Consider the following 112752-nt stretch of genomic DNA (forward strand, 5'->3'; position numbering starts at 1 on the left):
GTCGTCGCGCCCGCGGTCCCTTGCGAAGGAACCCGCACACCGGTTCCGGAACCACGGCAACGATGATCAGGACCGACGGCGCGGGACCGCGTGCCAGGCATGGGAACAGGCCGGTGTCTCATCTGAATGCCTGGGACCGTCACTCCTCTCTCACCGCTGGGCAACGAATCTGTCCGAATCTTTGTGCTGGGCCCGGACGACCGGGCCCGACGGAGATCCGGGCGGCTGTTGCGGGGAGTGAGACATGCGGGTGGTGCAGATCGTTGTCGACGTCGTGCTGGTGGCCCTCGCCGCCGGGCTGCTGGCCCTGCTGCTGGCCCTGACCCGCGAGGTCGGCCGGATCCAGGTGAGGCTCGGCCCGCTCGGCGCGAGCATGACGGAGGCGGGCCCCAGGACGGACGAACTCGCCCCCGTCTTCGACGGACTCACGGACCAGGAGGGACGGACCGTGAGCGTCGGAGGCCGCCGGGAGCGGACCCAGCTGGTGCTGTTCACCAGCACGACGTGCACGACCTGCCTGGCGCTGATGCCGGGTGTCGCCCAGCTGGCGGAACTGGGCGCCGAGGGTGCCGGGGCCGACGGATTCGAGGTGGTCGTCGTGTCGGACGGCCACGACGCCGAGCACCGCGAATTCCTGGAACTGAGCGGTCTCGGGCGGTCCGTGAGCTATCTGAGCGCGCGGCATGTCGGTACGGCGTACCAGGTCAGCGGCACTCCGTACGGGGTGGTGATCTCGCCTGACGGCCGGCTGACCGGGAAGGGCGTCTGCAACCGGGTCCGCCAGGTCCGCGAACTGCTGGGGACGGCCGGCATCGAGGTCGGGGAGGTTCCCGAGACACGGCCCCTGCCCCTCGTACCGCCTCTTTCGGCCGTCGGCGGACACGCGCACGACGAACACCACTGAGCAAACCGGCACAGAGAGGAGACGCGGCGATGACGCACGACACCGAGGGACCCGACAACCGGGTGCCCGTGGACCAGCAGACCGTGGACGAGCAGGCCCGATGGCTCGCGGGCAAGGGGGGCGGTCTGACCGGCCGGATGTCCCGGCGGATATCCGAGCGCGTCTCCAGACGTTCGGCCCTCTCCTCGCTCGGGAGGTGGGCCGTGGGCGTCACCGGCGTCACGGTGGTGTCCAGCCTGCCCGTCTCCCGGGCCGCCGCCGACGCGCGGACGTCCGAGCCCGGGCAGGCCGGCAACGTGCCGGTCGACCCCGTGCCCACCGGCAAGGACCCGTCCTCCTGCGACTACTGGCGGCTGTGCAACATGGACGGGATGACCTGCGCCGACTGCGCGGGCGGCGGCGTCACCACCTGCCCGCCGGGCGCGCGACCGGGCGCCGAGTACTGGGTGGGGTGCTGCTCCGATCCGGACACCAGGAAGACCTACCTGATGGCCTACTACGACTGCTGCGGTGCCTCCGCGTGCTCCAGCAACTTCTGCGGGACGTCGCAGGTCCCCCTGCAGACGTACAACCCGGTGCCCGGTGGCTTCGACCAGCAGATCGTGTGGTGCGTCTCGGACGAGTCGCAGACCTACACCTGCACGATCGCTCCGGTCATCGGCGAGGACTGCACCGTCAAGCCCGTGAAGGCGAGCCGATGAACCGCGACCGTCACACCCCTCGCCGTGCCGCGTCCGCGTCCGCGCTGGTGCTCTCGCTGGCCCTCGCCACCACCGCCTGCACCGGCGACGGTGGCCAGTCGAAGCCCAAGGCGTCCCCGTCACCCTCCTATGTCACCTCCACCGGCCTGCCGTACAGCTCCCCGACCCCCGGCACCGCACTCGGCACCCAGGACGAGGCGGTCCCGACGAAGGTCCCCGAGGCCGTCCACCTGGGGTCCGTCCCGGCGATCACCGCCGACCAGCTGCTGGTCACCGAGGACCACGGCGCCCAGACCCTGGGTATCCACGTCGTCGACCCGAAGACCGGAAAGACGGTCAGCTCCATCGACTCCGCGTCGGTCAACTTCTGGGCCGTGAACTTCGGCATCGTCGGCAGGCACGACGGGCTGCCGACCGTACTCGCCGCCGAGGACTGGCGGCCCCGCGGTATGCGCGGCAAGGCCGATCACGTCCTCAGCTTCTACTCGGGCGATCTGCTGCACCCGGCCGAGATCAAGCTGCCCGACGACACACGGCTGCACGCACAGACCCAGTCGGCCTCGCTCACCCGGGACGGCCGCTACTTCGTGGCCTGGGACGACGCCGTGTTCGGACTCCGGGTCGTGGACCTGAAGGCGAGGAAGTACACCGGAGCGGTCCGGGCGGTCGGCTGCGGGCCCTTCACCTGGGTGGTCGGACACGACGTCTACACCCCCTGCAACGACGACGGCAAGATCATCAGGATCCACGTGGGCGACGACGGAGTCCCCAAGGTCGCCGGGAGCAGGACGGTCTTCCCCAAGGGCTTCGCCGGTTCCCGGAACGCCGCCTGGTCGTCCGCCTCCAGTACGGCGGTGATGGTCACGCCGGAGGGCGACGTCTACCGCGTCGGTCTCGCCGACGGCCTGCCCACCGGCACCGTCGAACCGGTCGGGAGGATGAAGCTGGCCGAGGGGGAGCTCCCGGGCGCCCCGGTGATCTCGCCGGACGGCAGCCGCTTCGCGGTACCCGTGACCAAGGAGTCCGCGACCACACGGGTGGAGACGTACGACACCGCCACCTTCAAGAAGCGGTTCACCATCTCCGCGGCCGAGGCGAAGGTCGGAGACCTCTCCGGAATCGTCTACGCGGCCACCGGCAGCACCTTCTACACCCTCTCCTCCCGGCAGGCGGAGACCGGCGCGAGCTGGCTGCTCACCGGATGGGACCCGGCCACCGGGAAGAAGACCGGCTCCGTGACCCTGCACACCACGCTGGCCGCCATCTCCGGCCTCGGGAACCTCTCGGCACCCGTCGAGATCGGCGCGGGCCGGTGATCCTGGTCAGCGGCCTGCTCGGCCTGGTCCTGATCGTCGCCGCGCTGCCGAAACTGCGCACCGCCGCGGCGTTCGGGAAGACGGTCGAGGCGTACGGACTCCTGCCCGGGCGCCTCGCCCACGCGGTGGGGCGGACCCTGCCCTGGGCCGAACTCGTCACCGGTGCGACGCTGCTGACCGGTCCGCTGTGGCGGACCGCGGCGACCGCGGCGGCCCTGATGTTCGTCGCGTTCACCGCGGGTCTGACCGTCAACCTGATGCGCGGGCGCACCGATCTGTCCTGCGGCTGCTTCGCCTTCGGCGCGGTCGACGGGGCGGCCGAGCGCATCGGCTGGTTCCACGCGGCCCGCGCGGCGGCCCTGGCGGGGCTCGCCACGACCGTGGCCGTCCTCGGCGTACCGGCCACCGACACCGAGGACCGTCTGGTCCAGCTGGTCGTCGCTGCGGGGCTGGTGGGCGTCGGGGTCCTCGCCGCGGAGGTGCGCACGGTGCTGACCGGCCCGTCCGACGGCATGGACTCGGTGCTCAGCCGGGCCCGGAGCACTCTGCGGGAGGTCCGGTGACCGGACAGCTGATCATCGATGTCGTCCTCGCCGTGGTCCTGGTGGCGTTCACCGCCGGCGCGTTCCTGCTGGCCCGGGAGATCGGGCGGCTCCAGGTCCGGCTCGGCCCGCTCGGCGCCCGCGTGATGGCGGGCGGGCCGGGCCCCGGTGACCTGGGCCCGGCGTTCGAAGGGCTGGCCGACGTCATGGACCGCGAGGTCCGCATCGGCGGGCGGCGCGAGCGCCATCAGCTGCTGGTGTTCGTCAGCCCGTCGTGCTCCACCTGTCGCGCGCTGCTACCGGGGCTCAAAGCCCTCGCCCGTCGGGAGAGGAGGGAGTACGAGGTCGTGCTGGTGTCCGACGGGCCCCTTCGGGAGCACCTGGAGTTCCTGGACGGCTTCACCCTCGGTCCGGACCTGAGTTATGTGAACGCCTTCGCCGCGGGCGTCGCCTACCAGGTCGCCGCCACCCCGTACGCGGTCGCCCTGGACCGGGACGGCGTGGTGCGGGCGAAGGGGCTGTGCAACCACATGCAGCAGGTCGAGAGCCTGCTCAACGCCCTTGAACACGGGGTGCCCTCCCTTCAGCACCTGCACGCCCGCGCCGTCTCCGGGCAGCGGGGCTGACCGAACGGCACCGCCCCGGGGAGGCGGAACGAAAGGAGTCGACGACCATGACCAACTCTCTGCCCAGGCGCCGGATGCTCGCCTTCGGAACCGGTGCGCTCGCCGCCGGCCTCACCGGGTGCGTGGACACGAAGAGCGAGGCGCCCACCCGGTCGGCCACCCGCACGGCGAAGTACGTACAGCCCCACGACGCCGTGGTGGAGGAGACGGAGAAGCGGCGTTACCACTCCGGCGCCAGGCCGGTCACCTACGAACTCGTCGCCGGGCCCGAGAAGTTCGACGTGGCCGGGCGCACCGCGGCCACCTGGGGCTACGCCTCCCTGCCCGGCACCCGCGAACTGCGCGCCAACGCCGGTGACACCCTCTCGGTGCGCCTGGTCAACTCGCTCCCGGAGCCCACCACCGTGCACTGGCACGGCATCCGCATCCGCAACGACATGGACGGCGCCGCGCCCGTTACCCAGCCCGCGGTCGAACCGGGAAAGGAGTTCACCTACACCTTCGACGTGGCGGATCCCGGGACCTACTGGTACCACTCGCACGTCGGCCTCCAGACCGACCGCGGTCTGTACGGCCCCCTCGTCGTGGAGGACCCGGACGACCGGTCCGGAGTGGCGACCGACCAGGTGATCGTCATCGACGACTGGCTGGACGGTCTGGGCGCCACTCCGGACGAGGTCCTCAGGGTGCTCAACCCCAACCTCGGCGGCGGCTCCATGGCCGGTATGCACATGGGTTCCGCCGCCCCGTCCGGGTCCGCGACGCCCGCCGCGGACCACGCGGTGAGCGCCGCCGCCCGCGCCCTGGTGCCGTCCAAGCCGATGAGCTCGGCCGCCCTGGGCGGCGTCACCGGGGAGGTCGCCCACCCCGTGCACCTGATCAACGGTCGGCCTCCCGCCGACCGGCAGACCGTCCGGGTGCGCTCCGGAAGCCGGGTGCGGCTGAGGATCGTCAACGCCGCGGCGGACACCGCGTACCGCTTCGCGGTGGCGGGGCACCGGATGACCGTGACCCACACCGACGGCTATCCCGTCGTCCCCTTCGAGACCGACACCCTGATCATCGGGATGGCCGAGCGGTACGACGTGCTCGTCACCCCGCGCCCCGGTGCCTGGCCCGTGGTGGCGAAGGCGGAGGGCAAGCCCGGTCACGCCGCCGCCCTGCTGCGTACCACCGACTCCCGGGCCACCAGGGCACCCGGCCCGCAGTCCCTCCCCCGCGAACTGGACCGCCGGATGCTGCACTACACCGACCTCACGCCGCTCGACTCCGCGCGCCTCAAGAACAGAGCTCCCGACCGCAGTTACTCCGTCGACCTGATCGGCGCCATGGAGCGCTTCGTGTGGGGCGTCGCCGGCCGGGACGCCGCCCACCTGACGATGAGCCGGGGCCAGCGGGTGCGGATCGCGATGACCAACAGGACGGCCATGTGGCACCCGATGCATCTGCACGGCCACACCTTCGCCGTCGGTGGCGCCCACGGCATCCGGAAGGACACCGTCCAGGTGCTCCCCGGCGAGACCGTGTCGGTCGACTTCGACGCCGACAACCCCGGCGCCTGGATGCTCCACTGCCACAACGCGTACCACATGGAGGCCGGAATGACCGCGAACATCAACTACACCGTGTAAGAGGAATCGGACCCACAGCCATGACACGCATCTCGCGCAAGAAGTTCCTCCGTCCGGCGGCCGTCCTCACGCTCCTTCTCGCCGCACCCGTCCTCGCCGGCTGCGGCACGTCGTCAGCGGCCGGGAAGAGCGAGGCGTCGGCCCCGCCGCCTGTCGTCGTCAACGTCAGGAACATGTCCTTCACCCCGTCCTCCGTCACCGTGCGGCGCGGCCAGAAGGTGGTCTGGAAGTTCGACGACGGAGGGGTGCCGCACGACGTCGTGGGCGACGGCGGGCTCAAGAGCGAACTGAAGACCTCCGGTTCGTACACCCATACCTTCACCGCGGCCGGCACGTTCCACTACACCTGCTCGGTCCACTCCGCGATGATGACCGGCACCGTCACGGTGCGATGACCGTGCAGCCCCTCTCCCGACCCGCCGCTTCCGCCGGATACGCCCTGGTGACCCTGGCCGCGCTCGTGGGATGCGCGTCGGCGGACGGCGGTTCCGCGCGCGGGCCCCGGCCGTCGGCGCCGCCCGCCGCGCTGGTCCTCGTACGCGATGTCGCGTTCACCCCGGCCACGGTCCGGGTGGGGGTCGGTCAGAGCGTGCGCTGGACGTTCGACGACGGGGGACTGCTGCACGGGGTGAGCAGCGACGGCGGAGCCCGGCAGGAATTCGACAGCGGAATCCATGGCAAATGCACGTTTACAGTGATCTTCCACACCGCGGGCACATTCGACTACCACTGCGAGGTGCATTCGATGATGATGACAGGCACGGTCGTCGTGTCGCCCTCGGAAACGGCGCGCACGCCATGAGGACGGGCAACGGCGGGCAAGGCCGTCCGGCCCGTCCGACGGTTGCCGGGCTGCGACGACGCAGCATCGGCGCGCCTGAGCTCACCGCCCAGTCGGTCGCGGTCACCGCCCCGACCCTGTCGACGGCCGCCGGCCCCGCCTCGGTCGCGGCGGTGACGGGCGGCGGCGCCGCGCTCTCGTACGTCATCGCCACGGCCGTGATGCTGCTCGTCGCGTACTGCGTCAGCCAGTACACCCGCCGCGTGGTGGCCACCGGCTCCCTCTACACCTACGCGGCGCTCGGGTTCGGCCCCCGCGCCGCCTTCCTCGCCGGCATCGGCCTGATCATCGGATACGGCGTCCTCGCGATGGCCGCCATGCTGCTGTCGGCGTCCCATCTGGTACATCTGCTGCCTCACCTCGGTCTGCACATCGGGGGGACACCGCTGATCGGCGCCACGGCCGCCCTGCTCGCCCTGGCCGCCGTCGGCTGCGGGCTGCTGGGCATCACCGTCACCGCACGGGCCTCGCTGGCCATCGAGGTGACCGCCATCGCCCTGGTGGTCGGGGCACTGCTCGCCCTGGCCGTCTCCGGTGGCGCCCACCTCGACCTCGCGCATGTCCTGCGGCCCGCGCCCGACTGGCACGGCGGAGTCCTCGGGGTGGTGCTCGCGCTCACCTCCTTCGTCGGCTTCGAGAGCTCCTCCGCGCTCAGCGTCGAGGGCCGGCGTCCGCAGGTGAGCGTGGCGAGAGCGATGCTCCGAACGGTCTGCGGAGCCGGTCTGCTCTACGTCCTGGCCGCCGCCCTGCAGCCCAGGGACTCGGGAACGCCGCTGCTCGACCTCCTGCGGACTCTGGACCCACCGTGGGTGAGCGTGCTGGCGGAGGTGGGTGTGGCGGCGTCAGCGTTCGCCTGCATGAGCGGATCGATCACCGCACTGGTACGCCTGCTGTTCGCTTTGGGCCGGGAAGGTGTGCTCCCCGAGGCACTCGGACGGGTCAGGGTCCGCCACGGGACCCCGCACATCGCACTCGGGCTGTCCGCCGTGAGCGTCATCACGGTTCCGGCGGGCATGCTGCTCGCGGGCGTCACCGTGGACACGGCAGTCGACCAGCTGGCGACCCTCGCGACCTTCGGCTATCTCCTCGCCTACGTGGTGGTGTCGCTGTCCACACCGCTGTTCCTGCGCCGGATCGGCGAACTGACCCGCCCGACGGCGCTCGCCGGGCCGCTCGCCGCGGCCCTGATGGCCACAGCGATCCTGCTCTACTCCTCGCCACTGGTCCCGGACGGCCACCACGGTGTCGTCCGGCTGTTCCTCGGGCTCGTCGTGGCAGGCATGGCCTGGTACCTGCCGGTCCTGCTCCGACGGCCCGAACTCGTCGAACACGTCGGCATCAGGGACGTGCCCGTCGCCGCGGACTTCTACGATCCCGCCGACCTCGACGCCCTGAGCGGAACGAGACGGCCATGACGGACGACGCGATCAGCGGGCGCAAGCCCCAGGCCATCCGCTCGGCGCTCGGTCTGCTCAGGGCGGTGGCGGAGGCCGGACCGGGCGTGACAGCGCGTGAACTCTCCCGCGCCACCGGGCTGTCCACGGCCACCACCTACCGACTGCTGACCCTGCTGGAAGGCGACGGCTACCTCGTACGCCTGCCGGACCTGCGCGGATTCGCACTCGGCGCCAAGTTCAGGGAACTGGCGGAACTGGCCGCCCCCGAGGCCCGGCTGCCTGCCGCGGACCCCCGTCCCACCGCGAAGGCCTCGCGACCTGTCCAAGGCACATGACCCGAGTCGATTCTCGTCTGCCGACTCGCCACCCACATACGGCGTTGACGGCGGGGACACCCCTCCGTCCTAGCGTCGGCACAACGATCCGTGACATCCACTTCGAAGGAGGCACGCATGACCACGACCCTGCTGGAACCCGGCCCGCGGCTCGGTGACGACCCGTCCATCCGCCCTGCACTCTCCGACGCGGTCCCCACCCGCCGCCGGGCCGCGCTGCTGGCGTCCGGGCTGGCAGCCGGCGCGCTGGCCGGCGCGCTGGCCGGCGCGCTGACAAGCGCGGCACCGTCCGCGGTCCTCGGCATCGCCGTGGCGGGCGCCACCACACTCACGGCGGTCGCGGCCAACTGGTCGACCTGCGGCCTGTCCGTCGCCGGCGTGGTGGCGGCGCCCAAGCAGCCCGGCCGCGCCGGTGCCTCCACACCGGTTCGCCGTCTCACCCTGCACGCCCTCGGCTCGGTCCTCACCGGTTCCCTGACGGGGGCCCTCCTCGGCGCGCTCGGTGCGCTGTCCGTCGCCCACCTGCCCGTCGGGCTCCTGCTGATGACATGGGCCGTCGTGTCGGCCGCGTACGGAGTCCACGAGCTGGGCGCGATCACCCTGCCCACTCCCCAGCGCCGCCGCCAGCTGCCCCGCCACTGGCGCCGCACGATGGCGCCGCGCAAGGTGTCGTTCCTCTTCGGCGCGATCATCGGCCCCGGTTTCCTGATCTTCATCCGCTCCAGCGCCTACTACCTCCTCGTCCTGGGCACCCTGGCGGCGGGTTCACCCCTGATGGGCGCGATCATGTTCACGGCCGTCTCCCTGGGGCGCTGCGGCCCCAGCCTCGCGGCCCTCGTCCACACCCGCCGGGGCGGCACCATGCCGCGGTTCCTGGCACTCTCGTGCGCCGTCGACCGGCGGATCCAGACCGCCACGGGCACGTTGCTGGCCGCGCTGGGAGCCTTCGCCGCGACAGCCCTCGTCTGATCCAGGGGGTGGTGCGGCGGTGGGTCCGTACGGGCTCCGGCTCCGGCCGCCCCGGCGGCCGACCGCCGTGCGCACCGCCCGTGCCCGGCTCTCCTCGCCTGGGACACTCCGACGGCCTCCGGTCAGGGGCCGGTCGCGGGCGGCCTCGGTGTCTGTGTCACCGCCGGGTCGGCGTGCGGACCGGCGTCGACAAGTCCCACCCGGTACGGCCGGACGCTCCGATCAGCCCGGACGCCGCGACCCCACACCTTCTCAGCACAGCCACGCGGGACGTCCCGTCGCATCCCGCCCTCTCAGAGCATCCGCCCCAGATGCCTGGCCTCACGGTCCAGCACCGGCCAGTACTCCTCGCGCATCTGCGCGAGACTCACCTGCGCGGCGAAGGCGCTCACGCTCATGGCCCCGTGCAGGACACCGCCGATGTCCCGCACCGGGACCGCCATGGTGCGCACACCGAGGTCGAGTTCCTCGTCGGTGAACGCGACACCCTCGCGGCGCGCCTCCTCGACACGGGCGAGCAGTTCGACGGGATCCACGATGGTCTGGGGCGTCTTGCGCTCGACGGGCGTCGTCGCGACGAGTTCCTCGACCTGCTCCCTGGGCCATCCGCTCACCAGGATCCGTCCGGTGGCCGAGCCCAGCAGGGGGAGTGTGGCACCGAGCCGCACACCTGCCGACGCGATGCGGGCGGCCTCGGCGCGTGCGACGAACAGCGACTGGCCTCCCTCCAGCACCGCCAGCGAGGCCGACTCGCCGAGTTCGTCGCGCACCGCGACCAGGCGTGGCTGGGCGAGGGAGGGCAGCACGGCGGTGGCGGTCCACGCGGAGGTCAGGCGCATCACGCGGGGCGTCGGGGTGTAGTACTTGCCGTCGTGGCTCAGGTAGCCCAGTTCCGTCAGGGTCAGCAGACAGCGCCGCGCGGCCGCGGGGGTCGTTCCCGAGGACTGCGCGGCCTCGGTGACCGTGAGACGCGGCCGCAGCGGCGAGAATGCCTCAAGGATGGCCAGCCCCTTGGCCAGCCCGCCCATGACCTCCTGGCGTGCCGGAGCGCCGGACGTTGCCGGAAGACTCTTCTGCTCACCGTTCAGCATAATTATTCGTTATACGAACGACGGGCGGCCGTGTCAAACCCGTGCCGCTTTCGGACCCGGGCAAACATGGCGAGCCCGGACATATGGCCGTCCGGGCTCGCGCAGGCGACTCAGATGAGGGCGTTCACCGCCGGGGCCGCGGTGTTCTTGATCCCCCCGTAGAGGGAGTCGACGAAGTCGGTGTCGTCGATGTCCCGCAGGTAGCTGGTGTCCCAGATCTCCAGCGGTCCGATGTGGTTGGACCGCTCGTCCTTGAGGGTGTCGAGCTGGTAGACGTTCCAGATGGCCAGGGGGTGCGGGTAGGGCTTGGGGCTGAGGGCCTGCGACCAGAAGCGCTGGAGGTGGGCGATGTCCTCGGGGTCCTCGATCCCGATCTGCGGGGCGAGGTGCTCCTGCAGGATGTCGCAGACGTCCTTCGGGCGGGTCTTGAAGAAGTGGATGGTCTCGATCATCGAGCGCAGGAACGAGCGGGTGAGCTCCTCGTTCTGCTTCACCCACTCGCGGTTGGCGCAGATGGTCGTGTTGTGGATCACCGGCATCTGCGGGAGGCCGAGCACCTTCAGTCCGCGCTGGGTGCCGTAGCGGTCGAAGGGGATGTCCACGTCGGCGGCGTCGGCCTCACCGTCGAGGACGGCCTGCACCGCGCGCAGCGCGACACCGGTGCCCTGCTCCTTCCACACGTCGAACTCCACCGCGTCCACGTCGACGCCGGCGTGGCTCAACGCGCTGCGGAAGTTGCCGTAGACGCAAGGGGCGGAGGTGCTCACGATGACCCGCTTGCCCTCCAGCCCCTTCAGGCCGTCGATCGCGGGCGAGGCGACCAGGACGTCGTCCCAGTCGTTCTGCGCCTGGGCGAGGTAGACAAAGCGCTTGTCGCCGCGCGCACGGTAGGCGTAGGTCTCGTGGTGCAGACCGCTCATGAAGTCGTACTCGCCGCTGAGGACCTTCGGCCCGCGCTCGCCCATCTCCACCCGCGGCTGGCCGGGGACGTCGGCGTTCGCGATGTGGGTGACCAGGTCGAAGCCGTGCTTCTGGGTCACACCGCTCTCACGCCAGACATGGCCGATCGCCATGTGCGAGATGTCGCTGCAGAGCATCCGGACGGTGGTGTTGGCCACGGGGGCCCTCCTTGGTCTTTCGCTGTACGAAGGTTTCACATGGGTTGCCCGCCCCGCGTGCCGCCTGATTCCAGGCGTGCGGGGCGGGCGGGGTCACGATCGCGCGAGGGCGCGCAGGTCGGTGCCGGGATCGGCGAGCTGGTCGACCGGGTACGAAGCCGACCGCGCGATCAGCCGTCTCGCGGCCACCACGTCCCGGACGGTGTCGAGACCGGCCGCGGCGACGACCCCGCCGTCCCGCAGCCAGAACGCCATGAACCTGCTCGGTGTGGCGTCCTTGCGCAGCACCTGTGTGTCGCCGGGACGCGGCCGGCCCACCATCTGCAGTTGCAGACCGTACTGCTCGGACCAGAAGTACGGGACCGTGTCATGGTCCTGGAGCTCGCCCAGCATGGCCCGCGCGGCGACGACGCCCTGCTGCTGGGCGTTGTCCCAGTGCTCGATCCGCCCGGCGGCGGCCAGATGCGGGTGCGGCTGGACGGTGACGTCGCCGGCGGCGAAGACCCACGGATCCGAGGTGCGCCCGTGCAGGTCGACGACGATGCCGCCGTCGCAGCGCACGCCCGCCTCGGCGGCGAGCCGGTCGTTGGGTACCACTCCCACCCCGACCACCACCGTGGTCGCGGGGATCCGCTCACCGGAGGCGAGGACCACGGCCTCGACGGTGCCGTTACCGTCCAGCGCCGTGACCTTGGCGTCCGTCAGCACGCGGACGCCTCGTTCACGGTGGAACGCGGTGACGAGGTCGGCGAGCTCCCGGCCGAGCGCGGCCAGCATCGGCGCCGGCGCGGCCTCCAGCACCGTCACCTCGCAGCCAGCGGTCCGGGCCACCGCGGCGACCTCCATGCCGATGAAGCCACCGCCGAGGACGACGACCGGGCCACCGTCCCGGATCGCCTTGCCGAGCCGCAGTGCGTCGTCCGGGTCGCGCAGGCTCAGTACGCCGTCCAGGCCGATACCCGGCAGATCCGGGCGGCGGGCCGCGACCCCGGTGGCGAGCAGCACCTTGTCGGCGTGCAGTGACGTGCCGTCGGCCAGATGTACCGTGCGGGCGGCCGGGTCGAGACGTTCGACCCGGGTACCGAGCCGCAGGTCGATGCGCCGCTCGGCGTACGACTCGGGGTCGGCGATCGGGCGGAGCGCGTCAGGGGTGTCCCCGAGCACCTTCGACAACTGCGGCCGCCGGTACGGGGCCTCGGTCCCGGCCTCAAGGAGGACCACGGAGCCCTCGAACCCGTGCTGGCGCAGGGCGAACGCCGCCGAGACGCCCGCGGCGCAGCCCCCGACGACGACGTACTGCTCGGTGCCACTCATGCTTCCTCCGGAAGGCGACGTACGGGCCTGGACCGCTGAACGGGGAATGTGCTCACTCGCCCTCGGGCTCCCAGTACGCGAGGCCCAGGCCGGTCACCGCGTGGTGCAGCGGGATGTAGTCCACGACCGTGCCCGCGCGCCCGGCGAACGCCCCCGCGACGGTGATCCAGGCGCGGATCTCACCGCTGCCGCCGCGCAGGGTGTCCGAGTCGAAGGCGAACAGCTGGGCGAGTTCCTCGCCCCGGCCCTCGGAGATCCGGCTGAGCACCCACCGGTCCAGCCGCTCGTCGATCCAGCCGGCCCGCGGACCCATCGGGTCGTGGGTCAGCCCGCCCGACGCGACGAGCACGACCCGCTTGTCGCTGGCCTCGGCGATCTCGCGGAGCGCCTCGCCGAGCTCCCAGCAGCGCTGCCCGCTGGGCAGCGGGTCGTGGTAGCCGTTGAGGAAGACCGGGACCAGCGGGATGTCGGCCTCGGCGATCCCCAGGCGATGGGCCGGCCGGGTGAACGCGTGCCCCAGGCCCTCGGGGCGGCTCAGGGGGCGCAGCTCGGTCATCACCGCCGGGTCGAAGCCGCGGTCGATCAGCCCGGTGGCGAGTTCGAGTCCGAAGTCGGCGTCACAGGTGAGCGTGAGGTCGTGGTTGATGCCGGGCTTGTCCTGGAAGCGGCGCAGGGTCACTCCGCTGACCTTGGGCCCGGCGTACACGGCCAGGGTGGGGTTGAACGCCTTGCCGAAGACCTCGCTCTGGTCGTCCCCGACGATCACCACCACGTCCGGCTCGGCTTTGGCGATCTTGGCGCTCAGGGTGTCCAGGCCCGCGTCGATCCGCTCCTTGGAGACGACGTTGGCCTCCGGCGTCTCGTCGGCGAGAGCTTTCGGCTGGGGTACGTCGCCGACCAGTGACTTGTGAAGGTCGGGCCACTCCTCGACCGGGACGAACATCGTCGGTGAGTGGGAGAGGGCGATTCCCAGGGCAAGCATGGTGTACCTCCAGGGGGGTCGTGGCCGGGCGGGACGGTGTCGCACCCGGCTCCACGACCGTAGGAATCCGGCACCGGTCACCGCCAGCGTTCCGGGTCGGCCAATGGAACGATGCGCCTCTGACCTCGACCGTCACACAGCCGTCATCGCGACGTCCCACAGCCTTGACATGCGCGGATGACGCGCCCACGATCCGGATATGAGGATCACCGACGACAGGGTCGGCACCACGGTGCTCGGCCGGGCCTTCATGCTCCTGGACGTGCTGCGTGAGGAGGCTCCGGGCCTCGGTCTCGCCGAGCTGGCCAGACGCGCCCGGCTGCCCAAGGCGACCGCGTTCCGGCTGGCCACGCAGCTCGTCGAGCTGAAGATCCTGGAGCGCAACGGACTGGAGTACCGGCTCGGCCAGAAGCTCTTCGAGCTCGGCGCCGGCACCCGCAGCCAGGCTCTGCGCGCGGTGGCCACGCCCTACCTGGAGGACCTCTACGAGGCCGTGCACGAGACCGTCCACCTCGCGGTCCTCAACGGCACGGAGGTGTTGTACCTGGACAAGATCTCCGGACGGCGCCGGCCCTCCTCCACCACCGAGGTCGGCGACCGCAAACCCCTGCACTGCACGGCGCTGGGCAAGGCCATGCTGGCGTTCTCGGGCACGGACCTGCTCGCCACGGTGGTGGAGCAGGGGCTGGAGCGCCGCACCCGCCACACGATCGCGGTTCCGGGCCTGCTGCACCAGCAACTGGCCCGGATACGCGAGAGCGGGGTCGCCTACGACCGCGAGGAGTACGCCCTCGGCGTCACCTGTGTCGCCAGCCCCCTGCTGGACCGCAGCGGACGAGGACGCGGCGCCATCTCGGTCACCGGCCCGACCAGCCGCTTCCATCCCGAACGGGTCGCCGCGGCCGTGCGTACGACGGCCCTCGGCATCAACCGCCAGTGGGTCGGGTCGACAGGAAAACAGGAGAGCGGCGGTCAGTGACGGGTGCAACGCCCAGAGGTGTGGGACAGCCCCCCTCCAGGTCCGTCCCACACCCGTCGCGGGCCCGCTCTACGCCGAGAAGTCGATGACGTAGTCGGGCTTCATCAGCTCGCGGTCGAGGGGCCCCTTCATCAGCACGCTCTCCAGCACGAAGCCGCCCAGGTCCGCCGTGGTGTCGAGATAGGCGAACTCCACGCCGCCCCCGTAGAGCACCGCGCCCATGGCCAGCGGGACACCGGCGTCGACCAGCCACTGCTGGTCCTCGTGCCACACCTTCTCGTCGTCGGTCATGTGCAGCATCAGATGGTGCACCCCGGAGCCGAAGCGGTCGCCGAACTCCCGGTTGTAGTGGCTCGGACCGAGCGTGGGCTGGATGATCTCGAACCCGAAGTCGGCGATCTGGGCGCGCGCCGTGAAGTACTCGTGGTCCACCGACTCGCCCCGGTAGTGGGGCTGCTCCAGCCGGTCCTTCTCGGTGCGCCAGTCGCGCATCTTCCAGGTGGGAACACCGAGGAGCCGGTCGTAGTGGGGGAGGGCCGCCATCACGTCCTGGACCACGATGCCGAGGTGGTTGACCCCGCTGAGCCCCAGCGGCTCCCTGCCCTCGGGTCGGGTGTAGCCGTCCGAGTGGTCCCAGTGTTCGGTGACCTCCAGCGCGCCGTCCCCGGCCAGCGGCACCCGGATCTCCACCAGGTAGCCGCCTAGCGTGGACCGGGTGTCGACGAAGTGCCGTTCGAGGCGGTCGTCGAGGGTGAGCGAGCCCGCCAGTGACAGCCCCTCCGCCTCCAGGCGGGCCCGCAGCCGGCCGAACTCCTCCCGGTCCCGCACGGCCAGGGTCAGGTGGCTCACGCCCTGTCCGCGGACGAAACGGAACTCCTGGAACGGGCTCTCTCCGGTGAGGGGCTGCACCAGCTCGAAGGTCACCGGGATGATCGGGTTGCCCATCAGCGAGGTGCCCTCGCCCGGCGGCACGGAGGTCCCGGTCGCCGTGCGGAACGTCGGCGTGACCTGCCGGCCGTGCGCCGTCGCCGAGGTCACGCGCTCCGGCCCGAAGTCGCGTACCTCCCACTCGTCGATGCCGAACAGTTCGGCGTAGCGCCTCGTGGCCGCCTTGAGATCACGGACGACCACGCCTATCGAGTAGAGGCGGTCGACCGGTATCAGTCCGGACATGGATCCTCCTTCAACGTACGGACGGGATCGCCGTGTGTACGGGATCCCGTCAAGGTGTCGTGGTGCGGGAGCCCGGTCCGGGCTCCCGTCCCCGCGTGATGTGCCGTCCCCGGTACGGGGGCGGCGGTGTCAGTCGGGCCAGGCGACGGTGTCGGACCAGGCCTCGGGATCGGCGGGAAGCCAGCGGTCGTAGAGGTGGAGGAACGGCTGGTGGCGGTAGAACTCCACCCCGTTGTCCCCCTGCCCGCGCTCGTGCTGGACGGGCCGCGCGCCGCCGCCTCCGGCCCCGCCGGCCTCACGCACCCGCGTCCGCAGCCGCCAGTGCGCGTCGTACCGGGACTGGTCCTCCCAGAGCTCCAGGAGCAGGCCGTCCTGTTCGAACTCGACACCGGCGAACACCTCGAACTGCAGGCAGCCCGGTTCGCGGCGCGTCTCCAGCAGAGCCTCGACCCCGCCGGGCCACGGCTCCGCCTGGGTCGGACGGGTGCTGGTCTGGATGACCACACGCACCTGGCCCCGGGCCGGCCACGCCACCCGCCAGGCCTCGTCGGCACGGCCGGTCGGAAGCCAGTTGCCGGAGGCGCGGTCCGTGTAGCCGTGCCGGTAGAACTCGGAGACCGAGTCGGCCCCGGCCACACCCTTGGGCGGACCGGAGGACAGTCCGGGCGGCAGTGTGCCCTCGGCGAGCAACTCGCCCCAGGCCCGGCCGAACGCACCGTCGTCCTCCCAGAGTTCGACCAGCGCCAACCGCTCCGGATCGTCGAGCGAGCGGTAGACCTCCGCCTCCAGGCACCCCTTGGTGTCCCGCAGCACGGCCGCGTGCGCCGACCATGCCGCCTGCGCACCGGCCGCGACCGGGCGCTGGTGGACCACGCGCAGACTCATGCGCGCCCCACCGTCGGCCGCGACATCAGGAGTTCTCCTTGAGGAGGATGGCGTCGGCCGGGCAGAGCCGGACGGCGTCCTTGACCGAGGACAGCAACGACTCCCCGGGGGACTCCTGGAGCACCACGGCGATGCCGTCGTCGTTGACCTCGAACACCTCGGGGGAAGCGGCCTCGCACAGCCCGTGTCCCGCACACAGCCATTCGTCGACGGAGACCTTCATGTCCGTCACTCTCCCTTCAGAAGAAGATCGCCAGGTTGGACGACTCCAGGACCGGGGAGGGGTAGAAGATCTTCCGCTCCTCCAGTTTCCAGGGGTCCTCGCTGATGTTGATGGTGTCCTCGCGCCGGAACACCCAGCGGTCGGACTCGTTGGCGAACCGGCTGCGCTCGACGCTCGCGACCGACCGGACGGTGGCCCGGCCGTCGACGACCGACACGATCTGGATGTTGCTGACGGAGTGCACCGTCCGCCCGGCGGGGTTGTCGGTCCACGACATCCGGTGGCGGGTCTTGGCCACGCGCATGGCCATGGCCTCGTAGTCCTCGTCGAGGAACGAGACGCCGCGCTCCAGTGTGGCGAACTCGAGGTCCCGCTCGGTGGCCTTGCGTACGAACCGGGTCGGCATCCAGTAGCGGATGTCCGGCGACATCCACTCCAGCCACTCCTCGAACCGGGCGTCGTCCAGCAGCCACGCCTCGTGGTACAGGCAGGCGGTCACCCGCCGGTACAGCGCGGGGTCGTCCACCACGCCGTCGGGCGTCCCCACCGAGCCGGGGTCGAGGACCAGGTCACTCTTGCTCGTCGCCATGTCAGGGAGTCCTCATCATGTCGTGCCAGCGCTCCAGCAGCGCGCGCTGTCCGTAGTCGTTGAAGCCGCCGTCCATCCGGTCCGGGACGCCCGGCTCCGAGATCACCTTCTCCCGCCCGAGGCCCATCTGGTAGTTGAAGGGCAGCCGCGAGGCGACCACACCCCGGGTGGCGGCGGTGGCCTGCTCCCAGTTCTCGCCGTCGTCCTCCTCGAAGAAGCCGCCGGGACCGAAGTGGGAGTCGGTGTGCCGACGCACCCAGTCCTTGACGTCCTGGGGCGCGGCCTTGTCGACCAGGGGGATGAGCCACACCTCGGACCGGCCCGGCCCGCGCGGGTGGAAGATGTGGATGGTCTGGGCGCTGGAGTGGAAGCCGGCGTTGGGGAAGATGTTGGCGTTGAAGCGCCGGATCGTCCTGCTGCGGAAGTCGCCGAGGTGCTGCCGGGTGAGCTCGCGGTTCTCCCGCAGGTACCGCGCCAGCGGGGTCTCCTCCGCCGGGACGGGGGCGCCGCCCTCGGGCTCGGGCCGGCGGTCGCTCCAGTTCACCCCGTGTCCGAAGGAACTGGTCATGGTGCCACCCGGGTCGAGTTCCTCGTCCGTGGTGTGCTTGGGGTCGTTCTTGCCGGTGGCGATCGCCCGGTGACCGATGTCGACGGCCGAGCGGTGCGTCGTACCGCCGTGGTAGAGGTCGCCACCGGAGTTCTCGGCGCCGAACTTCCAGTTCGTCCTGATGTTCCAGCGCAGGAAGCCGCCGGCGACCTCGACGCCACCGGGCCGCGGGTCGAGGCTCATGTCGAGGAGCCAGGTGAAGTCACCGAGGTACTCCTCCAGCGGCGGAAGGCTCGTGTCGAACGTGGCGAAGATCAGACCCTTGTAGAGCGCCACCCTGGCCCGGTGCAGCCCCCACTTCGACTTGTCGAGGTCGTCGCCGTAGACCTTCTCGAACTGCGGCGCGCCGACGAAGTTCCCGTCGATGTCGTACGTCCAGCCGTGGTACTGGCACATGAAGGCGCGGGTGGTGCCCAGCTCGGCACGGCAGACCTTGTTGCCCCGGTGCCGGCAGGTGTTGAGCATGACACGGATGTCACCCTCCCGGTTGCGGGTGACGATCACCGACTCCTCGCCCATGTAGGACTCGATGAAGTCCCCGGGGCGGGGAATCTGGGTGTCGTGGCCGACCACCAGCCACGACCGGGCGAAGATGAGCTCCTGCTCCATCCGGTAGATGTCGGGATCGCTGTAGATCCGGCGGTCGACCATGCCCTCGGCCAGTAGTTTGGCGGAGTGGCCCACCAACTCCTGTGGCCCCGATGTCAGTGCGGTCATGGGTTTCAGTGCTCCTCGCGTCGAAGCCCGGGTACCGGGCAGGTCGGGAAGGGTACGGCTCGGGAGGGAGACGGACCGGGAAGCGGCGGATCCTCCGGATCCCCGACTCTCCGATCGTGCGACCCGGGGCCCTCCGACAAAAGCGAATCGGATCGGTGAATGGAAAGGCCTCTCGGCAAGCAGGCCGGACGAGGCCGCCTCAGGAGGCCGACGGCCCGCGTCAGTGCGGCAGGAAGTCCGTCAGGATGCGGTTGAACGTCTCCGGGTCCTCCCACTGCGGCCAGTGCCCGCAGTCGTCCATCACCTGGAACTCGCAGTCCGGCAGATAGGCGGCGGCCCGCTCGGCGGTGGCCGCGGTGTTGGAGGGATTGTGGGAGCTCCACAGCATCAGGGTGCGGTGCGTGACCTGCTTCAGCACGTCCGGAGTGAAGTCCAGACCGTCCTTGCGCTCGGGGTTCTTCCCGAGCATCTTCCCCGACTCCTTCATCGAGGCGACCGCGTCGGTGCGCTGGTACATGCGCCACCGGATGTCGACCAGTTCCTCGCTGAGGTCCCGTTCCGGCTTGTGGAAGAGCCACTCCATGCGCCGACGCGTGTTCTCCCGCGTGGGGTCCTTCACGAACTGGTCGGTCAGCCGGCGCAGTTCGTCCCGGCCGGCGTCGGTCCACTTCCGCGACTCCGGGTCCGTCTCGACCATCAGCCGCGCCCCACAGATGGACACCAGGTTGTCGACCCGCTCGGGCCGGCGCAGCGCCAGCCACATGGCGATCCAGCCGCCCAGGGACTCCCCGCCGAAGTGCGCCTTCTCCACGCCGGCGGCGTCCATGAAGGCGGTCATGTGGGAGAGATACGCGTCCAGGTCTGCCGGTCCCTCCGGCTTGTCGGTGAGCCCGGAACCGAGCAGGTCCACCGCCAGCACCCGGAAGTGCTCGGAGAGCGGTACGACGTTGCGCGCGAAGGCCTCCGCGTGGCCCCCGACCCCGTGGAGCAGGATCAGCGGCGGCCCGTCACCGGCCTCGACGCACCGGGTTCGGATGCCTCCCGCGTCGTACCACCGGACCTCCGAGCCGAGAAGGTCGGCCCACACCGTGCTCCTGGGGGTCGCTGGGGTTGCTGCGCTCACTGGCTGCTCCTCGTCGTCCGTGACGTTCACCAGAACGATGAGGCCAGGGGCAGCACAACGCCCAGCGATCCGGTTCGCTGAACGGATCGCCGGGCGGTGGCGGAGGTCAGGAAGTGAACTGCTTCATGATCTCTTCGGCGCTGCCGACCTCGCCGAACCAGTCGGCGATCGCGCGCAGCGCCCCGTCGTGCAGCTCCTGGGAGTCGGCGCTGCAGCAGTCCTCGACGACCAGGACCCGCAGGTCACGGTCGCTGGCCGAACGCGCCGTCGACTCCACGACCCGCTGCGTCGACATGCCGGTGAGGATGATCGTGTCGACATCCAGCGACCTGAGGATGAGGTCGAGGTCGGTCCCGTAGAACGAACTGCTGCGACGACGAGTCAGCAGCACGTCCCCCTCTTGCGGAGCCAGCTCATCGATGACGGCGCAGCCCGGCGTACCCTCCACCAGCAACCCGTGTTCCTTGATCACGGCCGCCAGCCGCGGGATCACGTCGACGTAGTCGGGCCGGTAGCCCACACAGGAGTAGATGACGGGCATGCCCTGTTCCCGTGCCCAGGCGATGAACTTCCCTATCTCGCCGACCAGGCGGTCAGCCTCCTCGGGACGCTGGTGAAAGCGCGCGATGTCGTTCTGCATGTCACACACCATCACGACTGCGTTGCCCATGAATTCGCTCCTTGTCTCCTGGTGGATCGACGTCGGGTCACGGACGGACGGGGCGGGTGCCAGGAGTGTCGCCACCACGACCCCGGCCACGGACGGTCCGGGTGATGCCGGGTCCGACCGGCATACCCCACAGGCCTCGGACGTGGGACGGCAGTCGCCGTGGACGGCTGTCCACGGCCGGTGCCGTCCGCGCGGGCGCGTACCCGGGTTGTCCTCGCGGGCCGGGCCCGGCGGCGGAGACGCGTCCCCGCGGCCGGAGTGACGCGGTCGGGTGTTCCCTCTGGTCCCCATCCAGCGTCCGGTCCTTGTCGAACCCGACATCTGCGGCTCCCGGAGGCAGGGCGTGTGACCCACCTCATGGAGGTGCGGTCAGGGTAGGGCCGTGACGCCCACTCGCCCAACCCTGCATTCCGCTCACCGGTACGCAATGTGCGGCGCCCCGCGATGCCCGTGTCCGTCGAGCGCCCCGTCTCCGCCGCCGGCACCGGTGACCGTCGACGGCCGGGGCGGGTGCTGCCGTCGGTGCCGGTGCGCGCCCGTGGTCTCGCGGGTCCGGGCGTCGCGGGCGTCGGCGGGATCGACCTCGCTGTCCGGAACCGGCTTGCCGTCCCTGGCCCGGCCTCGTCCGCTCCGGGGCTCCACGGCAGAGCGCCGACGGTCGGACCACGGGCGCTGTTCCGAGCGTCGGGGCGCCCCTCGCGAAACCCTCGCTCAGGCCCCGTAGACCGGAGCCGGAGCCGGGGCGTCGGCGAGCAGTTCGCGGACCGCCGATCCGACCTCGTCGGGAGCCCAGCGGCGGTCGCGTGTCCGCTGCGGGCCGTGCTGCCAGCCGTCGGCGAGGCCGAGCACCCCGCCCTCGGCTTCGAACACCCGGCCGGTCACGTCGCCGGAGTCCGCGGAGGCCAGCCACACCACGAGCGGTGAGATGTTGCCGGGGTGCATGCTGTCGAAGCCGGACTCCGGTACCCGCATCCTGTCGGCGAAGGCATCGACGGCCTCCGTCATCGGCGTGCGGGCGGACGGGGCGATCGCGTTCACGGTGACGCCGTAGCGGGCGAGTTCGGCGGCGGCGATCACTGTGAGGGCGGCGATGCCGGCCTTCGCGGCACCGTAGTTTCCCTGGCCGACGCTGCCCATCAGCCCGGCGCCCGAGCTGGTGTTGACGATCCGGGCGTCCACCGGATCCCCCTGCTTGCTCCGCTCCCGCCAGTAGGCGGCGGCGTGGCGCAGCGGCGCGGCATGCCCCTTGAGGTCGACCTTCATCACCAGGTCCCACTCGGCCTCGGTCATGGAGACCAGCATCCGGTCACGGTTGAGCCCCGCGTTGTTGACCAGCGCGTGCAGTGTCCCGAACTCCGCGACCGCCCGGCCGACCAGCCGCTCGGCGTAGTCCCAGTCACTGATGTCGCCGAGGTCGGCGACCGCCGTCCCGCCGGCAGCGACGATCTCCTCGGCCACCGCCTTCGCGGTCTCGCCCAGGTCGTTGACCACGACCCGCGCGCCCTCGGCGGCCAGCGCCAGGGCATGCTCCCGGCCCAGCCCCTGACCGGCGCCGGTCACGACGACGACCCGGCCCCGGCAGATCCCATCGCCGTATCCGCTCGCGCTCGCGGTCCGCTGGTCGGTGTTCTCGGATCCGGTCACAGTCCCGCTCCCTCGCCGATGCCGTCGGCTGCCCCGGTGAGTCCGAGCCGCCGTGCGATGAACTCCCGGTGTTCCGCCGGGCCGCCCCAGTCCGCGGCGAGCGCCCAGGCCCGCTTGGCGTACAGGTGGAGGTCGTACTCGGTGGTGTAGCCCATGGCGCCGTGGCACTGGATCGCCGTACGGGCCACCGCCCGCGCCGCGTCCGAGGCGAGGACCTTCGCCATCGCCGTCCGCACCGCTGCCTCGGGGTCCCCGGCCGCCTGAGCCCAGCCCGCCGCTAGGACCGCCGGACGGGCGAACCGCACAGCGAGCTCCGCATCGGCCAGGGCGTGTTTCACCGCCTGGAACGAGCCGACCGGCACACCGAACTGGTGGCGCTGCCCCACATAGCTCACCGTCAGATCGAGCATCCGCCGGCTGAGCCCGACGAGGAGGGCGGAGGTCGCCAGCACCCCGCGCCACCGTGCGGCGGCCAGCGCGTCCGCCCCCTCGGCCAGCGGCAGCCCCACGCCGGCCGGGGCGGTGACCCGGGCGAGCGCGCGGGAGCCGTCCACCGAGCCGACCGGCTCGACGCGCACCTCGTCCCGCCGGTACAGCAGCAGCCGGTCCTCGTTCGCCACGGCGATCAGGTCGGCGTGCGCGGCGAAGGGCACCGGGGCCCCGGGCACGAGCGAGACCGTCAGCGAAGCCGATCCCGAGAGCACGTCGGGGAGTTGGCGTGCTCCGGCGGCGGCGAGCAGCGGGGCGCCGACCGCCACCGTCTCCGCCGCGGGCACCGGCAGGCCGCTGTGGCCCAGGACCTCCATGAGCGGGGGCAGGGCGTTCTCGTCGAGCCCGAGGCCCTCCGCGCCCTCCGGCACCAGGGCGGCGGTGACGCCGACCCCGGCGAGGGTGCGCCACACGGCGTCGACCTCCTCGGTTCGGCCGCCGGGCCAGCCGGCCCTGATCCGGTCGGGACCGGCCCGCTTGGCCAGCACCTCTCCGGCGGCCTCGGCGAGGGCCGCATCCTGTTCGGCCACTGCGAAGCGCATGGTGCGCCGTCACCTCCTCGGCAGGCCGAGCAGCCGCTCGGCGACGATGTTGCGCTGGATCTCGTTGGTGCCGGCGTAGATGGGCCCCGCCAGGGAGAACAGGAAGCCGCGGCTCCAGGGGGTGTCGACCTCGGCCTCGGGCCCGAGCAGGTCGACGGCGGTCTCGTGCAGGGATATGTCGAGCCGGGACCAGAACAGTTTGTTCAGGCTGGACTCCGCGCCGATCTGCCGTCCCTCGACGATCGACGTGACCTGGTCCAGGGTGAACAGCTCGTAGGCCTGCGCCTCGATCCACGACTGCACCACCCGGTCCCGGTGTGCCCCGGGTCCGCCCGGCGTGGTGCGGGCGAGGTCGAGCAGCCGGTCGGCGGCGTGCAGGAAGCGGCCGGGGGAGCGCAGGGTCAGCCCGCGTTCGGAGCCGGTCGTCGCCATGGCCACCCGCCAGCCCTCCCCGACCCCGCCGAGTACGTCGGCGTCGGGGACGAACACCTCGTCGAGGAACACCTCCGCGAACCCCTCGTCGCCGTCGAGGCGTTCGAAGCCGCGGACGGTGACACCGGGGGCGTCCAGCGGGACCAGGAAGTAGGTCAGCCCGCGGTGGCGCTCGGCGTCCGGGTCGGTGCGGAAGAGACCGAAGAGGTGGGTGCAGAAGGCGCCGCGGGTGGTCCACGTCTTCTGGCCGCTCAGCCGCCAGCCCCCGGAGTGCTCGTCGCGGACAGCCCGGCTGCGGGTCGCGGCCAGGTCGCTGCCCGCGCCGGGCTCGGACCAGCCCTGTGCCCACAGGTCCCGGGCGGACGCCATCCGGGGCAGGATGCGCCGCTGCTGCTCCTCGCTGCCGTACGCGAAGACGGTGGGCGCCAGCAGGAAGATGCCGTTCTGGGTCACCCGGGAGGGAGCCCCGGCCCGGTGGTACTCGTCCTCGAAGATCAGCCACTGCCACAGCGAGGCGTCCCGGCCGCCGTACTCCTCGGGCCAGGAGACCACCGCCCAGCGGGCCTCGAAGAGTGTGCGCTCCCACTCCAGATGGGCGGCGAAGCCCTCCCGGGTGTCACCCGACGGCAGCGGCCTGTCCGGTACGTTCGCCGCGAGCCACTGACGGGCCTCGGCCCGGAAGGCCCGCTCCTCGTCGCTCCAGGTGAGGTCCATCGGTCACCCCTTCGCGTCCGTGGCGCGGCCGAATGCGTCACGGACCTCGGCGGCGACACCCGACAGGTTGACCTCGAACGTGAATCCCTGCTCGTAGCGGTAACTGCGCTTCACGTCCCACAGGTCGATGCCGTTGAAGGCCTCCTTGGCGGCCCGGATCACCACCGGGTTCTTCCCGGCGATCTGTGCCGCCACCTCCAGGGCCCGCTCCCGTAGCCGGTCGCCGGGCACGACGTCGAGCACCGAACCGAAAGCGTGCAGTTCGGCGGCGGACGCGGTGGCGCAGGTGTACATCATGGCCCTGGCCTTGTGCTGCGGGACGAGCCGGGACAGGTGGGTGGCGGCCCCCAGCGCGCCGCGGTCCACCTCGGGCAGCCCGAAGTACGCGTCCTCGGCCGCGACGATCACGTCCGAGTTGCCGACCAGGCCGATCCCGCCGCCCACGCAGAAGCCCTGGACCGCGGTGACGACCGGCACCGCGCAGTCGTAGACCGCGGCGAACGCGGCGAAGCAGCCGCGGTTCACGCCGATGATCGCGGTGTGGCCGGTGTCGGCCTGGAGTTCCTTGATGTCCACGCCGGCGTTGAAGCCGCGGCCCTCGGCGCGCAGCAGCACGACCCGTACGTCCGGGTCGCGGCCGAGCCGCTCGACGGTCTCGGCCAGCCGGAACCAGCCCGCCACCGGCAGGGCGTTGACGGGCGGGCAGTCGACGACGACCTCGGCGATGCCGCGCTCGTCGACCGTGGTCCGGATGATGTCAGTGCCCATGGGGACTCCGTGGAGTGTCGGGGCGCCCGGGGAGGGCCGCTGGGATGGGGGCTGGAGGAGGGACGGGACGGTCGGGTGGGGCTGCGAGGGCCGGGGCGTCCGGGAGGGCGCGAGGCGCCGAGGTTGCCGGGTCGGCCGCGGTCAGCGAGGGGCCCGGGTGGCCGCGAGGGAGCGAGGGCGAGAGGGGCCGGGGCGGGAACGTAGGGGCGGCCCAGGCGCTTGGGCGCCCGGCATGATCGGGGCGGGCGGCCGGGGACCGGGGCGGGCCGGGGCGGTGGCCGGAGGAAGGCCGGCGGGCCGTCACTCCCGAGCCTCCGGCGCGGTGAGCCGCGTCAGTACGGCGTCGGCCTCCGCGACGATTCCCTCGATGAGCTCCTTGCAGCTGGGCAGGTCCTCGATCACGCCCGCGATCTGGCCGGAGGCGAGTGTGCCGAGGTCGGTCCTGCCGTCGACCATGCTGGCCCGCAGCATCATCGGCGTGTTCGCCGCCATCAGGACCTGGGACCACCCCAGGTCGTGGCCGCGGCGCATGGCCAGGCCCTCGCGGACCATGTCGGACCACGACGTGCCGGACGTCCTGCGGAAGGCGACGGCGTGCCGCAGGGAACGGACGAGACGCGCGGGCGGCCGTTCCTTCAGGAGCCGTTCCACCGGGTCGGTGCGCAGCACCCGCTGGGGTATGCCGTCGAGAACCGGAGTGACGACGGTGTCGGTGACCCCGCGTCGGAGGTACTCGGCCTTGACCGAGTCACGCACCGTGCTGTCGCTGGTCAGCAGGAAACGGGTGCCCATCGCGATACCGACGGCGCCCTGTGCGAGCGCGGCCACCAGGCCGCGGCCGTCACGGAAGCCGCCCGCCGCGATGACCGGGATGTCGACGGCGTCCACGACCTGCGGGACCAGGATCGAGGTGGGTACGCCACCGGTGTGCCCGCCCCCCTCCGCGCCCTGGACGACCACCGCGTCCACGCCCCATGCCTGCACCTTCTCGGCGTGGCGGCGGGCGCCGATGGACGGGATGACCACCAGCCCGGAGTCCTTCAGTGTGCGGATGACGCGTTCGTTGGGGGCGAGTGCGAAGGACGCGATCCGCACGCCCTCGCGCACCAGCAGGTCCCCGCGCTCCAGCACGTCCGGCGCGTCGCCGCGCATGTTCACGCCGAACGGGGCGTCGGTGCGTTCCCGCACGGCGCGGATCGCGTCCCGTGTCTGTTCCAGGGTCAGCGTCGCGCTCGCCAGGATGCCGAGTCCGCCGGCCGCCGCGGTCGCGGCGGTGAGCTCGGGGCCCGAGACGTACCCCATCCCGGTCTGCACGATCGGGTAGCGGACGCCGACCAACTCGCACAGCCGGGTGCGCAGGGCGGGGTGAACGGGATCGACGGGGTCGGTCATGCCGGATCTCCTTCTCACGCCGCTCGCCCGAACCGGGGCGAGGTCTGGGCCGTTGTGCCCGCAACGTCATTCGCGACGCGGGGAGTTCGCGGATCGCCGGACCGTCGGGCCCGGCGTCGAAGGACTCCCCGCGGGATCGTACGGATACGCACTCTACCAAGCGCTTGATTGGTTGCGTAGGTCTTCACGCAGGTCGGCGGTCGAGGTGCGCCGGTAGGGGAACCGGCTCTGTGCCTCCGCGCCCCTGGCGAGTCCCCGCGTCCTCGGCGCGGCCCCGGCCGACGCGCCTGCGGCCGACCGGGGTCCGGGCTCACCGCCGCCGGCTCTCAGGGGGGCCGAGGTAGGTGTCCTTGAGTCCGCCGGTGTCGATGACGAACTTCTGCACCGCGAGTGTGGGGTCGACCATCCAGTACCGCAGTACGTGTTCGCCCGCGGTGGTCACGGTCCACGTGGTCGCGGTCCGGTTGCAGGCGCTGACGGCGTTCATCTCCCATCGCGTGTTGGGGAAGGCCACGCCGGCGGTGATGTCGACGGTCTGCGGGGCCTGGTCGTCCACGGAGACCGCGTAGTGGAGCCCTGTGCCGTAGGAGGTGTTGTTCCGGGGCAGCAGGTACGCCCAGACCGTGAGGTCCCCGGGGTCGGTGAGGACGAACCGGTAGTCCAGCCGGGGGCCGCCGCCCCCCGGTGTCTGGACGGGCGCGGTGGCCGGCAGCGTGGTCATGCCGGATCCGGTGCGGCCGATGTCGGGAATGCGCAGCCAGGTGATTCCGTCCGCGCCGACCACCTCGGTGGGGTGCTCGGCCTCCATCGAGACGTACCCGCCCGCTTCGACGAACGCCGAGGCGCCGGACGGCAGCGGGGGGTTCTGGACGACCGCCTGAACGGTCACCGTGCGGTCCGCGCCGGTGACCGTGACGGGAATCCGCGTGGTGCCCCCCGGTGCCTGTGACCAGTCCACCCGGAGGGTGATCCGGGTCTCCTTGCGGACGGTACCGGAGGGAGCGCTGGGCTTGAGCCACGTCGCGCCCGTGGTCACCTCGTAGGCGAACGGGGTGGTACCGCGGTTGAAGACCTCGATCCACTGGGCGGGCCGGTCCTGGTGCGGGCTGAAGGGGGGCAGTTGTGCCGTGTCGGTGGCCTGGGGCCACCACTGGCTCGCCCCGTCGATCGCCACCCCCATCTCCGCGCCGGACGGGACGGTGATCCGCTGCAGCGCCGGGAAGATCACGTCGGGGCTCGGGGGCTGCGCCCAGCTTGCGGAGTCGCCGTAGCGGGCCTTGTCGCCGTAGTCGAACTTGGTGTCGGCCTGCCAGCCGGACCACTTCCCGCCCGCCAGGGTCTCGTTGTAGTACTTCGCCATCGCCGCGTCGTCGGCGAACCGGGCCTCGGCGGCGTCGGCGTAGTCGTTCGTGGCGGCCCTGCCCTGAGCGGCGTAGCGGATGTTGTGGAACTCGGCCCAGCGCAGCGCCCACAGGTTCGCGGTCGCCTTCACCGGGTAGCCGAGGAGCTCGTGGAAGGCGTCCTGGCGGTCGGCCGGGAGCCGTTTCGCGATCCGGTCGGCGAGCGCGGCGGCCGCCTTCCACTCCGCTGCGTGCAGGTCGAGTTCGGCGTAGTGGTCCATGTCGAACGGAACACTGCTCAAGGAGACCGAGATCGCACCGCTCGGGCCGAGGGTGTAACGCCGGTTGCTGCCCTCCGGCTTGCAGCGGCCCTGGAGGTGCTGGTAAGTGCGCAGCAGTTCCGCGACCGCGGGTGCCGCAGCTTGGCCGAAGTGGAGGTCCGCGTACTGCCGGCGCCACTCCGTCAGCCGGTCGGCCGGCCACGCACCGGGGTTCCACGCGTAGTCCATGAAGAACGTGGTGGGTGCCTCCAGGCTCTTCACGTCACCGACGTTGACGACCCAGAGCTGCCGCACCCCGTAGCTGTGCAGGGTGTGCAGCTGGTCCCAGGTCCTGGCGAGGTTGACGGTGTCGACCCACTTGTAGCAGCGGCCGCCGCCGTTGAAGTCGAAGTGGTAGTAGACCCCGTATCCGCCGGGTCTCGGCTCGGCGGTCAGGTCGGGCAGTTTGCGCACGTACCCGTAGTTGTCGTCGCAGAAGACGACGGTCACGTCCTGCGGAGGGCGCAGGCCCGCCACCCAGTAGTCCTGTACCTCCGTGTAGAGGGTGAACACCTGCGGCACCGACGTCACGTCGGGGTTCAGCTCCTCGGCGATGACCTGCCGCTCGGCGGCGATGATCTCGTTCATCAGGTCGGTGCCCGGCCCGTCGGGCAGTTTGGTGTCGCCGTTGCCGCGCATGCCGAGGGTGACGATCCCCTCGATGTCCTGGTCCTTCATGCGCTTGATGCCGTCGCGCCAGTACGCCTGGACCGCGTCGCGGTTGCGGACGAAACTCCACTCGCCGGTGCCCCCGTAGGCCTTGGGGGCGCGGTTCCACTCCTCGATACCGCGCATCATCGGCGCTTCGTGGGAGGTGCCCATCACGACGCCGTAGCGCGTGGCGGTGGCGTGGTTGTCCGGATCGTCGAGAGCGAAGGCCCGCCCCCATGTCGCCGGCCACAGGTAGTTGCCCTTCAGCCGCAGCAGGAGCTCGAAGATCTTCTCGAAATAGAGGTGGTTGAGCCCCTGCGGCTGGCCGGGGTCCTTGCCGGGTCCGAAGACCTTGGGCGCCCAGTCGCCCGTGCTCGGGTTCTCGTTGTTGATGAAGATGCCGCGGTACTTCACCGCCGGGGTGCCCTGGGTGTGGCGGCCGGGCAGGACGTAGATCTCGTCGCGGTGGACCGGCGGCACGTCGTCCCACCAGTACCAGGGTGAGACGCCGATACCGCGGGAGACGTCGTACACGGCGAAGATCGTGCCCCGCTGGTCGCTGCCGGCCAGGACTAGGGCCCGGTCCACACCCGGCAGGGGTCTGTCCACCACCGCCTGCAAGGACGTCTCCCACTTGCCCTCGATGTCGCTGACGTCGAGCTTTCCGGCGGCGACCAGCCCGTCCACCAAGGGGCTGCGGCCGATGGTGCCGACGATGACGATCTCCTTCCGCTCCGGCACGGCACCCTCGGAGACGGCCGGACGGACACCGGTGACCCGCTCGATGTCGGCCTGCAGGTCACCGACGACGCGCACCACACCCGGCCAGTCGTCCCCGCTGACCACGAGGGGCGCAGCCCGGCCGGCCCGTACGCACGGAAACCTTCCCGACCCTGGCGCGAACGAGATGTACGACCCCGTACCCGCGGGATGTCCCGGCGCGATGGCGGTCGCCGCCGACGCGTTGGGGGATGCCCCCAGGACGGCGCCGAGCGAGCCGGCCGTGGCGGCTCCCACCGCCATCCCCACTACGGCTCTGCGGCTGACCGGGATGTCTGAGGAACCCGGCGAGGAACTGGTCATGGCAACCCCTTGTCGTGACTTCGAAGGACGGGAAGGGTGCGGAAGCGCTGAGACCGTGATGTGTGGCGACCGGAAATGTCTACACGTAGGTGAACGGGTGCCTACAGAAGTCCGGAAGACAGGCACACTCGTATTCATGTATATGAACAGATGGTATAATCGTGAACACCGAACGTAAGGGGTCTGCCCGTAGAGGTCAATAAGCTTGCAGGTCGTCGGATGCGGCCACGCCTGGAGTGCCGCCGGAGCCGGGCCATCGTCCCGCCATGGAACCGATCACATTCGACTGCGAGTACCTGCATCCGCGCGTGGACCGGGGGGTGTTCGAGCAGTTCGGCAATCACGGTTCCGGGTTCGGGTGCCACTGCAGCGGCTCGGGGCGCCGGCGCACTGCGATGTGAACGCCGCGCTCTGCGGCACTGACCAGGCCGCCTTCGCCTACGAGGTGGCGGCGCTCGCCGACCGGAGAGTGGTCTGACATGGATCCGCTGGAACCGCGGGTCTTCCGGCACGAGCGTGTGCACATCCAGGTGCACCACGGGATCCTCGAAGTCTTCCGCCGCAGCAACGTCGTCGGGCCGTACCGGTACCCGTTGGACTGGGTGACGGTGCGTGCCGAGGCACGTCGAAACGGCGTGACACGGCTGTACTTCGGCATCGCCGAGGACCTGGGCGAACCGATCTACGCGAGTGGGCCGGGCGCCGCGCCGGTGTTCTTCCGGCACGAGATCCCGACCGCCGACGAGCCGCTCTACCGCGCCTTCTTCACCGAACTCGCCCGCCTGGCCGACCGCCCGATCATGCCGTAGGGGCGAATCCGGGCAGTCGACGCCTTGTTGCGGGCGCCGGCTGCCCCGGGCACCGGCTCCCTCGCCCCGGCCCCTACGGCAACACAGTCCCCGGGGCACGGGATGCGCGACCGGTCGATGCAGCCGCAGCCCCGCTGGGCGGGCGACGGGTGACGAGCCGGCGGCCCGGTCATCCGGCCCGGCCGAAACGAACCCGCCCGCCGGTGAGTACGGCCTCCCCCTCCCGGGCCACCTCGAAGGCCGCTCCGTCCCCGTCGGAGTCCCGCCAGGCGGTGACATCGAGGGTGTCCCCGGGGAGGACGGGTGCGGCGAACCGGCCGTCCACCTCGGCCAGATCGGCGGGGTGGGCACCGAGAACGTCGGCGAGCCGCAGGACGGCGCCCGCCAGGGTGCACAGCCCGTGCAGGATCGGACGCGGCTGCCCGACGGCGGCCGCGGCGACCGGGTCGACGTGGATCAGGTGCCGGTCGCCGGTGAGACGGTACAGCGCCGCCTGTGCCGGGAAGGTGTGCTGCCGCGTGCGGTGGCTGGGGTCGCCCTGGGGCGCGGGCGGGCGGCCCGGACCCCGTTCGCCGCCGAACCCGCCCCGGCCCGGGGCGAAGACCGACCAGACCGCGTGGAAGTAGGCGCTGTCCACCGCCACTTCGAAGACGGCCGCACCGCCCTTGTCCCACACCTCGGTCACGGCGGCCGAGCACGTGACCTCCCCGGTCGGGGGCAACTCCTTGTGGACCGTGAGCCGTTGCGCCCCGTGCAGTGCGGTGCCGTCGCCGAACGCCCCTCGCCCGGCCAGGACGTCGGGGGCCCACTGGGCCAGGGAGAGCGCGAAGGTGGGCAGCACCCGCAGCCCGCGCTCGAACACCAGGTCAAGATCCTCGACGGGGCGGGCGCCCACGGCGAGCGCGTAGAGCATCGCGTCCCGCTCGTCGTAGGAGACCGTCCTGGTGCCGAGATCACGGCCGCGCCACCTGCCGGCCGATCCGGGCTCTCCCCGGTCCGTCGCATCACCCGTCCGGTCGTCCATCGCCTGGCCCCTTTCATCGTCCAATCAAGCGCTCGCTTGGTCAGGCGGAGGGTAGGGAACGGACCCGGAGCAGTCAACGGCGCTGGTGGCTCGGCCCGTTTCACCCCGTCCGGCTCCCGCTCAGTGAGAGTGGGCCGATGTCCGGCCGGGGCGGGCGCGGTAGGCAGGGGACGCGGAGCGAAGGGAGCCGGACATGTGGGTGGTTCGGGAGCGTCGGGCCTCACGGCGGCCGGTTCTGCGCCGTACCGCGGTCGGGACCGGCCGCGGGGGCGCAGGTGTCCCGCACGGGGCGGGAGACGGGCCCCGGGCGGCCGGTGCGCCGGAGCGGGCGCTATGACCGCGCGGCCGTGCCGTGAGGCCGACGTGCGCGCGTGGGACGGCGAGGCGGACGTCGTGGTCGTCGGATACGGCGTGGCAGGTGCCGCCGCCGCGATCGGCGCCGCCGTGGAGGGCGCCGACGTGCTGGTCCTCGAACACACCGGAGGCTGGGGCGGCGCCGCCGCGCTCGCGGGCGGATTCGTCTACCTGGGCGGCGGCACCGGCGTGCAGAAGGCCTGCGGCTTCCACGACACCCCGGAGGCCATGCACCGCTTCCTGACCGCCGCCATGGGACCGGCGGCCGACGCCGCCAAGATCGAGGTCTACAGCGAGCGCAGCGTCGAGCACTTCGACTGGCTGGTGCGCTGCGGGGTGCCCTTCCGCGCGGCTTTCTACGACCGCCCAGCCTGGGAACCCCCGGGCGACGAGGGCCTGATGTACTCCGGTGGCGAGAACGCCCACCCGTTCGCCGACATCGCCCCGCCCGCTCCGCGCGGACACCTGCCGCGCATGGCGGACAAGCGCACCGGCGAACGGGGTGCCGGTTACCAGCTCATGCTGCATCTCGCCACCACCGCCGAGCAGACGGGAGCCCGAGCGCGCTACGGCATCCGCTTCCTGCGGCTCGTCGTGGCCGACGACGGCCGCGTGTGCGGAGTGGTCGCGCGCAGCCTCGGCGAGGACGTGGCCATCCGGGCGCGCCGCGGTGTCGTCCTCGCGGCCGGGAGCTTCACCTTCAACGCGGACATGGTCGCCCGGCACGTCCCGGCGCTCGGCGGGCGCCCCGGCTCGGCGGTCGAGCAGCACGACGGCCGGGCGATCCGGGCCGCGCAGGCCGTCGGCGCGGACACCGCCCACCTGTGGGCCTGCGAGGCAGCCGTACACACCGACCCCGGCCTGATGATCCGGGGCGTCGTCGTCAACGGCCGCGGCGAACGCGTCATCAACGAGGACACCTACCCCGGCCGCATCGGCCAGGAACTGCTCCTCCACCACGGCAGCCAGAGCTTCGTGGTCGCCGACGAGGAGGCGGCCGACGGGGCTGCCGCCGACCGCGCGGGCACGTCGATGCCGCTGCCTCCGCCGACCTGGGTCTCCGAGGACATCGCCGAACTGGAGCAGGCCATGGGCGTGCCGCCCGGAGCACTCGCGGCCACGCTCGGTCTCTACAACCGGCACGCCGCCGAGGGCCGCGACCCGGTCCACCACAAGGCCGCTGCGTGGGTACGTCCGCTGCGCCCGCCGTACGGGGTCTACGACCTGCGCGGCCAGACCTCCGGATTCACCCTGGGCGGCCTGCGCACCGACGTCGACGGCGCCGTCCTCGACGTCGACGGGGAGGCGATCGAGGGACTGTACGCGGCGGGGCGTACGACCGCCGGGATCGCCGCGGGCGGATACGCGAGCGGGATCTCCCTCGGCGACGGGAGCTTCTTCGGCCGCCGTGCCGGACGCGCGGCGGCACACGGGTGAGGCGAAGCCGCGGGACGCGCAGGAGGCGGCGCGACTGCGCACGGGAGGACGGCGGGGCGGGCGCCCGGCTCGACGTACACACAGGCCAGGGGACCGGAAGGGAGAGGCCATGCCCAGCTCAGTCGAGGTGTTCGGCGGCGGAACCGCCGTGATCACGGGGGCGGGCGCCGGCGTCGGAGCGGGGCTCGCCCGGCACGCCGCGCTCGCCCTCGGGATGAACGTCGTCCTCGCGGACGTCGACGAGGCCGCGCTGGAGCACACCTGCTCCGGCATCACGCGCGACGGGGGGCGGGCGACCGCGGCCGTCGTGGACGTGCGGGACGCGATCGCTGTACAGGCACTGGCCGACCGTGTGGTCAAGGAGTCCGGACCCGTGCGCCTGCTCGTCAACAACGCGGGCATCCTGCAGTTCGGCTACCTCTGGGACACCCCGGTGGCCAACTTCGAACGTCTGGTGTCGGTCAACATCAGCGGCGTGTTCCACGGGATACGGGCCTTCATGCCCCATCTGCTGGCCCAGTCCGAACCGGCCTGCGTGCTCAACATGGCGTCCGTCGGCGCCGTGACCGCGTGGCCGCTGCAGACCCCGTACATCATGAGCAAGCACGCCGTCCTGGCCATGACCGAGTGTCTCCACCAGGAGGTCGGCCTGGCCGGAGCCGGGCACATCCAGGTGGGCGCGGTGCTGCCCGGGGCCGTGACCTCACGCATCTTCGACCGGGCGGGCGGCGTCGACAGCGGTGACCTGGCCGCGGCCGAGCAGGAGCGCGAGGCCATGTTCCGGGTCCGCGAACGGGCCATCGGCGCCGAGGAGGCCGCCGCGACCGTCCTGCAGCAGGCCGCCGACGGGGAGTTCTACATCGTCACCCAGCCGGAGTCGGTGCTGGCCGCCATGCGCGACCGCGCGGAGCAGCTGACCGCGCGCCGCCCGCCCGCCCCCGCGCGCAGCCGCTTCACCACGCCGCCGTCCCAGTGAACCCTGCCGCAGTCCCACCCGAACCCGGCCACGACACCGAGGAGTTGAGCCAGACATGGCCATCAGGAACCCCGCACCCGAGCGCACACCGTCGGCGACGGTACCCCTGCCGAGCACGAGTCTGGGGCACCTCGCCCTCCACTTCCGCCCGGGGGAACGGGCGCTCGCGACCCGGTTCTTCGAACTGCTCGGGGCCAGGGTCCAGGAGTTCCCCAACCAGTTCTCCGACGAGCCGCTGTACGTCATCGCGATGGACCGGGACACCCCCGCCCGCGCCGACAACATCGTCTACCTCTTCGCGCTGAAGCCCGCGCAGCTCGAACTCGAAGCCGTCATCGCACGGCAGCTGGGCGCCGGCACCGACGACGAGCACCCCGCGCTCACGGCGTTCCTCCAGCAGCGGGCCCAGTGGCCGGAGTCGTATCTGCACTTCGGGCTCCACTACGGCCGGCTGGAGGACCTGGAGGCCGCGGTGACCGGACTGCGCGAGGAGATGGCCGCGAACCCGGGGTTCGCCGCCCGCGTTCAGGGCCTGCAGGTACTCAAGGCCCGCGGCGAGGACGGCGACCGGGAGATCGACGAGCGCATGGCGGCCTCGGAGGTGTTCTCCCGGACCGAGGAGTACGCCTACGGCCGGCACGGCGCCCAGGTCCACATTCGCACCGACCTGTTCGCGACCGGGCTCAGCCTGTTCGGCTCGGTGGTGGAGCTGGACTTCGTCTTCACCGGCCCGGGACGGGAACGTAACGCGTTCAACTCGCCCATTTCCTGAGGCAGTTGGTCGTGTGGTGTGGTAAGGAGTCCTCGCAGGGTACCCCGGGGTCACAGGCCGATGGTGGCCGCGAGGCCGGCGGTGTGGGTGCGCAGGAAGTCCTCGTGGTCGCTGACGGTGTCCGGGCCGTGGTGGCCGAAGACGTCGAACAGGACGGCGCCGATGACGGCCGACCACAGGCCGTAGACGCGGGCGATGTTCTCTGTGGGCATCTGGAGGCCGTACCGGTGTCGCAGGCGTTCCATGTCGGCGTGGAGGGTGGGGCTGAGTGCGGTGTCGATCTTCTTGAGGTGTCCTGTGCGCCAGGCTTCTTCGGCGATGCCGGCCAGGGCGAGGGCGAAGCGTGTGCCGGGTTCGACGGTGCGGTGGCCGGGGGCGGCGTAGCCGGGTACAGGTGTGCCGTAGAGCAGGGCGAAGCGGGAGGGTTCGTGGGAGGCCCAGGAGCGGAAGGCGAGGACTGCCACTTCGAGTCGTTCGCGGTGGGAAAGGTGTGCGGCTGCTTCGAGGGCGGCGTCCACTTCGTCGGCGAGTTCGTCGTAGGCGTCGACGATGAGCAGGGTGATGAGTGCTTCGCGGTCGCGGACGTAGCGGTAGAGCGCGGACGGTACGACGCCGATGTCGCGGGCGACGGCGCGCAGTGACAGGTCGGCCGGGAGGACCGTTTTCAGGTGCTCCCGGCCGATGTGCACGATCTGGGCCATCATCTGCTCACGCGCTGCTTGCCGCGATGTCACCTGGTGCTCACTTCGTCGGGGGTGCTGGGGTGGGGAGGGGCTGTTGTGACTGTGTTTCAGGTCATTGTCGGTCAGCGCGGCGCCGGTGCAGGAGGTGGGCTGCACTGTAGGCGAGGGCGGCGAGGACGATGCCGACGGCGAATGCGGGGTGCATGTCCTTGGTGAGGCTGGGTGCGCGGTCCGGCAGCGCGCCCCACAGGGCGAGTGGGACGGCGTAGGCGACGCCGAGCAGGGCCGCCCAGGGCCGGAGGGCCCGTAAACGCGGGTCGCGCAGGGTGAGGTGGACGATGATGATCACCGGGATCACCGCGAGCATGGCGAAGCCGCCCACGATCATGAGGGGGATGAGCAGCGCGGAGACGAGGACGGATTTTCGTATCGTGGTGGGGTGGCCCTGGGGGGTGTGCTCGTCGCGGGGATGCGGCTGGTCGTTCATGATGTCTCCCTCGGTCGGCGGGTAGGCGGGGTGGTGCGGGCTCACGCAGCGGTCGACGGTGCGGCCTCGCGCCTCAGGAGGCGCCACGACTGCCATCCGCGGCAGGCGATGTACGCGAAGATCGTGGACAGTGCGACCCAGGGGTCGCTGATCGCGGACTGCGCGCCCTCGGTGGTGTGGGTGATGGACAGGGCGAGCACCGATGCCGCGATCTTGTGGAACATGATCAGTTCCCACACGGCCGGAGCCTGACGCGGCCGGAAGGCGAGCAGGGCCCACATGGCGCTGAACACGAAGTAGCCGAAGGTGCGCCATCCCTCCACCATCATGCGGTCGTCGCCGGCGTCGGCCATCAGGAAGAACCCGTTCACGAACACGGCGAAGGTGAGCACGGCGTTGAAAGCCATCAGGCCGCGACCGATGCGGTCGGCCCTGTTCTCGTATAGCTACGGCCAGGTGGTGTGTAGCCCTGAGTAACTAGACAGGGCTGCGGTCGCGCTGCTGAAGGACGGCGAAGTCGGCGTGTGCCGTCTCGACGGCCTCCGGGTACGCCTGGGTCTTCTCGTGCTCGGCGAGGGCCCGGTAGATGCTGGCGACGGACGGGTTCTGTCCTTTGCGCTTACCGGTGGGGATGATCAGGGCGGGCTGGATCTGCTCGACGGATTCGCCGAGTGCCTTGCGCCGCAGCACGGTGTGCAGCATGTCGTCGGTGATGACCGGGGGGCGGCCGCCGTACTTGCCCTTGCGGGCTGCGGTCTCCAGGCCCTCCAGCGTCGACTCCCGGATGTTCTCCCGCTCGGTCTCGGCCATCGCGGCGAAGAAGCCGAACAGCAGCTTACCGGGGCCGGTGGGGTCGTAGATGCCGGGCAGCGGGCCGGCGAGCATCTCCAGCACCAGGCCGTGCTCGGTCAGATGGTCCGCGAGGGCGGTGAGCTCTGCCGCGTCCCGCCCCAGCCTCTTCATCTCGAACACGGTGAAGATGACCCGGCAGTGCGGGGCGTGCGCCTTGATCTCCCGGGCGGTCTTCAGTGCCTGTTCGAACTGCGGGCGGACCTTGATGCGGGTGCTGATCTTCTCGCTGAAGACTTTGTCCCTGCCGATGCCGTGTTTGGCGAGCGCGTCCAGCTGCGAGTCGAGTTCCTGGCTGAGGTGCGAGCAACGGGCGTAGCCGATGCGGATGTCCGCGCTCGGCAGACTGGGGTCGATGGCGGCGGGCACCGGCTTGCCGGGCCGCCAAGGCTGCCCCGGCCCCCGGTTGGCCGGAGTCGGCACACGCAACTCCTTCGCCAGCTTCGGCACCTTGGTGAAGCGGCCGGTGTGGTAGGCGCTCGTGACCGCCCCGCTGCGCGAGCGGCACGGCGAGCCGGGGGCGGCCTTGCACTTCGGGCACGGATGGCGCTCGACGAGATCAGCCTCGGACTCAGGTCCGGCGGAAGGTTCTTGAGGGTCGGTCATGAGCCCGGATTTTCGCACAATGCAAGTCGCAGAACCCTACCCCTCTCACTTTTGAGTGCGAACGGGTTCTGAGAGTCGATCCGCTTCTCGCCGATCTCCGTCCGGCTCTATTTGATCTTGCTCGGACAAAGGACCGTTTGTGAGAGTTGCGGTCCTCAGGCCATGGACACCATCGACAGCGACACCGCGCGACAGGCTTCCCTATAGTGCCCGCCGTCGGACAGCGACATGGGCGGTCAGCGCGTCGGGCCCGAGCCCTGTGAAAGTCCGCCGGAGCTTTCCTGCTCGCTGTGGTGGGTGGGTGGGTGGGTGGGTGGCGGGGCTGTGGTTCCTCGTGGGATGAGGTGGGGCAGGGCGATGTGCCGGCTGCGGTCCGCCTCGGAGTCGTTGATGAGCTCCAGGGCCAGGTCGGCGGCGGCTCGGCCCATGTCGGAGGGCGACTGGGCGACGATGGACAGGTCGAGCCACTCGGCCATCAGCTGGTCGTCGAATCCGAGGACGGAGATCCTTTCGGGTAACTCGATCTGCACGGTACGCAGGGTGGACAGGGTGTAGGCAGGCCATTCGCCCTGCTCGGTACAGAGGGCGCGAAAATCCCGCGAATGAGTTTGTTCTGGTGTGTTGACCGGTTGGGCCTCACGGTGCTTCACTGCCGGAACCGATTCCGAAACCGGTTCCGGAATCCCTCCCGGTACCGGTTTCACAGATCTCTGTAGGATCGGTTCCTTCGGTGCGGGACGAACATTGCCCGCAGTGACATGGGGAGGGGAGGTGGCGTGGCCATCACCATCGCTGACGTGGCCTCGCGGGCCGGCGTCAGTAAGACGACGGTCTCGCGGGTGCTGAACGGCAGGGGCGAGATCCAGGAGGCCACGGTCCTGAGGGTCCGCGAGGCCATCTCGGAGCTCGGCTACGTGCCGAGTGCCGGGGCGGTCGGGCTCGCGCGTGGCAGTACTCAGGTGATCGGCATGCTGGTTCCGGAGATGAGCTGGGCGTGGACCGGGACGGTCGTGCAGGCGGTGCTCGACACGCTGGAGCGTGAGGGCTTCGGTATGCGGCTGCTGACCGGCAACCGCGGCGAGGAGTCACTGCGTCGGGTGGGTGTGCAGGTCGCGGCCAAGTCCTTCGACGGGCTGCTGGTGATCGAGCCTGAGGGAACCCTCGGGTACATCGCGGAGTTGCACGCGTCAGGGCTGCCGGTGGTACTGATCGACGATCGCGGTCACCGGCCGGGTTTCCCTTATGTGGAGACCACGAACCGGGAGGGGGGTGAGCAGGCGGCGCGCCACCTGCTGGAGATCGGGCGTCGTCGTCCGCTGATCGTGACCGGTCCGGAGGGCTACGGCTGTACGCAGGAGCGGCTGGCGGGCTTCGTCGATGCCTTTGCCGAGGCCGGGATCGCAGTTGACGAACGTGGCATCTTCAGTGGTGGGTTCCTGTTCGAGGGCGGGCGGGCCGCGGTGAGGCGGGCGCTGGCGGACGGCGTGGCCTTCGACGCGGTCTTCGCGCACAACGACGCCTCCGCGGCCGGGGTCGTGGTCGGGCTGCGGGAGGCCGGGCTGGAGATTCCTCGGGATGTCGCGGTGGTCGGCTTCGACGACGTCGAGCTGGCGTCGTACACCTACCCGGCGTTGACCACGATCCGTCAGCCGATGCGGGAGATGGGCGAGTCTGCGGTGCGCATGCTGCTGGAGCATGTGCGCGGCTCGCCTCAGGCCGCCGCCTCGTGTTCCCTTGCCACTTCTCTTGTGGTGCGGGGGTCGACCGTCCAGCCGACTCCGAGCTGATCCGACCTCCTACAGACGCGCGAGGCACGGTTGCCTCGCGGTGGAGAGGGTGCGCGGTGTGCTGCCGCTGAGTGCCGCACCGCGCCTGCCTTCTTGAATGTTCCGCCGACTTTTCTCGGCCTTCTTCTTCGTCGCACATGGGCTGATTCGGCATGCCCGCTTGTGGTGGGGAGAGGCTTGGAAGGATCTTCATGTCCTGTGTTCCCTGGCCCGTCGACGCCGAGCTTCGCCGTCGCGTCGCCGCTCTGGATCTTCCGTCGAAGGTGCGGTTGCTGACGGGTGAGACCGTGTGGCGGCTGCCTGCCGAGCCCCGGCTGGGGCTGCTGCCGGTGACGACGTCGGACGGTCCACAGGGTGTGCGGGGCACCGGAGACGACCCCGAAGCCACCGGGCTACTGGCCCCGGCGCCCAGCGCGCTGGGCGCGACCTGGGACACGGCGCTCGCACAGCGGCTGGGTGGTCTGTTCGCGAACGAGGCGCACCGCAAGGGTGTGGACGTGCTGCTGGCGCCGGAGGTGAACCTGCAGCGCACCCCGGTAGCGGGACGGCATTTCGAGTACTTCTCGGAGGATCCGCTGCTCACGGGCACGTTGGCCGGCGCCGTGGTCCGTGGTCTGCAGGAGCGGGGTGTGGGCGCCTGTCTGAAGCATTTCGTGGCCAATGATTCGGAGACCGACCGCACTCGGTACACCTCCCGGCTGGACGAGCGCACGCTGCGCGAGGTGTATCTGGCCCCGTTCGAGCAGGTTCTCGCGGAGGCCGCGCCGTGGAGTGTGATGGCCGCGTACTCGGGGGTCGACGACGGGGTGGAGGCGGCGCCGATGACCGAGCACAGCCGGCTGCTGCGCGAGGTACTGAAGGGCGAGTGGGGTTTCGACGGGCCCGTGATCAGCGACTGGGCCGCCACCAATTCCACTGTGGCCTCGGCGGTCGGCGGCCTGGATCTGGTGATGCCGGGGCCGGAGGGCCCGTGGGGCGAGGCCCTGGTTGCCGCGGTCCGCGCGGGCCAGGTGTCGCAGGAGCTCATCGACGACAAGGTGCTCCGGCTGCTGCGTCTGGCCCGCCGTGCCGGTCGGCTCGGCGAGCAGGGGGCGCGCGCTGGGGACATGCCCGCGAGGCCGTCCGGTTCCATGGAGGCCGCCTCGCTTGCGCCGGAGGAGTTCGCGCTGCTGCGGGAGGTCGCCGCCCGGGCCACCGTGGTGCTGCGGGATGAGCCGAAGTTGCTGCCCCTGGCGGCGGATGGCCTTGGAAGCGTCGCGCTGATCGGCCCGAACGCGGTGGCGCCCTACCTCCAGGGCGGCGGCAGCGCGTTCGTGCCCGCTGTGCGCACGGTGTCCTTCGAGGAGGGGCTGCGTGCTGCGCTGCCGTCACAGGTTCGGCTGACGGTGCACCGGGGCGGGGACTCCCGGCGCCGCCCGCCCATCGTCCCGGACGTGATGCTCACCGCGGCCGGGGAGGACGACCGTTCCGGCACGCCGGGGGTACGGGCGGATCATGTCGGTGCCGACGGAACGATCCTGCGCAGCACGGTCAGGGCAAGCGGTGACTGGACGTCGTACGACGATTTCTGCGCGGCCACGCGCCGCGTTGTCCTGCACACCGTGCTGACGCTGTCCGAACCGGGGGTGCACCGGCTGGAGTTCGGGTGCGCCGGGCGTTTCACCGTCGCGGTCGACGGCGCGGAGGTCCTGTCCGGCAACGACGACCGGGGGGTCGAGCACATCCTCGACTCCACCCACCACCACCCCGCGCTGCGGGGCATCGACGTGGAGGTAGGGCCCGAGCCGCGTCGGCTGTCCGTCCGGATCGACCTGGGCGTGATCGAGGCCGGCGGTTACGGCCGCTTCGTCACCGCCCAGCTGCGTCACGCCCCGCCCGGGCCGACGCCGTACGAGGAGATCGCCGAGGCGGCCGCCGCGGCTGAGGCGGCCGATGTGGCCGTGGTCGTGGTGGGCACCAACGAGGAGATCGAGTCCGAGGGCTGGGACCGCACCGGGCTGGACCTGCCGGCCCCGCAGGACGAGCTGGTGCGCAAGGTGCTGGCCGCCAACCCGCGCACGATCGTGGTGGTCAACGCGGGTGCCCCGGTGCTGCTGCCCTGGGCGTCGGAGGCTCCGGTCCTGCTGTGGGCGTGGCTGCCGGGCCAGGAGGCAGGGCATGCGCTGGCCGACATCCTGTTCGGCCGCACCGAGCCGTCCGGCCGTCTGCCATGGACGCTGCCCGCCCGTGCGGAGGACGTTCCGGTGCCCCATGCCCTTCCCCGGGACGGGATCGTCGCCTACGAGGAGGGCGTTCACATCGGCCACCGCTCCTGGGACCGCCACGGCCTTGATCCCGCCTTCCCGTTCGGGCACGGCCTGGGCTGGACCTCATGGGACTACGAGTCCGTGTCCCTCCCCGAACCGTCCGTCTCCGCCGCAGCCCTGACCTGCCCCGCAGGCGGAGACGGACTCCAGCTGACCGTGGAGGTCACCAACACCGGCCCACGGGAGGGCCGGGAGGTCGTCCAGGTCTATCTGGAGCCGCCCCGGGACGGCCTTGACCGGCCCGTCCGCCTGCTCGCCGGTTTCACCACCGTGCGGGCCGATGCGGGCGCCCGGGCCACCGCCCAGGTGCACGTGCCCGGCCACGCCTTCCAGGTCTGGGACATCCAACAGCGCACCTGGCACACGCCGCCCGGCCTCTACCGGCTGCGTGTCGGCCGCTCCAGCCGCGATCTGCGCCTGAGCGTCGAGGTGATCGCGGACGGCGACCGCCTCATTCCGGCCAGCTGACCCCACCCTTCCACCGGGCCGGCCTACTGGCCGCCTTCCGCAGGACTGTTCAATCGCAAAGGAGCCGCACGATGCGTACCACCTCCCGATCCACCACCAGAACCGTCCAAGCCGTGTGCGTCACTATCACCGCCGCCTTGCTGGCCACCGGCTGCGGCCGGTCCGCCGACTCCGGGCCCGGCACCGACGCCCCGGCGACGCTCGGTACCGGGAAGGCCAAGGGCAAGCTGGTCATGTGGTCGATGGGCGACCCCGACAAGGCCCTCAAGAGCCTGGCCGCGACGTTCCAGCAGCAGAACCCGGGCGTGAAGATCCAGATCACCGCCGTGCCGTGGGACGCCGCCCACGAGAAGCTGACCACCGCCATCGCGGGCGGCAACACCCCCGACCTGTCGCTCATCGGCTCCACCTGGATGGCCGAGATGGCTTCCATGAACGGCTTCCAGGCGACCCCCGCCTCGTTCGAGTCGTCCGCGTTCTTCCCGGGCCAGTGGGACACGACGAAGTACAAGAACACCGCCTACGGGGTGCCGTTCATCGCCGACACCTCGGTGATCTACTACCGGACCGACATCACCACCAAGGCCGGTATCAAGGGAGCCCCGGCCGGCGACTGGGACGGCTACCTGAAGGATCTGAAGGCCGTCCAGGCCACCGCGGGCAAGCAGAATCCCAAGCTGCGCAATGCCACCGGCCTGCTGATGGGCTTCAACTCCTGGCTGTTCTGGCTGCCGATGGTGTGGCAGCAGGGCGGCGACATCTACGACGCCAAGACCAAGAAGTTCACCTTCGACTCTCCGGCGGTCACCAAGGCCCTGCAGTACTACGGCACCATCTTCAAGGACGGGCTGGCGCCGACCGACAAGACCGACCAGAACCAGGGCTTCCAGGACGGACTGCTCGGCACCCTGCAGCAGGGCGCCAGCACGGGCGGCAACCTCCACCTCAACGCCCCCGCCCTCGACAGCAAGTGGCAGACCATGCCACTGCCCAAGGGCACGCAGTCGGCTGGCCTGGCCGGCGGCAGTGACCTGGCCGTCTTCAAGGACGCCAAGAACTCCGACGCAGCCTGGAAGTTCGTCAAGTTCCTCACCGAGCCGAAGAACCTCGCCACGTACGCGGACGCCACCGGCAACCTGCCCGCGGCCGTACAGTCCTGGTCGCAGGGGAAGCTGAACCAGGACGCCAAGATGGCCTCCTTCCAGGCCCAGCTGAAGGTCACCAAGGCGCCCCCGGCGATCACCACCTGGCAGCAGATCGCCGACGTCATCGACTCCCAGCTGGAGCAGCTCGCCTACGGCAAGACCACCGTCGCCAAGGTGCAGCAGACGCTGCAGTCCAAGGCCACCAGCATCGGCACCGGCCGCTGACCGGCCGCGGCATCCCCCGCACGGACGGATGACCCTCATGCCCACGAACACCCTTGGCGGGCAGGAAACCCACGAACACCCCGCCCCCGGCCCCGCGTCGACGGACCACCACCGCATCCTGAGGTTCGGACGGACCCCGCACGGCCGCCAGGCCCGCGCGGCGTGGATCCTCGCCGCCCCGTTCCTCGCCCTGTTCCTCGCCTTCATGCTGCTGCCGGTCGTCTGGTCCCTGGTGATGAGCCTGACCGACACCCAAAGCGCCGACCTGCGCACTCCGCTGAACGTGTCGTTCATCGGCTTCGACAACTACGTCCGGCTCTTCGAGGACGAGCAGTTCCGTCACGCCCTGCGCAACACCGCCGTCTTCGTCCTGGTCGGCCTGCCCCTCACCCTGGCGTCCGGCCTGGCGGCCGCGGTCGTCCTCAACCACGGCATCCGCCGCTTCCGCGCCGTCTTCCGGGTCGGCTTCTACCTCCCGGTGATCACCAGCGTCGTCGCCGTCGCCGTCGTGTGGAAGACCCTCCTCGAACCACGGGCCGGTCTGGTCAACACCGTCCTCGCCTGGTTCGGGATCGACGGCCCCGCCTGGCTGGCCGACACCCGCTTCGCCCTGCCGGTCATGATCCTCATGGCGGTATGGCGCAACCTCGGCACCGTCATGATCATTATGTTGGCCGGGCTGCAGTCGGTGCCCCAGTCCCTGATGGAGGCGGCCGAACTCGACGGCGCCGGGGCCTGGCAGCGGTTCTGGCGCGTCACCTTTCCGCTGCTGCGCCCGGCCCTGCTGCTGACCGCGGTGACCACCGGCATCGGCTACCTGCAGTTCTTCGACGAGCCGTTCGTCATGACCGACGGCGGCCCGCTGGACTCCACCCTGTCCGCCACGATGTACGCCTACAAACAGTTCGGCAACGGCAACTACGACGTCGCCTCGGCCGCCGGCTACGTCGTCTTCGTCCTGATCATCGCACTCACCGTGCTGCAGTTCCGCGTGCTGCGCGACAAGGACTGATGCCCCATGACCACCCTCACCACCGCCCCCGCGCCGCCGCACACCGACCAGGCACAGCGCCGCCGGCGCATCCGCCAGGAATGGGGCCATCCCTGGCTCTACCTGCCCCTCACCGGCCTCCTGCTGCTCATGATCGCCCCGTTCGCGTGGATGCTGTCCGGGGCGTTCAAACCCGAGGCGGACATCCGCAAGGTCCCGCCCGTCCTGATCCCCACTCACCCCACGCTGGCGAACTACCGGGAGCTGTTCAGCAACCTCGACTTCACGAGCATGTTCGCCAACTCGGCGATCGTGGCCGCGGCCGTCACCGCCGGGAACCTGCTGTTCTGCTCGATGCTCGGCTACGCCCTGGCCAAACTGGAGTTCCGCGGGCGGCGCGCCGTGTTCACCCTCGTCATCGCCACCCTGATGGTGCCGGGCCTGGTCACCTTCGTCCCGCTGTACGTGCTGGTGGCCAACCTGAAACTGACCGGCTCCCTGCTCGGGCTGATCCTGCCGTTCCTGGCCACCCCCTTCGGGGTGTTCCTGATGCGGCAGTTCATCTCCGGCCTGCCCGACGAACTCATCGACGCCGCCCGCGTCGACGGCTGCCGCGAACTGGCCATCTACTGGAAGATCATCCTTCCGCTGACCCGACCGGCCCTGGCCACCCTGGGGATCATCACCTTCCTCGGCTCCTGGAACAACTTCCTGTGGCCTCTGGTCGTCGCCCAGAACGAAAGCCAGTACACCCTCCCCGTCGGCCTCGCCCTCGCCAGCGGCGGACAGGACTTCACCCGCTTCGGCATCCTCCTCGCCGGCAGTGTCGTCGTCCTGCTCCCCGTGATGATCGTCTTCCTGCTCTTCCAGCGCCACTTCGTCGCCGGCATCGCCACCACCGGCCTGAAGTGACCCCACGCACGTCACGCCCGTGCTCTCCGGCCCCACCGGCCTGAGCACGGGCGCGGCCAGGCAGATGCTCCTTCCGGCCCGGCCCTCACCATGCCCCCTTGAAAGGACGCTTCAGCACCATGCCTTCCTCCACGCCCTGGTGGCGCTCCGCCGTCTTCTACCAGGTCTACATCCGCAGCTTCGCCGACGGCGACGGCGACGGCGTCGGCGACATCGCCGGCCTGCGCTCCCGCCTGCCGTACCTGAAGTCGCTCGGCGTGGACGCCCTGTGGATCAATCCCTGGTACAAGTCCCCGATGGCCGACGGCGGCTACGACGTGGCTGACTTCCGCGCCATCGACCCGCTGTTCGGCACAGTCGCCGACGCCGAGCAACTCATCGCTGAAGCCCACGAGCACGGGATCCGCATCGTCCCCGACATCGTCCCGAACCACACCTCCGACGAGCACGCCTGGTTCCAGGCGGCACTGGACGCGGGCCCCGGCAGCCCGGAGCGCGACCGTTACGTCTTCCGGCCCGGCCGCGGTCCGGACGGCGCCGAGCCGCCCAACAACTGGGTCTCCTGCTTCGGCGGCCCGGCCTGGACCCGTCTGCCCGACGGCGACTGGTATCTGCACCTGTACGCCCCCGAACAGCCCGACCTCAACTGGCAGCACCCCGACGTGCACGCCGAGTTCGAGTCGATCCTGCGATTCTGGTTCGACCGAGGTGTCGACGGCTTCCGTATCGACGTCGCCCACGGCCTCGCCAAGGACCCCGAACTCCCCGACCTGCCGCCCACGGGAGGCAAGCCTCCCGGTCCTGCCGAACACCCGCACTGGGACCGCGACGAGGTCCACGACATCTACCGCACCTGGCGCAAGATCGCCGACGAGTACGACGGCGACCGCGCGTTCGTCGCCGAAGCCTGGGCCGACACCCCCGAACGCCTCGCCGCCTACGTTCGCCCCGGCGGCCTGCACACCGCCTTCAACTTCGACTTCCTCATGGCCAGCTGGAACGCGAAGGACCTCCGCACGGTCATCGACGACTCCCTCGCCATGCTCAGCGGCGTCGGCGCACCGGCCACCTGGGTGCTGTCCAACCACGACGTCATGCGCCACACCAGCCGCTACGCTCGCAAGACCGTCGCACGCTGGGTACCCAACGAGCGCTACCAGCCCCAGGGCCCCGTCGACCTCGACCTCGGCACCCGCCGCGCCCGCGCCGCCGCCCTCCTCATGCTCGCCCTCCCCGGCGGCGCCTACATCTACCAGGGCGACGAACTCGGCCTCCCCGAAGTCGAAAACCTCCCCGAGGCCGTCCTCCAGGACCCCATCTGGGAACGCTCCGGCCACACCGACCGAGGCCGCGACGGCTGCCGCGTCCCGATCCCCTGGTCCGGACAGCAAGCGCCCTTCGGCTTCAGCCCCGAGAACGCCACCGCCGAACCGTGGCTGCCGCAGCCTGCGAGCTGGAGCGAGCGCAGTACGGAGACGCAGACCGGCCAAGACACCTCGATGCTGGAGCTGTACCGCACCGCCCTGCGCCTCCGCCGGGACACACCCGCCCTCGGCGACGGCACCGTGACCTGGATCGACGCCCCCGCAGGAGTCCTCGCCTTCCACCGCGAACCCGGCTTCACCTGCGTGGTCAACCTGTCAGATGAGGCGCACCAACTCCCTGCGAACAGAGCGATCCTGCTGGCCAGCGGGCCGATCGCGAACGGGCTTCTCGAACCGGACCACGCGGTCTGGCTCACGGTCTGACGGTCCGCCCCCAGGGGTAACGCCCCTCTCAATTCGCCAGGGCCTCTCCGGTGTCACTCCCCGCTGACCGGAGAGGCCCTGGCCCGTTGGACAACGGGCAGCCACAGACACAGTCGATACGGAAACAGGGGCAGTGGCTGCCAGCGCCGCGCTGAGGCGGCAAGGACAAGGGGGGTCGCGATGCGGTCGAGAGCGGCGATGGAGTCGTCGTGCAGGAAGCGGTGGACCAGGCGCTAGCGGTCGGCGTCATCGGGCTGCATCCGGTACAGCCTGCCGCTGGGCATCAGCGGCAGGCGACCGGGCGGCGGATGCAGTTGTGGCGGGCAGCCCACCGGACGCAGTTGCGGGCCTTGAAACGCATCACGGTGCGCAATGCCCCCTGGTAGTCGCGGATGGTCTGCGGTAGCCGACCACCGCGCCGGAGCCCAGATGTCACGCCGGGGCTTCGGCCGCCTCCCCCTGCGGGTTGCGCGGGCCGGGCACCGGCGCCCGGACGGACAGGTCCAGATCGAGGCGGCTGTTCATGTCCAGCTCAAACCGGCCGTACGGATTCACGTGGGTCCAGAACAGAGGCGACAGTGCCCGCCGGTCCGCGTCGGTGAGCCGTGCCGCCCACTTCGGATCGGCCAGGACCTCCTGCATCAGCAGCGTGTTTACGTGTACCAGGGCGGACTGGAGCAGATGCAGCGCGAGCATGCTGACCTCCTGCGACTCCTTGTCCTGCCCGGCCAGGTCGCCGTCCTTGCCGTAGAAGAGGTCCTTGTTCGCGGAGTTCCAGTTCTCCACCACCTGCAACCCCTCGTGGATCTCCTGGCGCATCCCGACATCGGCGAGGTAGTCGCAGACGAACGAGGTCCTCACCGCACGGCCCAGCTCCTCGATCGCCCGGTACGTCGGGTGCTTCGGCCCGCCCCGGGTGAACCGGCGCAGGACCTGCTCGGCCTCGGCGGTGCCCAGACGCAGGGCGGTGGTGTACTTCACGATCTGGTCGTACTGCTGGGCGATCAGGTCCCAGTCGATCGTCTTGGTGGAGAGCACCGGCGCGAGGTTCGGCCACTGGCCGTCCTTCCCCGCCGCCGGCCGGTACAGCTTCGCCGAGCCGATGTTCTTCAGCCTCGGCATCAGCTTGAAGTCGAGCATGTGCGCGAAGGCGAACCCGACGATGGAGGCGCCGTGCGTGTCGGTGTACTGCCGGTCGACGACCATGTCGGTGCAGTGCCGCAGCACGCCCTCGATCATCGAGGCGACCTCGGAGGCCGAACAGGACCGGAGCTGGGAGTAGATGCAGACGGATTTCCGTTCGACGTGCCAATAAATCATCACGCCGGGGCCCCGGTAGCGCTGGTGCCACTCGGTCATCAGGTTCGAGGACCAGGCGCCGAACTTGCGGCTGTCGGAGGCGCAAGCGGTGCCGGTGCCCCACCACATCTCGTCCCGGACGGCGAAGGTGGCGTTCACCAGCTTCCGCAAGGCCGCGCGCATGTTGGCGCGGTTGACGAACAGGTGCCTCACCCTGCGCAGCGTCGCCTCGCTCTCGCCGTGCTTGCCGGTCACCGCGACCCGCTTGATCCCCATGTTCGTGCCCAGCCCGAACAAGACCAGCAGCAGGCGGCGCCGCAGCACATCCTTCGACAGCATCTCTCTGGTGGCCACCGAGGTGAACTCGGCGATGAAGTCCGTGTCGAACTCGGCGTACTTCAGGATATCCAGCAGGTCGATGGTCCCCCAGCGCCGCTCGATCTCGCCCTTGACCGCCACCAGGCTCTCGGGCTCCTCCTGCTTACCGCGTGGCGAGACCCGAATCCACGGCTCGCCGTGCTTCTTGACGATCGCCACCCCGCCCGTCGTGCCCTCCGCGAGGGCCCGTTCAAAGCGGTCCAGCGAGGTGCGGAGCTTGCCTTGCAGGGCGGCGATGAACTCCCCGGCGTCCTGCGGCTGGCCCAGCGCGGCGTAGTGCACGTCCCGGTTGTCCTCGAAGTCCGCCGGCAGGTCGTCCTCCGGGTTACGCCACCGGTTCGCCCCCACCACCCAGATCTCGCGGCGCCGCACCGCATCCCGCAGCGCCACCAGCACGCACAGCTCGTACGGGATGCGCTCGACACGCCCCTTGTCGTCCACCACCGCCGCCCGCCAGTGCTCGGGCACCACCCCCGCCAGTGGCACGCTCTCCGCCGGGTCGAAGAACGCGCCCTCTCTCAAAGGCTGCTCCAGATAGCGCTGGAGCAGGTCGATCGCGTCCATCACCGGCCGATAGGCGGTGTTGTTGCACTTCAGCTCCAGCGCGCCCAGCAACGGCGACAGCATCCGGCGCCAGTGCGCCGAGTACGACGACCGCAGCACCGTACGGACCCGGGCCTTGTAGCGGGCCTCATTCGCCGCGGCCTCCGCCGCCAGCGCCTTCAACGTCTTCTCCCCGCCGACCACCGGATAGATCACCCGACGCACCGAGCCGGACGGCTCGGACAACGCCGCCTCCGCGACCCGCAGCAGCATCCCCTCCTTACCCCGGACCTTCTTCAGCTCGGCGTTCAGCTCCTTGTCGACCTTCCGCTCCGCCCGGGTGTTGATCTTCAGTACCAACTGGATGAACAGGTCCACCAACGAGTCGGTGATCTCCGTCTGCCGCACATGACACAGCGCGGCCAACAGCGTCAGGCGCCGCGGCGGCTTCATCCGCTCCAGGTTCGCCGGGTACTCCTTCGATGCCCGCGCCCGCCACGCGTCCACCACCTTCTCCGACACGTCCGCGAACAAGTCCGCCGGCAGCTCCAACCGCCTCACCCGCTTCAGCTTGTTCACCTCTGCCAGCAGGCTCTCCAGCCCCGGCGCCCCCGGGTCGGCCTTCAGCTCGGCGAAGTGCGACCGACCGCCGCCCGACACCGCGCCCTCACCGTCCGCTCCTTCGCCCACCCCGTCCTCGCTGCCGGCGACCAAGTCCTCCAGACGCGAGCGTGTCGTATGCGAGATCCGCTCCACCCTGCTGCGACAGAACCGGGCCTCGAAGTCCTTGACCGCCTTGCCCACCAGCCGCCCGACCTGCCCCGGGGCCGGCGGCTCGATGTGGTCATTACGGCACCGGGCGACCACCGCCTCCGCCAGCCGCTCCCGTGACAACTCCACCGGACACAGCTCGGCGACCAGCCACTCGGCCAGCCGCTCCTGGTCCTCCTCGGTGTTCGCCCTGAACCCGTACGCCTCCCGGATCTCCTTGCGGTGCCGCTTGATCCGGTCGCCCTGCCAGTCGTAGTCCGCCCATGCACCGGCGGGAACCTTCACCTGCTGGGCCACGTACTCCACCGCCGCCGCAGGCATCTCCTTGGCGGACTCCGGGAACCGGGCCTCCACCTCGAAAAACTTGAGCAACAACGCGAAGCCCAACCTGGTCGCCCCGGACTTGTTCCGGACCTTCTTCATGTCGTCTTCGAGCAACGTCCAGACCTCAATCAGGTCTTCCGGCTCCCAGTCATGCCGCACCCTTACTCCCTCGCCCAACCAGTTGGATCACCACAGCCTGGCGAGGCGGAACCAGGACGAAGATCGGAAGATCATAACTGTTGCCGGAAGGTTACTCAGAGCTACACGCCACCTGGCCGTAGCTATACGAGAGCAGGGCCCGGTCCCAGCGACGGGAGGGGGTGCGGTGGATCCAGGAAGAGGATGCCGTGGTCATGGCGGCGGTCCTTTCGGGTGATTTTCGAGAACAGTGTTCTCTCTTGCGGGCAAGCCTGCCCCTGGGCGCCGACCGCTGTCAAGAACACTGTTCTCGATTTCTTGCTTTCTCGCCGCCTCGGTTGCCCGCGGCCCCGGGTGTCGACTGCGCGATCGCCTCGTCGGTTGGGGCGGACGGACCGGTCGAGGGCCCGCCGGGCAGCTACGGCCGCGGTGTTGTCGATGGGGGCGGCTGCAGCCATGTGCGGGTGATCGGGATCTCTTCGACGGCCCGGTGCGACTCCTTGAGCCGCGCGGAAAGGTCCGCGAACCGCTCCTCGGCGGCCTCGGCCCGCGCGGCGATCTCCCGTTACCGCTCCTCCCGCCCCGTCAGCACCGCGCCGAGGGGGAGCTGATCGCCGGTCGTGCGGTACGCGCGTGCCCAGGCGTCGGAGCGCGGGCGGGGCTCCCGGAACGTGCCCGGGATGTGCGGTCGCGTTTCGGCGTCACCGTTCCGCGACGGTGGTGGCAGTGACTCAGGACGGGCCCATGGTCAGACGCGTCCAGACACCGGTCTCGCCCAGGTCCGCCGCCCGTCTGCCGAGTGCGTCGGCCCAGTCCCGCTCGGTGGCTACGGCGTCCCGCCAGGCCCACAGCCGCCGGGTGAGGTGGTGCAGCGGATACTCCTGCGTGATGCCCATGGCGCCGTGCAACTGGTGTGCCGTGCGGGCGACTTCGGTCGCCGTGCGCGCGGTGGTCAGACGCGCCACGGCGACGGCGTCCGAAACCCGCGGCCCGGCACCGTCCGGGTCCGGGCCGCCCGCCGTCATCGCCTCCCGGGCGAGGGCGAGGGCGGCGTCCGCCTGCAGCAGGTGCACTTTCATCTGCGCCAGCCCGGACGACACCGCCGGCAGACGCGTCAAGGGGGCACCGAATTGCCGGCGTTCGCACACGTACGTCTTCGTCAGCAGGTACGCGCCGTGCGCGGCACCGGCCACCGCCGCCGACCACAGCAGGGCCAGACGCGCGCGCACCGCCTCGTACCCGGGCCCGGTGGCGACCGGCACGGCGGGCGTACCGTCCAGAAGTACGGTGTCCCGCGGCTCCCCGGCCAGGTTCTCACCCGGCACCAAGCTCACCGACGCGTGCTGCAGGTCCACGAGCAGCACCTCCCGCCCGGGCCGGCACACCACCAGCAGCGGCGCGTCGCGCGCCCAGGGGACCAGCGGGATCTCCCCCGTGAGCGTCCCGCCGTCCGTGTCGTCCCAGGCCGTCGGCGGTCCGTCCGGCAGCACCAGGGTGGCGGGGGAGTCGTCCAGTGGCCGTTCGTGGCTGATCACCCAGTCCGCGACCGAGGACTCGACCACCGGCACGCCGACCCCGCGGGCGGCCAGCGCCCCGACGACCACCAGCAGGTCCTCCAGGGCGCCGCCCGAGCCCCCGCGTTCCTCGGGCACGCCGATCCGGGGCAGCCCCAGGCCACGCAGACTCTCCCACACCTCCCGCGCCCCGTCGGGCCCCGCCGCCGACGTGCCGTCGGGGGCGACGGACGCCACCAGTTCCCGCAACTCCTCCGCGTACTCGCTCATGCGCGTGTCTCCTGACGGGCCACGAGGGACAGCAGGACCTCGGCCGCGCCGCCGCGCAGTCCGAAGCCGGGGGAGGCGAGCAGGGCCTGGCCGAATGCGCCCTCGGGGGAGGGCTCATGGCACAGACCGGTGCGGCGCAGCGCCTCGACGACGTCGACCTCGAAGGCGTTCCCGAGGTACTTCAGCGCGGCGGCCTCCTGCACGGGCGCCTGTCCGGCGTCCAGCCGTCCGGCCACCTCCCGGCACAGCCGCCGCAGCACGGCGAGGCGCGCGACCAACGACCCCAGAAGAGAACGGAGTTCGGCGTCGTCCCGCTCCTCGGCTGCGTGCGCCACCAACTCGGCCAGCACCGGGTAGCTGGACAGGACGCGCTCGGCGCCGCCGCGCTCGAACGACAACTGCTCGACGACCTGCCGCCAGCCATTGCCCACCGTCCCGATCACCCGGTGCGCGGGCACGAACACCTCCTCGAAGCGCACCTCGTTGAAGTGGTGTTCACCGGCCAGATCCGGGATCGGTGTCGTGGACACCCCGTCGGCGTCCATGTCGAGGACGAACTCGGTCAGCCCCTCGTGCTTGCGTTCCGCCCGCTCGGTGCGCGCCAGGATGTAGGCGTGGGTGGCCCGGTGGGCGTGGCTGGTCCAGATCTTGTGTCCGGAGATCAGCCATCCACCCCTGACCGGGGTCGCGGACGTGCGTACGGCGGCCAGGTCGGAGCCCGCCTCGGGCTCGCTCATGCCCAGGCAGAACACGGCCTCGGCGGCGGCGATCCGGGGCAGGATCTCCGCACGCAGCGCAGGACTGCCATGTCTCAGGATCGCCGGGCCGATCTGCCGGTCGCCGATCCAGTGGGCCGCGACCGGCGCCCCGGCCCGCAACAGCTCCTCGGTGACGGCCAGCCGCTCCACGTTGCTGCGGCCCGCGCCGCCGTACTCCTTCGGGTACGTCATGGCGATCAGCCCGTCCGCGGCGAGCGCCTTGCTGAACTCCAGGTCGAACGAGCGCAGCCAGGAGTCGCTGCGGGGCACGTACCGGCCGGCCGCGCGCCAGGACGCGGTCAGTTCCCTGACCCTGGCGCGGAGTTCGGCGCCGGCGTCGAGGGGCGGCGGTGGGCTCATGAGGGACCTCTCTGAGGGCTCGGCGAAGGCATTCATGCTCAGCGGCCGGTGAAGACTCCGGGACGCTTCTCCCGGAAAGCGGCGTACGCCTCGGCCGAGTCCCGGGTCGACGTGATCACGGCCTGGTGGGAGGAGATGAGGTCCAGGGCGGTGCGCAGATCGTGCCGGGCGCCCTGGCGCACCGCGCGTTTGATCATCTGCACTGCGGCCGGGGGCCGTTCGGCGATCCGTGCCGCGAAGGCGTACACGCGGTCGAGGAGTTCGTCGGCCTCGTACACCTCCTCCACGAGGCCGATCCGCAGCGCCTCGTCGGCTGCCACGAAGTCGCCCGTCCACAGCAGCCGCAGCGCGGTCGCGGTTCCCACCGCGCGCGGAAGCAGCCAGCAGCCGCCGTCCCCGGGGACGAGCCCGACCTTGATGTAGCCCTCGCTGAAGCGCGCGGTGCGCGAGGCGAACCGGATGTCGCAGAGCAGCGCCATGTCCATCCCGGCGCCCACGGCCGGCCCGTCGACCGCGGCGAGCACCGGCTTGGAGACGTCCTCCAGGGTCAGCGCGACCCGGTGCACCCGCCGCGTCAGCAGTTCCTTCTCGGCCAGCGGGTCGCGCTGTTCGCCCTTGAAGTCGGACAGGTCCACCCCGGAGCAGAAGGAGCCGCCCGAGCCCGCGACGACGATGACGCGGACCTCCGGATCGTCCTCGGCCTCGCGCAGTCGGTCCGCCCAGGCGTCGACCATGTCCAGGGTGAACGCGTTCCTGCGCCGCGGACGGTTCAGCAGGATCGTCGCGATGCGGTCCTTCACGGAGTATTCGAGGTCTGCCATGTCCGTCCCAGTCGCCGTCTCTGTCGCCGCGCCGGTGTCACCGGTGCCCTTGCCGTCATTCGAGTGGTCCCGCCGAGCCGCTCGCCGAGCGCACCGCCCCCCGCCGCGGCGGGCGTCCGGTGGGGGTCCCGTCGCCCCGGGGCACGTCCAACGCCCCCGAGGCGACGAGGAGTCGGATCTCGGCGTCGTCGAGACCGGCCTCCCGCGCCACGTCGAGGCTGTGCTCACCCAGGCGCGGGGCGTGGGGGAGGTGTTCGTGCGGGCCGGAGGTGAGGGGGAGCGGGTGCCCGCCCCCAGGGGTGCCGGGGAGGGCGTGTTCGTCCGGGCGGGGGTCGTGGGGAAGGCCGTACGGCTCCGGGCCGCCCGGGCGAGCGAGTCCGTTCTCGTCCGGACCCGCAGTGCGCGGGGCGTCGCGCCCGGCGGTTGCGGCTGAGCGCCGGACGTACGCGGGGAGCAGGCCGCCCCCGTCACCAGGGCCGCCGGTCACCTCCGCCCGCGACCCCTGCCCGAAGCGGACGGGCTGGCGGGGCAGCAGGAGCGGGCCCTCACTGGGGTGGTCGACGCTCTCGAAGAAGCCGGTCGCCCGCAGATGTGGGTCCTCGAACAGGTCGGTGACGGTGTTGACCGGAGCGGCCGGGATGTCCCGGCGTTCCAGTTCGGCAAGCCAGTCGGCGGTCGTCCTGGCCGCCATCTCCTCGTTGAGGAAGGCGTACAGCTCGTCGATGTGCTCGGTGCGCTCCCGGATCGTGCGGTACCGCGGGTCGTCGGCGAGTTCCGGCCGGCCGACGCAGTCGAAGAACGCGCGCCACTGGGCGTCCGTGTAGATCATCACGGCCAGGTGGCCGTCCTTGGTCCGGCACGGCCGCCGGTGCGGAGACGCCGTACGCGCGTACCCGGCCGGCCCGGCGGGCGGGTCGAACACCCAGCCGCCCTGCTGTTCCAGGAGCATGAACTGGGTCATCGTCTCCAGCATGGGCACCTCGACCGCCTGGCCCCGGCCCGTCACCTCGCGGCCGTGCAGCGCCGCCAGCACGGCCGCCGCGCCCATCAGCCCGACGATCTTGTCCGCCGCGGCCGTGCGGACGTACTCCGCCCCGCCCGCCCCGCCCTGCAGCGCGGCCATGCCGCTGGCCGCCTGGATGACGTCGTCGTAGGCCGGCCGGTCCTCGTACGGCCCACCCGCCCCGAACCCGCGGAACGCGCAGTGCACGGCACGGGGGTTGGCCCGCAGCACGGCGTCCGCCGACAGGCCGAGGCGCTCGGCCGCACCGGACCGCATGTTGTGCACCACCACGTCGGCCCCCGCCACCAGGCGTTCCAGGAGTCCGCGCGCGCCGCCCTGCTTCAGGTCGAGCACCACGCTCCGCTTGCCCCGGTTGACGTTGAGGAACACCGGCCCCATCGACGTGCCGCGCACGTCCCCGATCTTGCGGACCACGTCACCGCCCGGCGGCTCCACCTTGGTCACCTCGGCGCCCCACTGGGCGAGGAGCATCGTGCAGTACGGCCCCATGAACGTGGAACTCACATCGATGACGCGGACGCCCGCCAGCGGAAACCCCACTGTCCTGGTCCTCTCTGCCGGGTCGGTGTCGGTGCGCGGACCGCCATCGGTACGCACGGGGTGCCGGGCGCCGTCGTCCTCAGCGCGTGTGGCTCCCGCCGTTGAGGTCGATCGTCTGGCCGGTGAGCCAGGACGCCTCGGGGGAGGCGAGGAAGGCGACGGCGGCGCCGACGTCCTCGGGTCGGCCGAGACGTCCGACCGGGATGCCCTCAGCGATCCGGTCGATCCCCGGCCCGCCGGCGCTCTGCATCAGCCCGAGCGCCAGCGTGTTCGCCGTGATCCCGGCCTTCGCCTCCTCCTGGGAGATGTGCCGGACGAACCCCTCGACACCGCTCTTGCCCGCCCCGTACAGCGACACCCCGATGGCCAGGCCGGTCCGTCCCGCGCCCGAGGAGATCTGCACGACCCGGCCCCAGCCGGTCGCCCGCATACCCGGCAGGACGGCGTGCACGCAGTTCATCGCGCCGAACAGGTTGATCTCGACCGGCCCGCGCCAGCGCTCCGGCGCGATGTCCCGGAACGGGCCGTAGCCCATGTCGGCGGGGATCCCGGCGTTGTTCACCATGATGTCGACGGTCCCGCCGAGCGCCTCCCCGGCCCGCGCGACCCCCGCGCGGACGGCGTCGATGTCGGTGACGTCGAACGGCACCGGCACCGCCCGGCCCCCCGCCTTCTCGATCTCGGCGCACGTCGCCTCGGCGCGTTCGGGCCGGAGGTCGTTGACCGCCACCGTGGCGCCCTGCTCCGCCAGCGCGCGGGCGATGCCGGCCCCGGCGTTCTGGCCGGCACCGGTCACCAGCGCCACGTGTCCGGTGAGGTCGAACATGCCCATGGTCGTTCGGTTCCCTTCGTCTGTGCGATGCGGGCGGCCCGTTGCGGGCCCGCTGCGGTGCCGGTGCCGGTGCCGCACGGGCGCCCGGCCCGCCCCGTGCGGGACCCTGCTGGGACGTCGACGGCTCCCCTTCTTCACGATGGCGGACACCGGAGGCGGAGGTGCCGCCGGCGCGACCCGGGAGTCGAGGCCCCACCGGCGGCGTACCCTCAGCGCACCTGCAACGGAGTCTGCTTCCGGGCTCGCACGATCACGGAGAGCGGATCCCGCTGACCGGGACCGTCCGGCGGTCAAGCGGGACGCGGGAGGCCCCCGGCTCCGAAGTCCCCGGCGCCGGAGTCCACTGAGCGGACCAGGGCGCTGGTCGACGGCGGGGACGGGTACTTCAATCTCCCCACCAGGACCGCAACGTGGCGGTCGCCGCATGGGAAGGTCGTGTCGATGCCCGCATACATCATCGCCCGCAGTCACCTGAAGGACTCCAGCGAGGAGTCCAAGCGTGGGATGCAGGAGTACGTCGAGGCCTATCTCCGGGTCGTCGAGGACCACCCGCACACCCACCTCGCGCAGGGCGTCGTGGCCGAGGTGCTCGAAGGAGAGCCGCGGGAGGGCGCCTACTTCATCCAGGAGTTCCCCTCCAAGGAAGCCGCGTTGGCGTTCTACCACTCGCCGGAGTACCAGAAGGCCGTCGCGATCCGGCAGCGGCACTCGGTCACCGAGATGATCCTCGTCGACGGGGCCTTCGAGTACCAGGCCGACTGAATCGACGCCGCCGGTCCACTGAACGGGCCGGAAGAGTGGCGCCTGTCCTGATGTCGCCGTTTGCTGTCCCGCATCCGCCCGCTCAACGACGATCAGGAGGACACGATGTTCGAACCGGCCAACGACCGGCAGCGTCACATGCTGGAGGTCTGGGAGCGACACGGCTACGCCGAGTTCGCTCTCCACGACCCCGACGCGGCCATCGCGACGATGTGCGACGACCCGTACATCTACTGTGCACCGCTCGGCCAGTTGCTCGACGGCCGGGACGAGGTCTACAAGTTCTACTCGCAGTGGTTCCTGCCGAACGTCCCGGCCGACGTCGAACAGGAGCTGACCACCCGGGTGATGGACGACAACCACATCTGGGACGAGTTCATCTTCCGGTTCACCCATGACCGCGAGATGCCCTGGAAGATCCCGGGTGTCCCCCCGACCGGCAAGCCGGTGGAGGTGGTGATGAACGTCGTGGTCGGCTTCGAGGGCGACCTGATCAAGTACGAGCACCTGATGTGGGACCACGCCTCGGTACTCACTCAGATCGGCCTCCTGGACGCCCCCGCGGCCGGTATCGGGGTCAAGGCGCCCACGCTGCTGCGCGGCCTGCACAGCTGAGTACGGCCCGCCTGCCGGGTCGGCCCGCCCCGACGGCGGCAGCCCACTTCTGACGCCGCCGCCACCAACCCCCGTTGGTGGCGGCACGTTGGCTCCGGTGTCAGCTGTGTCGCCACCTGCTCCTACGACCGTTCACCCGCCTGCTCCGGTGGTCTGCGAGGCCGGCCCGTTGTACAGCAGCAAGCTCTCCGGGTCGGGTGCGCGCAGCATCGTCCAGTAGTCGACGAGCCGCCACGGGCAGGTCACCCAGGCGCGTCCGGCGGTGTTGCGGTAGTAGCCGTTCGCCGTGCCGGGGTGCTGCCAGACCGTGCGGTCGAGTTCGGCGTCGACCCGCTCGTTGTACTCCCGGGTCGCCTCCGGCGTCGGCTCCATCGCGGTGTAGCCGTGGTCGACCAGGTGACGCAGGCACTCGATGACGTAGTGGACGTGCTCCTCGCTCGTCACGTTGTGCCCGCCACCGTGGTTGGGCGCGGCGTTCGGCCCGGCGGTGACGAAGAAGTTGGGGAACCCGGGGACGGTGACGCCCAGGTGGGCGCGCGGATCCCGGCCGCCGTCCCAGCGCTCGGCCAGCGTCACCCCGTCCCGACCGACCACGTCAAGGAAGCCCAGGTACTCCAGCCGGAAACCGGTGGCCCAGATGATCACGTCGGCGGGCAGGAAATCGCCGCTGGTCAGCCGCACCCCGGCCGGCTCGATCCGTTCGAACGACGCCCGGTGCAGCGCCACGTCGTCGCGGCGCAGCGCCGCCAGGAAGCCCGGATCCTTCACGATCCGCTTGGCGAACGGCGGGAAGTCGGGGGTGAGCATCTCCACCAGGTCCGGCCGGTCGCCCAGCTCCTCGTGCAGGTGCTGGAGACAGATCCGCATCAGGACGTCGTTGGCGGGCGAGGAGGACACATGAGTGGCGTACCACTCCTCGTCGATCCTCGGGATCGCGAAGCTCTTGTCCGCAGTGAACCAGTGCGTGACCAGCCGGTACCACTGCTGGTAGTACGGCACGTGCCGCATCGCCCACCGGGTGGCGTCGTCGACCCGGCTGATCACGTTGCGCTCCGGCGCGATCCAGTGCGGTTGCCGGAAGACGACATCCAGGTGCCCGGCCCGCCCCGCGAGGCTTGCCACGACCTGCACCGAGGTGCAGCCGGTGCCGAGCACCACCACCCGCTTGCCGTCCAGGTCGACGGAGTCGTCCCATTCGGCGGTGTGCATCGTGGCACCGGCGAACGATTCCCGGCCGGGCACCTCGGGGACGTACGCGCTGTTGAGGACGCCGGTCGCGGTGATGACCGCGTTCGCCTCGTACACCTCGGTGGCCCCGTCCGGACCCGCCACGGTGACCCGCCAGATCTGCCGCTCGTCCACCCACGCGCAGCCGAGCACCCGGTGGGACAGGGCGATGTCGTCGCGGATCTTGTACTTGTCCGCGACGTGGTGGAGATAGCGCAGGTACTCAGGACCCGTCGGGTAGAACTTCGTCCATTCCGGGTTGAGTTCGAAGGAGTACGAGTAGAAGTGACTCGGCGTGTCCACCGCGGCCCCGGGATACGTGTTGCGTGCCCAGGTCCCGCCGATGTCGTCGCCGGCCTCGAACACCCGGTACTCGAACCCCGCCTCGGCGAGTTTCACCGCCGCGTTGATGCCGATCATCCCGGCGCCGACCACCGCGACCCGGAAGCCGGGCGGCACCGGTCGGTGTACGGGAGCGGACTCGGGCAGGCCGGCGAAACCGCCCTGCTCCCGCAGATAGGGCCCGTACTCGGGGCCGACCGTGTCGTCGGTGGCCACCCGGACCATCTCCATGAACAGTTCCTCGTCCGGGACGCGCAGCGAGGGGACCAGTCCGCCCGGCAGCCGGGGCAGGATGTCGTGGGCGCGCCGGCGTACCTCGTCCACGACCTCCTCGGGGTACTCGCCGGGCCTCAGCACCCGCTCGGGCCGGGCCGCCTTCGCCGCCGCGATCCGCTCCCGGAACTCGGTGAGCAGAGCACGGTCGTCCGTCAGGTGCACCAGCGTCATCAGCAGAGGACCCGGCTCGACCGCGTCGATCGCCGCGTGCAGACGCTCGGGGTCCGCGTCGGGCACGGGGCGTACCGTCCGGGTCGGCCGGTCGTCGGGGATGACGGATGTCGTCATGGGGCCTCGCTTCGGGGAGGGCTGGGACGGAGCGGCGTGCGGTGGGGCTTGCGGACTCTCCCTGCGGGTGGCGCTCACCAGGGCAGCGGGTACTCGGCCTTGGCCCGCAGCAGCCCGGCGATCTCGTGCAGCGCCAGCCGGCCGCGCGCGAGGTGGTGCTGCTGCATCAGGAAACCGTGGCCGACCCCGGGGTAGCGGGTGAACGTGGTCTGTACGCCGGCCTCGCCGAGCCGGGCGGCGTACCGCTGCGACCAGTCACGGACCGGGTCGAGTTCGCCCACGGCCACGATCGCGGGCGCCACACCGCGCAGATCGGGGCAGTACGCGGGGATCTCGTCGCCGGATGTGGGTTCGGGCCGCCCCGCCCTGGCGAGGTCGTGCAGGTAGAGGAGGTCGTCCCGGGACAGCCCCGCGACATCGTCCATCTCGTGCATCGAGGCGGCTGCCATGTCCCGGTCGAGCCCGCCGTACACCAGGACCTGGCAGAGCAGCCGGGGGCCTCCCCGGTCGCGGGCGCGCAGCGCGACGAGCGCCGCCAGCGTGCCGCCCGCGCTGTCGCCCAGGACGGAGATCCGGTCGGGCAGGACACCGAGTTCCGCGGCGTGCGCGGCCACCCACTCGGTCGCCGCCCACGCGTCCTCGATCTGCCCCGGCGGCGGATGTTCGGGGGCCAGGTGGTACTCGACGGCGAACACGCGATGCCCCGTGGCCTCGGCGAGGGCGCGGGCGAGCGGCTCGAAGGAGTGGTTCGTGCCCATCACGAGCCCGCCCGCGTGGAAGTACACCAGGCCCGGCAACTCGGCGTCCGCGGTGGGGCTGTAGACGCGGATCGGCAGCCGACCGTGGACGCACGGGATGTCCCGGTCCTCCACGGCGGCCATCTTGGGCATGTCCACCGGATGCGGCAGCGCCTCCAGTACGGCACGTACGGCCGCCAGCCCTCGCTCCCGCATGCCGGCGCCTCCGCTCTGCGTGTGCCGCAGTTCGTACAGCGCGGCGGCGTCCGGGTCGGGCGTGGGAACGTGCTGGGACATCGTCGTACCCCTCCGTGTGCGGGCGGCTGAAGACGGGCGGGACCGAGGGCCTCCACCGGGAAGGCGCCGGACCTGGGCGCGGCGCGCGTACTCGCGAACGGCCTCGCCCCCGGGACTCGCGAAAGGCCTCCGGAAACCTGCGAGGCCGTACGGGACGGCCCCGTGGATCCCGTAGTGCAGTGTGCTGCAGGAGCCTGCGGAAGCAGGGCGGGAACTCCCGCTGATCGGGACCGGTGCGGTGCGGGACCGGGAGCCCGGCGTGCGGTACCGCCAGGGCGGGTGTGATGGTCAGAGCCGCGCCGATGACCACGTAGCCCCGTTCGTGCGCCTGTACCGAGCTCGGAGGAAACCTAGCAAGTGCTTGTTTGTGTCGGGCGCGATGGCCATACTCCGCAGGGAAGGAGGACCGACATGACTCACGACACCCGTTTCCACTTCACCAAGATCCTGGTGACCGACATCGAGTCCCAGTTCGCTTTCTACACCTCCGTGCTGGGCATGGCCGAGAAGTACCGGTACGCCCATGGCACGGGGGACGACGCGCTGGAGGAGATCATCATGACCTCCGCCGCCGGCGGTGACCCCACGCTGGTCCTGGTGCACTTCCTGAACCGGCCGGGGCAGGCGCCCGGCGAGGCCATCCTCGGGTTCACCGTGCCCGACCTGGACGAGACCGTGCGCCGGGTGTCCGAGGCCGGCGGCACCGTCGAGCAGGCTCCGTTCGAGGTGTCCGACTTCAAGCTCAGGGCCGCGTTCGTCCTCGACCCCGAGGGGCACCGCCTCGAACTCGTCCAGTCGCTGTGAGACACCCGCGCCGTCGCACCCGCACAGTTCCGGCCACCCCTACCGTCACGAGGACCCGCCCATGGCCCCTGCGCAACGAGATCGACACCCGCTGACGCCCGTAGCACCCCCCGAAGTCCTGGAGGACTTCTACACGCCCGAGGAGGTCGACACCCTCTTCGGCGTCGTACGCCGCAACGCCCCTTGGCAGCTGGTGCTCGCCCACCACTTCGCCTCCGCCGAGGAGTACTTCGCGGTGTCCGGCGCCAGGGACCGCTCCCCGGACGCCGGACTCGCCGACTTCGTCGCCCCGGTGTTCCGCGGCTACCTCGCCCGGGAGGGCGCGGTCCTGTACCCGGAGCTCCACGACCTCTACTTCAGCCGCAAGCTCCTGGAGCCGGTGCTGCGGATGCACAAGGCCCGCTATGGCTTCGCCCACCACATGCTGTTCAACCTCTGCGGCCCCTCCCGCAGTTTCGACGCCGGCCACTTCGACAGCGGCAACTGGCGCGGGGTCAGCTCGGTGAACGCCCCGATCTGGCTGATGAGCGTGATGGCCAAGTCCGGCCTGTTCGACGCCTGGGAGGTCAAGTCGGGCCAGGTGATCACCTACTTCTACGACTCCGACGTCGACGGTGGCTTCACCTACTGGCCCGAGGGCCCGGAGCGGGCGCCGAGCCGGCTGGTGGCGCCGTTCCGCAACACGGCGGTCCTCTCGGACAACTCCCGGATGTTCCACCGCCGCGAGGCCAACGGCCCGCGCGACCGCCGCGATCTGCCCGCCCTGACCATGGGATCGCTCCTGACGGCCGACGGCGACGACGCGTGGGTCGTCCGGGACGGCGACACCGAGATCGCGCGCTTCGCGCACCGCGACAGCCGGTCGCTGTTCCACTACACCGCGCTGGTCTTCGAGGACCTGGCGGACGTCACCCGGTATCTGGACCACACCGACGACCTCACCTTCGACAAGGTCTTCGACGTGCTGATCGCCGATCTGAGGGCGCGAGGGGTGCGGTTCAGCGAGCCCTCCGACCCCATGACCGACCGCGACTTCATCGCCCTGCTCACGGATGTCCACGCCATGGCACCCCGAGAGTACCCGGCTCTGGCACCTCTGGACGTGCCCGCCGCCTGACGGGAGAACGGACCCGCCCCATGAGGGCGGGCCCGTTCTCGTGCGGGTCGCGCCGTGCCACGCCCGCCGGTCAGAGCCGCTCGACGATGGTGACGTTGGCCTGGCCGCCGCCCTCGCACATGGTCTGGAGCCCGTACCGGCCGCCCGTGCGTTCCAGTTCGCCCAGCAGTGAGGTCATCAGCCGGGTGCCGGTGGCGCCGATGGGATGGCCGAGGGCGATGGCTCCGCCGTTGACGTTGACCCGGTCCGGGTCGGCGCCGGTCTCCGCGGCCCAGGCGAGGACCACGGACGCGAACGCCTCGTTCACCTCGAACAGGTCGATGTCACCGACCGACATCCCCGCCCGGTCCAGGGCGCGCCGGGTCGCCGCGATGGGCCCGGTCAGCATCCACACCGGGTCGTCGGCGTAGACGGAGAGGTGGTGGATCCGGGCGCGGGGCGTGAGGCCGTGCTCGCGCACCGCCCGCTCCGAGGCCACCAGCAGGGCCGAGGCGGCGTCGCTGATCTGCGAGGCCAGCGCGGCGGTGAGCCGGCCGCCCTCCCGGAGCGGGGCCAGCGCGGCCATCCGCTCCGGTGAGGTGTCACGGCGCGGGCACTCGTCTGCGGCGAAGTCCCCGACCGGCTCGATCTCGTCCTTGAAGCGCCCCTGGTCGATCGCGGCCACCGCCCGCCGGTGACTGCGCAGGGCGAAGGACTCCATCTCCTCGCGCGTCAGCCGCCACCGCTCCGCGATCATCTCGGCGGCCCGGAACTGCGAGACCTCCTGCCCGCCGTAGCGCGCCACCCAGCCCGGCGACTCGGCGAACGGCGTGGTGAAGCCGTACTGCTCACCCAGCGTCATGGAGGCGGACATCGGGATCGCGGACATGTTCTGCACCCCGCCCGCGACGATCAGGTCGGCGGTGCCGGACAGCACGCCCTGCGCCGCGAAGTGCACGGCCTGCTGGCTGGAGCCGCACTGCCGGTCGATGGTCACCCCGGGCACGTGGTCCGGGAGCCCCGCCACCAGCCAGGCGGTGCGGGCCACGTCCCCGGCCTGGGAGCCGATGGTGTCGTTGCAGCCCAGGATGACGTCGTCGACGGCGGCCGGGTCGACGCCCGAACGCCGTACGAGCGCGCCGATCACATGGGCCGCGAGATCCGCGGAGTGCACGGCGGACAGGGCACCGCCGCGCCGCCCCACCGGGGTGCGCACGGCGTCGACGATGTAGGCCTCGGCCACGCTCTTCCTCCTTCTTCTCCGCCATTGCGGGGTACGGGGACTTCAGGCGTGCTGGCTGCTGACGGAGACGACCTCGCCCGTCATGTACGAGGAGTAGGCGCTGGCCAGGAACACCATCACGTTGGCCACCTCCCAGGGCTCCGCGGCCCGGCCGAACGCCTCGCGGCCCTTGAGCTCGTCCAGGAACTCCTCGGTGGTGACCTTCGCCAGGAACGGGTGCAGCGCCAGGCTCGGCGAGACCGCGTTGACCCGGATGCCGTGCGGGGCGAGGTCGGCCGCCGCGCTGCGGGTGAGGGCCATCACCCCGGCCTTGGCGGCGGCGTAGTGCGCCTGCCCCTCCTGGGCCCGCCAGCCGACCACCGAGGCGTTGTTGACGATGACGCCCCGGCGGCCCGCGCGGACCATCCGGTTGCCGGCGGCACGCACACAGCGGAACGTCCCGGTGAGGGTGATGTCCAGGACCCGCGACCACTCCTCGTCGGTCATCTCCAGGACGGAACGGGTCCCGCCGAGCCCGGCGTTGTTCACCATCACGTCGACCCCGCCGAACGGCTCCGCCGCGTCCAGCAGGGCGTTCACCTGCTCCTCGCGGGTCACGTCGCACAGGGCGGTGGCGACCCGTTCCGCCCCGAACTCCTCGGCCAGTTCCTTCGCGGCCTCGCCCAGCCGCCGCTCGTGGACGTCACCGAGGACCACGGCCCGCGCCCCCTCCTCCAGACAGCGCCGTACGACCGCGGAGCCGATGCCCGCTCCGGCGGCGGCGGTGACCACCACGGTCAGGCCGGCGAGCAGCCCGTGTCCGGGTACGTAGTCGGGCGGTGCCTGTCCGGCTCGTCGCGTGTTCATGCCTTCGGCTCCCTGGGCAGGCCGAGCACCCGCTCGGCGATGATGTTGCGCTGGATCTCGTTCGAGCCGCCGTAGATCGTGTCGGCCCGGCTGAACAGGAACAGCCGCTGGAAGGCGTCCAGGTCGTACGGCGGCCCCTGCGCCACCAGCGAGGAGGCACCCGCCACCTCCATGGCCAGTTCCCCGAGCCCCCGGTGCCAGGTGCCCCACAGCAGCTTGGCGATCGACGCCTCCGGCCGCTGGGAGCCCGAACCGCCCAGCATCCGCAGCGCGTTGAGCCGGATGATCTCAAGGCCCATGTGGGCGCGGGTGATCCGGTCCTGGATCGCGGGGTCGTCGATGGCGCCCGTCCGCCGGGCCAGCGCCACCACCGCGTCCAGCTCGCGGGCGAAGCCGATCTGCTGGCCGAGTGTGGAGACGCCCCGCTCGAACCCGAGCGTGGCCATGGCGACCTTCCAGCCGTCGCCGGGCGCGCCGACCACGAGCGAGCCGTCCGTCCGCGCGCCGTCGAAGAACACCTCGTTGAACTCGGAGGTGCCGGTCAGCTGGGTGATGGGGCGCACGGTGACGCCCTCCTGGCGCATCGGCACCAGCAGGTACGACAGCCCCGCGTGCCGCACCGATCCCGGTTCGGTCCGCGCGACCACGAAGCACCAGTCGGCCAGGTGCGCGAGGGACGTCCACACCTTCTGGCCGTCGATCACCCACTGGTCCGGCTCTCCCGCCCCCGCCGCCCGCTCCAGCCGGGCCCGGGTGGACACCGCGGCCAGGTCGGAGCCCGCACCCGGCTCGGAGTAGCCCTGGCACCACAGCTCCTCGACGGCGCGGATACCGGGCAGGAAGCGGTCCTTCTGCTCCTGGGTGCCGAAGGCGACGAGGGTCGGCCCGAGCAGTTCCTCACCCAGGTGGTTGACGCGGGCGGGCCCGTCGGCGCGGGCGTACTCCTCGTGGAACACCACCTGCCGGGCGAGGTCGAGCCCTCTGCCGCCGTACTCCTCGGGCCAGCCGATGCAGGTCCAGCCGTGGGCGGCGAGATGCCGGTCCCAGGCCAGCCGTTCCTCGTACGCCTCGTGCTCCCGGCCGGAGCCGCCGAGTCCCCGCAGACCGGCGAAGTCGCCGGACAGGTGGGTCTCCAGCCAGTCCCGGACCTCGCGGCGGAAGGCCTCGTCCTGCGCTGTGCCTGGCAGTTGCACGCTTTCCCCCTCGAAGGTGCCGTCGGTTCACGATCGTGCTGTTCGGGAGCTGGGGCATCGCCTACACTAACCCACCAAGCACTTGTTTGGTATGCATTCGTGGTCCCTGTGAAGGAGCTGGCATGTCCGCTGCGGAGAGCCGCCCGGCCGAGGAGCAGGTCGTCACCTACGAGGTCCGCGGCCCGGTCGCCGTGGTGACGGTGAACCGCCCCCGGTACCGCAACGCGCAGAACTCGAAGGTGACGTACGCCCTCGACGCCGCCTTCACCCGGGCCGTCGACGACGACGCGGTGAAGGTCGTCGTGCTCGCGGGCAGCGGCGAGCACTTCAGCGGCGGCCACGACATCGGCACGCCGGGCCGTGACATCCACGAGAGCTTCGAGCGCAGAGCCGTCATCATGTGGGACCACACCGACAAGGAGGGCGTCGACGCCCGGCTGGCCCGGGAGTCCGAGGTGTACCTGGGGATGTGCCGCCGCTGGCGGGAGATCCCCAAGCCGATGATCGCCATGGTCCAGGGCGCGTGCGTCGCCGGCGGGCTGATGCTGGCCTGGTCCTGCGACTTCATCGTCGCCTCGGAGGACGCCTTCTTCTGCGACCCCGTCGTCCGCATGGGCATCCCGGGCGTGGAGTTCTTCGCCCACCCGTGGGTGATGAACCCGCGCGCGGCCAAGGAGTTCCTGTACACCGGAGACCGCTTCAGCGCCCAGCGCGCGCACCAGCTCGGCATGGTCAACCATGTGGTGCCCCGCGAGGAGCTGGAGTCGGCCGTCTTCGCGCTCGCCGAGCGGATCAGCGCGATGCCCCGTTTCGGCCTCGCGCTCACCAAGCGGGCGATCAACCAGGCCGAGGATCTGCAGGGAATGCGCACCGGCATGGACTCGGTGTTCGGCCTGCACCACGCAGCCCACTCCCACAACGCCGAGGTGAGTGCCGACTCCCTCGCGGGCATGGACGCGCGGGCGATGCGCGACTCGGGACGGCAGACGGCGGGCAACGCCTGAGGCCGGCCCCCGCCCTGCCCGGGGATCCTCCCGTTCTGCCCAGCATCCTTCCCGAAGGGGGACCGATGACGTTCGCACCCACCGAGGAACAGAACGAACTCGCCGTGACCGTACGGCGGCTGCTGGAGCGCCGCAGCGACACTGGTGCGGTGCGGGCCGCCGTCGCACGGGCCCCGGGCTACGACACGGCCCTGTGGCGCACCCTGTGCGAACAGGTGGGTGCGGCGGCCCTGGCCGTCCCGGAGCGCTACGGCGGCGCGGGTTTCACCCTGTTCGAAACGCACGTGGTGCTGGAGCAGTTGGGCGCGGCGCTGACCCCCTCTCCGCTGCTCGGCTCCGGTGTGCTCGCGGCCCGGGCGCTGTTGCTCAGCGGCGACGGGGCGGCCTGCGAGCGGCTGCTGCCCGGCGTCGCCGAGGGCACCTCCGTGGCGGCCGTCTGCTGGGCCGGTGAGGACGGCCACTGGCGCTCCGACCGCAGTGACGTGCGCGCCACCGGCGGGAGCGCCTGGTCCCTGACGGGAACGACCCCCCTGGTCCTGGACGGCGCCGACGCCGACGTCCTGCTGGTGGTGGCCCGGACCGGCCAGGGGCAGGTGGGCCTGTTCGAGGTCGACCCCGACGACGACCGGGTGCGGCGCACCCCCACTCCGGCGATGGACCCGACGCTGAGCCTCGCCAGGATCGAGTTCGACGGGTCGCCCGCAACCCCCCTGACCCTCGACGCGTCCGGACTGCTCGGCACCCTGCACGACATCGCCGCCGTCGCCGTCACCGCCCTTCAGGTGGGCACAGCCCAGCGGGCGCTGGACATGACCGTCGCCTACAGCAGGGAGCGCGTCCAGTTCGGCCGCCCCATCGGGTCGTTCCAGGCGCTGAAGCACCGTATGGCCGACATGCTGGTCGAGGTCGAGACGGCGAGGTCCGCCTCCTGGGCTGCGGCCCGCGCCGCCGCGGCGGAAGACGACCCGGAGCTGCCGGCACGGGCGGCGCTGGCGAAGGCCTGGTGCTCCGAGGCGCTGAACAAGGTCGCCGCCGAGACCGTCCAGCTGCACGGCGGAATCGCGATCACCTGGGAGCACGACGCCCAGCTCGTGTTCAAGCGGGCCCACGCTCTGTCCCAGCTGTTCGGTCAGCCGCACGAGCACCGGCAGCGGCTCTTCCGCCAGGTCATCGGTGCGGGACCTCGATGAACACCGCCTCGGCCTCGACCGTGCGCACGCCCTCGCACTCGATCCGTCCGGTGACGCCGACCTTGCGTCCGGAGCGCTCCACGATCTCGGAGCGCAGCAGCAGGGTCCGCTCCAGCGGCGTGCGGGCGAGATAGCGCACGGACAGCGACCCGGTCACACACAACAGCCCGGTGGACTGGACCAGGATGCCCAGCATGTTGTCCATCAGCCGGGCGCAGACACCGCCGTGCACCGAGTCGGTGGGGCCCTCGTACAGGGCGTTCACGACGGTGGCGGCCGTCGCGCTCCGGCCGTCCGCCGCGAACGACACCTCCAGGGGGAGGTGCACCGGGTTGTACTGGTCGAGGAGCACCCGCGGTACGCCGACGGTCTCCGCCACCGGCAGCGGCACGCACCGGGTCCCGGCCAGCTTCTCCAGGGCCCGGGTCACGGACGCGAGGGTCTCGGTGGCACGGGCCAGCTCGCCGCCGGGGACGTCGGTCACGGCGACGGCGTGGGCCAGTGCCCGCGTCGCCTCGACGAGGTCCTCCCTCGCCCGGTCCCGCTCCGTCTCCCGTGGCCCACGGCTCACCTCGCACCTCCTCGCCCTCACGCGGACTGCCCGCCGTCGACGACGAAGTCCTGGCCGGTGCAGTAACTCGCCGCGTCACTGGCGAGAAAGGCCACCATGGCGGACACCTCCGAGGGCGTGCCGACCCGGGGGATGGGCTGCCCGGCGACCGCCCCGCCGCCCGCCCGGGTCTCCTCGCTGATCATCGCGGTGTCGACCGCTCCCGGGCAGACGCAGTTGACCCGGATCCCGTACTCGCCCAGCTCCTTGGCCGCCGACCTGGTGGCGCCGCGCAGCGCCCACTTCGACGCGGAGTAGGCGAGGCCGCCGGGGTAACCCGAGAGTCCGGCCGTGGAGGCGATGTTGACGATGGAACCGCCGCGCTCGCGCATCAGCGGAAGCACCGCCTGCATCCCGAGGACGGCTCCCACGAGGTTGACTCTGAGCGTGGCCGCCAGATTCTCCTCGGACAGCTCGGCGAGCGGTTCCCCGATCGAGATGCCCGCGTTGTTGACCAGGATGTCGACCCGTCCGAAACGGTCCGCGGTCCGGGCCATCGCCGCCGCCCAGGCGCTCTTGTCCCCGACGTCGAGGGGACAGGTCAGGGTGTCGCCCGCGATACGGCCGGCGACCGCCCGCACGCCGCTCTCGTCGAGGTCGGTGAGGACGACGCTCGCGCCGAGTCCGGCCAGGGTCCGCGCGTGCTCCGCGCCCTGTCCCTGACCGGCTCCGGTGACGAAGGCGATCCTGTCCCTCAGGTCCACGGCCTGCACGACCACTTCCGGGCTCCTCCCGGCCGAAATCCCTCAACCAAGCAATTGCTTGTTAGTCTAACTCCAGGAGCCGTCAGGAGGGCCGCCGTGACCTACTCCGTCAACCATGTGGGCATCACCGTCAGGGACCTGGACCGTTCGCTCGACTTCTACGCGCGGATCCTCGGGGGCGAGCGGGTCGGTTCCTGGGAACGCAGCGGCCCGAGGATCGACGCCGTGACCGGATACCCGGGCGTCGTGGTCCGTCAGGCCTTCGTCCGCCTGTCCCGGGGGGCGACACTCATCGAACTGCTCCAGTACGTCGGCGGTTCCCCGGAGGTGACCGACCCGGACCACGGCCGTGCGGGCTCGGTCCATGTGGCCGTCGACGTGGACGGACTCGACGCCCTGCTCGCCCGGCTGCGGGCCGAGGAGGTCGCCGTGCTGTCGGAGCCCGTCACGGCCGGGGAGGGGCCGCTGGAGGGCTGCCGTCTCGTCTACGTGCTCGACCCGGACCGGGTCCGGGTCGAACTCGTGGAGCCGCCGGAAGCGGGGAGCGCCCCCTGACCGGGGCCCGGTCCTCTCCCTGTTCAGGCCTCGTCCCGCTCCAGCCGCGCCAGCTCCTCGCCGCTGAGCGCGAGGCCGGCCGCCGCGGCGGAGTCCCGGACCGACTCCGGCCGGCTCGCCCCCGGGATGGGGACCACCACCGGCGACCTGTGCAGCTGCCAGGCGAGCACCACCTGGTACGTGCTGACACCCCGCTCCCGTGCGACGTCCTCGAACGCCGCGTACCGAGCGCCGAGTCCCTTCGCCTGGCGCATCCCGCCGAACGGCCCCCAGGCCAGGAACGTCAGTCCGAGTTCCTCGCACAGCGCGATCTCCGGTTCGCTGGAGCGGAACCCCGGCGAGTACTCGTTCTCCACCGCGACCAGCGTGTCGCCGAGGATCCCGTGCGCCAGCCGGATCTGCTCCGGGTTCGCGTTGGAGATCCCGGCTCGCCGGATCAGCCCCGCCTCGTACAGATCGCGCAGCCCGCCCATGGTCTCGGCGTAGGGGACCTTCGGGTCGGGCCGGTGGTGCAGGTACAGCGGCAGGGCCTCCAACCCCAGGCGGCGCAGCGAGTCCTCGCACGCGCGGCGCAGGTGCTCGGGCCGGCCGTCGACGTCCCACTCCTGGTCGCCGGGCCTGAGATGGCCGCCCTTCGTCGCCACGACCACGTGATCGACCGGACCCGGGTGGTCCGCGAGGGCCTTGGCCAGCATCGACTCGTTCACGCCGTACCCCGCCGCGGGGCCGTACACGTCCGCGGTGTCGAAGAGCGTCACCCCGGCGTCCAGGGCCGCGTGCACCGTACGGACCGCCCGTGCCTCGTCGTAGCCGGGCACCTGGGTCAGGGTCATCGCGCCCATGCCCACCGGGAAGACCCGGGTCCCGCCCAGGGTTCGCGTCCTCGGACTGGAGTCGGTCATCTCTGTCTCCTTCGGGGGTGCTCCGCCCGTTCCCGGTCGCCGGGCAGTCATCGGTCGGCCCGAGTCAACCTAACAATTGCTTCGTCACCAAGCAAGCGCTAGGTTAATTCGGGAACTTCGAGCCTTCCGGGCGTGAGAGGAAGTGTCCATGGGTGACAAAGCGATGTCCCTGGAGGACTTCGCCGGGACCGTCGAGTCGGGCATGACGGTCGGCATCGGCGGCTGGGGATCACGGCGCAAACCGATGGCGCTGGTGCGTGAACTGCTGCGCACCGACGTCCGCGACCTGACCGTCGTCACGTTCGGCGGCCCGGACGTGGGACTGCTGTGCGCTGCGGGCCGGGTCCGCAAGCTGGTCTACGGCTTCGTCTCGCTGGACAGCATCGCGCTCGACCCGCACTTCCGGGCCGTGCGGGAGCGGGGCGCCGTCGAGACCGCGGAGTACGACGAGGGCATGTTCGTCACCGGGCTGCGCGCCGCCGCGAACCGGCTGGACTTCCTGCCCACCCGGGCCGGCCTCGGCTCCGACGTCCTCACCATGAACCCCGACCTGGTGACGATCGCCTCCCCGTACTCCGACGACGAGTACGTGGCGATGAGGGCCCTGCGGCTCGACGTGGCCCTGGTGCACGTCAACCGCGCCGACGCCGCGGGCAACGCCCAGTACCTGGGCCCGGACCCGTACTTCGACGACCTGTTCGCGATGGCCGCCGACCGCTGCTTCGTCAGCACCGAGCGGATCGTCGGACCCGGGGAACTGCGCGCCGCCGCCCCCGCGCAGTCGGTGCTGATCAGCCGCCTCTTCGTGAACGGGGTGATCGAGGCGCCGCGGGGCGCGCACTTCACCTCGTGCGAACCCGACTACGGGCGGGACGAGACCTTCCAGGCGCACTACGCGGCGGCGGCGCGGGACACCGGGTCCTGGGAGCTGTTCCGCAAGACGTTCCTCGACGGCGACGAGCAGGCGTACCAGGCGGCCGTGGCGGACTTCCACGCCCGGCGCGACGGACAGGAGGAGGGCCGATGACGGAGATCACCCGGGCCGAGGTGTGCGCCGCCGCGTGCGCCGACGCGTGGCGCGACGCCGGTGAGGTGCTGGCGCACGCGGTCGGTGTGGTGCCCTCGATCGGGGCGCGGCTCGCCCGCCTGACGACCAGCCCGGACCTGGTCCTCACCGACGGCGAGGCGTACTTCATGAGCGAGCCGCCGCCGCTCGGCCGGACCGCCGCCGACGGGGGAGTGGTCGAGGGCTGGGTGCCCTACCGTCGGGTCTTCGACATCGTCGCCAGCGGGCGCCGGCAGAGCATGATGGGGGCCAGCCAGATCGACCGTTACGGCAACCAGAACATCTCGCTCATCGGCGACTGGCGTCGTCCGAAGCGGCAGCTCATCGGGGTGCGCGGTGCTCCGGGCAACACGGCCAACCACCGCACCGACTACTGGGTGGCCCGGCACAGTCCGAAGGTCTTCGTCGAGAAGGTCGACGTGGTCTGCGGCGTGGGCAACGACCGCGCCCGCGGCACCAAGGGGCTGGGCTTCCACCACCTGGGCGTGGTGATCACCGACCTCGCGGTCCTCGACTACGACGCTGAGGGGCGCCTGCGCGTACGGTCGCTGCATCCCGGTGTCACCGCGGAAGAGGTCCGGGTGAACACCGGGTTCGAGATCGACACGAGCGGCGCCGGCGAGACCCGTCTGCCCGACCCGGGCGAACTGCGGCTCATCCGCGAGGTGGTCGACCCCCGGGGCCTGCGCGACCGCGAGGTCCCGGTCACCCGGTGACGAGGCCGCCGTGCAGCACGCGGAGGTACTGCTCGGCCAGCGCCTCGGCACGGAACTTGCCGCGCGGGCGGTACCACCGCACACTGCACCACACGGTGTCCCGGATGAACCGGTACGTCAGGCTCACGTCGACGTCGGCGCGGAAGTCCCCGGACCGCTGGCCCGCCGTGAGGGTTCGGAGCCAGATCTTCTCGATCTTCTTTCCCAGCTGGTCGACGTACTCGAAACCGGACTGCCCGACGAGTGTGTCCGCCTCGCTCTGGTAGAGGGCCACGGCCTCCGGCGTCTCATGGATGGTGGTGAAGGCATGGGTGATGAGCTGGTCGAGGACCTCCCTCGGGCCCGTCCCTTCCTTCTCGATCTCCGTGAAGCGCTCGTGGAGCCGCTCCAGGAAACCCCGGAGGATCTCGTCGAGCATGTCCTCCTTCGAGCTGAAGTGGTGGTACAGGCTGCCCGACAGGATGCCCGCCTCGTCGGCGATGTCCCGCACGGTGGTCTGGGTGTACCCGCGGGTGGCGAACAGGCCGGCCGCGATCTGCAGGAGTTCCGCCCTGCGCTCGGAACCGGTGCCGTTCCTGGCCGCCGTCCGTGCCGGGGCTGCCGCTCGGGCGGGGCGTCGTGCCGCCATGTCGTTCGTCCCTTCCGCCGGGGCTCGTCCTCCGGCCGGCAAGCATGTGCTCGAATCCTGCCACAGGCCCCGCTCCCCGCCGTCCCACTGAACGGGACGGCGACTTGCGGACCGCTGGCCCGGGCCGTGCACTGCCCAGCATACCTACCAAGCATTTGGTTGTTCGGAGGTCTCGCGTGATCGAAGAGCCGGCTCCCTCGACCGTCCCCGGGCTGCTGGCCCGGGCGGCGGAGCGCCATGGTGACCATCCGGCGGTCGTCGACGGCGCCGTCGAGGTCGGTTACCGGCAGTTGGCCGAACTCGTCGGGCGGACCGCGCGGGCCTGCGCCGCCGTGGGAGTCCGCCCGGGAGACCGGGTCGCGGTGTGGGCCCCCAACCGGCTGGAGTTCATTCTCGCCCTGCTCGGCGCGCAGTGCGCCGGGGCGTCCGTGGTGCCCATGAACACCCGCTACCGCGGTCACGAGGCAGCAGTCGTGCTGCGGCGCTCGCGCGCCTCGGTACTCGTCCTCGCGAACGGCTTCCTCGGCGTCGACTACATGGAGATGCTGAAGACGGCGGCGGCCGGGGAGGCGGCACCGGGCGATACCGGCCCCGTCCCGGGGCTGCCCGCGCTGCGGAACGTGGTGGACATCGCCGCGGACGTGTCCTGCGACGCCGTCCTGTCCTGGGGCGACTTCACCGCGCGCGCGGACGAGGTGCCGCAGGAGGAGGGAGCGCGGATCGCAGCGGCGGTCGGCCCCGACGACATCTGCGACATCATGTTCACCTCCGGCACGACAGGTGTGCCCAAGGGGGTCATGAGCGCCCACCGGCAGACCATCGGGGCGGCCCTGGTCTGGGCCGACGGCGCGGCCCTGAGCCCCGCCGACCGCTACGCGATCGTCAACCCGTTCTTCCACGGCTTCGGCTACAAGGCAGGCGTGGTCGCCGCCCTCACGGCCGGTGCCACCATCTACCCGGTGGAGACGTTCGACGCGGGCCGCCTCCTGGAACTGATCCGGTCCGCCGGTATCTCCGTGCTCCCGGGCGCGCCGACCGTCTTCGTGTCGCTCCTGGACCACCCCCGGCTGGCGGAACTGCGGCCGTCCACCCTGCGCTTCGCGACCGCCGGGGCCGCCACCGTCCCTGAGTCCCTCTTCCGGCGCATGCGCGAGGAGTTGGGCTTCCGGACCGTGGCACAGGCGTACGGCCTGACCGAGTGCACCGTGGCCACCGGTTCCCGCCCCGGTGAGGATCCGGCCCACGTGGAGCAGACGACCGGGCCCGCCGTGCCGGGTATCGAGATCCGGGTCGTCGACGCGGACGGCGCGGACGTGGCGACCGGCCAGGACGGCGAGGTCCTGCTGCGCGGCGACAACGTGATGCTCGGCTACTTCGAGGACGAGGCCGCGACCCGGGCGGCGATCGACGCCGACGGCTGGCTGCGTACCGGTGACGTCGGGCGGCTCGACGAACACGGCTGTCTGAAGATCACCGACCGGATCAAGGACATGATCATCGTCGGCGGCTTCAACGTCTATCCGGCCGAGGTGGAGAACGTCCTGGCCGGACACCCCTTGGTCGCCGAGTCCGCGGTGGTCGGCATGCCCGACGCCCGGCTCGGCTCCGTGCCCTGCGCCTACGTGGTCCCGCGCCGGGGCCCGCAGCCCTCGGCGCGGGACGTCATCGCGCACTGCAGGGAACGGTTGGCCAACTTCAAGGTGCCACGCAGGGTGATCGTGGTGCCCGAGCTGCCGAGGAACGCCGCCGGCAAGATCCTCAAGACGGGGCTGCGGGAGCGGCTCGGCTGACCATCGGCTACCCGGCTACCCGGCTACCCGGCTACCCGGTGACCGGGCGGCCGGGCCGCCGGGTCGACCGCTGGATCGTGAGGTATGGGGCGTATGTGCCGCGTTGCGGGCCGAGCCGTAACCTCGCCATGGCCTGGGACAGGGGCCCGCGCCCGTCTTCCGGGCGGGACCACCTGACGACCGCGCGTCCGGACCACTCCGCGAGCCGCCGGGCAGCCGGTGCCGGCCGAGCTCTCGACCGCCCTGGCCGCACGTCCGCCCCCGGCGCATGACCCTGCAGGCCCGGCCACCCGCCAACCGCTCAGCCGAGCCGCTCGATCACCATGGCCATGCCCTGGCCCCCGGCCACGCACATGGCCTCCAGGCCGAACCGGCCGTCCCGCTCCTGCAGGGCGTGGATCAGTGTCGTGGTGATCCGGGCCCCCGTCATGCCGAAGGGGTGACCGAGCGCGATCGCGCCGCCGTTGACGTTGACCCGCTCCGGGTCGGCTCCCAACTGCCGTACGGAGGGGATGACCTGGGCCGCGAACGCCTCGTTGAACTCGAACAGGTCGATGTCGCCCACGGTGAGTCCGGCCCGGTGCAGTGCCTCACGGCTCGCCTCCACCGGTCCGAGGCCCATGATCTCCGGGCTGAGCGCGGAGACCCCGGTTGACACGATCCGCGCCAGCGGGGCGAGGCCCAGCTCGCTCGCGCGGCGGTCGCTCATCACGACCAGGGCCGCCGCCCCGTCGTTCAGCGGACAGCAGTTGGCGGCGGTGACGGTCCCGTCCGGCCGGAACACCGGCTTCAGCGCCGACACCTTCTCCAGCGTCACCCCCTTGCGGGGCCCGTCGTCGGCGGCGACCACGCTGCCGTCCGGAAGGATCACCGGCGTGATGTCCCGCTTCCAGAAGCCCCGCGCGTCGGCCGCCTCCGCCAACTGCTGGCTGCGGACCGCGAACTCGTCCTGCTCGCGCCGCGACACCCCGCACATCAGTGCCACGTTCTCGGCGGTGTCACCCATGCCGATGTAGACGTCGGGCAGGTCACCGGCCACCCGCGGATCGGCCCAGTCCGCACCTTCGCCCGCGGCGCGGCGGGCGGTGCGCTCGGCGGCCCGCGCGTACACCGGGTTGCGAGTGTCCGGCATCCCGTCGGCCTTGCCCCTGCCGAACCGGGACACCATCTCCACCCCGGCCGACACGAACACCTCGCCCTCGCCTGCCCTGATGGCGTGGAAGGCCATCCGGGTCGTCTGCAGCGACGAGGAACAGTACCGCTGCACCGTGGTGCCCGGCACGGTGTCGAGGCCGAGCCGCAGCGCGGTCAACCGGGCCAGGTTGTAGCCCTGCTCACCGGCCGGCTGCGCACAGCCCAGCATCAGGTCGGCGACCTCGGACGGATCGAGCGCGGGCAGCTCGGCGAGCGCAGCCCCGACGATCTGTGCGGCGATGTCGTCGGGGCGCAGATCCCTGAGCGACCCCTTGTGCGCCCGCCCGATGGGGGAGCGCACGGCGGACACGATCACTGCTTCGGGCATGGGGACTCCCCTTGCTGGTCGGGATTCATCTTTCGCGTGATCTCGCGGCCAGCACACCGGTGTTGGGCGAGTGCTGGAGGAAGGCCGGCCACTCGCCCCCGCCGTCCACGTTCAGCACGGCGCCGGTGATGTGCGCGGCGAGCGGGGAGGCGAGCAGCAGACAGGCCCCGCCGATGTCGCCGGGCCGGGCGAAGACCCCCCGCGGGATGGTCGCCGCGACGCGGGCGGTCTGCTCCGCGTCGCCGTAGTGGTCCGTCGACCCCGGTGTCGCCACCAGCCCGCAACTGACCGCGTTGACCCGCACCCGGGGCGCCCACTCCACGGCCAGGGTGGTGGTCAGGCTCTCCAGGGCCGCCTTCGCCGCGCCGTAGACGGCGGACCCGGGGCTGGGCCGCCGGGCGCTGATCGAGCTGATGTTGAGCACCACGCCGCCGTCGTCCTGGGCGTCCATGACCGGGAAGACCGCGCGGCTGACGAAGACCGGGGCGAGGAAGTTGAGGTCGGTGACCTTGCGGTGGAAGCGGGGCGAGGCGGAGGCGAAGTCGGCGAACGGCGCGCCGCCCGCGTTGTTGACCGCGACGTCGATCCGGCCCCGGCGGGACGTGATGTCCTGGACCCACCGGTCGACCTGGTCCGGGTCGCGTACGTCGACCTTGCTGAAGTGCGCCGCCCGGTCCTCGACCGTTCGCGCGGCGCCCGGCGTGCCGCGCCCGCAGATCTCGACCTGCGCGCCCGCCCTGAGGAACACCTCCACGATGCCCTCACCCACGCCCCTGGCCCCTCCTGTGACCAGGACGACCTTCCCCGACATGTCCAACTGGATCGGCATGGCGACACCCTAGCGACGAAGACCAATCAAGCGCTAGGTAGGTACGTTAAAGCGACCAAGCATTTGCTTGGCTCGGGTTGTCATGGCGAGGGACGCTCCCGGTCGTCGGGACCTGTCGTGGCAGGCGGGCCGTCGCGGTCCGACACTCGCCCCAGCGGCCTGTTCGTCCGTACCTGCCACCGCCCGGAGGAGTCGCCATGACGCCCGCTCCCGTCCCGCCGCCCGAGCACGGGCCCACCGACCACGCGCACGCGGACGGCGCGGAACTGCGCGCCCTGGCCGAGCGCTACGCGGCGGCGCTGGATCACGGGGACCGCGAGGACTACCTCTCGGTGTTCACCCGGGACGGCGTCGTGGTGATCCACGGCCCGGACGGGTCCGTGGTGCAGGAGCGCCGGGGGCCGGCGGAACTCCTCAAGGAGTTCGACGACCTCGGCGGGTTCGACCGGGTCCACCACCTCGTCGGCGGACATGTGGCGGAAGTGACCGACAGCGGCGGATCGGCCACCGCGATGGTCGCTGCGGAGGCACATCACCACAGCAGGGGGACCGACGGGAACGCCACCGACCTGTACTGCCCGGTCCGCTACCGCGACACCTGCGTCCGTACGGCCGAAGGCTGGCGGATCGCCCGCCGGGAGGTCTTCCCGCTCTGGTACGACCTGCGCACCGTCACCGCGCCCCGCTGGTGAAACCGGCCCCGCACATCGCTCCCTCCCCAGCCACCCGCACGACCGAGGAGTCACGGAAATGACCGACGAGGAGACGACCACCGACTGGGACGAGGAGTGCGACGTCCTCGTGATCGGCTCCGGCGGAGGCGGGCTGACCGGTGCCTGCACGACCGCCGCCGCCGGGCTCGACACGCTGGTGGTCGAGAAGACCGGCCACTACGGCGGAACCACCGCGTATGCCGGCGCCTGCCTGTGGCTGCCCGGCAACGCGGCCCAGGCGAGAGCCGGGGTCGAGGACTCGGCCGAACTGGGCAGGGCCTACTTCCGGGCGGTCGTCGGCGACAGCACCCCGGCCGACCTGCAGGACGCGTACATCGACAACGCGGGCCCGACGGTCGACTTCCTGGAGCGGGACCACGACGTCCTGTTCGAACACCGGCCGTTCCCCGACTACTTCGACGCCCCCGGCCGGTTCCCGCTCGGGCGTGGTGTGTTCCCCGTGGAGTACCCGGCACCAGAGGCCGGCGACGACCTGCTGGCGGCGGTCCGGCCCGCGGCTTGGGAGGAGCGCCTCGGCGTCCGGGGCCCTGAGGGACCGTTCACCGACGGACGCGCGCTGATCGCCCGGCTGCTGGTGGCCCTGCGGGCGACCGGGCACGGCAGGACCCGCCTGCGCACCGCTCTCACCGCCCTGGTCACGGACGCCGACGGGGCCGTCACCGGTGCGGAGCTGAGCACCTCCGGCGGAGAGGGGACGCTGCGCGTCCGCGCCCGCAAGGGTGTCCTCCTCGCGGCCGGTGGCTTCGAGGCCAGCCACCGGTTGCGGCGCGAGTGGCAGCGACTGCCCGGCGCCGACTGGACGATGGGCGCCCCCGGCGGCAACACGGGCGACGCCATCCTCGCTGCCCAGGCGATCGGGGCCGACACCGCGCTGCTCGCGGAGTCCTGGTGGTGCCCGTCGGTGCTCTTCCCGGACGGCTCGGCCAACTTCGCCCTGGGCTTCCGCGGCGGAGTCTTCGTGGACCGAGACGGCAGGCGCTTCGCCAACGAGTGCCTGCCCTACGACCGCATGGGCCGCGCGATGCTCGCCGCCGATGTCGGCAACGCCCCCGACCGGCCGGTGTGGTGGGTCTTCGACGGCCGCTGGGGAGAGGAGCCGCCCGGCATCGTCGTCGTCCCGGCCGACCGCAAGTCCTTCGCGGAGGCCGGGCTCTGGCACACCGCCGACACCCTGGACGAACTGGCCGCGGCCACCGGCATCGACGTCATAGGGCTCGCTGAGACAGTCCGCGCCTTCAACACCTACGCGGCCGACGGGACCGACGCCGACCACCACCGGGGCGAGGACCCGTACGACAGGTTCTTCGCCGACGGCACCGGGCCCAACCCGTGCCTGGTGCCGGTCGACCAGGGCCCCTTCCACGCGGTGCGGCTCGTGCTGGGCGACCTCGGCACCAAGGGAGGACTGTGCACGGACACCACGGCCCGGGTCCTGCGCGGGGACGGGGCGGTGATACCGGGCCTCTACGCCACCGGCAACACCATGGCGTCGGTGGCGGGCCCGTACTACCCCGGGCCCGGGGCGCCGATCGGCTCGGCGATGGTCTTCGGCCATCTGGCGGCACGCCATATGGCCGGCTGAACGGGCGAGGACGACGGCCGGTGCCCCGCATCCGGGGCACCGGCCGTCGCCGCGTCAGGAAACGTACTGCGTCAGGAGACGTCCCAGGTCAGGACACGTTCCAGGTCATGCTGTTCGCGCTCGCCCCGGTGGTCTCCTGGTCCACCGGAGCGCCCTGGGCCGTCGACCCGGCCACGCCGAGGTTCAGACCGCTGCCCACGTTGACGAGCATGTAGCTGCTGCCGGAGTAGCTGCCGACCAGGTCGATCGCCCACTGCTGGTTGGTGCCGCCGTTGCAGGTCCACTGCTGCAGCTGCACACCGCTGGTCTTCGACTGGTCCGGCGCGTCCAGGCACAGCCCGCTGTTGACATTGGTCAGCGTGTAGATGTTGTCGGCCACCTTGGTGAGGTTCCACTTCTGGTTGGCTCCGCTGGTGGACGGCCACTGGATGACGGGGGCCCCGTTGGACTTCGAGGCCCCGGAAGCGTCCATCAGGAGTGAACTGCCCGCGTTGGTGAGGGTGTGGACGCCGGCGCCGGGTATGCCGCTGCCCGGCGACCAGGTTCCGGCGGCTGTGTCGAGCGACCAGGTGGGGTACTGGCCGAGGTTCACCGTCGTCCCCTGGATGGTCAGCGGGAGCCAGATCAGCTGGGAGTTGCCGAGGTCACCGGTGTTCCAGCGGTCGCCCGCGTACAGGTAGGTCGTGCCCGCCGTGCCCTGCACGGTGATGATGTTCGCCGTCTGGCTGTTGTACGTGTTGGTGCCGGGCGCGGCGAGCGTCCGGAAGGACGACCACGGGCCCGCGGGGGAGGTGGCGGTGGCGTAGACGTTGTCGTTGGTGGCCCATCCGCTCAGGTGTGAGCCGAAGAGGTAGTAGGTGCCGCCCACCTTCACCATGGCCGGCGCCTCGTAGTCGCCGACCAGCGCCACCGAACTGGTCACGGAGAGGTAGTCGGCGGACAGTTTGTCGATGCGCAGGCCGTTGGCCCGGTCCTCGCTGAGCAGGTAGGCGGTGCCGTCGGTGTCCTGGAACAGCCCGAGGTCACGGCTCTGGAAGCCCAGCGGACGGAAGCTGCCCTGGTAGGTGTACGGGCCGCAGGGAGTGCTGCTGGTCGCCACACCGACCTTGGCGTCGGCGTAGTTGGTGCTGTCGATGTGCATGTACATCACGTACGTGCTGGTCGACGCGTTGTAGATGACCTTGGGTCGCTCGACGATGCGGTCGGGGCCGAGGTCGCCGCTGCTCTGCTTGGCCAGGGCCACCCCCTGGTACGTCCAGTCGGACAGGTTGGTCGAGGTGTAGCAGGGGATGTCCTGGAAGGAGGTGTTCCCGGAGTTCTCCCCGGTCTTGTCCTCACCGAAGCCGTACCAGGTGTTGCCGACCTTGACGATGCCGAGACCGTGCAGCTGGAGGGTGTTCCCGTTCTGGTCGGTCCTGGTGGCACCCAGGGTGAAGGACACGGAGGCCGCGTTCGCCTGCGCGGCGGGCAGCAGCAGTGCCGTGAGGGAGGCGAGCAGGGTGAGGAGTGCGGCCGACACGACCCGCCACCGGCGGGTCGGGCGTCCGGGACGCGGTGTTCTGGGGGACATGGGCGTACCTCTCCTTTGAGGACGGTGCGCCGCGAGGGAACGCGGCGGGGGAGTCGAGCGGTGTGGGGGCCCGGCCCAGGGACGGGGAGGAGGCCCCGAGGGGGGGATCCGGGAAGGCGGCGGTCTGGGGAGTCGGCCGGCCGTGTCTCCTCCCGCGTCCCTGAGCCGGAGTCATGGGGACGTCGGGCTGTCCGGCGGATGCTGTGCCGGACAGCCCGGCCGACGGGGGCGGGGACCCCCGCGGGCGACGGGGCGGTGGTCAGCCGCGGGTCCACCTCTGGTTCGCCTGACCGTTGCAGTCGTAGAGCGCGACGGGTGAACCGTCGGCGGTGGCCTCGTTGCTCACGTCGATGCAGCGCCCCGACTGCAGACCGGCGATCGCCCCGCTCTCGGTGAGCGTCCACTTCTGGTTGGCGCCGCCGTTGCAGGTGTAGATGCCGACCTTCGTGCCGTTGGCCGTGCCCTGGCCGTAGGCCTCAAGGCACTTGTTGCCGTAGCCGCGCAGTTCACCGGCGCCGGTCATGGTCCAGTTCTGGTTGGCGGCACCGTTGCAGGCGTAGATGATGACCTGGGTGCCGTCGGTGGTGGAGGCCCCGGGGTCGTCGAGGCACTTACCGGACTGGGCGCTCTTCAGCGTGCTGGTGCTGGTCCTTCCGCCGCTGCCGGGGTTGCCGGAGCTCTTCAGCTGGAAGGTGGTCACACTGCGGGCGGGCAGCGACGCGCTGAGGACCGAGCCGCTGACGGCCGGGTCGGAGACGCTCGCCAGGTCCTCGGTGTCGCTCGTGCGGTGGGTGCCGGTGGGGGTGAGCGTGCCGCTGTTCGTGTCGAGGGACAGGTCGGTGGCCGAGCTGTTGGTGTTGGTCGCCACGACGGTCCAGGCGCCGTTCTGCCAGAAGGCCATGGCCTGTACGCCGGACGGGGCGCCGGATATCTCGTAGCGGACCGCGCCCGGTCGGACGTATCTGCTGTACTGCCCGAGGACGTAGTAGCGCTTGGTCATATACAGCGACTGGTTGCCGTCGGTGGCGTACTTGGGGTCGTAGTAGATGAGGCCGTCGTTCCAGCCCGTGCCGTTGATCCTGGTGGCGCAGGACGGGTCGGAGCCGACGTCGCAGCCGATCACGTTGGACAGGGCCGTCCACCACTGGAAGGAGCTGTCGTTGCCGAGGGCGAAGTCGCGGTAGATGTAGTTCGCGACGGTCAGGCCGCCGCCGATGGTGGGGTCGTACTGCTGGGTGAAGGCGTTGGCGCCGGTCCGCTCGCAGCAGACCTCGGTCGACCACAGGGGCTTGTTGTACGTCTTGCCGAACGCGGCGAGTCTGCGCAGCGCGGCGTCGTTCGGGAAGTCGTAGATGTGGTGGGCGAACGCGGTCACGTAGCCGGCCGCGGCGGAGTCGGACAGCCAGGTGGGGGCCTCCTGCAACAGCTGGCTGGTCCGGCTGCTCTCGTCGGCGATGATGCCGGTCCTCAGCGAGCGGGCGGCGAAGGTGGAGCCGATCGCCTTGAGGACGGCGGCGCGCTGCGAGACGGGCACGATCATGCCCTCCTGCTCGCAGTTGGGCTGGCTGTTGTCCGGCTCGTTCATCGGGCTGAGGTAGTCCAGGTTCACGTCCTTGGACGCCCAGTGCGCGGTGACGTCGGCGAGATACGTGGCGAACGGCTGCTCGTCGCCCGAGACCAGGCTCCCGTCGCAGCTCTTGCCGTTGGTGGTCCACTGCGCGGGGGCGCTGTTGACGAAGCCGATGAGGTGCGGCACCTGGTGGTCGGAGGCCGACTGCAGGAAGTAGCTGCCGCCCGGGTCGCGGGTCCAGTCGTAGGTGCCCGGCGAGGTCATCAGGGACTGCGGGGCGCGCTCGGGGTAGTGGACCACGCCGACGCTGTTGCCGCCGATGTTGTAGCGGTAGATGCTCAGGTTCAGGCCGGACGTGCCGAACAGCAGGTCGCCGACCTGGCTCTTGACCGTCGACGAGTAGTTGTTCAGGTCGTTGACCCACCATGCCCCCGAGGCGCCGAACCCGTCGACCGTCTGGGCCTGGGTGGTGACCAGGGCGGGTGCGGGGGTGGCTGCGTGCGCCTCGGTGGCGAGCGGGACGGCGGCGACGGCGGGCAGCAGCAGTGCCGCGAGCCCGCCCACAAGGGTTTTCAGCGAGCCCGTGGCGGTGCGCCACCGGCCCTTTCGGCGTCGGTGCGGTGTGGTGTCGTGCATCGGTGTCACCTCTCCATGGGTCGCCGGCGTCGTGCCGGAGTCGGGGTGGGGGTGCGTGGCGATGGAGGCCGTCGGCTCAGGGAGCGAGGGTGATCCTGATGGTGTTCCAGGAAAGGGGCGGCAGCACGGCGTCGAGCCCGCCGTCCGTCACCCGGGTCTGCGCCACCTGCGCCGGGGTGACTCGGTCCGGCTGCCGCAGGGAGTTCGCGGCGTGTCGGTCGGGGTCGGCCAGCGTGGTGTGCAGGACCGGCCCGGCGGGGCCGAACGCCCGCAGATCCGCGGTGAGGCGGAGCGGGCGGGTGGTGTCACGGTTGACGGCGAAGACGGTCAGCGTGCCGTCCTCGTCCTGGACGGCGGTGGCGTGCAGCAGCGGGACCCGGCCGTGCAGGGCCGTGTCGTGGCCGGGGCTGTCCAGGTCGAGCCGGAGCACCTGGCCGCGGCCATGGCGGGCCGCCTCGGCGAAGGGGTGGAACGTGGTCTGCCGCCAGGCCGGGCCGCCCGGCTCCGTCATGATCGGGGCGATCACGTTGACCAGCTGGGCGAGGCACGCGGCGGTGACCCGGTCGCAGTGCCGCAGCAGGGTGATCAGCAGGCTGCCGACGACGACGGCGTCCGTGACCGAGTAGACGTCCTCCAGCTGACGGGGGGCCACACTCCAGTCGGGGTCGTCGGGATCGTTTTTGAAGGGACGGCTCTGGTACCAGACGTTCCACTCGTCGAAGGACAGGTTGATCCGCTTGGCGGAGTGCCGTTTGGCCCGGATGTGGTCGGCGGTGGCGACCACCCCGTCGATGAACTCCTCCATGTCGGCGGCCGAGGCGAGGAAGCTGTCGACATCCCCGTCCTTCTCCTCGTAGTAGGCGTGGCAGGAGACGAAGTCGACGACGTCGTAGGCGTGTTCCAGGACCGTCGCCTCCCAGGAACCGAAGGTCGGCATGGCACGGCTGGAGCTTCCGCAGGCGACCAGTTCGAGACCGGGGTCCAGGTCCCGCATGGCCTTGGCGGTGACGGCGGCGAGACGGCCGTATTCCTCGGCGGTCTTGTGGCCGGTCTGCCAGGGGCCGTCCATCTCGTTGCCCAGGCACCACAGGCGGATGTTGTGCGGTTTGTCGACGCCGTGCGAACGGCGCAGCTCCGACCAGGCGGTCCCGCCCGGGTGGTTGGTGTACTCCAGCAGGTCGAGCGCTTCCTGGAGGCCGCGCGTACCGAGGTTGACGGCCTGCATCGGCTCGACCCAGGCCTTGCCGGCGAAGCGCATGAACTCGTTCAGCCCGAACTGGTTGGTCTCGACGGCCCGCCAGGCCGCGTCGAGTCGGCGGGGCCGGTGTTCGGCCGGGCCGACCCCGTCCTCCCAGCGGTACCCGGAGACGAAGTTGCCGCCGGGGTAGCGGACCATCGTGACGCCGAGTTCCCGGACGAGGGCGAGGACGTCGGCGCGCAGTCCGTCCTCGTCGGCGGTGGGGTGGTCCGGCTCGAAGACGCCCGTGTGGACGCAGCGGCCGAGATGCTCGACGAAGGAGCCGAACAGACGCGGGTTCACCTCGCCCACGGTGAAGCGGGGGTCGAGGTGGACGGCCCCTGCGAGCGGGGTTTCGCCGGCGGGGTCGGTCATGGGGGTCCCTTCCGGGGGTCGGTGCGAACAGGGGGCGGTACGGACAGGGGGCCGGCTGTCGGACAGGGGCGCACGGTCGCCGGACCGGGGACGGTCAGCCCTTGATGCCGGTGTGCGCGACGCCTTCCACCAGGTAGCGCTGGAGGAAGAGGAAGACGAACACGAGCGGCAGGATGGACACGGTGGCCGCGAGGAACAGCTCGTGGATGTTGATGGTCTGCGCGGTGGTGAAGGTGGACAGGGCGACCTGCACGGTCCAGCTCGACTGGTCCTGTCCGATGACCAGGGGCCACAGGAAGGCGTTCCAGTTGGTGACGAAGGTGATCACCGCGATCGCCGCGAAGAAGCCGCGCGAGTTGGGGACGACGATCCGCCAGTACACCCGCCAGGGGCCGAGACCGTCGAGCTGGGCGGCCTCCTCCAGTTCCTTGGGGAAGCCGAGGAAGTACTGCCGGAACAGGAAGGCGGTGAAACCGCTGAACAGTCCGGGCACGATCAGGCCGCGCAGGGTGGAGACCCAGCCCAGCGACGACACCAGCACGAAGCTGGGGATGAAGGTGACCGCGCTGGGGATCATGAGGGTGGCCAGCACCGCGTAGAAGATCTTGTTCGCGTGCCGGTAGGGGACACGGGCCAGGGCGTAGCCGCCCAGCGAGCAGATCAGGAGCTGGCCGCTCGTGCCGAGCACCCCGACGACCAGGGAGTTGTAGATGCTGTGCGCCATGGGCACGGCGGGGTCGTCGAACAGTTCGGAGATGTTCTCCCAGTGCAGGGTCGTCGGGAAGAACGTCCAGTGTGCCCCGGTGAGGTCGGCGTCGGTGGCCAGGCTGTTGCGGACCAGCAGGTAGAAGGGGATCAGGAAGAGCACGGCCGCGACGCTCGCGGCGACGTAGACGCCGACGGTGCCGGCCCGGCCGCGCCGGGCGCGCGGACTGCGCTGTACGGCGCCGGTGGAGGAGGTGGCCATCAGCTGTCCGCCTTTCCGAAGCCGAAGATCCTGCCCTGCACGAGCGTCACGATCGTGATGAGTGCCGACAGCACCAGCGCTCCCGCGCTGCCGTGACCGAAGTCCTGCCCCTGACCGAGGGCCGTGTAGTAGAGGTAGACCAACGGGGGCCGGGCGTACGGGGTGTTGGGCAGCAGGTTGTAGAACTCGTCGAACGCCTGGTAGGCGGCGATGAGCAGGAGGAGCAGCACGGCGACGGATGTGGTCCGCAGCTGCGGCAGGGTGATGTGGCGGAACGTCTGCCAGCCCGGCCGGGCGCCGTCCGTCCAGGCCGCCTCGTACAGCTCCCTGGGGATCTCCTGGAGGGCGGCCAGGAAGAGGATCATGTAGAAGCCCAGCTGCAGCCAGAGCCGCACGGTGACCAGCACCATCCAGTACCAGGGCGGGGAGACCGTGCCGATCCAGGCGATCGGATCGATCCCGAACCAGCCGAGCACGGTGTTGGCGAGTCCGAAGCGCACACCGTTGAAGATCGACAGTTTCCAGATCATCGAGGCCACCACGTAGGAACACGCGGTGGGGATGAAGAACACCGAGCGGAAGAAGGCCCGGGCGACGCGGATCCGGTGCACCAGCAGGGCGAGCGCCAGGGCCAGGACGTAGGTGAGAGGTACGACGATCACGGCGAAGACCGTGAAGGTCCACAGGCTGTCGGTGAACGGTCCCTGGGTCAGGATGTCCATGTAGTTCGCCAGGCCCACGAACTTGGTCGGAGTGACCGTGTTCTGCGCCTGGAAGAGGCTCAGGTACAGACTCCAGCCCACCGGTACGTAGACGAAGATGCCGAGTCCGGCCAGGAAGGGACCGGCGAAGAGCCAGAAGGTGCGGGCGCTGCCGCGCCGTATGCGTTTGCCGCCTCCGACCCGTGCTGTGGGGGAAGGGGGCACGGTGGCGCCCCTGTGGGCGCCACTCGTGGTGATCGATGCCATGGCCGATCCGGCTCCTCAGACGATCTTCTTGAGCTCGGCCTCGACCCGGGTGCGTGCCTTGGCGACCTCGGACTCGGGGTTCTTGCCGCTGACCACCGCGTTGGTGAACATGTCCTGGGAGATCGTCACCATGGCCTGGGTCCAGTACGGGTCGTCGTAGTGCCCGTCGGTGCCGAACAGCTTCACCGCCTCTGCGGCGGTGCCGCTCTGCAGCTTGGTGGCCTTCGCCGCCAGGCTCTTGCGCGGCGGGACGTGGAAGCCGTAAGAGAGGGACCAGTCCTCCTGGTACTTCGTCTGCTCGATCCACAGCCACTTCACGAACGCCTTGGCGGCGTCGACGTCCTTTGCCTTGGCACTGACGTACGTGGACCAGCCGCCGTTGTACACCACCTGCTTGCCGGCGCTGCCGACGGCGGGCAGCGGGACGATGCCGAAGTCGGCGCCCAGCGCCTTCTGGATGCCGGGCATCGCCCACAGGCCGCACCACTGCATCGCGGTCAGGCCCTGGGTGAACGCGGACGGGTCGAACCAGTCGGTGGGGGCGCCCAGCAGCAGGGTCTTGCTGGAGTACAGCTCGCGCATCTTCTTCAGAGCCGCGACGGTCGCCGGGGTGTCGAAGGCCACCTTGTGGTCGGGGGTGAGCAGTTCACCGCCGGAGGCCCAGATCAGCGGGCTGGCCCAGGCGTCGCTGCCGGCCTTCAGCCCGAGGTAGATGCCCTTGGTCCCGCCCTTGCTGAGCTTGTGGGACGCCTCGATCAGTTCGTCGAAGGTCTTCGGCGGTTCGACGCCCGCCTTCTCCAGCAGGCTCTTGCGGTAGTACAGGAACTGCGGGTCGTCGATCATGCGGATGCCGTAGACCTTGCCGTCCACCGAGTTGGCGGTGAGGTCCTTGTCCGAGAAGTCGGACTTGACGTCCGCGATGACGTCGTCGAGCGGCACTATCTGTCCCGACTTCGCCATCTGTACGTCGGGGTGGAACTCGAAGACGTCGGGGCCGCTGCTGGAGACCAGGCCGCTGGCGAGCTTGGAGGGGTAGTCGCCCGGGATCCACTGCACCGAGACGTCCGCCTTGGTGTACGCCTTCGCGTACCGCAGCGCGGCCTGCTGGGTGCCCGCCTCGCCGTACTGGTGGTACCACTGGCTCAGCGAGGTGCCACCGCCGCCCGAACCACCGGAACGACCGGTGTTCGAGCCGCATGCGGACAGCGCACCGGCGGCGGCGAGGGCGCCGGAGGCTCGCAGGAAGTTTCTGCGCCCGAGGGATCTGGCGCCTTCCGTGCTGCGCTCAAGGGACATGACCGAACCTCATTTCATCGACGGCGGACGGGCGTGGGCATGGCAATGCCCCACACCCGCAAGGGTGTTGACCCGCCGAGGCGCAGACCGGGGCGGGATGCAGGTCGGGTAGACATGCGATGTCTGGTGTCGCGAAGATTTCGGAGGGGTTAAGCGAGAGGCAGGTTATGAGCGCAACGCCCCTTCGTCAACAAGTCAGAAAAAGTCTCTACCGACTGAATACCTCGGATGTCTCACGGCGTTACGATGAGGCATCCCAGTCCACGGCCAATATCGGGCGGTCTCGTTGAAGCGCACGTACCAGGACATCCGGCGGGCCAACCGGTTCGCCGTGATGCGGCACGTCATCGCTTCGGCACCCGTCGCGAGACGCGATGTCGCCACCGCCGTCGGCCTGTCCGTGGCGACCACCGCGGACATCGTCAGCGAGTTGCTCGAGCTCCGGCTCGTCGCCGAGATCGGCCAGCAGGCCTCGGGCGGGGGTCGTCCCCGAAACCTTCTCGCCCCGAATCCGGACGGCCCACGATTCATCGGTGTCGACATCGCCGAGACCTACGTCCATGTCGAGCTCTTCGATCCGGCTCTGCGTGCGCTGGCCCGGGCCGAGGAGGATCTGCACCCGCGCGACAACCCGCCCGGGTATGTCCTGGAACGCATACTCTCCGGAGTCGCCACCGTGACCGCCGAGGCCGGGGTGCCGCTCGACGGGCTCCTCGGCATCGGCGTGAGCATTCCCGGCCAGGTGCGGCCGGACGGCAGGGCGTCGGTCTTCGCCTCCAACTGGACATGGCGCGACGTGCCATTGCGTGACCTGCTCGCCGAGCGCATCCCGATCCCGGTCCATCTGGACAACCCGCTGCGCGCCAGCACGGTCGCCGAACTGTGGTTCGGTGCGGCCCGAGGGCGGGAGAACGTCGCCGTTCTCACCATGGGTACCGGCGTCGGGGCGGGCCTGGCCGTGGGCGGCACGATCTATCACGGGGCGACCAACACGGCCGGTGAGTGGGGGCACACCAATCTCGTGATCGACGGTCGGCTGTGCCGTCGAGGCTGTGTCGGGTGCGTGGAGGCCTACGTGGGTGCGCCCGGCATCATGCGGCAGTTGGAGGAGGTGGCCCCCGGCAGCCCGCTGCTCCACCCCGACGACCAGACCGCCACCATCAACGCGCTGGCCGCCGCCCTGGCGGAGGGCGATCCTGACGCCGAACGGGCGATCACCGCCACGGCCCGGTATCTCGGGATCGCGCTCGCCAATCTGATCAACCTCTTCAACCCCCAGGTCGTCGTCCTCACCGGGTGGGTGGCCGACAGGCTGGGTGCGCAGCTCGTCGAACGCGCACGCCCCACATTGGCCGCGCATGCCCTGGGCGAGGCCTGGGCGGGCGCCGAGATCGCGCTGTGCCCCCTCGACCGCAATCCGGTGAGCCTGGGTGCGGCCACCGTGGTGATGGAGGGCTTTCTCTCGGAGGTCGCCGCCAACGGCCGCTCCTGAGCGGGGCGGCTGTCCCGGGGTGTGGTGCGCTCTCCCGCCCAGTCGGTGGCCGCCGTGTCCGTGCGGTCTTCCAGCGCGGTCCGCGTGAGCCCTCCGTGTTTCGGCGGTGTTGACCCCGGTGGATGCGGCCCTTATTGTTTGAAGTCAAACGATGTACGACGTGGTCTCGTCTCCCAGCCGCGACGGCCACCCCTCGTCCGTGGGCCGTGGTCGGCCGTGACCTGGGCGGGGGCTGTCGACGGCATGACCCCATGGCTCAGCAGCCGTGGGACATCACGCTGTCGTGGGACATCACGCTGTAAGGAATCCGACATGAGCGCAGTTCGTGGCTACTTCCACCCCAAGACGGCGACGGGTTCGTCGTCGCTGATTCCGTCACCGCCGTGGCGGTATTCCGGTGATCTGCTGACCGTCGAGTACCGGACCGATCCGGCGAGGGTGAGTGAACTGCTGCCCGAGCCGCTTGAGTTGGCGGACGAGGACCCCGGAGCGGTGGCGCTGATCTGGGCCGACTGGCAGTCCTGCTCGGGCTCGGGTGCGGAACTGCTCGACCCGGTGCTCGCGCAGTACAAGGAGGCCTTCGCGGTCGTCCGCTGCAAGTACCGCGGACAGACCTACACCCGTTGCGTCTACATCTGGGTGGACAAGGACTTCGCGATCGCGCGCGGGCTGCACCAGGGTTATCCCAAGAAGCTCGGCTCCATCCATCAGACCCGCCCGCATCCGTACGGGCCCGCTCCGCGGATCGAGGCGGGCGCCCGCTTCGGGGCGACGCTTGCCGCGGCGGACCGGCGCCTGGCGCAGGCGGTGGTGACGCTGCGGGAGCCGTCCGGGACGAACGGGTTCGTGAACGCGCATCCGATGGCTCACCATCGGTGGCTGCCCTCGATCGAGAAGGGCAAGGGGCTGGCGCTGGACGAGCTGATCGAGTCGGGGGCCGCCTCCTTCGAGGGCGGGCAACCGTGGGTCGGCGAGGCGGAGTTGGAGCTGTTCGAAGCTCCTACCGAGGAGTTGGCGCGGCTGGAGATCCGCGAGCCGATCGCCGCCTACTACCGGCAGGTCGGGGTGGTCTGGGATGGGGGGCGGCTGCTGGAGAGCGGGACGTCCGGAGCGGGTGCCGAGTGATGCCGGTGGACGGGTGCGGGTTGGTTGTGGCTGGTCGCGCGGTTCCCCGCGCCTCGGTAGATCCACTTCCCCTGATTCTCAAGAGGAGTCCTTCTCATGACTGACAAAATCGTTGTCGCCGGTGTTTCCGTCGACACCCGGCACTGGATCGGTGGCGAGCGTGTCGCCTCCGACAGCACATTCACGGATCACTCACCCATCGACGGGCAGCCGATAGGCGAGATCGCCCGGGGCGGGCCCGCCGAGGCGCAAGCCGCTGTCGCAGCCGCTCGCGCCGCGTTTCCCGCCTGGGCCGCCACCGCCCGGGCCGAGCGCGCCCGCATCCTGCACGCCATCGCCGATGGTGTGGAGAAGCGGATCGAAGAGCTCGCGATCGTGGAGACCACCGACAACGGGGCCCTGTTGCGGTCGCACCGGCGAGGCGTGATGCCCCGGGTCGCGCACAACTTCCGCTTTTTCGCGGACTGGCTGCTGAAGCTGGACCACGAGGACTTCCAGACACGTGGGCACACGAACCACGTCAGCTGGGACCCGGCGGGGCCGTGCGTGCTGATCACGCCGTGGAACGCTCCTCTGATGCTGTCGACATGGAAGGTCGCCCCGGCTCTGGCCGCCGGCAACAGCGTCGTGCTGAAGCCCGCCGAGTGGTCTCCGCTGACGGTGTCCCTCCTCGCGGACATCGCCGCTGAGGCGGGCCTGCCGGCCGGGGTGCTGAACGTCGTGCAGGGGTACGGATCCGAGATCGGTGACGCGCTGACCTCGGACCCGGATGTGCGGCGCATCAGTTTCACCGGGTCGGTGCCCACGGCCAAGCGGATCGCCGCCTCGGCCGCCGCGAACCTCACCCCGCTGAGCCTCGAACTCGGTGGCAAGTCACCGCTGTTGGTGTTCGCCGACGCCGATCTGGATCTCGCCGTGGACCTCGCGGTGGAGCAGTACGACAACGCCGGGCAGGTATGTCTGGCGGCCACCCGGTTCCTCGTCGAGGAGTCGGTCGCCGAGGAGTTCACCCGGCGGTTCCTGGCGAAGGCCGAGGGCCTGAAGCAGGGGGATCCGAGGGACGAGGCCACCGACATCGGGCCCAACATCCATTCTCGTCAGCTGGAGAAGATCGACGGGTTCGTGCAGCGGGCCCTCGCTGACGGGGCCCGTGCGGTGATCGGGGGGCACCCGAAGGACGGGCAGTACTACGCGCCGACCCTGCTCACCGATGTCGCCCAGGACTCGGAGATCGTGCAGGAGGAGGTCTTCGGCCCTGTTCTGACCCTCCAGACGTTCACCACGGAGGAGGAGGCCGTACGGCTCGCCAACGACACCCGGTTCGGGCTCGCCGCCACCCTCGCCACCGGCGACCGGGAACGCGCCGAAAGGGTGAGCGCGAAGCTGGTGGCCGGGACGGTGTGGGTCAACTGCTTCTTCGTCCGGGACCTCCAGGCGCCCTTCGGCGGCTCTCGCCAGTCCGGGGTCGGGCGCGAGGGCGGCACCTGGAGCTTCGACTTCTACTGCGATCTGAAGAACACCGTCACCGCGCCGAACGGATGGGCCGACCATGGGTGAGATCGTCGGGGCGGGACTGCTCGCCCACGTCCCCACCATCGTGCTGCCGGAGGCGGACCGGCTGGATCTGAACGAGGGCAAGGAGATCACCCTCGTCACCGGGCTGTGGGAACTGCGCCGGGAGGTGTTCGAGCGCGATGACTACGACACCGTGGTCGTCCTCGACTCCCACTGGGCGACCACCGTCGAGTTCGTCGTCACCGCGCAGCCCCGCCGGGCCGGCCTGTTCACCTCCGAGGAACTGCCGCGGGGGATGTGCCGGATGCCGTACGACTTCCCCGGCGACCCCGAACTCGCCCGCAACATCGAGAAGTTCGCGGACAAGCACGGCACCTGGATCACCGCGATCGAGGACGACTACCTGCCGATCTACTACGCCACCATCAACCTCTGGAAGTACCTGGGGGAGGGGCTGCCCGAGAAGCGGTGGGTGAGCATCGGGGTCTGCCAGACCGGTGACATGGAGGACCATCTGCGGCTCGGGCGGGCGCTCGCCGACGGCATCGCCACCACACCGGGGCGACGGGTGCTGCTGATCGCCTCCGGGGCGCTGTCGCACACCTTCTGGCCGCTGCGCGAGATCCGTGACCACGAGGCGAGCGACCCGGTGCACGTCCGCACCCCCGAGGCCCGGGAGGCGGACCACGAGCGCATCGCCTGGTTCAAGGAGGGCCGCCACGACAAGGTCCTCGACACCATGGACCAGTTCTGGAAGGTCAAGCCCGAGGCGAAGTTCTTCCACTACCTGATGATGGCCGGCGCCCTCGGCGAGCAGGCATGCACCGCGCGGGCCCGCCAGTACGGGGAGTACGAGAACTCCGTCGGGACCGGCCAGGTCCACCTGTGGTTCGACCGCCCCGCCGACGGCTGGACCGGCACCGGTCTACCCACCCCGCGTACCCCGCACAGTCGCGTCTGAGGAGCCTCCACATGCCCGAATTCCGCCGCGTCCTCCTCGACGGTGCCGCCGTGCAGGTCACCGTCGACGGCGACGAACTGGTCGCCGGTGACGGCCGCCGGGTCAAGATCGACGAGGCCCGGCACCTGCCTCCCGTCGTACCCTCCAAGATCGTCGCCGTGCACCTCAACCACCGCAGCCGCGTGGACGAGTTCCAGATCCAGCTCACCTCCACCCCGACCTACTTCCACAAGCCGACCTCCGCCCTCAACTCCCACAAGGGCGCGATCGTCCGCCCCGAGGGCTGCAAGTGGCTCAACTACGAGGGCGAGGTCGCCATCGTCATCGGGAAGACCGCGCGGAACATCTCACAGGCCGAGGCGGGTGAGTACATCGCCGGTTACACCGTCGCCAACGACTACGGTCTGCACGATTTCCGTGACACCGACGCCGGTTCGATGCTCCGGGTGAAGGGCTCCGACACGCTGTGCCCGCTGGGCCCGGGACTCGTCACCGACTGGGACTTCCACGGCAAGTACCTGCGGACGTACGTCAACGGCGAGGTGGTGCAGGACGGTTCGACGGACGAGATGGAGTGGGACATGCACTACCTCGTCGCCGACATCGCCCGCACCATCACCCTGTACCCGGGCGACGTCCTCCTTTCCGGTACGCCCGCCAACTCGCGCCCGGTCCAGCCCGGGGACGTCGTCGAGGTGGAGGTCGAGGGCCTCGGCCGGCTGACGAACCACATCGTGACCGGCCCCACCCCGATCCGCACCGACGTCGGCGCCCAGCCCACCGAGTCCGAGGAGGTCCTCTCGACCGCGCTCGGCGGCGACTGGGAGTTCCGCGGCATCCGCCCGCCCCGACGCTGATCGGCACGGGGAGTGCCGGTGCCGGGACCGACCCCGGCCGGTTCGAACAACTGTGAGGGTGTGAGGTGATCGTGTCAGCTGTCAGCCACGAGGAATGGCTCCGCCGGGCCAAGGCGCAGGAGGTGTCCGGAGCCCACCACATCGACGGTGCCGAAGAGCCGGGCGCCGGTGCGACCTTCTCCGTCGTCTCGCCCCGTGACGGCCAGGTGATCGCCCAGGTCGCCGACGGAGGTCCGGCCGAGGTCGACGCCGCCGTGGCCGCAGCCCGCAGGGCCTTCGACTCCGGCCCCTGGCCGCGGCTCGCGCCCGCCGACCGTGGCAGGGTCCTGCTGCGCATGGCGGAACTCCTCGAAGAGCAGCGGGAGCGGCTCGCCCTGACCGTCAGCCTGGAGATGGGCAAACCCATCACCGACGCGTACCAGATCGAACTGCGGGCCGCGATCAACACCTTCCGCTGGTACGGGCAGTTGGCGGACAAGCTGACCGACGAGTCGCCCCGCACCGCCCCCGACGCCCTGGCCCTGGTCACCCGCGAGCCGTCCGGGGTCGTGGGCGCCGTCGTCCCGTGGAACTTCCCGCTGACGCTGGCGAGTTGGAAGGTCGCCCCGGCCCTCGCAGCCGGCTGCACGGTCGTCCTCAAGCCGTCGGAGAACTCCCCGCTGTCCGCTCTGCTGCTGGGTCGGATCGGCACCGAGGCCGGACTGCCCCCGGGCGTGCTCAACGTGGTGAACGGCGACGGCCCGGTCGCCGGGCGGGCGTTGGGCCTCCACCCCGACGTCGACGTCCTCGCCTTCACCGGGTCGACGGCCGTCGGCCGGCACTTCCTGCGCTACTCCGCCGACTCCAACCTCAAGCGCGTCTGGCTGGAACTGGGCGGCAAGTCACCGAACATCATCCTTCCCGACGCCCCCGACCTGGAGAAGGCCGCCGCCACCGCCGCCTGGGGCATCTTCTTCAACCAGGGTGAGATGTGCACCGCGCCCTCCCGGCTGCTGGTGCACTCCTCCGTCGCCGAGCGCGTCACCGAGGCGATCGTGACCCGGGCCCGCGAGCTCAGGGTCGGCGACCCGTTGGACCCGGTCACCGAGATGGGCGCGCTGGTGGGCGAGAGCCATCTCGAGCGTGTCCTCGGCCACATCGGCACGGGGCTCGAAGAGGGCGCCCGGTTGCGGACCGGCGGTGATCGCACTCTCGCCGACACCGGCGGCAGCTTCCTGCGGCCCACCGTCTTCGATGAGGTCGACCCCGGCACGCGGCTGGCGCGTGATGAGATCTTCGGTCCCGTCCTGTCCGTGCTCGCCTTCGACGACCTCGACGAGGCGGTACGGCTGGCCAACGCCACCGAGTACGGCCTCGCCGCCGGCCTGTGGACCTCCGACCTGTCCACCGCACATCAGGTCTCGAGGGCGCTCAAGGCCGGCACGGTCTGGGTCAACTGCTACGAGGAGGGCGACCTGACCGTCCCCTTCGGCGGCATGAAGCAGTCGGGCAACGGCCGCGACAAGTCCGTGCACGCCTTGGAGAAGTACACCGAGCTGAAGACCACCTGGATCCAGCTGTGAACCGTACGAGCACGTCCCCGCGGCCCCTCATCGCGATCCCCGCCCGCTTCTCGGCCACCACCTCCGCACTGCGGTACGCCGCCGAGGTCAACGCCCGCGCCCTGATCGAAGCCGTGTGGCGGGCCGGTGGCGAACCGGCGAGCATCCACCCCGCCCCCGGCGAGACGACGACCCGTCTCGCACGCTTCGACGGCGTCCTGCTCCCCGGCGGCGGCGACCTCGCCCCGCACCGCTACGGCGCCACCGACACCCACACAAGTGTCTACGACGTGGACGACCTCCAGGACGCCTTCGACCTCGAAGTCGCCCGCACCGCACTGGACCTGGGACGTCCCCTGCTCGCCGTCTGCCGGGGACTACAGGTCGTGAACGTCGCCCTCGGCGGCACCCTGGAACAGGACATGGGCGGCCCCGAGCGCGAACACCGGCATGTGACGCACCCGGTGGAGATCCGGCGCGGAACGCTCCTGGAGCGGGCCACGGGCGCCGAGAAGGCCGAGGCGTCCTGCTACCACCACCAGCGGGTGCACGGACTCGGCACCGGTCTGGCGGTCACCGCACGCGCCGCCGACGGCACGGTGGAGGGACTCGAACTCCCGCACGCCAAGGGGTGGTTCACCGCGGTCCAGTGGCACCCGGAGGACACCGCATTCGAGGACCCCGCCCAGCAGGGCCTCTTCGACGCGTTGGTGCGGGCCGCCCGCACCTGACGTTCAGTTCTTGGGGCGTCGCCCGCTCCGGCGCGGTGCGGGCTCGGCGCCGTCCAGCAGGAGGTGGCGGCGCTCCTCGCCCTTCTCCTCGACCTGGAGCACCACACGGCGCAGTGAGTCCGCGAGGCTGCGGCACTCGGCGTCACTCAACTGCTCCGTGACGAAGGCCTCCTCCTCGTTGAAGGCCGGGAAGACCCGCTGCATCAACTCCTCGCCCTTGTCGGTGAGGCTGAGCAGCACCAGTCGGCCGTCGTCGGGGTGCCCCGCGCGCTGGAGGAGCCCGCGGTTCTCCAGGGTGCGGGCCACCCCGGTGAGGGTGCCCTTGGAGATCCCCGCCTCCTCGGCGACGCTGCGGGTCTCCGACTCGCCCCAGATCCAGACCACCCACAGGACGACGAACCCCGTCCAGGTCAGGTCCGAGCCGCGCAGCACCGAGTTCTCCAGGTGCTGTCGTACGGCGTACGCGGCGCGGTGGATGTTGGCCACGGCCGCCATCTGCTCGCGCCGGATCGGGAACCCGCCGAGCTTGGCCGACGCCAGCCGCTCGGCTTCGGTGATCGATCGGTGTCCGGGCACGGCCCCTCCTGTGGTCTCTCGCGCCCCCGGAACGACGTTCCGGGGGCGCGAGCGGTTCGGGATGAGATTGTACGAAGGGACGGAGCGGGCCGGCCGCCACCGGTCAGCTCAGTGCGCCGACCCGGCGCATGACCTCACGGCAGAAGGACCCCACCCCGTCGGGGTCGTCGGTGAACTGGGACGGCTTCACACAGAAGGTCGTGAAGCCCTGAGCCATCTGCTCGGGAACGGAATCCAGGGCCTGGGCGAGGTCCGCACACGAGGTGTCGTCGGGGAAGACCGCCCGGGTGCCGCCGACGAGTTCCAGTTCGGAGAGGTCCCGGCCGGCAGCCTTCATGGCCTGGGCGAGCTTGCCCATCTCTTCCGCGGTGGGGCGGCCGAGTGGGTTGAAGGCGTGGCCGTACCGCACTATGCGACGGACCATGGCGTCGTGCATGCCCGCCCCGCCGAAGCACAGGCGAGGTCCGTCCGGCCGGTGCGCCTTGGGCTCGAAGTAGACGTCCTCGAACACGTAGTGCTCGCCCCGGTGCGACACGGGGGAGGGGCCCCAGAGCTTGGCCCAGATCTCCAGGTGTTCGTCCAGGAGCCTGCCTCGCGTGGCGAAGGGAACGCCGAGAGCGGCGTACTCGTCGCGGCTCCAGCTGACGTTGGGCAGCACCATCAGGCGTCCCTCCGACAGCAGGTCCAAGGTGCCCAGCTCGCGGGCCAGCAGCAGCGGGTGGCGCAGCGGCGCGATGACGGCCGAGGCCGCGAGGCGCAGCCGTTCGGTGACGGCGGCGATGGCGCTGAGCAGCATCAGGGAGTTGGGCCAGGGGGTGTACGGGTCCTGGTTGCCGGGCAGCGCGTAGTCCCGGGGGTTGCCCATGACACCGTTCGCGCCGGCGTCCGGGCCGAGGACGATGTGCTCGCTGATCATCACCGAGTCGAAGCCGGCGTCCTCGGCCTCGCGTGCCCAGCGCACCAGAAGCGGCAGGTCGGCCCGGCCGCCGGTCATCGTCCAGTTCTCACTCAGCACCAGTTGCATGCGGGGTGCGGTGGTCATGGTCGTCGTTCTCCGTTCGTGAGCATCCGGGGACGGCCCCGCGGGTCAGAGCATCCAGGAGTACTCGTTGAACTCCCAGTCGGTGACAGCCTGTTCGAAGCGAGTGATCTCCTGGCGCTTGAGCTCCGTGAAGACCTGGACGAACCGCTCGCCGAGCGCCTTGCCCAGCGCCTTGTCCTGTTCCAGGGCCGTCAGCGCCTCGCGGAACGAGGACGGCAGCGGGGCTCCCTCGTCGCCTCGGTCGCCGGTGATGGCCGGGGGCGGCAGGAGGTCGCGTTCGACACCGTCGAGCCCGGCCGCCAGCAGGGCCGCGATCGTCAGGTAGGGGTTGCCCGCGCCGTCGCCGATGCGGACCTCGATCCGGGCGCCCGCGCCGCGCTCGGGCGGGATCCGGGCGTAGGCGAGCCGGTTGTCGTAGCCCCAATTGGCGGCGGTGGGGGCGAGCGAACCGGCGGCGGCGAGGCGTTTGTAGGCGTTGACGGTCGGGTTGAGCACGGCCATCAGCGCCGGGGCGTGTTCGAGCAGTCCGGCCAGGAAGGACCTGGCGAGCGCCGAGAGCCCGTCCTCGGCGCTGTCGTCGGCGAAGAGGTTGCGGCCCTGGTCGTCGGTGAGCGAGAGATGGACGTGGTGGCCGCTGCCCGAGCGGTCGGCGAAGGGCTTGCCCATGAAGGTGGCGCGCATCCCGTGGCGGGCGGCGATCTCCTTCACCGCGTATTTGAACAGGAAGGCCCGGTCGGCGGCGGCCAGCGCCGGGCCGTGCGACTGGTTGATCTCGTACTGCCCGCCGCTGAACTCCTGGATGCCGGCCTGGACACCGAGGCCGAGGGCGCGACACTCCCGGATGAGCAGCGGGAGCATGTCGTCCGGGTCGTAGGCGGTCCCGACGACATAGCCCGCGGTGTCCCGCTCCAGGTACCTGCGCCAGCCGTACGGTGCCTCGGGGTCCGCCCGCAGGAGGTAGAACTCCAGCTCGGGAGCGGCCACGGGGTGCAGCCCGCGGGCCGTCAGACGGTCGATCTGGCCGCGCAGCAGTGAGCGCGGATCGAAGCGCAGCGGGGCCCCGTGGGCGGCCGGGTCGGTGACCTCGGCGAGCAGGTAGGCGACCCCGGGCGCGTAGCCGGGCAGGGCCAGGGTGTCGGGGTCGATACGGGCGTCCGCGTCGGGCCAGCCGCTGCTCGCGGACTCGGGCACGTGCAGGGGGTTGCCCGCCAGGTCGGTGACCATGAGGGCCTGGCAGAAGGCGACGCCGTGGTCGGCGAACCGGGGGAGTTCGTCGGTCGGGATCTCCTTGCCGCGCGCCACTCCGTGCAGGTCGCTCCAGAGGACGCGGACCAGGTCGATGTCGCGGCCGGCGAGTTCGGCGGCGAGTTGCCTGAGCCGGTCGGCGGCGGAGGGGGACGTGTGGTCGGACACCGGGGGCCTCCGGTTCAGCCAGAAGTCATTTGAAGTCAAACAATATGGCGGGTGTGGCGTCTCCGCAACCATGCTGCGCCCCGGGAGCCGTGGCGCGCACCGCGAAGCGCGCGGCGCGTCGGGAGATCGCGTCCCCCGACGCGCCGTGCGAACCGGTGGAGGACCGGTCAGAACATGGTGTTGTCGTTGGCCGAGGTCTCCGGCACGGACTGGGTGACGTCCCAGTGCTCGACGATCTTGCCGTTCTTGAACCGGAAGATGTCCACGACCGCGCTGCCGAGGTCGGTCGGCGTGGTGGTCTCGTGCGTGTGGACGAAGACCAGGTCGCCCTCCGCCGCGACCCGCTTCACGTCTTCCTTGAGCTGCGGGAACTGCTGGGTGTAGTCGGTCACCGCGGAGACGAACGCCGCCTTGCCGTCGGCGAAGTTCGGGTTGTGCTGGGTGTACGTGGCTCCGATGTAACGGTCCGCGGCCTCCTGGGGCTTCTTCTTGTTGAACGCCAGGTCGATGAAGGCCAGCGCCACCCGCTTGTTGCACTCGGTGGTCGACTGCGCCGACGTGGCCTTCGCGCTCCGGTGGTCCGTGGAGGCGGAACCCTGGGTGGCGAACGCGGTGCCGCCGAGCGCGAGCGTGGCGGCGGCGAGGCCGGCTACGAGGGTGGTCTTCCTGTTCATCGTGTCGTCTCCTCTGTGTGGGGGTCGAGAACGCCCGGGGTCGGGGCGTCCACGTCTGTGTCAGGGCTGCCGCAGGTGCACGGAAGGGCCGGGAAGCGCCGTACGGAGAAACCCGTCCACCAGGCCATGGGCCCGCCGTCGGGACTCCTCGCGCCGGGCGCCGGTCTCTGTGAGCAGCCGGCCGGGGTCGATGCCGTACCCCTCGGCCTGGCGTGCGCCGCCCAGGTCGAGCCACTGGCTCAGGGTCTCCTCGGTCAGTTCCGGGTGGAACTGCACCCCGAGTGCGCGCCCGGTCCGGAAGGCCTGGGGGCCGACCGGGCTGCGGGCCAGCTCCACGGCGCCGGGTGGCACGGCGAAGCGGTCGATGTGCCACTGGAACCAGGGGCCTTGCGGCAGCAGGTCCGGGGCGTCGGAGTCGACGGTCATCCAGCCGATCTCCGGACGCGGCGCACGCTCGACGCCCCCGCCCAGCGCGGTCGCCAGGGCCTGGGCTCCGAAGCAGATCCCGAGCACCGGCAGGTCCCGCGCGTGCGCCCGGCGCAGCAGTTCCAGCTCGCCGTCGATCCAGGTGCCGACGGTGGGCCGGTCGTAGACGGACCAGGGCGCGCCGAGCGCCAGGATCAGGTCGTACTCCTCTGGCGCCGGGAAGTCGAACTCGACGGCCGGGTCGTGCTGCCGCTCGGCGGGTACGACGATGCGTTCGTCGAGGGTGAAGCCGTGCTGGACCAGTCGGTCACCCACGGGCCCGGACAGTGAGGCGTGATCGTGCCGCAGGACAAGGGCCCGCATGTCGGGTCTCTCCTTCTGGTCGCCGCACCTCGTGCGCACGGGCCCTTCGCGTCGCCCGCCCGGCCCTGGCAGTGCACTCCCCGGAGGCCGCCCCGGGTGCACCTGTGTGCCGGGCTCCGGGGCCGGTCGGCGGGGTGAGGCCGGACTGTCTCGCGGACGGGACCGGCCGGTCCCGTCGAGGGGCCGCCTCGCCGGGCGCGCGACGGTCAAGTTATTCGGGGTCAAACAATAGGATGGGGCGGCTGTCACGGCAAGTTGGTTGCGGATTCGTCAATCTCTGCCCCCGACCCCTTGTCGGCGGGCCTCGGCATCCATATTGTACGGACCCAAACGATGGGCTGGTCCGCCTGGCCCCGTCCCCGTCCCGCGCCTCGCCCTCCGTGCAGGCGCGCCTTCCCGGATGGAGCGATCCATGTCGCACCAGACCGCACCACCCAGCACCGGCTCCGAGGCCCCCGCGCCCTCCGGCACGCTGTCCCTGACCGATGTGGTGGCCCAGTCCGTCGGGTTCATGGGCCCCGTGTTCTCCGTCTCCGTACTGCTCCCGATGCTGGTGGGCATCACCACCGCCACCGGTAACGGAGCGGGCGCCGCCGCCCCCTTCTCGGTGCTGCTCGGCACCATCGGCATGCTCGCCATCGGCTGGATCGTCGCCACCTACGCCCGCCGCATCCGGGCCGCCGGCTCCCTGTACAACTACGTCACCGAGGGACTCGGTGCCCGCCTCGGCGCGGCGGCCGGATACGTCTACTACGCCGGTGTCCTCGTCCTCGGCGCCGGTATCGCCGTGCTGATCGGCGGCACGGTATACGACGACCTCAAGGCCGAGTTCGGCTTCGACGCCATACCCGTGTGGGTCTGGCAGCTGGCCTTCCTCGCTCTGGTGACCGCTATCGTGCACATCGGCGTACAGATCTCCGTCAAGGTCCAGCTGGCGCTCGCCCTGATCTCCATGGGCGTCCTCGCGGTGTTCTTCGTCTACCTGATCGTCAAGGTGGGCGGCGACAACAGCCTCACCGCCTTCAAGCCGTCCAGCTCCGCACAGGGCTGGAGCGGGATCGCCTTCTCGGTCATCTACGGCGTCCTGCTCTTCACCGGGTTCGAGTCCGCCGCCAACCTCGCCGAGGAGACCGCCGACCCCAAGCGGTCCGTCCCCCGGGCGGTCATGATCTCGCTGATCGCCTCCGCTGTGTTCTTCCTGCTCGGCTGCTACGCCCAGATCGCCGGGTTCCACTTCAGCGTCGACGCGGTCGCCAAGAACGCCGGGGCCCCGCTCGTCGCCCTCGCGTCGCCGGGCGCCTTCGGCACCACCTGGGTCGCCCGTCTGGTCGAGCTGGTCATCCTGCTCGACATGCTGGCCGTGTACATCGGCGTCTCGGTGGCCGTCACCCGCGGTGTGCTGACCATGGCCAAGGACGGCTGGCTGCCCAAGCCCCTGACCCGGGTCAGCGCACGCCGCGGCACCCCCGTCGGCGGCACGGCGGTCGTGGCCGTCGTCTACCTCCTCACCCTCCTGGTCAGCCAGGCCTTCCCCGAGGGCGTGGCGGTCCCGGGCCTGCCCGACTACTTCGGCTGGTACGCCTGGCTGTCCGCCTTCGGCATCTTCTGCCTCGCCGCGATCTACCTCGCCATGTGCCTGGGCGCACCGCGCGGACTCAAGGGGCACGCGGGCCCGGCCCAGACGTGGATCGCCACCGTCGTCGGCCTGGTGATCACCGGAGGCGCGCTCTTCGGCGCCGTCTACAAGGTGCCCTCGCCGTCGATCTACGCGGCCTACGCCGCGATCGGGCTGGTTGTGGTCGCCGTCGTCGGAGGGTTCGCGGTCAGGACCCGTACGGCGGAGGTGCGGTGACCGTGCGATCGGAACCGGTGTATCTGGTCGCGGGGGCGAGCAGCGGCATCGGTGCCGCCGTCGCCCACCGGGCCGCGGCCGCCGGGGCCCGCGTCGCCGTCTGCGGACGGCGGCGCGAGCCGCTCGACAAGGTGGCGGACGGCTGCGGCGGCACCGCGTACGTCGCCGACGTCACCGTCCGCGGCGAGGTCGAGGACCTGGTCGCCGCCGTCGTGCGCGAGTACGGCCGGCTCGACGGGGTCGTCGCCAACGCCGGCATCATGCGCCCCGGCGGCGTCGCCGACCTCTCCGACGAGGACTGGGACGCCACCCTGCGCACCAACCTCACCTCCGTGTTCCTCCTCGCCCGCGCCGCCCTGCCCGAACTCACCAGCTCCCGGGGCGCGTTCGTCACCGTCGGTTCCATCGCGGGGCTTCGCGCCCCGTCCGGGATGGCCGCATACGCCGCCTCCAAGGCCGGCGCGGCCATGCTGACGGCGTCGATCGCCACCGAGTTCGGCCCGCTCGGCGTCCGCGCCAACACCGTCTGCCCGGGCTGGACACGCACGGAGATGGCCGACCAGGAGATGCGCGAGTTCGGCGAACCCCTCGGCCTCGGCATCGACGCGTCGTACGACGCCGTCACGGCCCTGGTGCCGCAGCGCCGCCCCGCCCTGGCCGAGGAGATCGCCGACGCCGTGCTCTGGCTGCTCGGCCCCGGCGCGTCGTACGTCAACGGCACCACCCTCACCGTGGACGGCGGCACCACCATGGTCGACCCGGGGGCCGTCCCCTTCGACTTCTCCCTCGCCCCCCGTCAGAACGAGGACTGACAGTGGACCTTCACCTCAAGGGCCGCACGGCTCTGGTCACCGGCGGTGGCAGCGGCATCGGGCGGGCCACCGTCACCGCCCTTCTCGCCGAGGGCGTCACCGTGACCGTGCTCGACCTGGCGCCGCCCCCACCCGGCCTTCCCGACGGCGTGCGCTGGCACACCGGAGACGTCACCGATGAGGAGTCGCTCGCCGAGGCGGTGCGCGCCTGCGGCGGCCCTGACATCGCGGTGGGCTGCGCCGGCGTCTCCGGTCCCATGGGCAAGTCACCGGCGGACATCACCCATGCCGAGTTCACGCGGACGATCGAGGTCAACCTCACCGGCCAGTTCCTCCTGGCGAAACACGCGTCGGCCGCCATGCGGGCGAGGGGCGGCGGCGCGATCGTCTTCGTCGCCTCGGACTCGGGATTCGTGGCCGCGCCCGGCATGGTGCCGTACTGCGCCTCCAAGGGCGGTGTCCTGATGCTGGCCAAGGCCCTCGCCACCGACCTGGAGCCGGACGGTGTACGGGTCAACTGCGTGGCCCCCAGCATCGTCGACACCCCGATGTCCCGCACCGACCTCGGTCTGACCGAGGCCGGGTTCGAGGGCCAGCCCTACCCCGTGCACCGGGCCGAGGAGATAGCCGCGGCCATCTGCTACCTCGTTTCCGACCTGGCACGTGGCGTCAACGGCACTGCCCAGGTCATGGACTTCGGGGCACTGGCCCGCTCGGCGTTCCCGGCGTGACCCGGAACAGATCGCTCAGGCTCCGTACATGGCCTTGAGCTGGAGCGACAGGATGAGCCTGATGTCCGGGTCCGTCAGGTCGACGCCCATCGTCTGTTCGATCTTGCCGAGGCGGTAGCGCAGCGTGTTCGTATGCACGTGGAGCCGCTCGGCGGCGGTGCGGACGTTGCCCTGGTGCTCCAGCCAGGCATGGAGCGTCGGGACGTAGTCAGTACCGTGGGCCGTGTCCTGGCTCCGTAGCCGCCACAGCGGGGTCGCGGTCTCCAGATCGGCCACCACGGTCGGGTCGAGGAGCCGCAGCAGGGCGGCACGCGCCCAGCAGTCCACGAAGTCGAGCGGAGGCCCGGGGCTCACGGCGAGGCGGGCGACGGCGAGGGCCCGTTCGGCCTCCTTGCGTGAGCGCGGCAGTTCGTCCCGGTGCTGGGCGGCCGAGCCGATCCCGGCGTGAATGGGCAGCCGCCCCTGAGGGCCGTCGTCGAGCAGGTCCCGCACCCAGGAGCCGACGACGGCCCGGGTCGGCTCGCGGGAGCCGGTCACGGTGAGGACGAGATACCAGAGATTCGACAACTGGCCCGCGTGCACGGTCATCCCGGCGGCCCGCGGCATCAGTGCGAGCCCGTGTTCGAGACGGGAGCGGGTGACAGCGCGATCCGAGGCGTCGCTGGGGGCGACGGCCAGCGCCGCCACCCAGTGGGTTCCGTGGGGCAGGTCGATCGTGTCGGCCGAACCCGTCACGGCGGGACCGCCGTGCAGGAGGACGGCGAGTTGCTCCATCTCGACGTGACGGGTGCGGTGTTCCTCGGTACGGCGGCGCATCAGATGGGCCGCCGCGCGGTGGCCGATCCGAGTGAAGGCCGCGACCCGCTCCTGGTCGGCACCTTCGACCACCGCCCACATCGATCCCAGGGCGAAACCACCCACGCGCAGGCCCATTCCGAGCCGCCCTGCGGCGCCCGGCACCACGTCACGTACGGTCACCGCGGTGTTGCCGCGCCCGATCGCCTGCCGGATGCCGCGTTCCGTCAGCGCGCGGGTGAACTCGGCCGGGGCACGGCGGTTGAGGAGTGTCTGGGCCCGCACCGTGTCGCCTCCGGCCTGGTCCCGGGAGTAGGCGAGCAGCCAGCCCTGGGCGTCCTCGACGGTCACCGGCCCCCCGATCGCGTCGGCGGCGAGGTCGGCCAGTTCGAAGAGGTCGTGGGCCGGCCCCGCGGACGCGCCCGACACCTCGTCCGACTCGGTGGCGTGCCCCGCGATCTCCCCCTGCAGCAGCGCCACCGTCTGCAGCCAGTCGACGCCGTCGTCGAGCAGCAGGACTCCGCAGCCGTGCTCGGCCGCGGCCCCGAGGAGTTCGGCGTCGTTGCGGTCGGGGCACTTCGCGGCCACCGCCGCCACGACGCCGGCCAGCCGACGCAGCAGCCCGGTTACCGCCGCCACGTCCTCCACCCCGATGGCGAGGACGATCTCACCGCGTCCGGGCCCCTGGACGGAACCCGACTCGTGGACCCGCACCCCGGTGACCGGAAGCGATGGTTCGGGCAGGAGCACCGCGCGCAGCACGCCGGCACCCAGCGCCGCCGTGAGCGCTTCCAGGGTGGGGCTCGGTCCGTACGCTGAACCCTCTGTCATCACGCCTCTCAGATCGCGGTCATGCCACCGTCGGCGACGACGGCCGAACCGGTCATGAAAGTGGACAGGTCGGAGGCGAGGAACAGCGCGACCGAGGCGATCTCGTCGGGTCGGCCCTCCCGTCCGATGGGCTGCCAGGAGGGCAGGGTGTCGCGGACCGCCTCGATGCCGCCCATCCGTTCCGCGTGGGCGAGATTGATGGGTGTGTCGACCCACCCGGGGCAGATGCAGTTGCACCGCACACTCGCGGAGGCGAAGTCCCGTGCCACGGCCTTGGTCAGCATCAGGACGCCTCCCTTGCTCGCCGTGTACCCCGCCAGCACGGGCTCGGCGACGAGGCTGTTGACCGAGCCCATATTGATGATCGAGCCCCCGCCCGCCCGCAGCAGCGCGGGGACCGCGTATTTGCAGCCGAGGAAGACCCCGCGGAGGTTGACGGCGAGCATCCGGTCGAAGTCCTCGACCGTGGTGTCCAGCACGGTGCCGGGGATGGAAAGCGCCGCGTTGTTGACCATGGTGGTCAGGCGCCCCCAGGTCTCCTCGGCCGCGCCGACCGCGGTGGCCATGTCGCCGGGGTCGGAGACGTCGGCACGCATCGGCAGGACCGCCCCCGGGGCATCGCACAGCTCGGCGGTACGCCGTACGCCCGGCTCGTCGATGTCCGCGGCGAGCACCTTGGCCCCGGCCGCCACGAAGGCACGCGTCACCGACCGGCCGATACCGCTGGCGGCGCCCGTGACGACCGCCACCTTGCCGTCGAGGGAGATCACGGCCTGCCTCCTGCAGTGCGCCACCGTTCGGACTGTCGCACCGACTCGGCCGTGGTTTGTTGGTAGATCGTCCAATGACACAGGAAGGAGGACACCCGAGCATTGTGACATCTCGCGTGGCGAATGCGCAGATCGGAGCGGACTGGCCGCCGCGCCGCCGCCACGGGCCCCGGCCGGACGGCATCGGCTGTTGTCCGATCGGACGAACCGGCTGCGCCGGCCCACTCCTGTGTCCCTGAGGCGCGCCGTCCGACCTCGAACCGTCGCCTCCTCTGCCCTGAAAGAGAGCCCCAGCCCATGGTGACCTCTCCCCATACCACCGCTCCCGCGTCCACCGGCCGAGTGGTGGACAAGGTCTGCATCGTGACCGGCGCCGGATCCGGCATCGGCAGGGCCATCGCCCACCGCCTCGCCGAGGAGGGCGGGCTGGTCCTGTGCGCCGACGTCGGTGCCGGGACGGCCGAGACGACCGCGCGCGAGATCAGGGAGGCGGGCGGGACGGCCGAGGGGCGGGTTGTCGACGTCTCGTCCAGCACCGAGACGGACGCGATGGTCGCGGCCGCGGTGGAACTGTGGGGAAGGGTGGACGTCCTGGTCAACAACGCCGGCGTCAACCTGCCCGGACTGTTGCACGAGGTCCCCGACGACATCATCGACAGGACCCTCGACGTCAACGTCAAGGGACAGCTCTACGGCTGCCGGGCAGTGATCCCGCACATGCTGGTCCAGGGCGGCGGATCGATCGTCAACATCTCCAGCGTGAACGGCCTTGTGAGTGAGCCCTTCCTCACGGTCTACTCCGCCTCCAAGGGCGCGAGCGTGATGCTGACCAAGGGCGTGGCCCTGGACTATGTGAAGCAGGGCATCCGCTGCAACGTCATCTGTCCCGGCTGGGTCGACACCCCGATCAACCACGCCCACGCCGAACTCCTCGGCGGCCTCGACCACGTCTACGACACCATCGACTCCTTCCAGCCCATCGGGCGCCCCGGCCACCCGCGCGAGATCGCCAACGTCGCGCTCTTCCTCGCCTCCGACGAGGCCAGCTTCATGACCGGCAGCGTCGTCACCGTCGACGGCGGCATGACCTCCCAGTAGCCCCACGCCCTCCCCGCACGGCGTTAGCAGCGCGACAACCCGAACGAAGGGGTCCTCCCGATGACCACCGACAAGACGAGAGCAAGACCCTCCGCCTCGACCGACGACGAAGCCCGTCTCCACGAACTGGGCTACGCCCAGGAGCTGGAGCGCAGCATGTCGGCGTTCTCCAACTTCGCCGTCTCCTTCACCATCATCTGCATCCTCTCCGGCTGTATGACCCTGTACGGCTTCGGCATGAACACCGGCGGCCCGGCCGTCATGGTGTGGGGCTGGCCGATCGTCGGTCTGTTCACCCTCACCGTGGGCCTGGGCATGGCGGAGGTCTGCTCCAGCTATCCCACGGCCGGCGGCCTCTACTACTGGGCGGCCAAGCTCGCCAGGACCAACGGCCCCGCCTGGGCCTGGTTCACCGGCTGGTTCAACTTCCTCGGCCAGGTCGCCGTCACCGCCGGCATCGACTTCGGCCTCGCCCAGTTCCTCAACGCCTTCCTGGACCTCCAGTTCGGCTTCGCCGCCACCCCCGGCCACACCGTCCTGCTGTTCGGCATCACCCTTCTCGTCCACGCGCTCCTGAACGTCCGTGGCGTGAAGGTCGTCGCCCTGCTCAACAACATCAGCGTGTGGTGGCAGGTCATCGGCGTGGCGATCGTCGTCCTGGCCCTGGTCGTCTTCCCGGGCAAGCACCAGTCCGCGAGCTTCGTCTTCGGTCACTTCGTCAACAACACCGGCTGGGGCTCGGGCCTCTACGTCTCCCTCCTGGGCCTGCTGCTCGCCCAGTACACCCTGACCGGCTTCGACGCCTCCGCGCACATGACGGAGGAGACGCATGACGCGGCGCGCTCCGGACCCCGCGGCATCGTCAACTCGATCCTGGTCTCCCTGGTCGCCGGCTGGATCCTGCTGATCGGTGTCACCTTCGCCATCCAGAGCTACAGCGGCGCGCTCGGCAGCGACACCGGCGTACCCCCGGTCCAGATCTTCCTCGACGCGCTCGGGGCCACCGGCGGCAAGCTGCTCCTGCTGATCGTCATCGGCGCCCAGTTCTTCTGCGGCATGTCGTCGGTGACCGCCAACTCCCGCATGATCTACGCCTTCTCGCGCGACGGCGCCCTCCCGGGCTCCAGGATCTGGCACCGGATCAGCGACCACACCCGTACGCCCACCAACGCGGTCTGGCTCGCCTCCGGTGGTGCCTTCCTGCTGGGCCTGCCGTACCTGATCAACCCGACCGCGTACGCGGCCGTGACGTCGATCGCGGTGATCGGTCTTTTCATCGCCTACGTCATCCCGATCTATCTGCGGCTGCGGCAGGGCGACGATTTCGTCGCCGGGCCCTGGCAGTTGGGTCGGTGGAGCAAGCCGGTCGCCGTCACGGCCGTGGTCTGGGTGGTGTTCGTGACCGTCCTTTTCATGCTCCCGCAGGTCAGCCCTGTCACCGCCACCAGCTTCAACTACGCGCCGGTCGCCGTGGTGGTCGTGCTGGGCTTCGCCGGCGCATGGTGGGGGCTGTCCGCCCGCAAGTGGTTCAGCGGGCCCAAGGTCCAGGGCAGCGCGGACGAACTCGCCGCCATCGAAAGGGACTTGACGGGCGGCTGATCCCGTTTCGTCGCCGAGGCGCCGGGCCACTCCCCCGAGGGTGGCCCGGCGCCTCGGCGATGCCGGACGAAGGCGTCCGCAGCAGGAGGGGCGTGCGAAGACCGTGCATCAGGTGTATCGCGCGCAGGGCCGACCCGGCACCGCGTCCGCACCCCTCACAGCAGCGCGCCGCGCGCCATGGGCGCCCCCGGGACGCCGGTGCCGACGCGCAACAGGCGGCCCGTCATCTCGCCCTCGTCGTCCTCCAGGAACTCCACCACGTACAGGGACTCCCCGTCGAAGGTCAGGTTCATGGGACGGTCGTTCTCCCCGAGCGGCAGCGACCGCACCGAGCTTCCGTCGGCGGCCACCACGTCGAGGGTGGAGGAGCCGAAGGAGGTGATCCAGAGGCTGCCGTCCGTCGCGCAGCGGATGCCGTGCGGGATGTGCCCGTGAGGCAGCTGGGCGACGGTCTCGACGGTGCCGTCCGGCCGCCGGCGCCGTACCCGGTCGAGATACGCCTCGGTCCACACGATCGAGCCGTCCGCCTCCGCGGCGATCCCGGCCGGGAAGCTGACCCCGGTGTCGACGACGGTCCGGGCGGTGCCGTCGGGGTCGACGGCGATGATCCGGCCGTTGCCGCTGCGCTCCTCGCGCAGGTCCTCGTCCCACTCCCAGATGTGCGAGTCGGCGACCCAGAGCCGTCCGTCGGCTCCCCAGGCCAGGTCGTGCGGTGCGACGAGCGGTACGCCCTGCACCTCGGTGAGCAGCGTCTCCGCCTCCTCGGCGCCGAGTCGCAGCCGTTGCACACAGGGCTCGACGGCGTCGTCGGCGACCCAGAAGTCACCGATCCGGCCGCCCGTGTGGGCCAGGTAGGCGGCTCCGTCGGTGCCGATGGCGACGGCGATGGGCCCGGAGGTGGTCTTGCCGAGGCTGTGCGTTCCGGTCTCGGGGGACCAGCCGACGAGCCGGCCGGTGTGGGTGTCGACACTGACGAACCGGCCGTCGGGCAGCAGGTCGCCGCCCTGCGGCATACCGCCGAAGTCGGCTTCCAGCACGTCGATCGTGAGCGGGGTGGACATGGTGTCGCTCTCCTGGTGTTCGTGGCCGTTCGTGGTCCGTCAGGTGCCGGAGGGGTCCAGCGCGCCACGCAGGACGGGCGCTCCGGCGGTCCGGCAGGCCGTCCGCCTCAGCTGTCCGGGGCGGTAGCCGTACGGGGTCTCGTGGGCGGTGAGGCCGAAGTCGACGACGTACAACTCCCCGTCGCCGAACGCGAAGTTGATGGGGACACCGCCGAGGACGACCTCGCGCAGCGGGGTGCCGTCCCGGGCGATCACGTCGATGCCGCCCGCCTCGAAGTTGGCGATCCAGAGGTTGCCGTCCGCGTCCGCCTTGACCGCCTCCGGGGTGTGGCCCTCGGGCAGGGTGGTGATGTGCTCGGTGCGTCCGCCGGGCAGCAGGCGGCACACCCGGCGGGTGTAGGACTCGACCCACACCACACCGCCGTCGCTCTCGGCCAGCACGCCGTTGGGGAAGGTGGGCCCGAGCTCCAGGACGACCTCGGCACCGTGGTCCGGGCGGACCGCGTACAGGTATCCCGGATCGGAGCGCAGGTCGGGGTCCCAGTGGCCCGAGTCGGTGACGTACAGCCGCCCGTCGGGGGCCCAGGCCAGCGAGTTGGGCGCGGTGAACGCCAGCCCGTCGGCCTCGGTCACGAGCACCTCGGAACGGGTGCCGTCAGGGCTCACCCGCTGCAGCGAGGGCGGCACCGAGCGGGGAGCGAGCCGCCCCTCCCCGTCGTGGCCGCTCTGGGTGACGTACAGGTGGCCGTCGCTGCCGAAGAGGCAGCCGTACGGACGGCCGCCGGGCACCGCGAAGGTGGCGAGCAGACCGTCGGGGTAGCGCACGCAGATCCGGCCGCTGTCGGTCTCGGCGAACAACACCCCGCCGTCCGGGAGGAGTTCGGGAGTCTCCGGGTGGCCGAGCAGGTCGGCGAGGATCTCGGTGTCGTCGGTCACAGTGCCACCGCCAGCAATCGTCCCACCATCTGTGCCGTGTCGTCCGGGGCGGAGTCGTCGTAAGGGCCGAGGTCCGTGACGTACAGGGTGCCGTCCGCGAGGACGGAGTTGAGCG

At 71.0% G+C, this 112752-nt stretch carries 103 protein-coding genes (1 of these 103 only partly in view); 47 read left to right on the forward strand and 56 right to left on the reverse strand.

Annotation, left to right across the window (positions count from 1 at the left end):
* Window positions 1–244 precede the first annotated feature (244 nt).
* The 11 genes from ABZ880_RS43905 to ABZ880_RS43955 all read left to right on the forward strand — a co-directional run bounded on the left by ABZ880_RS43905 (window position 245) and on the right by ABZ880_RS43955 (window position 9262).
* On the forward strand, window positions 245–904 hold the full coding sequence (locus ABZ880_RS43905; RefSeq protein WP_361275794.1) for a hypothetical protein: 660 nt from the start codon (window positions 245–247) through the stop codon (window positions 902–904).
* Window positions 905–933: 29 nt separating this feature from the next.
* Window positions 934–1605, forward strand: coding sequence for a methylamine dehydrogenase light chain (locus tag ABZ880_RS43910; protein ID WP_361275796.1), 672 nt, complete (start codon window positions 934–936; stop codon window positions 1603–1605).
* Window positions 1602–2921 carry a hypothetical protein gene (locus tag ABZ880_RS43915; protein ID WP_361275798.1) on the forward strand — a complete coding sequence of 440 codons (1320 nt, stop codon included), beginning with the start codon at window positions 1602–1604 and terminating at the stop codon, window positions 2919–2921. Before ABZ880_RS43910 ends, ABZ880_RS43915 begins: the two co-directional genes overlap by 4 nt.
* Entirely contained in the window at window positions 2918–3484 is a 567-nt protein-coding gene (locus tag ABZ880_RS43920) for a MauE/DoxX family redox-associated membrane protein (protein ID WP_361275801.1), read from the forward strand. The genes ABZ880_RS43915 and ABZ880_RS43920 overlap by 4 nt, the downstream gene beginning before the upstream one ends.
* On the forward strand, window positions 3481–4089 hold the full coding sequence (locus ABZ880_RS43925; RefSeq protein ID WP_361275804.1) for a hypothetical protein: 609 nt from the start codon (window positions 3481–3483) through the stop codon (window positions 4087–4089). The genes ABZ880_RS43920 and ABZ880_RS43925 overlap by 4 nt, the downstream gene beginning before the upstream one ends.
* Before the next feature lie 47 nt (window positions 4090–4136).
* Window positions 4137–5720 (forward strand): multicopper oxidase domain-containing protein, encoded by a 1584-nt coding sequence (locus ABZ880_RS43930; protein WP_361275806.1) that lies wholly within the window; start codon window positions 4137–4139, stop codon window positions 5718–5720.
* Window positions 5721–5740: 20 nt separating this feature from the next.
* Window positions 5741–6115: a plastocyanin/azurin family copper-binding protein gene (locus ABZ880_RS43935; RefSeq protein WP_361275808.1), complete on the forward strand. Its 375-nt coding sequence runs from the start codon at window positions 5741–5743 to the stop codon at window positions 6113–6115.
* Entirely contained in the window at window positions 6112–6522 is a 411-nt protein-coding gene (locus ABZ880_RS43940; RefSeq protein WP_361275811.1) for a plastocyanin/azurin family copper-binding protein, read from the forward strand. The genes ABZ880_RS43935 and ABZ880_RS43940 overlap by 4 nt, the downstream gene beginning before the upstream one ends.
* The gene (locus ABZ880_RS43945; RefSeq protein WP_361275814.1) at window positions 6519–7976 is read left to right on the forward strand and encodes an APC family permease; all 1458 of its coding nucleotides are present in this window, start codon (window positions 6519–6521) and stop codon (window positions 7974–7976) included. The genes ABZ880_RS43940 and ABZ880_RS43945 overlap by 4 nt, the downstream gene beginning before the upstream one ends.
* Window positions 7973–8293 (forward strand): helix-turn-helix domain-containing protein, encoded by a 321-nt coding sequence (locus tag ABZ880_RS43950; RefSeq protein ID WP_361275817.1) that lies wholly within the window; start codon window positions 7973–7975, stop codon window positions 8291–8293. Before ABZ880_RS43945 ends, ABZ880_RS43950 begins: the two co-directional genes overlap by 4 nt.
* A 117-nt stretch (window positions 8294–8410) precedes the next feature.
* Entirely contained in the window at window positions 8411–9262 is an 852-nt protein-coding gene (locus tag ABZ880_RS43955) for a hypothetical protein (protein ID WP_361275820.1), read from the forward strand.
* 293 nt (window positions 9263–9555) lie between these two features.
* Here ABZ880_RS43955 and ABZ880_RS43960 read toward each other — a convergent pair whose 3' ends face one another.
* The 4 genes from ABZ880_RS43960 to ABZ880_RS43975 form a co-directional block, all read right to left on the reverse strand.
* The gene (locus ABZ880_RS43960; RefSeq protein WP_361275823.1) at window positions 9556–10290 is read right to left on the reverse strand and encodes an IclR family transcriptional regulator C-terminal domain-containing protein; all 735 of its coding nucleotides are present in this window, start codon (window positions 10288–10290) and stop codon (window positions 9556–9558) included.
* Window positions 10291–10463: 173 nt separating this feature from the next.
* Entirely contained in the window at window positions 10464–11471 is a 1008-nt protein-coding gene (locus ABZ880_RS43965) for an ABC transporter substrate-binding protein (protein WP_361275825.1), read from the reverse strand.
* Window positions 11472–11564: 93 nt separating this feature from the next.
* Window positions 11565–12785 carry an FAD-dependent oxidoreductase gene (locus tag ABZ880_RS43970; RefSeq protein WP_361275828.1) on the reverse strand — a complete coding sequence of 407 codons (1221 nt, stop codon included), beginning with the start codon at window positions 12783–12785 and terminating at the stop codon, window positions 11565–11567.
* 52 nt (window positions 12786–12837) lie between these two features.
* Window positions 12838–13767 carry a hypothetical protein gene (locus tag ABZ880_RS43975; protein WP_361275831.1) on the reverse strand — a complete coding sequence of 310 codons (930 nt, stop codon included), beginning with the start codon at window positions 13765–13767 and terminating at the stop codon, window positions 12838–12840.
* Window positions 13768–13966: 199 nt separating this feature from the next.
* Here ABZ880_RS43975 and ABZ880_RS43980 point away from each other — a divergent pair, with 199 nt between their 5' ends.
* Complete coding sequence (locus tag ABZ880_RS43980) at window positions 13967–14746, forward strand: IclR family transcriptional regulator (protein ID WP_361275834.1); 780 nt, start codon at window positions 13967–13969, stop codon at window positions 14744–14746.
* A gap of 69 nt (window positions 14747–14815) precedes the next feature.
* Here ABZ880_RS43980 and ABZ880_RS43985 read toward each other — a convergent pair whose 3' ends face one another.
* From ABZ880_RS43985 to ABZ880_RS44045, 13 genes are all read right to left on the reverse strand, one after another.
* Complete coding sequence (locus tag ABZ880_RS43985; protein ID WP_361275837.1) at window positions 14816–15919, reverse strand: VOC family protein; 1104 nt, start codon at window positions 15917–15919, stop codon at window positions 14816–14818.
* A gap of 129 nt (window positions 15920–16048) precedes the next feature.
* Window positions 16049–16804, reverse strand: a complete 756-nt coding sequence (locus tag ABZ880_RS43990) for an antibiotic biosynthesis monooxygenase (RefSeq protein ID WP_361275840.1) — start codon at window positions 16802–16804, stop codon at window positions 16049–16051.
* Window positions 16805–16829: 25 nt separating this feature from the next.
* Window positions 16830–17027 carry a ferredoxin gene (locus ABZ880_RS43995; RefSeq protein WP_361275842.1) on the reverse strand — a complete coding sequence of 66 codons (198 nt, stop codon included), beginning with the start codon at window positions 17025–17027 and terminating at the stop codon, window positions 16830–16832.
* 16 nt (window positions 17028–17043) lie between these two features.
* Entirely contained in the window at window positions 17044–17616 is a 573-nt protein-coding gene (locus ABZ880_RS44000) for an aromatic-ring-hydroxylating dioxygenase subunit beta (RefSeq protein WP_275453921.1), read from the reverse strand.
* Between the two features lies 1 nt (window position 17617).
* Complete coding sequence (locus tag ABZ880_RS44005; RefSeq protein ID WP_361275844.1) at window positions 17618–18940, reverse strand: aromatic ring-hydroxylating dioxygenase subunit alpha; 1323 nt, start codon at window positions 18938–18940, stop codon at window positions 17618–17620.
* A gap of 220 nt (window positions 18941–19160) precedes the next feature.
* Window positions 19161–20063 carry an alpha/beta fold hydrolase gene (locus tag ABZ880_RS44010; RefSeq protein ID WP_361275847.1) on the reverse strand — a complete coding sequence of 301 codons (903 nt, stop codon included), beginning with the start codon at window positions 20061–20063 and terminating at the stop codon, window positions 19161–19163.
* Between the two features lie 106 nt (window positions 20064–20169).
* Window positions 20170–20733 (reverse strand): cysteine hydrolase, encoded by a 564-nt coding sequence (locus ABZ880_RS44015; RefSeq protein WP_361275850.1) that lies wholly within the window; start codon window positions 20731–20733, stop codon window positions 20170–20172.
* Window positions 20734–21444: 711 nt separating this feature from the next.
* Window positions 21445–22377, reverse strand: coding sequence for an SDR family oxidoreductase (locus ABZ880_RS44020; RefSeq protein WP_361275852.1), 933 nt, complete (start codon window positions 22375–22377; stop codon window positions 21445–21447).
* Window positions 22374–23408, reverse strand: a complete 1035-nt coding sequence (locus ABZ880_RS44025) for an acyl-CoA dehydrogenase family protein (RefSeq protein ID WP_361275854.1) — start codon at window positions 23406–23408, stop codon at window positions 22374–22376. The genes ABZ880_RS44020 and ABZ880_RS44025 overlap by 4 nt, the downstream gene beginning before the upstream one ends.
* 9 nt (window positions 23409–23417) lie before the next feature.
* Window positions 23418–24554, reverse strand: coding sequence for an acyl-CoA dehydrogenase family protein (locus tag ABZ880_RS44030; protein ID WP_361275857.1), 1137 nt, complete (start codon window positions 24552–24554; stop codon window positions 23418–23420).
* A gap of 3 nt (window positions 24555–24557) precedes the next feature.
* Window positions 24558–25322 (reverse strand): enoyl-CoA hydratase family protein, encoded by a 765-nt coding sequence (locus tag ABZ880_RS44035; protein WP_361275860.1) that lies wholly within the window; start codon window positions 25320–25322, stop codon window positions 24558–24560.
* Between the two features lie 300 nt (window positions 25323–25622).
* Window positions 25623–26714, reverse strand: coding sequence for a nitronate monooxygenase (locus tag ABZ880_RS44040; protein ID WP_361275863.1), 1092 nt, complete (start codon window positions 26712–26714; stop codon window positions 25623–25625).
* Window positions 26715–27024: 310 nt separating this feature from the next.
* On the reverse strand, window positions 27025–30108 hold the full coding sequence (locus ABZ880_RS44045) for a glycosyl hydrolase 115 family protein (protein WP_361275865.1): 3084 nt from the start codon (window positions 30106–30108) through the stop codon (window positions 27025–27027).
* Window positions 30109–30587: 479 nt separating this feature from the next.
* On the opposite strand from ABZ880_RS44045, the gene ABZ880_RS44050 reads away from it, so the two are divergent.
* A complete protein-coding gene (locus ABZ880_RS44050) occupies window positions 30588–30917 on the forward strand; it encodes a hypothetical protein (RefSeq protein ID WP_361275868.1) in 330 nt (109 codons plus the stop codon).
* Between the two features lie 169 nt (window positions 30918–31086).
* On the opposite strand, the gene ABZ880_RS44055 is transcribed toward ABZ880_RS44050, so the two are convergent.
* Window positions 31087–31941 (reverse strand): MaoC/PaaZ C-terminal domain-containing protein, encoded by an 855-nt coding sequence (locus ABZ880_RS44055; protein WP_361275871.1) that lies wholly within the window; start codon window positions 31939–31941, stop codon window positions 31087–31089.
* Window positions 31942–32274: 333 nt separating this feature from the next.
* On the opposite strand from ABZ880_RS44055, the gene ABZ880_RS44060 reads away from it, so the two are divergent.
* From ABZ880_RS44060 to ABZ880_RS44070, 3 genes are all read left to right on the forward strand, one after another.
* Window positions 32275–33732, forward strand: a complete 1458-nt coding sequence (locus ABZ880_RS44060; protein WP_361275872.1) for an FAD-dependent oxidoreductase — start codon at window positions 32275–32277, stop codon at window positions 33730–33732.
* A gap of 109 nt (window positions 33733–33841) precedes the next feature.
* On the forward strand, window positions 33842–34708 hold the full coding sequence (locus ABZ880_RS44065; RefSeq protein ID WP_361275875.1) for an SDR family NAD(P)-dependent oxidoreductase: 867 nt from the start codon (window positions 33842–33844) through the stop codon (window positions 34706–34708).
* A gap of 55 nt (window positions 34709–34763) precedes the next feature.
* Window positions 34764–35480 (forward strand): hypothetical protein, encoded by a 717-nt coding sequence (locus ABZ880_RS44070; protein ID WP_361275878.1) that lies wholly within the window; start codon window positions 34764–34766, stop codon window positions 35478–35480.
* Window positions 35481–35530: 50 nt separating this feature from the next.
* On the opposite strand, the gene ABZ880_RS44075 is transcribed toward ABZ880_RS44070, so the two are convergent.
* The 5 genes from ABZ880_RS44075 to ABZ880_RS44095 form a co-directional block, all read right to left on the reverse strand.
* Window positions 35531–36214, reverse strand: a complete 684-nt coding sequence (locus tag ABZ880_RS44075; RefSeq protein ID WP_361275881.1) for a TetR/AcrR family transcriptional regulator — start codon at window positions 36212–36214, stop codon at window positions 35531–35533.
* Window positions 36215–36275: 61 nt separating this feature from the next.
* Window positions 36276–36650, reverse strand: a complete 375-nt coding sequence (locus ABZ880_RS44080) for a hypothetical protein (protein ID WP_361275882.1) — start codon at window positions 36648–36650, stop codon at window positions 36276–36278.
* Between the two features lie 41 nt (window positions 36651–36691).
* Window positions 36692–37057 carry a hypothetical protein gene (locus ABZ880_RS44085; protein ID WP_361275884.1) on the reverse strand — a complete coding sequence of 122 codons (366 nt, stop codon included), beginning with the start codon at window positions 37055–37057 and terminating at the stop codon, window positions 36692–36694.
* Window positions 37058–37127: 70 nt separating this feature from the next.
* On the reverse strand, window positions 37128–38105 hold the full coding sequence (locus ABZ880_RS44090) for a recombinase family protein (RefSeq protein WP_361275886.1): 978 nt from the start codon (window positions 38103–38105) through the stop codon (window positions 37128–37130).
* A gap of 236 nt (window positions 38106–38341) precedes the next feature.
* The gene (locus tag ABZ880_RS44095) at window positions 38342–38809 is read right to left on the reverse strand and encodes a substrate-binding domain-containing protein (protein ID WP_361275889.1); all 468 of its coding nucleotides are present in this window, start codon (window positions 38807–38809) and stop codon (window positions 38342–38344) included.
* A gap of 72 nt (window positions 38810–38881) precedes the next feature.
* Between ABZ880_RS44095 and ABZ880_RS44100 the strand changes: the two genes are divergently transcribed.
* The 7 genes from ABZ880_RS44100 (at window position 38882) to ABZ880_RS44130 (ending at window position 48073) form a co-directional block, all read left to right on the forward strand.
* Window positions 38882–39892 (forward strand): LacI family DNA-binding transcriptional regulator, encoded by a 1011-nt coding sequence (locus ABZ880_RS44100; RefSeq protein WP_361275892.1) that lies wholly within the window; start codon window positions 38882–38884, stop codon window positions 39890–39892.
* Window positions 39893–40083: 191 nt separating this feature from the next.
* Window positions 40084–42666 (forward strand): glycoside hydrolase family 3 C-terminal domain-containing protein, encoded by a 2583-nt coding sequence (locus tag ABZ880_RS44105; RefSeq protein WP_361275894.1) that lies wholly within the window; start codon window positions 40084–40086, stop codon window positions 42664–42666.
* 71 nt (window positions 42667–42737) lie between these two features.
* The gene (locus tag ABZ880_RS44110; protein WP_361275896.1) at window positions 42738–44036 is read left to right on the forward strand and encodes an extracellular solute-binding protein; all 1299 of its coding nucleotides are present in this window, start codon (window positions 42738–42740) and stop codon (window positions 44034–44036) included.
* Between the two features lie 37 nt (window positions 44037–44073).
* A complete protein-coding gene (locus ABZ880_RS44115; protein ID WP_361275899.1) occupies window positions 44074–45048 on the forward strand; it encodes a sugar ABC transporter permease in 975 nt (324 codons plus the stop codon).
* 6 nt (window positions 45049–45054) lie between these two features.
* On the forward strand, window positions 45055–45939 hold the full coding sequence (locus ABZ880_RS44120; RefSeq protein WP_361275902.1) for a carbohydrate ABC transporter permease: 885 nt from the start codon (window positions 45055–45057) through the stop codon (window positions 45937–45939).
* Between the two features lie 119 nt (window positions 45940–46058).
* Window positions 46059–47687, forward strand: a complete 1629-nt coding sequence (locus ABZ880_RS44125; protein ID WP_361275905.1) for a glycoside hydrolase family 13 protein — start codon at window positions 46059–46061, stop codon at window positions 47685–47687.
* Window positions 47688–47896: 209 nt separating this feature from the next.
* Window positions 47897–48073: a hypothetical protein gene (locus ABZ880_RS44130; protein WP_361275907.1), complete on the forward strand. Its 177-nt coding sequence runs from the start codon at window positions 47897–47899 to the stop codon at window positions 48071–48073.
* A gap of 46 nt (window positions 48074–48119) precedes the next feature.
* On the opposite strand, the gene ABZ880_RS44135 is transcribed toward ABZ880_RS44130, so the two are convergent.
* The 6 genes from ABZ880_RS44135 to ABZ880_RS44160 form a co-directional block, all read right to left on the reverse strand.
* Window positions 48120–51161, reverse strand: coding sequence for a Tn3 family transposase (locus tag ABZ880_RS44135; RefSeq protein WP_361275909.1), 3042 nt, complete (start codon window positions 51159–51161; stop codon window positions 48120–48122).
* 710 nt (window positions 51162–51871) lie between these two features.
* Window positions 51872–52924: an acyl-CoA dehydrogenase family protein gene (locus ABZ880_RS44140; RefSeq protein ID WP_361275911.1), complete on the reverse strand. Its 1053-nt coding sequence runs from the start codon at window positions 52922–52924 to the stop codon at window positions 51872–51874.
* A complete protein-coding gene (locus tag ABZ880_RS44145; protein WP_361275914.1) occupies window positions 52921–54042 on the reverse strand; it encodes an acyl-CoA dehydrogenase family protein in 1122 nt (373 codons plus the stop codon). Before ABZ880_RS44145 ends, ABZ880_RS44140 begins: the two co-directional genes overlap by 4 nt.
* 38 nt (window positions 54043–54080) lie before the next feature.
* Window positions 54081–54863, reverse strand: coding sequence for an enoyl-CoA hydratase-related protein (locus ABZ880_RS44150; protein ID WP_361275916.1), 783 nt, complete (start codon window positions 54861–54863; stop codon window positions 54081–54083).
* Between the two features lie 55 nt (window positions 54864–54918).
* The gene (locus tag ABZ880_RS44155) at window positions 54919–56427 is read right to left on the reverse strand and encodes a CoA transferase (protein WP_361275918.1); all 1509 of its coding nucleotides are present in this window, start codon (window positions 56425–56427) and stop codon (window positions 54919–54921) included.
* A gap of 79 nt (window positions 56428–56506) precedes the next feature.
* Window positions 56507–57259 carry an SDR family NAD(P)-dependent oxidoreductase gene (locus ABZ880_RS44160; RefSeq protein ID WP_361275920.1) on the reverse strand — a complete coding sequence of 251 codons (753 nt, stop codon included), beginning with the start codon at window positions 57257–57259 and terminating at the stop codon, window positions 56507–56509.
* A 441-nt stretch (window positions 57260–57700) separates the two neighbouring features.
* Between ABZ880_RS44160 and ABZ880_RS44165 the strand changes: the two genes are divergently transcribed.
* A complete protein-coding gene (locus tag ABZ880_RS44165) occupies window positions 57701–58021 on the forward strand; it encodes a DUF1330 domain-containing protein (RefSeq protein ID WP_361275922.1) in 321 nt (106 codons plus the stop codon).
* A gap of 105 nt (window positions 58022–58126) precedes the next feature.
* On the forward strand, window positions 58127–58636 hold the full coding sequence (locus ABZ880_RS44170; RefSeq protein WP_361275924.1) for a nuclear transport factor 2 family protein: 510 nt from the start codon (window positions 58127–58129) through the stop codon (window positions 58634–58636).
* A 132-nt stretch (window positions 58637–58768) separates the two neighbouring features.
* On the opposite strand, the gene ABZ880_RS44175 is transcribed toward ABZ880_RS44170, so the two are convergent.
* Both ABZ880_RS44175 and ABZ880_RS44180 read right to left on the reverse strand, forming a co-directional pair.
* Window positions 58769–60769: an NAD(P)/FAD-dependent oxidoreductase gene (locus ABZ880_RS44175; RefSeq protein ID WP_361275927.1), complete on the reverse strand. Its 2001-nt coding sequence runs from the start codon at window positions 60767–60769 to the stop codon at window positions 58769–58771.
* Window positions 60770–60843: 74 nt separating this feature from the next.
* A complete protein-coding gene (locus ABZ880_RS44180) occupies window positions 60844–61803 on the reverse strand; it encodes an alpha/beta hydrolase (RefSeq protein ID WP_361275929.1) in 960 nt (319 codons plus the stop codon).
* A gap of 411 nt (window positions 61804–62214) precedes the next feature.
* Here ABZ880_RS44180 and ABZ880_RS44185 point away from each other — a divergent pair, with 411 nt between their 5' ends.
* Together ABZ880_RS44185 and ABZ880_RS44190 are read left to right on the forward strand one after the other, a co-directional pair.
* On the forward strand, window positions 62215–62607 hold the full coding sequence (locus tag ABZ880_RS44185; RefSeq protein ID WP_361275931.1) for a VOC family protein: 393 nt from the start codon (window positions 62215–62217) through the stop codon (window positions 62605–62607).
* A gap of 61 nt (window positions 62608–62668) precedes the next feature.
* On the forward strand, window positions 62669–63724 hold the full coding sequence (locus ABZ880_RS44190; protein WP_361275934.1) for a hypothetical protein: 1056 nt from the start codon (window positions 62669–62671) through the stop codon (window positions 63722–63724).
* Between the two features lie 70 nt (window positions 63725–63794).
* Here the strand turns inward: ABZ880_RS44190 and ABZ880_RS44195 are convergent, their stop codons facing one another.
* The 3 genes from ABZ880_RS44195 to ABZ880_RS44205 are packed head-to-tail and all read right to left on the reverse strand — an operon-like array spanning window position 63795 to window position 66985.
* Window positions 63795–64946 (reverse strand): acetyl-CoA C-acetyltransferase, encoded by a 1152-nt coding sequence (locus ABZ880_RS44195; protein ID WP_361275936.1) that lies wholly within the window; start codon window positions 64944–64946, stop codon window positions 63795–63797.
* A gap of 42 nt (window positions 64947–64988) precedes the next feature.
* On the reverse strand, window positions 64989–65792 hold the full coding sequence (locus ABZ880_RS44200; protein ID WP_361275938.1) for an SDR family oxidoreductase: 804 nt from the start codon (window positions 65790–65792) through the stop codon (window positions 64989–64991).
* Entirely contained in the window at window positions 65789–66985 is a 1197-nt protein-coding gene (locus tag ABZ880_RS44205) for an acyl-CoA dehydrogenase family protein (RefSeq protein ID WP_361275941.1), read from the reverse strand. Before ABZ880_RS44205 ends, ABZ880_RS44200 begins: the two co-directional genes overlap by 4 nt.
* A 122-nt stretch (window positions 66986–67107) precedes the next feature.
* Between ABZ880_RS44205 and ABZ880_RS44210 the strand changes: the two genes are divergently transcribed.
* Window positions 67108–67989: an enoyl-CoA hydratase gene (locus tag ABZ880_RS44210; RefSeq protein ID WP_361275943.1), complete on the forward strand. Its 882-nt coding sequence runs from the start codon at window positions 67108–67110 to the stop codon at window positions 67987–67989.
* Window positions 67990–68054: 65 nt separating this feature from the next.
* Complete coding sequence (locus tag ABZ880_RS44215) at window positions 68055–69179, forward strand: acyl-CoA dehydrogenase family protein (RefSeq protein WP_361275945.1); 1125 nt, start codon at window positions 68055–68057, stop codon at window positions 69177–69179.
* Here ABZ880_RS44215 and ABZ880_RS44220 read toward each other — a convergent pair.
* Together ABZ880_RS44220 and ABZ880_RS44225 are read right to left on the reverse strand one after the other, a co-directional pair.
* Complete coding sequence (locus ABZ880_RS44220) at window positions 69157–69750, reverse strand: PaaI family thioesterase (protein ID WP_361275948.1); 594 nt, start codon at window positions 69748–69750, stop codon at window positions 69157–69159. The genes ABZ880_RS44215 and ABZ880_RS44220 overlap by 23 nt on opposite strands.
* Window positions 69751–69767: 17 nt before the next feature.
* Window positions 69768–70508 (reverse strand): SDR family NAD(P)-dependent oxidoreductase, encoded by a 741-nt coding sequence (locus ABZ880_RS44225; RefSeq protein ID WP_361275951.1) that lies wholly within the window; start codon window positions 70506–70508, stop codon window positions 69768–69770.
* A gap of 81 nt (window positions 70509–70589) precedes the next feature.
* On the opposite strand from ABZ880_RS44225, the gene ABZ880_RS44230 reads away from it, so the two are divergent.
* On the forward strand, window positions 70590–71048 hold the full coding sequence (locus ABZ880_RS44230) for a VOC family protein (protein ID WP_361275953.1): 459 nt from the start codon (window positions 70590–70592) through the stop codon (window positions 71046–71048).
* Window positions 71049–71071: 23 nt separating this feature from the next.
* Here ABZ880_RS44230 and ABZ880_RS44235 read toward each other — a convergent pair whose 3' ends face one another.
* Window positions 71072–71950 carry an aldo/keto reductase gene (locus ABZ880_RS44235; protein ID WP_361275955.1) on the reverse strand — a complete coding sequence of 293 codons (879 nt, stop codon included), beginning with the start codon at window positions 71948–71950 and terminating at the stop codon, window positions 71072–71074.
* Between the two features lie 148 nt (window positions 71951–72098).
* Here ABZ880_RS44235 and ABZ880_RS44240 point away from each other — a divergent pair, with 148 nt between their 5' ends.
* Window positions 72099–72977, forward strand: coding sequence for a CoA-transferase (locus ABZ880_RS44240; protein WP_361275957.1), 879 nt, complete (start codon window positions 72099–72101; stop codon window positions 72975–72977).
* Entirely contained in the window at window positions 72974–73732 is a 759-nt protein-coding gene (locus ABZ880_RS44245; RefSeq protein WP_361275960.1) for a CoA-transferase, read from the forward strand. The genes ABZ880_RS44240 and ABZ880_RS44245 overlap by 4 nt, the downstream gene beginning before the upstream one ends.
* Here the strand turns inward: ABZ880_RS44245 and ABZ880_RS44250 are convergent.
* On the reverse strand, window positions 73722–74360 hold the full coding sequence (locus ABZ880_RS44250; RefSeq protein ID WP_361275962.1) for a TetR/AcrR family transcriptional regulator: 639 nt from the start codon (window positions 74358–74360) through the stop codon (window positions 73722–73724). The genes ABZ880_RS44245 and ABZ880_RS44250 overlap by 11 nt on opposite strands.
* Window positions 74361–74536: 176 nt before the next feature.
* Here ABZ880_RS44250 and ABZ880_RS44255 point away from each other — a divergent pair, with 176 nt between their 5' ends.
* Window positions 74537–76150, forward strand: coding sequence for an AMP-binding protein (locus ABZ880_RS44255; protein ID WP_361275965.1), 1614 nt, complete (start codon window positions 74537–74539; stop codon window positions 76148–76150).
* A 301-nt stretch (window positions 76151–76451) separates the two neighbouring features.
* Here ABZ880_RS44255 and ABZ880_RS44260 read toward each other — a convergent pair whose 3' ends face one another.
* Together ABZ880_RS44260 and ABZ880_RS44265 are read right to left on the reverse strand one after the other, a co-directional pair.
* A complete protein-coding gene (locus ABZ880_RS44260; RefSeq protein WP_361275968.1) occupies window positions 76452–77672 on the reverse strand; it encodes an acetyl-CoA C-acetyltransferase in 1221 nt (406 codons plus the stop codon).
* A 25-nt stretch (window positions 77673–77697) separates the two neighbouring features.
* The gene (locus ABZ880_RS44265; protein WP_361275970.1) at window positions 77698–78501 is read right to left on the reverse strand and encodes an SDR family oxidoreductase; all 804 of its coding nucleotides are present in this window, start codon (window positions 78499–78501) and stop codon (window positions 77698–77700) included.
* A gap of 197 nt (window positions 78502–78698) precedes the next feature.
* Here ABZ880_RS44265 and ABZ880_RS44270 point away from each other — a divergent pair, with 197 nt between their 5' ends.
* A complete protein-coding gene (locus ABZ880_RS44270; protein WP_361275973.1) occupies window positions 78699–79193 on the forward strand; it encodes a nuclear transport factor 2 family protein in 495 nt (164 codons plus the stop codon).
* Window positions 79194–79251: 58 nt separating this feature from the next.
* Window positions 79252–80817 carry an FAD-binding protein gene (locus tag ABZ880_RS44275; protein ID WP_361275975.1) on the forward strand — a complete coding sequence of 522 codons (1566 nt, stop codon included), beginning with the start codon at window positions 79252–79254 and terminating at the stop codon, window positions 80815–80817.
* Between the two features lie 88 nt (window positions 80818–80905).
* Here the strand turns inward: ABZ880_RS44275 and ABZ880_RS44280 are convergent, their stop codons facing one another.
* The 6 genes from ABZ880_RS44280 to ABZ880_RS44305 form a co-directional block, all read right to left on the reverse strand.
* Window positions 80906–82387 (reverse strand): RICIN domain-containing protein, encoded by a 1482-nt coding sequence (locus ABZ880_RS44280; RefSeq protein ID WP_361275978.1) that lies wholly within the window; start codon window positions 82385–82387, stop codon window positions 80906–80908.
* Between the two features lie 259 nt (window positions 82388–82646).
* Window positions 82647–84593: a glycoside hydrolase gene (locus ABZ880_RS44285; protein WP_361275980.1), complete on the reverse strand. Its 1947-nt coding sequence runs from the start codon at window positions 84591–84593 to the stop codon at window positions 82647–82649.
* Window positions 84594–84669: 76 nt separating this feature from the next.
* Window positions 84670–86205, reverse strand: a complete 1536-nt coding sequence (locus tag ABZ880_RS44290) for an alpha-N-arabinofuranosidase (RefSeq protein WP_361275983.1) — start codon at window positions 86203–86205, stop codon at window positions 84670–84672.
* Between the two features lie 94 nt (window positions 86206–86299).
* Window positions 86300–87172: a carbohydrate ABC transporter permease gene (locus ABZ880_RS44295; RefSeq protein ID WP_361275985.1), complete on the reverse strand. Its 873-nt coding sequence runs from the start codon at window positions 87170–87172 to the stop codon at window positions 86300–86302.
* The gene (locus ABZ880_RS44300) at window positions 87172–88140 is read right to left on the reverse strand and encodes a sugar ABC transporter permease (protein ID WP_361275988.1); all 969 of its coding nucleotides are present in this window, start codon (window positions 88138–88140) and stop codon (window positions 87172–87174) included. Before ABZ880_RS44300 ends, ABZ880_RS44295 begins: the two co-directional genes overlap by 1 nt.
* A gap of 15 nt (window positions 88141–88155) precedes the next feature.
* Entirely contained in the window at window positions 88156–89436 is a 1281-nt protein-coding gene (locus tag ABZ880_RS44305; protein ID WP_361275991.1) for a sugar ABC transporter substrate-binding protein, read from the reverse strand.
* A 286-nt stretch (window positions 89437–89722) separates the two neighbouring features.
* Here ABZ880_RS44305 and ABZ880_RS44310 point away from each other — a divergent pair, with 286 nt between their 5' ends.
* The 7 genes from ABZ880_RS44310 to ABZ880_RS44340 all read left to right on the forward strand — a co-directional run bounded on the left by ABZ880_RS44310 (window position 89723) and on the right by ABZ880_RS44340 (window position 97658).
* The gene (locus ABZ880_RS44310; protein ID WP_361275993.1) at window positions 89723–90928 is read left to right on the forward strand and encodes an ROK family protein; all 1206 of its coding nucleotides are present in this window, start codon (window positions 89723–89725) and stop codon (window positions 90926–90928) included.
* Window positions 90929–91240: 312 nt separating this feature from the next.
* Entirely contained in the window at window positions 91241–92053 is an 813-nt protein-coding gene (locus ABZ880_RS44315) for an acetoacetate decarboxylase family protein (RefSeq protein ID WP_361275996.1), read from the forward strand.
* A gap of 96 nt (window positions 92054–92149) precedes the next feature.
* A complete protein-coding gene (locus ABZ880_RS44320) occupies window positions 92150–93610 on the forward strand; it encodes an aldehyde dehydrogenase (RefSeq protein WP_361275999.1) in 1461 nt (486 codons plus the stop codon).
* Window positions 93603–94529 carry a 3,4-dihydroxyphenylacetate 2,3-dioxygenase gene (locus ABZ880_RS44325; RefSeq protein ID WP_361276001.1) on the forward strand — a complete coding sequence of 309 codons (927 nt, stop codon included), beginning with the start codon at window positions 93603–93605 and terminating at the stop codon, window positions 94527–94529. Before ABZ880_RS44320 ends, ABZ880_RS44325 begins: the two co-directional genes overlap by 8 nt.
* An 11-nt stretch (window positions 94530–94540) precedes the next feature.
* The gene (locus ABZ880_RS44330; protein WP_361276004.1) at window positions 94541–95386 is read left to right on the forward strand and encodes a fumarylacetoacetate hydrolase family protein; all 846 of its coding nucleotides are present in this window, start codon (window positions 94541–94543) and stop codon (window positions 95384–95386) included.
* Between the two features lie 71 nt (window positions 95387–95457).
* Window positions 95458–96948 (forward strand): aldehyde dehydrogenase, encoded by a 1491-nt coding sequence (locus tag ABZ880_RS44335; protein ID WP_361276006.1) that lies wholly within the window; start codon window positions 95458–95460, stop codon window positions 96946–96948.
* Window positions 96945–97658: a gamma-glutamyl-gamma-aminobutyrate hydrolase family protein gene (locus ABZ880_RS44340; RefSeq protein WP_361276008.1), complete on the forward strand. Its 714-nt coding sequence runs from the start codon at window positions 96945–96947 to the stop codon at window positions 97656–97658. The genes ABZ880_RS44335 and ABZ880_RS44340 overlap by 4 nt, the downstream gene beginning before the upstream one ends.
* A gap of 3 nt (window positions 97659–97661) precedes the next feature.
* Here the strand turns inward: ABZ880_RS44340 and ABZ880_RS44345 are convergent, their stop codons facing one another.
* The 5 genes from ABZ880_RS44345 to ABZ880_RS44365 all read right to left on the reverse strand — a co-directional run bounded on the left by ABZ880_RS44345 (window position 97662) and on the right by ABZ880_RS44365 (window position 102152).
* The gene (locus tag ABZ880_RS44345) at window positions 97662–98234 is read right to left on the reverse strand and encodes a MarR family transcriptional regulator (protein ID WP_361276010.1); all 573 of its coding nucleotides are present in this window, start codon (window positions 98232–98234) and stop codon (window positions 97662–97664) included.
* A gap of 103 nt (window positions 98235–98337) precedes the next feature.
* Complete coding sequence (locus tag ABZ880_RS44350; protein WP_361276013.1) at window positions 98338–99276, reverse strand: TIGR03619 family F420-dependent LLM class oxidoreductase; 939 nt, start codon at window positions 99274–99276, stop codon at window positions 98338–98340.
* Between the two features lie 45 nt (window positions 99277–99321).
* The gene (locus ABZ880_RS44355; RefSeq protein ID WP_361276015.1) at window positions 99322–100689 is read right to left on the reverse strand and encodes a glutamine synthetase family protein; all 1368 of its coding nucleotides are present in this window, start codon (window positions 100687–100689) and stop codon (window positions 99322–99324) included.
* 167 nt (window positions 100690–100856) lie between these two features.
* The gene (locus ABZ880_RS44360) at window positions 100857–101363 is read right to left on the reverse strand and encodes a nuclear transport factor 2 family protein (RefSeq protein ID WP_361276019.1); all 507 of its coding nucleotides are present in this window, start codon (window positions 101361–101363) and stop codon (window positions 100857–100859) included.
* 60 nt (window positions 101364–101423) lie between these two features.
* A complete protein-coding gene (locus ABZ880_RS44365) occupies window positions 101424–102152 on the reverse strand; it encodes a type 1 glutamine amidotransferase (RefSeq protein WP_361276022.1) in 729 nt (242 codons plus the stop codon).
* Between the two features lie 412 nt (window positions 102153–102564).
* Here ABZ880_RS44365 and ABZ880_RS44370 point away from each other — a divergent pair, with 412 nt between their 5' ends.
* From ABZ880_RS44370 to ABZ880_RS44380, 3 genes are read left to right on the forward strand one after another with little or no spacing between them, the layout of a single operon-like run.
* Window positions 102565–104004 carry an APC family permease gene (locus ABZ880_RS44370; protein WP_361276025.1) on the forward strand — a complete coding sequence of 480 codons (1440 nt, stop codon included), beginning with the start codon at window positions 102565–102567 and terminating at the stop codon, window positions 104002–104004.
* Window positions 104001–104816, forward strand: a complete 816-nt coding sequence (locus ABZ880_RS44375; RefSeq protein ID WP_361276028.1) for an SDR family oxidoreductase — start codon at window positions 104001–104003, stop codon at window positions 104814–104816. The genes ABZ880_RS44370 and ABZ880_RS44375 overlap by 4 nt, the downstream gene beginning before the upstream one ends.
* 2 nt (window positions 104817–104818) lie before the next feature.
* Complete coding sequence (locus ABZ880_RS44380; RefSeq protein WP_361276031.1) at window positions 104819–105547, forward strand: SDR family oxidoreductase; 729 nt, start codon at window positions 104819–104821, stop codon at window positions 105545–105547.
* Between the two features lie 15 nt (window positions 105548–105562).
* Here the strand turns inward: ABZ880_RS44380 and ABZ880_RS44385 are convergent, their stop codons facing one another.
* Together ABZ880_RS44385 and ABZ880_RS44390 are read right to left on the reverse strand one after the other, a co-directional pair.
* Window positions 105563–107173 (reverse strand): helix-turn-helix domain-containing protein, encoded by a 1611-nt coding sequence (locus ABZ880_RS44385; protein WP_361276034.1) that lies wholly within the window; start codon window positions 107171–107173, stop codon window positions 105563–105565.
* A gap of 8 nt (window positions 107174–107181) precedes the next feature.
* On the reverse strand, window positions 107182–107943 hold the full coding sequence (locus ABZ880_RS44390; protein ID WP_361276036.1) for an SDR family oxidoreductase: 762 nt from the start codon (window positions 107941–107943) through the stop codon (window positions 107182–107184).
* A 297-nt stretch (window positions 107944–108240) separates the two neighbouring features.
* On the opposite strand from ABZ880_RS44390, the gene ABZ880_RS44395 reads away from it, so the two are divergent.
* Both ABZ880_RS44395 and ABZ880_RS44400 read left to right on the forward strand, forming a co-directional pair.
* Complete coding sequence (locus tag ABZ880_RS44395; protein ID WP_361276039.1) at window positions 108241–109041, forward strand: glucose 1-dehydrogenase; 801 nt, start codon at window positions 108241–108243, stop codon at window positions 109039–109041.
* 60 nt (window positions 109042–109101) lie between these two features.
* Complete coding sequence (locus ABZ880_RS44400) at window positions 109102–110640, forward strand: amino acid permease (protein WP_361276041.1); 1539 nt, start codon at window positions 109102–109104, stop codon at window positions 110638–110640.
* Window positions 110641–110795: 155 nt separating this feature from the next.
* Here ABZ880_RS44400 and ABZ880_RS44405 read toward each other — a convergent pair whose 3' ends face one another.
* The 3 genes in view from ABZ880_RS44405 to ABZ880_RS44415 are tightly spaced (at most 39 nt apart) and all read right to left on the reverse strand, a layout consistent with a single transcriptional unit that may run on beyond the window.
* Window positions 110796–111701, reverse strand: a complete 906-nt coding sequence (locus tag ABZ880_RS44405; RefSeq protein WP_361276044.1) for an SMP-30/gluconolactonase/LRE family protein — start codon at window positions 111699–111701, stop codon at window positions 110796–110798.
* Between the two features lie 39 nt (window positions 111702–111740).
* A complete protein-coding gene (locus ABZ880_RS44410; RefSeq protein ID WP_361276046.1) occupies window positions 111741–112637 on the reverse strand; it encodes an SMP-30/gluconolactonase/LRE family protein in 897 nt (298 codons plus the stop codon).
* Window positions 112634–112752 carry the 3' end of an SMP-30/gluconolactonase/LRE family protein gene (locus ABZ880_RS44415; protein WP_361276048.1) on the reverse strand. 736 nt of this gene lie beyond the right edge of the window, so the window shows 119 of its 855 coding nt (coding positions 737–855); its start codon lies off the right edge, out of view — the gene reads right to left on this strand; its stop codon occupies window positions 112634–112636. Before ABZ880_RS44415 ends, ABZ880_RS44410 begins: the two co-directional genes overlap by 4 nt.

Source organism: Streptomyces sp. NPDC047043 (assembly GCF_040644055.1).
Lineage (GTDB): Bacteria > Actinomycetota > Actinomycetes > Streptomycetales > Streptomycetaceae > Streptomyces.

What these genes read in the sequence shown, in the direction of transcription:
- ABZ880_RS43905 (WP_361275794.1), top strand. Translation starts at nt 245, where the DNA reads ATGCGGGTGGTGCAGATCGTTGTCGACGTCGTGCTGGTGGCCCTCGCC.
- ABZ880_RS43910 (WP_361275796.1), top strand. Translation starts at nt 934, where the DNA reads ATGACGCACGACACCGAGGGACCCGACAACCGGGTGCCCGTGGACCAG.
- ABZ880_RS43915 (WP_361275798.1), top strand. Translation starts at nt 1,602, where the DNA reads ATGAACCGCGACCGTCACACCCCTCGCCGTGCCGCGTCCGCGTCCGCG.
- ABZ880_RS43930 (WP_361275806.1), top strand. Translation starts at nt 4,137, where the DNA reads ATGACCAACTCTCTGCCCAGGCGCCGGATGCTCGCCTTCGGAACCGGT.
- ABZ880_RS43935 (WP_361275808.1), top strand. Translation starts at nt 5,741, where the DNA reads ATGACACGCATCTCGCGCAAGAAGTTCCTCCGTCCGGCGGCCGTCCTC.
- ABZ880_RS43940 (WP_361275811.1), top strand. Translation starts at nt 6,112, where the DNA reads ATGACCGTGCAGCCCCTCTCCCGACCCGCCGCTTCCGCCGGATACGCC.
- ABZ880_RS43945 (WP_361275814.1), top strand. Translation starts at nt 6,519, where the DNA reads ATGAGGACGGGCAACGGCGGGCAAGGCCGTCCGGCCCGTCCGACGGTT.
- ABZ880_RS43950 (WP_361275817.1), top strand. Translation starts at nt 7,973, where the DNA reads ATGACGGACGACGCGATCAGCGGGCGCAAGCCCCAGGCCATCCGCTCG.
- ABZ880_RS43955 (WP_361275820.1), top strand. Translation starts at nt 8,411, where the DNA reads ATGACCACGACCCTGCTGGAACCCGGCCCGCGGCTCGGTGACGACCCG.
- ABZ880_RS43960 (WP_361275823.1), bottom strand. Translation starts at nt 10,290, where the DNA reads ATGGGCGGGCTGGCCAAGGGGCTGGCCATCCTTGAGGCATTCTCGCCG.
- ABZ880_RS43970 (WP_361275828.1), bottom strand. Translation starts at nt 12,785, where the DNA reads ATGAGTGGCACCGAGCAGTACGTCGTCGTCGGGGGCTGCGCCGCGGGC.
- ABZ880_RS43975 (WP_361275831.1), bottom strand. Translation starts at nt 13,767, where the DNA reads ATGCTTGCCCTGGGAATCGCCCTCTCCCACTCACCGACGATGTTCGTC.
- ABZ880_RS43980 (WP_361275834.1), top strand. Translation starts at nt 13,967, where the DNA reads ATGAGGATCACCGACGACAGGGTCGGCACCACGGTGCTCGGCCGGGCC.
- ABZ880_RS43985 (WP_361275837.1), bottom strand. Translation starts at nt 15,919, where the DNA reads ATGTCCGGACTGATACCGGTCGACCGCCTCTACTCGATAGGCGTGGTC.
- ABZ880_RS43990 (WP_361275840.1), bottom strand. Translation starts at nt 16,804, where the DNA reads ATGAGTCTGCGCGTGGTCCACCAGCGCCCGGTCGCGGCCGGTGCGCAG.
- ABZ880_RS43995 (WP_361275842.1), bottom strand. Translation starts at nt 17,027, where the DNA reads ATGAAGGTCTCCGTCGACGAATGGCTGTGTGCGGGACACGGGCTGTGC.
- ABZ880_RS44000 (WP_275453921.1), bottom strand. Translation starts at nt 17,616, where the DNA reads ATGGCGACGAGCAAGAGTGACCTGGTCCTCGACCCCGGCTCGGTGGGG.
- ABZ880_RS44005 (WP_361275844.1), bottom strand. Translation starts at nt 18,940, where the DNA reads ATGACCGCACTGACATCGGGGCCACAGGAGTTGGTGGGCCACTCCGCC.
- ABZ880_RS44015 (WP_361275850.1), bottom strand. Translation starts at nt 20,733, where the DNA reads ATGGGCAACGCAGTCGTGATGGTGTGTGACATGCAGAACGACATCGCG.
- ABZ880_RS44025 (WP_361275854.1), bottom strand. Translation starts at nt 23,408, where the DNA reads ATGCGCTTCGCAGTGGCCGAACAGGATGCGGCCCTCGCCGAGGCCGCC.
- ABZ880_RS44030 (WP_361275857.1), bottom strand. Translation starts at nt 24,554, where the DNA reads ATGGACCTCACCTGGAGCGACGAGGAGCGGGCCTTCCGGGCCGAGGCC.
- ABZ880_RS44035 (WP_361275860.1), bottom strand. Translation starts at nt 25,322, where the DNA reads ATGGGCACTGACATCATCCGGACCACGGTCGACGAGCGCGGCATCGCC.
- ABZ880_RS44040 (WP_361275863.1), bottom strand. Translation starts at nt 26,714, where the DNA reads ATGACCGACCCCGTCGATCCCGTTCACCCCGCCCTGCGCACCCGGCTG.
- ABZ880_RS44045 (WP_361275865.1), bottom strand. Translation starts at nt 30,108, where the DNA reads ATGACCAGTTCCTCGCCGGGTTCCTCAGACATCCCGGTCAGCCGCAGA.
- ABZ880_RS44050 (WP_361275868.1), top strand. Translation starts at nt 30,588, where the DNA reads ATGGATCCGCTGGAACCGCGGGTCTTCCGGCACGAGCGTGTGCACATC.
- ABZ880_RS44055 (WP_361275871.1), bottom strand. Translation starts at nt 31,941, where the DNA reads ATGGACGACCGGACGGGTGATGCGACGGACCGGGGAGAGCCCGGATCG.
- ABZ880_RS44060 (WP_361275872.1), top strand. Translation starts at nt 32,275, where the DNA reads ATGACCGCGCGGCCGTGCCGTGAGGCCGACGTGCGCGCGTGGGACGGC.
- ABZ880_RS44065 (WP_361275875.1), top strand. Translation starts at nt 33,842, where the DNA reads ATGCCCAGCTCAGTCGAGGTGTTCGGCGGCGGAACCGCCGTGATCACG.
- ABZ880_RS44070 (WP_361275878.1), top strand. Translation starts at nt 34,764, where the DNA reads ATGGCCATCAGGAACCCCGCACCCGAGCGCACACCGTCGGCGACGGTA.
- ABZ880_RS44080 (WP_361275882.1), bottom strand. Translation starts at nt 36,650, where the DNA reads ATGAACGACCAGCCGCATCCCCGCGACGAGCACACCCCCCAGGGCCAC.
- ABZ880_RS44085 (WP_361275884.1), bottom strand. Translation starts at nt 37,057, where the DNA reads ATGGCTTTCAACGCCGTGCTCACCTTCGCCGTGTTCGTGAACGGGTTC.
- ABZ880_RS44090 (WP_361275886.1), bottom strand. Translation starts at nt 38,105, where the DNA reads ATGACCGACCCTCAAGAACCTTCCGCCGGACCTGAGTCCGAGGCTGAT.
- ABZ880_RS44105 (WP_361275894.1), top strand. Translation starts at nt 40,084, where the DNA reads ATGTCCTGTGTTCCCTGGCCCGTCGACGCCGAGCTTCGCCGTCGCGTC.
- ABZ880_RS44110 (WP_361275896.1), top strand. Translation starts at nt 42,738, where the DNA reads ATGCGTACCACCTCCCGATCCACCACCAGAACCGTCCAAGCCGTGTGC.
- ABZ880_RS44115 (WP_361275899.1), top strand. Translation starts at nt 44,074, where the DNA reads ATGCCCACGAACACCCTTGGCGGGCAGGAAACCCACGAACACCCCGCC.
- ABZ880_RS44120 (WP_361275902.1), top strand. Translation starts at nt 45,055, where the DNA reads ATGACCACCCTCACCACCGCCCCCGCGCCGCCGCACACCGACCAGGCA.
- ABZ880_RS44125 (WP_361275905.1), top strand. Translation starts at nt 46,059, where the DNA reads ATGCCTTCCTCCACGCCCTGGTGGCGCTCCGCCGTCTTCTACCAGGTC.
- ABZ880_RS44140 (WP_361275911.1), bottom strand. Translation starts at nt 52,924, where the DNA reads ATGAGCGAGTACGCGGAGGAGTTGCGGGAACTGGTGGCGTCCGTCGCC.
- ABZ880_RS44145 (WP_361275914.1), bottom strand. Translation starts at nt 54,042, where the DNA reads ATGAGCCCACCGCCGCCCCTCGACGCCGGCGCCGAACTCCGCGCCAGG.
- ABZ880_RS44150 (WP_361275916.1), bottom strand. Translation starts at nt 54,863, where the DNA reads ATGGCAGACCTCGAATACTCCGTGAAGGACCGCATCGCGACGATCCTG.
- ABZ880_RS44160 (WP_361275920.1), bottom strand. Translation starts at nt 57,259, where the DNA reads ATGGGCATGTTCGACCTCACCGGACACGTGGCGCTGGTGACCGGTGCC.
- ABZ880_RS44165 (WP_361275922.1), top strand. Translation starts at nt 57,701, where the DNA reads ATGCCCGCATACATCATCGCCCGCAGTCACCTGAAGGACTCCAGCGAG.
- ABZ880_RS44170 (WP_361275924.1), top strand. Translation starts at nt 58,127, where the DNA reads ATGTTCGAACCGGCCAACGACCGGCAGCGTCACATGCTGGAGGTCTGG.
- ABZ880_RS44175 (WP_361275927.1), bottom strand. Translation starts at nt 60,769, where the DNA reads ATGACGACATCCGTCATCCCCGACGACCGGCCGACCCGGACGGTACGC.
- ABZ880_RS44180 (WP_361275929.1), bottom strand. Translation starts at nt 61,803, where the DNA reads ATGTCCCAGCACGTTCCCACGCCCGACCCGGACGCCGCCGCGCTGTAC.
- ABZ880_RS44185 (WP_361275931.1), top strand. Translation starts at nt 62,215, where the DNA reads ATGACTCACGACACCCGTTTCCACTTCACCAAGATCCTGGTGACCGAC.
- ABZ880_RS44190 (WP_361275934.1), top strand. Translation starts at nt 62,669, where the DNA reads ATGGCCCCTGCGCAACGAGATCGACACCCGCTGACGCCCGTAGCACCC.
- ABZ880_RS44200 (WP_361275938.1), bottom strand. Translation starts at nt 65,792, where the DNA reads ATGAACACGCGACGAGCCGGACAGGCACCGCCCGACTACGTACCCGGA.
- ABZ880_RS44210 (WP_361275943.1), top strand. Translation starts at nt 67,108, where the DNA reads ATGTCCGCTGCGGAGAGCCGCCCGGCCGAGGAGCAGGTCGTCACCTAC.
- ABZ880_RS44215 (WP_361275945.1), top strand. Translation starts at nt 68,055, where the DNA reads ATGACGTTCGCACCCACCGAGGAACAGAACGAACTCGCCGTGACCGTA.
- ABZ880_RS44235 (WP_361275955.1), bottom strand. Translation starts at nt 71,950, where the DNA reads ATGACCGACTCCAGTCCGAGGACGCGAACCCTGGGCGGGACCCGGGTC.
- ABZ880_RS44240 (WP_361275957.1), top strand. Translation starts at nt 72,099, where the DNA reads ATGGGTGACAAAGCGATGTCCCTGGAGGACTTCGCCGGGACCGTCGAG.
- ABZ880_RS44245 (WP_361275960.1), top strand. Translation starts at nt 72,974, where the DNA reads ATGACGGAGATCACCCGGGCCGAGGTGTGCGCCGCCGCGTGCGCCGAC.
- ABZ880_RS44250 (WP_361275962.1), bottom strand. Translation starts at nt 74,360, where the DNA reads ATGGCGGCACGACGCCCCGCCCGAGCGGCAGCCCCGGCACGGACGGCG.
- ABZ880_RS44260 (WP_361275968.1), bottom strand. Translation starts at nt 77,672, where the DNA reads ATGCCCGAAGCAGTGATCGTGTCCGCCGTGCGCTCCCCCATCGGGCGG.
- ABZ880_RS44265 (WP_361275970.1), bottom strand. Translation starts at nt 78,501, where the DNA reads ATGCCGATCCAGTTGGACATGTCGGGGAAGGTCGTCCTGGTCACAGGA.
- ABZ880_RS44270 (WP_361275973.1), top strand. Translation starts at nt 78,699, where the DNA reads ATGACGCCCGCTCCCGTCCCGCCGCCCGAGCACGGGCCCACCGACCAC.
- ABZ880_RS44275 (WP_361275975.1), top strand. Translation starts at nt 79,252, where the DNA reads ATGACCGACGAGGAGACGACCACCGACTGGGACGAGGAGTGCGACGTC.
- ABZ880_RS44280 (WP_361275978.1), bottom strand. Translation starts at nt 82,387, where the DNA reads ATGTCCCCCAGAACACCGCGTCCCGGACGCCCGACCCGCCGGTGGCGG.
- ABZ880_RS44285 (WP_361275980.1), bottom strand. Translation starts at nt 84,593, where the DNA reads ATGCACGACACCACACCGCACCGACGCCGAAAGGGCCGGTGGCGCACC.
- ABZ880_RS44290 (WP_361275983.1), bottom strand. Translation starts at nt 86,205, where the DNA reads ATGACCGACCCCGCCGGCGAAACCCCGCTCGCAGGGGCCGTCCACCTC.
- ABZ880_RS44295 (WP_361275985.1), bottom strand. Translation starts at nt 87,172, where the DNA reads ATGGCCACCTCCTCCACCGGCGCCGTACAGCGCAGTCCGCGCGCCCGG.
- ABZ880_RS44300 (WP_361275988.1), bottom strand. Translation starts at nt 88,140, where the DNA reads ATGGCATCGATCACCACGAGTGGCGCCCACAGGGGCGCCACCGTGCCC.
- ABZ880_RS44305 (WP_361275991.1), bottom strand. Translation starts at nt 89,436, where the DNA reads ATGTCCCTTGAGCGCAGCACGGAAGGCGCCAGATCCCTCGGGCGCAGA.
- ABZ880_RS44315 (WP_361275996.1), top strand. Translation starts at nt 91,241, where the DNA reads ATGAGCGCAGTTCGTGGCTACTTCCACCCCAAGACGGCGACGGGTTCG.
- ABZ880_RS44320 (WP_361275999.1), top strand. Translation starts at nt 92,150, where the DNA reads ATGACTGACAAAATCGTTGTCGCCGGTGTTTCCGTCGACACCCGGCAC.
- ABZ880_RS44325 (WP_361276001.1), top strand. Translation starts at nt 93,603, where the DNA reads ATGGGTGAGATCGTCGGGGCGGGACTGCTCGCCCACGTCCCCACCATC.
- ABZ880_RS44330 (WP_361276004.1), top strand. Translation starts at nt 94,541, where the DNA reads ATGCCCGAATTCCGCCGCGTCCTCCTCGACGGTGCCGCCGTGCAGGTC.
- ABZ880_RS44350 (WP_361276013.1), bottom strand. Translation starts at nt 99,276, where the DNA reads ATGACCACCGCACCCCGCATGCAACTGGTGCTGAGTGAGAACTGGACG.
- ABZ880_RS44360 (WP_361276019.1), bottom strand. Translation starts at nt 101,363, where the DNA reads ATGAACAGGAAGACCACCCTCGTAGCCGGCCTCGCCGCCGCCACGCTC.
- ABZ880_RS44365 (WP_361276022.1), bottom strand. Translation starts at nt 102,152, where the DNA reads ATGCGGGCCCTTGTCCTGCGGCACGATCACGCCTCACTGTCCGGGCCC.
- ABZ880_RS44370 (WP_361276025.1), top strand. Translation starts at nt 102,565, where the DNA reads ATGTCGCACCAGACCGCACCACCCAGCACCGGCTCCGAGGCCCCCGCG.
- ABZ880_RS44385 (WP_361276034.1), bottom strand. Translation starts at nt 107,173, where the DNA reads ATGACAGAGGGTTCAGCGTACGGACCGAGCCCCACCCTGGAAGCGCTC.
- ABZ880_RS44395 (WP_361276039.1), top strand. Translation starts at nt 108,241, where the DNA reads ATGGTGACCTCTCCCCATACCACCGCTCCCGCGTCCACCGGCCGAGTG.
- ABZ880_RS44400 (WP_361276041.1), top strand. Translation starts at nt 109,102, where the DNA reads ATGACCACCGACAAGACGAGAGCAAGACCCTCCGCCTCGACCGACGAC.
- ABZ880_RS44405 (WP_361276044.1), bottom strand. Translation starts at nt 111,701, where the DNA reads ATGTCCACCCCGCTCACGATCGACGTGCTGGAAGCCGACTTCGGCGGT.